Raw genomic sequence first — 113127 nt, 5'->3', positions numbered from 1 at the left:
ACGACCTCGTCGATGGCGGTGACCGAGGCGAGCGCGGCCTGGGCGTGCGGCAGGATCGCCGCGCCCAGCGCGGTGGGGCGCACGCTCCCGTGCCGCAGCACCAGCGGGGCGCCGAGGGCGCGCTCCAGGGCGGCGAGCGCGTGGGAGACAGCCGACTGGGACATGCCCAGCTCCTCGGCGGCCACGCCGAAGCCGCCGTTCGCGATCACGGCGGTGAAGACCCGGAGTTGCGCGACCGTCGCACCCATGAGGACATCTCATCACATCCGGCGGGCAACTCATTGGACGCATGGTCCGGGCGGTGGCGAGACTGCTCCCGTGACCCGTGAAGGAACCGTCTCCACACCCCCGTTCCCGCCGATGACCGGCGCCGCGCCGTCCTCTGCCGGCCGGTCCGTCCTCGCCGCGTATCTCGCCCTGGCCCTGACGTGGGGGGCCAGCTTCCTGTTCATCAAGGTGGCCCTCACCGGTCTCTCGCCCGCCCAGACGGTGCTGGGACGCCTCGCGCTGGGGGCGCTCGCCCTCAACGTGATCATGCTGGTCACCCGCAGGAGATGGCCGAGACGGCCGGTGTTCTGGGCGCACATGGGGGTGATCGCCCTGATGCTGTGCGTGGTGCCGTTCCTGTTGTTCGCCTGGGCCGGGCAGTACATCCCCTCGGGGCTCTCCAGCATCTACAACGCGACGACGCCCCTGATGACGATGCTCGTGACCCTGGCCGCGCTCCGGCAGGAGCGCCTCGGCGCGGCCGGGGTGCTCGGCCTGCTGCTCGGCGCCGCCGGTGTCGTCGTCGTGCTGGCCCCGTGGAACCTGGGCGCGGAGACCGGTCCCTGGTGGGCGCAGGCCGCCTGCCTGGGAGCGACGTTCTGCTACGGGCTCTCCTTCGCCTACACGCGGCGCTTCGTCCTGGCGTACGGCCACGACGCTCCCACCATCGCCGCCGCCCAGGTCAGTGTGGCCGCCCTGGTCATGCTCGCGCTGAGCCCGCTGCTGGCCACCGGTCCGGTACGCCTGGACCTCCCCGTCGTGGCGAGCATGGCCGCCCTGGGCGTCTTCGGCACGGGTCTCGCCTACGTGTGGAACACCTCGGTCATCGCCCGCTGGGGGGCGGCGACCGCCTCGACGGTGACCTACCTGACCCCGCTGGTGGGCGTCGTCCTCGGGGTGGTCGTCCTGGGCGAGACGCTGGCGTGGAACCAGCCCGTGGGGGCGGTGATCGTCGTCCTCGGCATCATGACCGGCCAGGGCGTCATCGGTTCCTGGTCAGGTCGCCGGTCTCCGTGACCAGTTCGGGGCCGGGGACGTCCTTCCAGGTGTAGGTCAGGGCGTCGCCCCTGCGCTTGAGCCAGACGGTGCCGGGGACGCAGCCGGTGCCGGAGCCGAGGGTGAAGGTCAGCTCGTTCGCGGTGACCTTGGTCAGGGCGATCCGTCCCTCGCAGCCGTTGACCGGTTCCGCCCACTCGGCTCCGTCGTCGCCCTCCCTGAGCGTGACCTCGATCCGCTTCTCGCCGGGGGAGAACGGGTTGGTGGAGGTGACGCCGTCGCCGGCCCACGTTCCGGCGAATGAGGCGGGGACCTTCCTGCCGCTGCCCGGCGAGGCCGACCCCTTCGTGCCGGAGGGTTCCGGAGTGGACGGTACGTCGCTCCCGGACGGGGACGAGGATGACGAGGGTGTCGAGGGGGACGGCCTCGCCCGGTCGGTGTCTCCGGCGACGGTCTCGGGGGTCTTCAGAACGAACCAGGCGGCGATGCCCGCGGCGACCAGCAGGGACACCGTGACGAGGGCCGCGCCGACGACGATCCCCCGGGAGCCGCGACGGGATTCCTGGGTCGTGAGCGCCGACCGTCCCGGAGGGGCGGCGATCCGGCTGCCGATCCTGGCCAGATTCTCGACGGACTCGGCGGAAGGGTCGGCCGCGCCCGGGTCGACGAGGCCGACCATCAGCGCGCGAGCCGTCGGGCGGCGCGCGGGATCCTTGTCCAGGCAGGAGGCGATCAGCCCCGCGAACGCGGGGGGCAGGGCCGACAGGTCCGGGTGGTGGCTGACGATCCGGTTCAGCACGGCCGGCACGGTGTCGGCCCCGAAGGGAGACCTGCCGCTCGCCGCGCAGAGCATGGTGGCCGCCCAGCCGAACACGTCGGAGGCCGGCGAGGCGGGAGCCCCGTTGATCTGCTCGGGGGACAGGTAGGCGGGGGTGCCGATGAGGCCGGAGGCGGTCGTGGCCGCGCTCTCCGCCCTGGCGATGCCGAAGTCGACCACCCTGGGGCCGTCGGGGCCGAGCAGCACGTTGGCGGGCTTGAAATCGCGGTGCACCACCCCGGCGGCGTGGATGGCCGCCAGCGCGGTCGCCGTACCGACCACCAGGCGCTCCAGCTCGCCGCCCCGCAGCGGGCCCCGCTCGCGGATCCGCTCCTCCAGCGAGGGGCCGTCGACGAACTCGCTGACCACGTACGGGAGGGGGCCGTCCACGGAGGCGGTCAGCACGCGCGCCGTGCAGAAGGGGGCGACGCTCTCCAGGGCGGACAGTTCGCGGGCGAGCCGCGCCCGCGACGCGGTGTCGCCGCGGAACAGCACCTTCACCGCCACCCGCTCGCCGCTGGGCGCGTGCGCGAGGTAGACGACGCCCTGGCCGCCCTCGCCGAGCCTGCCGGCCAGCCGGAACGCGCCGAGCCGGTCCGGATCGCCAGGGATGAGGGGGGTCGCGACCATGGAGGCAAGGCTATCCGTCTTGTCTGTGATGAGAGGTGTCCTGGACGAACGGTTTAGGGCGTCCGGCCGGGGTTAGGGGGACGGCTGTTCCGCTGCCCGACGATCATCAGGAGCGCTTCCCCGCCATACCGTGCCAAGGGACTCAGTTGGTTCAACGGCCTCATACGGTGTCGTGTCAACCATTACGCTCCGGTAGGGCAATATCACTCAGACAGTGGAGACGTTTCGTGGCCATCGATCTCGTTACTCGCCGTGAGTGGGGTGCCCGCCAGCCGCGTGGTTCCTACAGCAGGCTCACCTCCACCAGGGGAGTGAAGGTCCATTACACGGGTGGCCAGGTCAGCCCGGACATCGTGAACGACCACGCCAAGTGCGTCGCGCTGGTGAAGTCCATCCAGAACCACCACATGGACGGCAACGGCTGGATTGATGTCGGATACTCCATGCTGGTTTGTCCGCATCGAAAGGTCTTCGAGGGGCGCGGCGCGCACCACGTTCCGGCCGCCAACGGCGCCGGGCTCAACAGCGGTCACTACGCGGTGCTCGGCCTGGTCGGCTCCTCGGGGTTCACCAAGCCGACCGACGGCGTCCTGCACGGCATCCTGGACGCCATCGAATACCTCAGGGACAAGGGCGGCGCGGGCAAGGAGATCAAGGGGCACCGCGACGGCTACTCGACCAGCTGCCCCGGCGAGCCCCTGTACGCCTGGGTCAAGCGCGGCGCCCCCCGCCCCGGCGGGGCTCCGAACCCGCCGGAGCCGCACCCCTCCTTTCCCGGCCGCACGCTCAAGCAGCCGCCGGTGATGAAGGGCGAGGACGTCCGCACCTGGCAGCGGCGGATGCGCGACCGGGGCTGGGCGATCGACGTCGACGGCCTGTACGGCCCCGGCTCCAGCGAGGTCTGCCGGAGGTTCCAGAAGGAGAAGGGGCTGCCCGTCACCGGCGCCGTCGACCGCGCCACCTGGGACGCCGCCTGGCAGGAGCCCGTCAGCTGACCTCCGTCAGGGACGCCTCCCGGCAGGGGCCCGTCAGCCGGTCCCCGGCGGGAGGTGGCCCGCCCGCCACCCGGGGCGCCTCTAGCCGGCCGTCACCCCCTGCGGGTGGTGGCAGGCCACCCACTGGTCGGGGCCGATCCTCCGCATGACCGGCTCCTCGGCGGCGCACCTCGGCGTCGCCGCCGGGCAGCGGGTCCTGAAGCGGCACCCGCTGGGCGGCGTCACCGGGGACGGGGGCTCCCCGCTGATCAGCCGGTCGGCGGGGGGAAGGCCCAGCCCGCCGCGCGGGACGGAGGCGAGCAGCGCCCGTGTGTAGGGGTGGGCGGGCGACCTGACCAGGGTGTCGCCCGAGGCCAGCTCGCAGGTCTTGCCGAGGTACATCACCAGGACGCGGTCGCTGACGTTCTTGACCACGGCCAGGTCGTGGGCGATGAACACCAGCGTCAGCCGGTAGCGCCTCTTGAGGTCCTCCAGCAGGCTCAGGATCTGGGCCTGCACCGACACGTCGAGCGCGGAGACCGGCTCGTCGCAGATCACCACCTCGGGGTCGAGCACCAGCGCCCGCGCGATGGAGATCCGCTGGCACTGCCCGCCGGAGAACTCGTGCGGGCGCCGGGCGGCGGCGGTGGCAGGGTCGAGCCCCACCGCCTCCAGCATCTCGTCGATCCTGTCCCGCCCCGTCCCCCAGACGCGCGGCCCCTCCGCGACGATGTCGCGGACCCGCCGCCGGGGGTTGAGCGACGAGATCGGATCCTGGAAGATCATTTGAAGTCGCCTGCGGGTCCTGCGCAGCGTCTCGCCCCGCAGGCCGGTGAGCTCCACGCCGTCCAGCCTGACCGATCCGCCGAGGGGCGCGGGCAACTGCATCAGCGCCCGCGCGGCGGTGGACTTCCCGCAGCCCGACTCGCCCACGATGCCGAGCGTCTCTCCCCTGGCCACGTCGAAACTCACCCCGGAGACCGCGTGCACGCGCCGTCCGCGCCCCGCGGGGAACTCCACGACGAGGTCCTCGACGCGGAGCAGCACCTGCTCGGGGGGACGGAGATGGGCGCTTCCGCTACCTGCCACGGGTGTCCGCCCTTTCGGTCCTCGTGTTCTCGACCCGCTCCGGATACCAGCAGGCGTACAGGTGGCCCGGGGTCTCCGCCTCGGCCAGCGGGGGCGCCTCGGCCGCGCATCGCTCCCGCGCGTACGGGCACCGGGGGTGGAACGCGCACCCCGGGGGCAGGGCCGCCAGGTCGGGCGGGCGGCCGGGGATGAGGTGGAGCGGGTGGTGGGCGGGGTCGGTGAGCCGGGGCACCGCCTTCAGCAGAGCCTCGGTGTACGGCATGCGGGTGCGCTCGAACAGCGCCTCGGCGGGCCCGCGCTCGACCACCCTGCCCGCGTACATGACGACGACCTCGTCCGCCCACCGCGCCACCACGGCCAGGTCGTGGCTGACCAGCACCATGGCCATGTCGCGTTCCTCGCGCTGCCGGTGGATGAGCCGCAGCACCTGGTCCTGGACGGTGACGTCGAGCGCGGTGGTCGGCTCGTCGGCGAACAGCACGTCGGGGCCGCAGGACAGCGCCATCGCGATCGTCACCCGCTGCCGCATGCCGCCGGAGAGCTGGTGCGGGTAGCGGCGCAGCGCCCGCGCGGGCTCGGGGATGCCGACCGAGGCGAGCAGCTCGACGGCCGCCGCCCGCGCCCGCCTCCGGCTCAGGCCCAGGTGCACCCTGAGCGGCTCCATCACCTGGGTGCCCACGGTCCTGACCGGGTTGAGCGCCGTCATCGGGTCCTGGAAGACGGCCGCCAGCCGGGTGCCGAGCACCCCGCGCAGCTCCTTCGGGGACAGGGTGGTGAGGTCGCGGCCCTCCAGGCGCACCTGCCCGCCGCGCAGCACGCCCGCGCCGGGCAGCAGGCCCAGCACCGAGCGGATCAGCATGGTCTTGCCGGAGCCCGACTCGCCCACCACGGCGAGCGTACGGCCGCGCTCCAGGGTGAAGGAGACGCCGTCGACCGCCCGCACGACGCCCCGCCCGGTCACGAAGTGCGTGCGCAGGTCGCGGACCCGCAGCAGCGCCCCCTCCTCCTCTTCCGCGGCGCCCTCCGCGGCGGGGGGACCCTCCGTGATCGCGCCGCCGCGGCGCGCGGGCTCCAGGCCGCTCTGCCGTACGTCGGTCAGCGCCCTGAGCCGGTCGCCGACGACGTTGCACGACAGCACGGTCAGGAACATGACGAGCGAGGGGGCGAGCACGACGTGCGGGGCGCCGTCCATCACCGCGCGGCCCTCGTTGATCAGCCCTCCCCAGGTCGGGGTGGGCGCCTGGACCGACAGCCCGAGGAAGGCGAGGCTGCCCTCGGCCACCACGGCGATCGCCATGCCGATGAAGGCGTAGGAGGCGGCCGGCACGGCCACGTTGGGGGTGATCTCCCGCAGCAGGATCCGCCGGTCCCGCGCGCCCAGGGCACGGGCCGCGAGCACGAACTCCCGGCCGGAGAACGACAGGGTGGCGCCGCGGATCAGCCTGGTCCAGGCGGGCACGCCCAGCACGCCCAGCACGATCAGCACGTTGGTCAGGCTCGCCCCGGCGAAGGCGACCACGGCCAGCGCGAACACCAGCGCGGGGAAGGCGAGCGCGATGTCGTTGACCGCCATGATCACGGCGTCCGTCGCCCGCCCCCGGTATCCGGCGACGATGCCGAGCGGCGCGCCGACCAGCAGGCCGAGCAGCACCGCGCCGACGCCGACGCCGAGCGAGACCCGCGCGCCGTACACGACCCTGCTGAGCACGTCGCGGCCCAGGCCGTCGGTGCCGAACGGGTGCGCGGGACTCGGCCCCGCCTGGGGCGGCCCCGCCAGGGTCGCGTCGTAGCGCGGCAGCGGCAGCACGTCGGCGGCGAGGGCCGCGGCGAGCACCAGGGCGATCCAGGCCGCCGAGATCCAGAATCCCCGGCCCAGCCGCCTAGGCACGCCGGATCCTGGGGTCGACGGCCACGTAGACCAGGTCGACCGCGACGTTGACCAGCACGTAGCCGATGGAGATCAGCACGACGCCCCCCTGCACTGTCAGGTAGTCGCGGGAGAAGATGGACTCGACGATGAGCCGCCCGACGCCGGGCAGCCCGAAGAGCGTCTCGATGATCACCGTTCCGCCGATGAGCGCGCCGAGGTTGAGCCCGACGGCGGTGACCAGGGAGATCGCGGACGGCCGCAGCGCGTGCCGCCACAGGATGCGCCGGGGCGACAGGCCCCGCGCGCGGGCCAGGGTGATGTAGTCCTCCTGGAGGGTGGCGATGAGGTCGTTCCGCAGCAGCCGCGCGTAGACGGCCATCTGCCCGCAGCCCAGGGTGACGGCGGGCAGCAGCACCGAGGTGAGGTTCCAGCCCAGGTCGAGCGAGATCGGGGTCCAGCCGGTCGCGGGAAGCAGCCGGAGCTCGACGGCGAACACCAGGATCAGCACCACGCCCAGGACGAACACCGGGGTCGACAGCAGGCCGAAGCTCAGCGCGGTGAGCGCCTGGTCGAGCGCCCGGCCCGCCCGGCGGGCCGCCGCGACCCCGACGGGCACGGCGAGCCCGAGCGCGATCAGCTGCGCGGCCACCAGCAGCTCCAGGGTGACGGGGAGCCGCTCGGCGAGGGCCTCGGCGACCGGGACGCTCGTGATGGGGGAGGTCCCCATGTCGCCGGTGACCAGGCCGCCGAGCCAGTCCAGGTAGCGGACCACCAGCGGCTCGTCGAGGCTCAGCTCCGCCCGGAGCCGCTCCCGCGCCTCCTCGCTCGCCGACAGGCCCAGGATCTGGGTGGTCGGGTCGCCCGGCAGCAGGTCGAGCAGCGCGTACGACAGGAAGGTGACGACGAGCAGTACCAGTGCCGGCCGGGCCGCCCGTGCCAGGATCACGGGTGGCCGACCCAGACCTGGGAGAACGGGTGGTAGGGGATGGGGGCGCCGGTCAGCGGCACGCCCTTGTCGCCGTCGGGCAGGAGGTGGTCGCCGATGCCGCCGACCCTGGTCTTCGCGATCACCGCCCCGGTGTCGAGGTGGTCGACGAAGACGTAGGGGACGAGCTCGCGCAATCGCTGCTGGACCGTGGCGTAGGCCTGCTTGCGGACGTCGTCCTGGGGGTTGCTCCTGCCGGTGTCGAGGGCCTGGCTGAGCCGGAGGTCCTTGAGGCGGCTGAAGTTCAGGGAGATGCTGCCGACGGGCCCGGCGTGGTTCTGGTGCATCCAGACGTACTCGCCGTCGGGGTCGGAGGCGGAGAACTGCGTCCACACGGTGGCCTGGAAGTCGCCGGTCACGGCCCGGTTCACCAGGTCGGCCTGGTCGACCTGCCTGATCCGCACCTCCACCCCGGCCTTGCGCCACATGTCCTGGGCCAGCTCTATGCCCTGCATGGTGTTGGGGTCGGGCGGTGTGATCACCTCGAAGGAGATCTGCCCCTTCTCGGCCTCGACCTGGGCGATCAGGGCCTTCGCCCTGTCCAGGTCGTAGGCGGGGTAGTCGCCCCCGGGGGCGTACCACGGGGAGTCCTTCGACCAGGGGCCGTCGGCCTCCTTGGTCAGCCCGCCGCGCAGCGTGGAGATGACCGCCGCCCGGTCGGTGGCGTGGGCCAGCGCCCGGCGCAGGCGCAGGTCGTCGAAGGGCGGCGCGGCGGTGTTCAGCATGAACATGTACTCGGGCACCGACATGCCCGAGGCCCGCCTGACCGTGTACGCGTCCTTGAGGGCGCCGAACTTGAGGATGTCGTCGTCGCGGGTGGTGCCCATCGCGTCGATCCCGCCCGCCTCCAAAGTCTGCGCCCGGGTCTGGGTGTCGGGCAAAACGCGGAACTCGATCTCGTCGAGGTAGGGCAGCCCCTTGCGCCAGTAGGCGGGGTTCCTGGTGACGACCATGCGGCTGCCCGGCGTGTACTCCTTGAACACGAACGGCCCGGTCCCCACCGGCCTGCGGCTGGCCGCCTCGGGGTCGGCCAGGGAGGACGCGGGGACCACCATCCCGATCTGCGCGGCGAGGTGGTAGGGGAAGGCCACCCAGGGGCCCGTCAGCCTCACCTTCACCGTCATGGGGTCGACCAGCTCGAAGGAGTCGACGGGCGTGAACGCCGCTCTGGTCAGCGGGGACGCCTTCTGCGCCTCCAGGTTGGCCTTGACCGTCTTGCCGTCCAGAGGCTCGCCGGTGGAGAAGGTGATCCCCGGGCGCACCTTGATCGTCCACTCGTCGGCGTTCCTGCTGGGGGTGAGCGACTCGGCCAGCACGGGTCTCCACTCGCCGGTGGCGGTCACCCCCACCAGGGTCTCGATGATCGTCCCGGCCATGCTGTAGCTCACGGCCGCGAACTGGTCGGTCACGGGGTTGAAGCCCGCCGCGTCGGCGCCGAGGCCGTAGACCAGGCGCCCGCCGCGCACCGGCGAGGCCCCGGCTGCCCCGGCCGCCCCGCCCGAGGTCCCGGCGGCGCCGGCCGCACCGGCCGCACCGTCGGAGGGCGCGACGGGCCGCTCGCCGCTGCACCCGGCCAGCGCCAGGGCCGGCCCCAGCGCCAGCGAGGTGAGCAACGCCGTGGAAACCGTCAGACGCTTCACGTACGTCTCCTCCCGGTAGAGCCCCCCGAGAGCAATTTCACCGATAGTACTATCGGCGAAAAATCGCACAAGTCCTTAGAGGCGATTGTTCGCGCCGGATGTCCGTGGAAGCTCGCCGGTAGGCTTATCGGTGAACGGGAAGCGAGGCGGCAGTGACGAGCACACCCCTGACCAGGAGCGAGGCCAAGGACCTGACCAGGCGCCGCCTCATGCGCGCCGCGTTCGCCATCCTCGACGAGGAGGGGGAGGCGGGCCTGACCACGGTCAAGGTCGCCCGGGCGGCGGGGATCGCCCAGTCCAGTTTCTACGTGCACTTCAAGGACAGGCAGGAGCTGCTGCGGGCGCTCGGCGACCGGGTGGGGGAGCGCCTGCGGGGGGCGATGCGCGAGGCGCGGCGCCGGGCGCGCGAGGCCCCCAGCGACAGGGAGCGCCACCGCGAGACCTTCCGGATACCGCTGGAGGCCATCTGCCGGCACCCCGCGCTGTTCCGCCTGGGCCTGCGCGCCCGGCACGACCCCTCGTCGCCGTTCCACGAGTTCGCCGTCGAGAGCGCGGCGGCCTACCGGGCGCACCTGGTCGCGGACCTGGCCTCGTTCGGCTTCCCGGCCGGCCGCGAGAGCGACCGGCGCCGCCTGGAGATGGTCGCCGACGGGATCGGCGCGCTGAGCGACGCGATGGCGATCGGCCACATCGACGGGCGCTACCCCGACCTGGAGGAGGTGGTCGACGTGCTCGTCGCCTTCTCGTACGGATACCTCAGGCTGCTCGGCAAGGACGCCCCGGCGTCGCCCGCCGGCCCCTCCCTCCCGCGTGACCCCGTTCGGAACGATCCACGAACTCCCCCTATCGACCCCACAATCGGTGTCCGTCACGAACCCGGGGGAGGCGGCCGGCGGGACGGCGCCTAGTATCCGGTGCATGACGGTGCCGCCTGAGGAACCTCGATCGGCCGCCGAGTTCCCACCGGTCACCCGTGACCGGTGGCGGGAGCTGGCGCTCGGGGTGTTGCGTAAGTCCGGTGTCGAGACCGGCTCCCCGGAGGAGGAGCTGGCCTTCACCACCTATGACGGTGTGAAGATCGCACCGATCTACGACGCGTCCGACCTGCCCGGCGACCCGGGCCTTCCCGGAGCCGCCCCCTACGTGCGCGGTTCCCGCCCCGAGGGTGGCTGGGAGGTGCGGCAGCGCCACGAGGTGCCCGATCCGGAGGCGATCCTGGCGGATCTGGAGAACGGCGTCACCTCGCTGTGGCTCGCCCTCGCCCCCGAGGACCTGCCCCGCGCCCTGGAGCGGGTCTACCTGGATCTGATCTCGGTCACGCTCGACGCGGGCAAGCGGACCCGCGAGGCGGCCGAGGCGCTCTTCGCGCTGGCCGGTGAGCGGGGGGCCTCAGCGCCCGGCGGCGGATCGGTGGCGCTCACCGGGAACCTGGGCGCCGACGCCCTCGCCGACGCGCGGACCGCGATCGAGCTGGCCCGCCGCTGCGTGAGGGACCACCCGGGGCTGCGGGCGGTCGTCGTGGACGCCACCCCGTACCACGAGTCGGGGGGCGGCGACGCGGAGGAGCTCGGCTGCTCCGTCGCCGCCGGGGTCGCCGCGCTGCGGACCCTGGTCGGCGCCGGCCTGACGATGGAGCAGGCGTTCGGGCAGCTGGAGTTCCGGTACGCCGCCACCGCCGACCAGTTCCTCACCATCGCCAAGCTCAGGGCCGCCCGCAGGCTCTGGGCCCGCGTCGCCGAGGTGTGCGGCGTCTCCGGCGTCTCCGGGGCGGCGCAGCGGCAGCACGCGGTGACCAGCTCGGCCATGATGACCGCCCGCGACCCGTGGGTGAACATGCTCCGCACCACGCTCGCCTGCTTCGCGGCCGGGACCGGCGGGGCCGACGCGGTGACCGTGCAGCCCTTCGACGCCCGGCTCGGCCTGCCGGACGCCTTCGCCCGCCGCATCGCGCGCAACACCCAGTCGCTGCTCGTGGAGGAGGCCGGGGTGGCCCGGGTGATCGACCCGGCCGGGGGCTCCTTCTACGTGGAGCGGCTCACCGAGGACCTCGCGAGCCGGGCCTGGACGTGGTTCCAGGAGATCGAGCGCGCCGGGGGCGGCGGGGGCATGGCCGACGCCCTCGCCTCCGGGTTCGTCGCGGGACGGCTCGCCGCCACCTGGGAGCGGCGCGCGGCCGGCATCGCCAGGCGCCGCGACCCGATCACCGGCGTCAGCGAGTTCCCCGACCTGGCGGAGAAGCCCCTGAGCAGGCGGCCCAGGCCCGCGGAGGCGGCCGCCGGGAGCGCCGGGGTGCACTACGCGCAGGAGTTCGAGGCGCTGCGCGACCTGGCCGACGCCCAGAAGACCCGCCCGAAGGTCTTCCTGGCGACCATCGGCCCGGTGGCCGCGCACACCGCGAGGGCGTCGTTCGCGGCCAACCTGTTCCAGGCGGGCGGCATCGCCACCGTGACCGGCGGCGCCGTCACGGATCCCGGCGAGATCGCCGCCGCGTTCGCCGCCGGCGGCGCGAAGGTCGCGTGCCTGTGCTCCAGCGACCGGCTGTACGCCGGGCACGCCGAGGCGGTGGCCGCCGCGCTGAGGGGCGCGGGGGCGGTAAAGGTCTGGCTGGCGGGGAAGGGAGAGTTCGAGGGCGTGGACGCCAACCTCTACGCGGGGTGTGACGCGCTCGGCGTGCTCCGGACGACTTTCGAGGACCTGGGGGTGGCCCGATGATTCCCGACTTCTCCGGCATCGAGCTCGGCGCCCGGCCGGCGGCCCCGGATCCCGGCCTGGAGGCCTGGGCGCGATCGGTGCGGGAGGCCACCGGGAGCGATCCCGGGGAGCTGGTGTGGGAGACGCCGGAGGGGATCGGCGTCAAGCCGCTCTACACCGCCGCAGACCTGGCCGGGCTCGACTCCCTGGACACCTACCCCGGCGCGGCCCCCTTCCTGCGCGGCCCGTACCCGACCATGTACGTCAACCAGCCGTGGACCATCCGCCAGTACGCCGGATTCTCCACCGCGGCCGAGTCCAACGCCTTCTACCGGCGCAACCTGGCCGCCGGGCAGAAGGGCCTGTCGGTCGCCTTCGACCTGGCCACCCACCGGGGCTACGACTCCGACCACCCGAGGGTGGCCGGGGACGTCGGCATGGCGGGCGTGGCCATCGACTCCATCTACGACATGCGGCAGCTGTTCGACGGTATCCCCCTCGACAGGATGAGCGTGTCGATGACCATGAACGGCGCGGTGCTCCCGGTGCTCGCGCTCTACGTCGTGGCCGCCGAGGAGCAGGGGGTGGCCCCCGAGCAGCTCGCCGGGACCATCCAGAACGACATCCTCAAGGAGTTCATGGTCCGCAACACCTACATCTACCCGCCGGGCCCCTCGATGCGGATCATCTCCGACATCTTCGCGTACACCAGCGAGAGGATGCCGAAGTTCAACTCGATCTCGATCTCCGGGTACCACATCCAGGAGGCCGGGGCCACCTGCGACCTCGAGCTCGCCTACACCCTCGCCGACGGGGTGGAGTACCTGCGGGCGGGTGTCGAGACGGGCCTGGACATCGACGCCTTCGCGCCACGCCTGTCGTTCTTCTGGTGCATCGGCATGAACTTCTTCATGGAGGTCGCCAAGCTGCGGGCGGCGCGGCTGCTCTGGGCGCGGCTGGTGTCCGGGTTCGGGGCGAAGAACCCCAAGTCGCTCTCGCTGCGGACCCACTCGCAGACCTCCGGCTGGTCGCTCACCGCCCAGGACGTCTACAACAACGTCGTCCGCACCTGCGTCGAGGCGATGGCCGCCACCCAGGGCCACACCCAGTCGCTGCACACCAACGCCCTCGACGAGGCCCTCGCCCTGCCCACCGACTTCTCCGCGCGGATCGCCCGCAACACCCAGCTGCTGCTCCAGCAGGAGTCGGGCACCTGCCGGGTGATCGACCCCTGGGGCGGCTCCTACTACGTCGAGCGGCTCACCCACGAGCTGGCGACCAGGGCCTGGGGCCACATCGAGGAGGTCGAGGCCGCCGGGGGCATGGCCAGGGCGATCGACCAGGGACTGCCGAAGCTGCGCATCGAGGAGGCCGCCGCCCGCACCCAGGCGCGCATCGACTCCGGGCGCCAGCCGGTCATCGGGATCAACAAGTACCGGCTGGACGTCGACGAGCCCATCGAGGTGCTGAAGGTCGACAACACCTCGGTACGCGCCCAGCAGCTGGAGAAGCTGCGCCGCCTGCGCGAGGAGCGCGACCCCGACCGGGTGGAGGAAGCGCTCACAGCGTTGACAAAGGGCGCCGCGGGCGACGGGAACCTCCTCGCGCTGTCGATCGAGGCGGCCCGCGCGATGGCCACGGTCGGGGAGATCTCCGACGCGCTGGAGCGGGTGTTCGGGCGGCACGCGGCGCAGATCCGTACGATCACCGGGGTCTATCGCGAGGAGGTGGGATCGGGCGTGGACGCGGTCCGCGCGGCCTGCGCCGAGTTCGAGCGCCTGGAGGGCCGCCGCCCCCGCATCCTGGTGGCGAAGATGGGCCAGGACGGCCACGACCGGGGCCAGAAGGTGATCGCCACGGCCTTCGCCGACCTCGGCTTCGACGTGGACGTCGGCCCGCTGTTCCAGACGCCCGACGAGGTCGCCCGCCAGGCGGTCGAGGCCGACGTGCACGTGGTCGGCGTGAACTCGCTGGCCGCCGGGCACCTCACGCTCGTGCCCGCGCTCCGCGAGGCGCTGGCCGCGCTGGGCGCCGGCGACATCATGATCGTGGTCGGCGGGGTCATCCCGCCGGGCGACTTCGACGCGCTGCGCGCGGCGGGCGCGAGCGCGATCTTCCCACCCGGCACCGTGATCGCCGACGCCGCCCGGGGGCTGCTGGCGGACCTGCTCACCCGGCTGGGCCATGACGCGCACTCTTGACGACTACGTCCAGGGGGTGAAGGAGGGGTCCGTGGCGTGGATCGCGCGGGCGATCACGCTGGTGGAGTCCTCCCGAGCCGACCACAGGGACCTGGCCCAGCGGCTGCTGGCCGAGCTGACCCCGCTCGGCGGAGCGGCGCGCAGGGTCGGTATCACCGGCGTGCCCGGCGTCGGGAAGTCCACGTTCATCGACGCCCTCGGCACCCGGCTGACCGGGCAGGGCCACCGGGTGGCGGTGCTGGCCGTCGACCCGTCCTCGACGCGTACGGGCGGGAGCATCCTGGGCGACAAGACCAGGATGGCCCGCCTGGCGGTCGATCCGAACGCCTTCATCCGCCCCTCGCCCACCTCGGGCACCCTGGGCGGGGTCACCAGGGCGACCCGCGAGGCGATGGTCGTGGTGGAGGCGGCCGGGTACGACGTCGTCCTGGTGGAGACCGTCGGCGTCGGCCAGTCCGAGACAGCGGTGGCCGACATGGTCGACACCTTCCTGCTGCTCACCCTGGCCAGGACGGGCGACCAGCTCCAGGGCATCAAGAAGGGCGTGCTGGAGCTGGCCGACGTGATCGCGATCAACAAGGCCGACGGGTCCGAGGGCAGCCCCCACGAGCTGGACGCGCGCAAGGCCGCCAGGGAGCTCGCCGGAGCGCTCCGCCTGCTGGGTGCGGAGCGGACGCCCCCGGTGCTCACCTGCAGCGGGCTGACCGGCAACGGGCTGGACGAGCTCTGGCGGGAGGTCGTCCGGCACCGCGACGCCCTGGAGGCCTCGGGGGAACTCGCCGAGCGCCGCCGCCGCCAGCAGGTCCGCTGGACCTGGGCCCTGATCACCGACAGGCTGCTCACCCGGTTGCGCGAGCACCCCGAGGTCGCGGCGATCGTCGCCGAGGTGGAACGCGAGGTCCAGGAGGGTGCCCTCACCCCGTCGCTGGCCGCCGACCGCGTCCTCGCGGCCTTCGCCAAGGACGGCTGACGGCTCCGGGCCTTCGCCAAGGACGGCCTGACGGCTCCGAGCGCGAGCCCGCCGTCACTCTGGGTGACTCCCGATCGTCGCGCGACAGTTGCCTGATCCGCCGTTAAAGCGCCGGTGTTAAGCGCATGTTAACAAGGCGTGTGTCCGAAAGTGGCAAGATTTATATTCTATATGACCTTGATCACTTCTAGCGGGTCATGTGATACTTCGTGCGAAGATTAACTAATGTTGTGATGTGATGCGCTTTAGCGTGTAAAACACAGAATGAGACAGGCGAGGAGGTCCGGAGCGTCCCTGGATTGCCGGCCGATCGGCCTCTGACCTGTCGGTTGACCAGTCCTTATCACGCCCCGGGCGGACGCGGGACAGGTGGGATGTCCCGTTCCCGAACACCGCCGCACTCACCCGTGCGGGCGGTTGTCTCGTGCTGCGCGAATTCACGTCACGCGAGGTGGGAGACGTTTACCTATGTCCATGGACGTGCGCGCCCGTACCGGCCGCCGGGCGAGATCCGTTCCGATGCGCCGGGCCCTGCCGAAGCTGCTTCGCGAACCGGCGGGCGCGCTCGCCGAGTTCGCACGCGAGTCCCGGGGGGAGGTCCTCCGGCTGGAACTGGGGCCCTTCCGCCCCTACCTGGTCACCCATCCCGACCACGTCCAGAAGGTGATGCGTCTCGAATGGACCAAGCACCAGCGCCTGGGCATGTTCTGGCGCCCCCTGGAGCGGCTCTTCGGGCACAGCATCATGAGCGACGGCGAGCACTGGCAGAACAGCCGGAAGGTCCTGCAGCCGCTGTTCACCACGCGGTACATCGCCACGATCGCCGACGAGGTGTCCAGGCGCGTCGCCGGGCGTGTCGAGGAATGGGACGAGTACGTCCGGTCGGGACGCGACTTCGACGCGGCCACGGAGATGTCCCGGATCCTCAGCTACATCGTCAACCGGGTGCTGTTCGGGGACAAGCTGAACCGGGAGGACGGGGAACGCATCATCCCCGCCTTCGAACAGGCGTCCTATTCGCTCGTCTATCGGATTCTTCTGCCGTTCATGCCGTATTTCATGCGGATTCCCGGCGACCGGACCTTTCTGAAGGCCGTCGAATCGATCGACGACGTGGTGTTCCCCATTGTGAGGAAGGCGATGGCGAACCCCGACGACAACGTCGACGTCATCTCCGTGCTCTGCCGGTCCGTGGACGAGAACGGTGACAGGCTCACCGAGAAGCAGATCCGCGACGCGCTGGTGAGCGTGTACGCCGCGTCCTCGGAGACCACCGCGATGGTCCTCACCTGGCTGTGGCTGCTGCTGGAGGAGCACCCGGACGTGGCGGCCAGGCTCCAGGCGGAGATCGACGAGGTGGTCGGCGAGGGGCCGGCCGTGCCCGAGGACATCCCCCACCTCGTCTACACGCGCATGGTCCTGCAGGAGACCCTCCGCCTGTACCCGGCGGGCTGGTTCCTGCCCCGCAGGGTGATGGAGGACGCGGAGATCGGCGGCGTGCGGATCAAGGCCGGATCCTCGGTGCTGGTCACCCCGTACGCCACCCAGCGGCTGGAGGAGTTCTGGGAGCGCCCGGACCAGTTCGACCCCGAGCGGTTCGCGCCCGGACGGTCGGAGAGCGAGGAGCGCAGGCACCGGTACTCCTACTTCCCCTTCGGCGGCGGCCCGCACAGGTGCCTGGGCGAGCCCCTGTTCTACGTCGAGGCGCCGCTCGTGGTCGCGAGCATCCTCAGCCGGTTCCGGATGTCGGTGCGCACCCCCGGCCCGTTCGACACCGGCTGGGCCGCCTCGCTGCGCCCCCGGCAGAAGGTCGCGCTGGGCGTGTCCTTCAACGGCCGCGACCGGAGCGGGGCCCTGCGATGACGCGCCGGCCCGATCCCGGTACCCGGCCCGGTTCGGACGTCCGGCCCGATCCCGGTGCCCGGCCGGACGCCAGGGAGGCCGGGGCGATCTGCGCCCGTGCCGGGCGGTCCCAGCGGGACATGCGGGAGTGGGCGGAGACCTATCCGGGCCTGTTCTCCGCCAAGCCGTTCGACGCGGCCCTGTACAGCACGCTCTCGCTCGCCATGGCGTTCGGCGGCCCCTGGTTCGACGCCGGGCAGTTGCGGATGGCGAACAAGGTCTCCCTGTGGGCGTTCGGCCTGGACTGGCTCGTCGACTACGTCGCCACCACCTCGCCCGAGGTGGAGGAGATCGCCCGGCGCTGCCTGGACGTGGCCGGCGGCGCCCCGCCGGTCCCCGGCGACGACCTCACCCGCATGCTCGGCGACATCCGCGACGAGCTCGCGTCCTCGCCCGCGTTCCCCGAGCTCGGGCCGGTCTGGCGCGACGAGCTGGGGCGCATGCTGGAAGGGATGCTCACGGAGTGGCGCTGGAAGACCGACAAGGTCACGCCGACCTACGAGGAGTATCTCGGCAACGCCGACAACCTCGGCTTCTCCTACGTGTTCGCCGCCCACTGGATCCACGTCACGGGCTCCGGCGCGGTCGCGGACATCGGCGCGCTGCGCGAGGCGGGCTGGGCCGTGCAACGGGTCATCCGCCTCCTGAACGACCTGGGCACCTACGAGCGGGACGTCGCCTGGGGAGATCTCAACGTCCTGCTGCTCGGCCTGGACCGCGCCGAGGTGGAGCGGCGGATCGCCGGGCTCGCGGCCCGGAGCCGGGAACTGGTCGCCCCCCTGCGGGCCGCCCATCCGGAGCTGGCGGGCTACATGGAACGGCAGATGGACTTCTGCGCGGGCTTCTACCAGGTCGGTGACTACTGGGGGGATTTGTGAGCGTCGACGGCCTGCTCGCCACCACGGAACCCGGCACGAGAGCCGGCGCCTGGATCGGCGTGGAGGACCACGCCGGGATCGACGCGGCCGCCGAGGCGCGCGAACTGGTCGCCGGGCTGCTGGCCGAGCCCTGGGGCCAGGTGTCCGCCTCGCCGTACGAGACCGGCCGGGTGGTGAGCCTGGCGCCCTGGCTGGCCGGGCACGCCGAGCGGGTCGGGTACCTGCTCGCCACCCAGCGGCCGGACGGCCGCTGGTCCTCGTCCGGTGATCACGCCCTCGTCCCCACCCTGAGCGCGGTGGAGGCACTGCTGGCCGAGCTCGGCCGCGACACCACCGCCGATCCCGCGCTCCTGGCCAAGGCCGCCGACCGCGGGCTGGAGGCCGTCCGGAACTGGTCCTTCCCGGCCACCTGGCCGCCGGACACGCCCGCGATCGAGCTCATCGTGTCGTCCCTGCTCGCCCTGATCGACGGGCACCTCGGCGGGGAGGGCCCGGAACCGCCCCCGGGCATGGGCGGCGCCAAGCTGGCGGCCGTCAGGGCGTGGCTGATGTCGGGCGCGGCGATCCCGCAGAAACTGGTCCACGCCCTCGAGGTCGCGGGCCCGGAGGCGACGGCCGCCTCCGGGATCCTCCCCACGCCGATGCCCGGCGGGATGGCGGCCGCCGGTGCCTCCCCCGGGGCGAGCGCCGCCTGGCTGGCCGCGCTTTCCCGGCCCGGAGCCGTGGACGCCTCCGGGGACGCGGACGTCCCGGGAACCGTGGACGCCTCCGCCTCCGGGGGCCGTGCCGCGCGGAGGGCCGGGGACGAGGCCGCCGTACGGCGGTACCTGGAGGCCGTGGTGGCCTCCACGGGCGGGCCGGTGCCGTGCACCCTCCCCGTCACCGTGTTCGAGCGCGGCTGGACGCTGAGCTGGCTGCGGCGTGCGGGAATCCCGGTGGACGCACCGCAGGAGCTGGTCGCGAGCCTGCGGGACGGGCTCGGCCCCGACGGGGTCGCCACGGGCCCGGGCCTGCCCGCCGACGCCGACACCACCTCCGTCGCCCTGTACGCGCTGGCGCTGCTCGGCGAGCCGCGCGAGCCGGAGGGGCTGTGGCCGTTCGAGCTGGAGACCCACTTCTGCACCTGGCGCGGGGAGGAGGGGATGTCCCCGACGACCAACGCGCACGTGCTCGACGCCTTCGGCGAGTACCTGCGCCGGTGCGGGGGAGAGCCCCGCCACGCGGCCGTCGTCGCCAAGCTGGCGGCCTGGTTGCGTGACCGCCAGGAGGCGGACGGCAGCTGGACGGACCGCTGGCACGTCTCGCCGTACTACGCCACGGCCTGCTGCGCGATCGCGCTGCGCGAGTTCGGCGGCGGGAGGTCGGCGGGCGCGGTGGGCGGTGCCGTGGACTGGGTGCTCGGCACCCAGCGCGGGGACGGGTCGTGGGGCCGGTGGGGAGGCACCGCGGAGGAGACCGCCTACGCGCTGCAGACCCTGCTGCTGGCCGGCACGGCGCGGGAGGGTCGGTGGGGGGAGGCCGTGGAGCGCGGGTACCGCCACCTGCTGGCCACCCGTGACGACGAGGCGCCCTCGCTCTGGGTGGACAAGGACCTGTATCTGCCGGTCGCGATCGTCAGGGCGGCCGTTCTGGGCGCGCTGCACCTGGCGCGACGCGCGCTCGCCATTCCCGAGGATGACTCGTATTGAGAATTGACCGTGAATTCAAAACAGGACACAAGGGCGTATCCACTCTGTCCGTCTTGAGGGTTTTTAGTGACATTGCTATGGTTCGGCGGGTGTGATGTGGGGTGTCCCGCCGACCCCCGCGATGTGGCGACCGTTTGACCTGTTTGACCGGTATGTGTCAACCGCCATGAAAAATGCCGGCTATTTTCTTTCTCCTTCCCGGGGTGGATACCATGCGCTTGCGTAACGCGAGCTTGCGGACCAAGGTCACGGCACTTCTGGTGTCGCTCACCGCGCTCTGGGCGTTCACGGCATGGGTGACGGTCCGTGACGGTCTGAACATGCTGGGCGTGGCGACCCTCAACACCGAGGTCGCCGACCCGAGCGAGCGGCTCATCGTCGAACTGCAGGCCGAGCGGCGGCTGACCGCGATCACCCTGGGATCGGCCGGCGCGGAACGCCAGCGGCGCGAGGCGCTGGCCGCCCAGCGCAAGCGCACCGACGCCGCCGACGCGCACTTCCGGGAGCTCACCGGCGGCAGCGGGGTGCGGCTGCTGGGAAGCTCCGCCCTTGAGCGCCGGCTCGGCGAGACCCGCGAGCTGATGGACGACCTGCCCGCCGCGCGCAAGGCGATCGACGCCGGCCGGGTCAACCGGACCTGGGCGGCCACCGAGTTCACCGCCATCGTCGACTCGATCTTCCGCGTCTACGACTCGCTGGCGACGCTGGACGACGAGGAACTCGCCAAGGACACCCGCACGCTCATCGGGATGAACCGGGCCCGGGACATGCTGGCCCAGGAGGACGCCCTGGTGATGGGCGCTCTGACGGCGGGCCGGTTCGCCGACGGCGAGCAGGTCAGGCTCACGCAGATGGTCGGCACGCGGCGCTTCGTCACCGACCAGGCGGTGGCCGAGCTGCCCGCCGCCGACCAGGAGGCCTACCGCCGGCTGGTCGCCGGCGATCAGTTCGTCCGGCTGCGCGCCATGGAGGACCAGCTGATCGAGGACCCGAACGTGGTGCAGGCCGGGGTGATCGACGTCACGCGGTGGAGCTCCGACGCCCAGCCCGCGCAGACCAAGTTCACGCAGGCCGTGCTCACGGCCGGCAGCGGAGTGGTCGAGCGGTCGGGCCCGGTCGCCGCCGGCGTCATCGTACGGCTCGCGCTGGCCGGCGGCCTGGGGCTCGTGGCCGTCATCGCCTCGGTCGTCCTGGCCATCACCACGGCCCGCGCCCTGGTCCAGCAGCTGGAGAAGCTGCGGGCCGCCGCCTGGGAGCTCGCCAACGAGCGGCTGCCCGCCGTGGTCGAGCGGATCGGTCACGGGCAGGTGGTGGACGTCGCGGCGGAGGCGCCTCCCCTCAAGTTCGGAGACGACCAGATCGGGCAGGTCGGCCAGGCGTTCAACGCCGTGCAGCGGACCGCCATCAAGGTCGCCGCGGAGCAGGCCCAGCTGCGCCGCGACATCGCCGACATCCTGCGCAACCTCGCCCGCCGCACCCAGTCGCTCGTGCACCGCCAGCTGAGCGTGCTCGACGTCATGGAGCGGCGCGAGAACGATCCGCAGGAGCTGCGCGACCTGTTCCGGCTCGACCACCTGGCGACCCGCATGCGGCGCTACGCGGAGAACCTCCTCGTGCTCTCCGGCGCCGCGCCGGGCCGCGCCTGGCGCGACGCGGTCCCGATGATCGACGTGGTCCGCGGCTCCCTCGCCGAGATCGAGGACTACACCCGGGTCGACGTGATGCCCCTGGGGGAGGTCTCGCTGGACGGCCGGGCGGTGAGCGACGTCATCCACCTGATCGCCGAGCTCGTCGAGAACGCCGCCTCCTTCTCCCCGCCCTACACGACGGTGCAGGTCGGCGGATATCTGGTGGCACACGGCTACGCGCTGGAGATCGAGGACCGCGGCCTGGGCATGAGTCCCGCGGACATCGCGGACGCCAACGAGCGGATCGCCAACCCCCCGGAGCTCAAGCTCTCCGGCAACGCCCGCCTCGGCCTGTACGTCGTCAGCCGCCTGGCCGAACGGCACGACATCCGGGTGACCTTCAAGTCCTCCCCGTACGGGGGCACGACCGTCGTCGTCCTCATCCCGCAGGAACTGATCAGCGAGGAGGACCCGGGCCCCTCCGTCGGGATCGGCGTGCCGCAGGCACGCCCGGCGAGCGGCAAGGAGATGAACGGCGCCACCTCCGCGGTCGCCGCGGTCCGCGGCAGGGTGGGCGACCCGTTGGGCATCACCGGCGGCCCCGTGCGGGCCGCCGGGGCGGAGGGAGAGGTCATCGGCGAGCACGTTCCCGGCACCGGGACAGAGGCGTGGGAGCCGGCGCCGCCCGCCAACGGCAGGTCGCACCCGGCGGGCCCCGCGCCCTCCGGCCTTCTCGCCGACCAGGCGTCCTCCGGCGGCTTCGCCGATCCCGGCCGTCTCGTCACCCCGCCGCACACCGGCCGTTCCACGGATCCGGGCCTTCCGGCCGGCCGGGCCGACCAGACCCCCTCCGGACGGCATTCCGCGGGTCCGGCGCCCGCGGAGGGTTTCACCGATCCGACGTTTCCCGGCCGCTTCGCCGATCCCTCGGCACTCAGGCAGATGCCCGAGACCGGGGCACCCGGCCGGCTGCCCGATTTCACGAGCCCCGGATCCCCCGCCTCGCCGGGTGCTCCCGGCGCGGGGCCCGACGACTCCGGCGCCCACGGGCGTCCGGGCGGCTCCGGGACGGCGCTGCCTCCCGTGCTGCCCCCGCCCGACAGCAGTCACACCCCGGGTGGCCTGCCGAGGCGCGTTCCGCAGACCCACCTCGCCGCCCCCCTGCAGGAGGACGAGCCCGCGCCCCCGCCCCCGGCCGACGACGCCGACGAGCGTTCGCCGGAGATGATCCGCGCGGCCATGTCGTCCTTCCAGGCCGGTACGCGCCGAGGCCGCGACGACGCCGCCCAGTTGCTCGATCGCGACGACGATCCCGCGGGCGAGGGCGGGCCCGCCGTGTGACCCCAGTGAACGATCTCAAATCGCGCGTGCCCGGCAGGCGCCGATGAGCCGCCGGCAACCGGCGGCGTGACGTCGGCAGGCAGAAGGAGAGGACAACGAGTGGTGCAGGGAACAGGATCCTTCACGGACCTGGCCTGGTTGCTGGACGACCTGGTCTCGCGGGTGGAGGAAGCTCAGCACGGAATCGTGTTCTCCACCGACGGCCTGTTGCTGGCCGCGTCGGCGGGATTCTCCCCGGCCGACGCCGAGCACCTGGCCGCCGTCGGGTCGGCGATCCAGAGCCTGGGCCGCGGGGTGAGCGACCGGGTCGGTGGCGGGCCGATGCGCCAGACCATCATCGAGATGCGGACGGCGTACCTGATCGTCACCGCCGCCGGGCAGGGAGCCTGCCTGGCGGTGTTCTGCGGCGCCGAGGCCGACGTCGGCCTGGTGGCCTACGAGATGGCCATGCTCGTCACCCGCGTGGGGCAGTACCTCACCTCGCCCACCAGGACGGCCGAATCCTCCTTCAGGGGTGACTCCTCCCTCAGGGCCGACGCTTTCAGAGGCGACGGCACACGATGAGCATCTTCGACGAGCAGCCCGACACCCAGTGGGTCGGCGACGAGGCGGGGCCGATCGTCAGGCCGTACGTCCTGACGCGGGGCAGGACCGAACCGAGCCGCGGCCGGTTCGACCTCATCACCCTGGTGGTGACCATCCGGCAGGTCTCGTCGAGGGAACCGGGGCTGGACCCGGAGTGCCTGGCCATCGTCCGGCTCTGCCGGCAGGCCCAGTCGGTCGCGGAGATCGCGGCCCATACGAACCTTCCGGCAGGCACGGTCCGTGTCCTGCTCAGCGACCTGCTCGACCAGGGATTCATCGCCATGCAAGAACCGCATTCGGAGACGGACATGCACGACGAGAGGCTGTACAGGGCGGTGCTCGATGGACTCCGTGCGCTCTAGTCGCGACGCCGGGCGCGTGAAACTGCCCAAGGCGATCAAGATCCTGGTCGCCGGTGGGTTCGGCGCGGGCAAGACCACGCTGGTCGGCGCGGTCTCGGAGATAGAGCCGCTGCGCACCGAGGAGACCCTGAGCGACCGGGGCATCGGCGTCGACGACCTGTCGGGCGTGGAGACCAAGCAGACCACCACGGTCGCCATGGACTTCGGCCGCATCACCATCGGCGACGACTACCGCCTCTACCTGTTCGGCACGCCCGGCCAGGAGCGCTTCTGGTTCCTCTGGGACGAGCTGGCGCTGGGCGCGCTGGGCGCGGTGGTCCTCGCCGACACCCGGAGGCTGGCCGACTGCTTCCCCTCGCTCGACTACTTCGAGCGGCGCGAGACGCCTTTCATCGTCGCGGTCAACTGCTTCGACGGGGCCCGCCGCTACGAGCTCGACGAGGTCAGGCTCGGGCTGACCCTGCACGAGGACATCCCGATCGTGCTGTGCGACGCCAGGCAGCGGGAGTCGGGCAAGGAGGTGCTCATCACCCTCGTCGAGCACGCGATGCGGATGCGGCTGGGCACGACGTCCCAGCCGTCGGGCGCCTGACCTCCCGCGGGACGGGCCGCGGCCCGCGGACGCGACGAGCCCTTCCGGGGCGGGTCATCACCGCCCCGGGAGCGTTTTTACCCCTCTGGTAGGGACGAATCCCTCACCGCCGGACGCCCTGCAACAACCCCCCGTATCCGGCGTGTCACGATAGCGGCGATCACCTGCGTCCTACCGTGCGGGGAGACCTATGTGTGACGATCCGACTATTCCTCTCACCGTCGCGCGGGCGCTCGGAGAGTACCGGGCGCTGCTGGACGAGCACGGGGTCACCTGGGGCGAGGATCCCATCTTCTACGTCAGGTCCATGGCCACCGACGCCTACCTGATGGGCACGACGAGCTTCTGGGAAGTCTGTTACGGCATGCTCGGCACCCGCTATCCCGAGGTGCCGTTCGAGGAGCTCAGGGACCGTCTCGACGAGCTGGACATGGACGAGGTCGTCCGCGGCGTCCTCGCGGGCCGGGTGCTCGGCAACCTCGCCGCGCTCCGCCTCACCGACAGGGGAGTCGCGCTGCGGGCACGGGCGCAGGCCGTGCTGGACGGCAGGCCCCTGCGCACGACGCTGCTGCTCGACTCCAGCAGGTCCGGGCCGGCCACCGTGCTGGCGGACGGGCGGGCGCACGTGGTCGGACCCGGCGGCGCCCGGCTCATCAAGATCACGAGCCGGAGCGAGGTGGTCGCCGACGGCGTACCGGTCGACCTGTCGCCGCTGACCCGCCCCGCCCCCGCGGCCCGCCTCCGGGTGCGCGCGGGCTTCCCGTGCAAGTGGAGCGTGTACGGCGAGCACGGCCAGGGCTGGTACCCCGAAGGGGCCCCCGACCGGCACGACTACCACGTGATGCCCTACTTCCACGGGGACGACCTGGTCCTGGACGTCCCGGCCGAGACGCTGACCGTGCGGGTGTCCAGGGGCATGGAGTACGGCTCGGCGCAGGTCACGGTCACCCCGGCGCCGGACGGGGAGACCCTCGTCGAGCTGACCCCGGAGCGGTTCTACGACGCGGCCGCCCTGGGCTGGTACGGCGGGGACATGCACGTCCACCTCAACTGGGCGGGCGACATGGTCGGCACGCCCGGGCTCGCGGGGATCATGCAGCACGGCGAGGACCTGCACGTCCTCAACCTGGTCGCCGGGAACGTCTCCTCCGAGCGGGTCTACGACTCCGAGGCGCTCGAACACTGGGCCGGGCGGGACCTGCCCTGGTCCGACGCCTCCCACGTGGCGAGGATCGGCGTCGAGTACCGCAACGACCTGCTCGGCCACCTCTACGCGTTCGGCGTCTCGGCCCCGCCCTCGCGCTTCCACACCGGTTTCCTCGGCACCGCCGACTGGCCGCCCAACAGCGTCGCCTGCGAGGAGCTCCGCGACCTGGGGGCCGTCACCGGCTACAGCCACCCCTTCCACAATCCGTTCACCGACATGGACGGACCCGACAAGGCGCTGCGGTGGGGGCGCAACTGCTCCTCCCGGGAGATCGTCGCCGACGCGGCGCTCGGCCTCGTCGACACCCTGGACGTGCTCAGCCAGACCTCGATCACCGCGACCGCCGCCGTCTACCGGCGCCTGATCGGAGCGGGCAACCGCGTCGCGGTCACCGCGGGCACCGACGCGATGATCTCCTTCGCCCGGCGGGGGAACCAGTCCAACCCGCCCGGCTGGGCGCGTGTCTACGCCAGGGTGGACGGGCCGCTGACCGCCGCGTCGTTCGCCGAGGCGGTCAGGCGGGGCCGTACCTTCGGCACCACGGGGCCCTGGCTGGAGCTGTCGGTCGCGGGCCACGGCCCCGGGGCCACCCTGGACCTGTCACCGGGGGAACGGGTCACGATCACCGTCCGGTCGGTCGGCCCCGAGGTGGAACGGCTGGAGATCCGCACCGCGGACGGCGTGCTGGCCGAGGGGCCGCCCGGCGAGCTGACCGCGGAACTGGTCGCCGGCGACCCCACCTACGTCGTCGCCCTCGCCACCGGCGGACCGCACGAGCGGTCGTTCACCGGCGAGGTGTACGCCCACACCAGCCCGGTCTACCTCGACGTGGGCGGCCGTCACGTGGCCAGGGCCGAGGACGTCGGCTGGTGCCTGGAATGGCTGGACGCCCTGGAGACGCTGCTGCGGAAGGAGGGCACCTTCGAGACCGGCGGGCAGCTCGCCGACCACCTCGCCCTGATCGGCCGGGCCAGGGAGGTCTACCGGGACCGCCTGGCCTGACGACGCGCGGCGGCCGCTCCCGTACCCGCCCGGCTCGGAACCGTGGCGCCGGAACCCGGGCCGGGGACGCCCGGCCGGGACCGCGCGGCGGCGGGACACGGACCGCTCGCCCGGACCACCCGCCCGGACCACCCGCCCGGACCGTTCGCCTGGACCGCTCGCGGGCCGGGACATGCGAGGCTTGTCGGCATGAACCGCCTGTCTGAGGTCGACCTGTCACAGAAGCTCACCAAGAAGGACGCCTCCGAGCGCCTCGACGCCGCCCTTGATCGCCTGCTCCGCCTGCGGCTCACGCTCGGCGGCCAGGTCGGCGAGCAGCGCATCGGCCCGCCGCTGTGCGTGGTCTTCGAGGGCTGGGACGCCTCGGGCAAGGGAGGGGCGATCAAGCGGCTGGTGCGCCCGCTGGACCCGCGCCACGTCCGCGTCGCCCAGTTCGCCGCGCCGACCTACGACGAGAAGCGCCACCACTTCCTGTGGCGGTTCTGGCCGGTCCTGCCCGGCTGGGGCGGGATGGCCGTGCTCGACCGCTCCTGGTACGGCCGGGTGCTGGTGGAGCGGGTCGAGGGCTTCGCCACCGAGGAACAGTGGTCCCGCGCGTACGGGGAGATCGTGGAGTTCGAGCGGACCCTCGCCGCCGAAGGCATGATCATGGTCAAGTTCTGGATGCACGTCTCCGAGGAGGAGCAGCTCAGGCGCTTCCGGGATCGGGCCGGCGACCCGCTGCGGGCGTGGAAGCTCACCGACGAGGACTGGCGCAACCGCGAGAAGCGCCCGCAGTACGAGGTCGCGGTGGAGGAGATGCTCGCCCGCACCGACCACCCGAAGGCGCCCTGGCACGTGGTCCCCGGCGACGACAAGCGCCTGGCCCGCGTCACGGTCGCGGAGACCGTCTGCGCCGCGGTCGAGGCCGAACTCGCCGCCAGGGGCCACAAGCCGGTGATCTCCTCCCCGACGGGCGGCGCCGCCGACGAGTAGCGAGGCCGCCGTCGCCGCCGTCGCTGTCGCCGGTGTCGTCCGCGCCATTCCCTCGAGAAGTATGGGAGCGGCGGAAACGCCCCGGGCACGGAGGCACGCGGCAGAATCGAATGGCTGTCCTTTCGTTCGTCGTGAGCGGTTCGTCGTGGCAGTTGGTCGTTGCTGTTCGTCATTGCTGTTCTTCATCGCAGGAAGGTGCGGCGCATGCGGTTGGGCTCGCGGCTGAGCAGGCTGGACCGGCGGGTGTTCGCCATGGTGGCGGGCGCCAGGTTGCCCGGTCTCGAACGCGTCGTGCCCGCGCTGTCGCGCGCGGCCGACAACTCGCTCCTGTGGGCCGGGGTGGCGGGGGCGCTGGCGGTCAGCGGGCGGCGGCCGCTGCGCCGGGCCGCGACCAGGGGGCTGCTCGCGGTCAGTCTCGCCAGCCCGCTGGTCAACCTGGTCGGCAAGCAGGCCTTCCGCAGGAACAGGCCGTCGGCCGAGGGGCTCCCGCTCGCCCGGCTGATCAAGATGCCCGTGTCGGCGTCGTTCCCCTCGGGCCACTCCGCCACGGCCGGCGCCTTCGCCGCGGCCGTGGCGCTGGAGGCGCCCCGCGTGGTCGCGGTCCCCGTCGCGCTCCTCGCGGCGGCCGTCTGCTTCTCCCGCGTCTACACCGGCGTGCACTATCCCGGCGACGTGCTGGCCGGAGCCGGGATCGGCGTGGCGGCGGGGCTGATCACCCGTCGCATCTGGCCCGACGCCGGCGAGGCGGGGCAGGCGCGCGCCGCCCTCACGGCGCCGTCCGCGCGGCTCGACCCGGAGGGCGAGGGGACGGTCGCCGTGGTCGACGGCTCCGCCGACGCCGTCGCGGGAACGGCCGAGGCGCTGCGCGAGGCCCTCCCCCGGGCCGAGGTCGTCGAGGTGGAGCCGGGCGCCGACCTCGGGGCCGCCGTGCGGGACGCCGCCTCGCGGGCCAAGGTGCTCGCGGTCGCCGGGGGAGACACCGTGGTCAACCTGGCGGCCCAGGAGACGGCGGGCGGGGCGACCCCGCTGCTTGTCGTTCCCGCGAGCGCCCACGGCAGGTTCGCCCGCGCGCTCGGGGTGGAGACCCCCGAGGAGGCCGTGACGGCCTACCACAGCGGCGACCTCGTGGCCGTCGACGTCGGCGAGGTCGCGGGCCGGACGTTCGTCAACACCGCCAGCGTGGGCGTCTACCCGGCGCTGGTGGAGCGCAGGGAGCGGCGGCAGGGCCGGATCGGCAAGTGGCCCGCGCTGTTCTGGGCCATGGCCGAGGTGCTCGGCCCGGGGGGCGCGCAACCCGTGGATCTCGTCGTGGACGGGGTGCCCCGGCGCGTCTGGATGGTGTTCGTGGGCAACTGCCGCTACGAGGCGCGCGGCGGAGCCCCCTCCAGACGGCAGCGCCTGGAGGACGGCCTGCTGGACATCCGCGTGCTCGCCGCCGCCGACCGGCTGCCCCGGCTGCGGGTGTTCCTCAGCCTCCTGGCGGGACGGGTGAAGCTGTCACGCCACTACCAGCAGTGGCAGGCCGACACGCTGCGCGTCTCCGCGCCCTCGGGAAGGCTGCGGCTGGCACGCGACGGCGAGACATTCACGGTCACGGGCGAGGTGGAGTTCACCAAGCGCCCGCGGTCGCTCCTCGTGATCCGGCCGGCCGGCTGAGCTCCGGACGGCGTCCCGGCCATGGCCGGTCATGGCCGGCCGTGACCGCGCCGCCATCGGCGGGTCCGCCGTCGCGGGGTGACCGCGCGCACCGGCCCCGGGAGCGGGGCGCGGAAAAAGGTTTGACGCGGCCCGCGGCGCGTCGGGTAGGTTTTCAACCGCATCGTCACCGTCCGTGGGAGAGTCCGTTGAAGTTCTGAGGTCCGGACACCGCGCCCCCGAGCCGTCCTTTCGGCCCGGCGCGCGTCTGACCTCGGCGGATCTCGTCATCGTCGTGATGACGCTTCCCCGGTGAATCCCTGCTGAGCGCGTGCGCGCCCGCGGTGTCCCCGTGTCCTGTTCCATCTCGACACCTTGTGGGAGCCGCCCCATGTCTTCTTCGATAGTCGTCGACGGCCTGTCGTTCGCCTGGCCGGACGGCACCGTCGTCCTCCACGACCTCGACGCCGCCTTTCCCGCCGGGCGCACCGGTCTGATCGGCGTCAACGGCTCGGGCAAGTCGACCCTGCTCAGGCTCATCGCGGGGGAGCTCACCCCCCTTTCCGGCTCGGTCGGCGTCGCCGGGCAGGTGGGCTACCTGCCGCAGGGCCTGCCGCTCGACACCGGCCGCAGCGTCGAGCGGCTGCTGGGCGTCGCCGAGCGCAGGGCCGCGCTGCTCGCCATCGAGCGCGGCGAGGTCTCCGAGGAGAACTTCGCCGCCGTCGGCGACGACTGGGACGTCGAGGAGCGCGCCCGCGCCGAACTCGACCGGCTCGGCCTGGCACACGTCGGCCTCGACCGTACGGTGGCGACGCTGTCGGGCGGCGAGGTCGTCATGGTCGGGCTGGCGGCGCTCTTCCTGCGCGGGCCCGACGTCCTGCTGCTGGACGAGCCGACCAACAACCTCGATCTCGACGCCCGGCGCAGGCTCTACGCCGCGGTGGAGTCGTGGCCGGGGGTGCTGGTGGTCGTCAGCCACGACCGGACCCTGCTGGAGCTGGTGGACAACGTGGCCGACCTCACCGGCGGCACCGTGCGGATGTACGGGGGGAACCTCTCCGGCTACGAGGAGACGCTCGCCGCCGAGCGGGAGGTCGCGGAGCGGATGGTCAGGGTCGCCGGTGCCGACGTGCGCCGCCAGCAACGCGAGTGGGAGGAGGCCCAGGTCAAGCTGGCCCGCCGGGTGCGCTACGGCAACACGATGTACGAGCGGAAACGCGAGCCGAAGATCATCATGCAGGCGCGCAGGCGGCAGGCCCAGGTGGCGGCCGGCAAGCACCGCGGCATCCACGCGGGCAAGCTCGCCGAGGCCCGCGAGCGGCTCTCCGAGGCCGAGGACGCCGTCCGCGACGACGCCGTGATCCGCGTCGAGCTGCCGGGGACGGCCGTCCCCGCCGGGCGGACCGTGCTGATCGCCGACGGCCTGCGCACGGTGGGCGGGGCGGCGCCCACGGACCTCGTGGTCAGGGGACCCGAGCGGATCGCCCTGGTCGGCCCGAACGGCTCGGGCAAGACCACGTTCCTGCGTACCGTCGTCGGGGAGCTCGAACCGGCCGAGGGCTCGGTCACGGTGTCCGTGCCCGGCGTGCGGTACCTGCCGCAGCGGCTCGACCTGCTGGACGACGCGCTCAGCGTGGTCGGCAACGTCCGCCGCTTCGCGCCGTCGGTCCCGGTCAACGAGATCAGGGCCAGGCTCGCCAGGTTCCTGTTCCGCGGCGCCCGCGCCGACCGGGCGGCGGGCACCCTGTCGGGCGGTGAGCGGTTCCGCGCGGTGCTCGCCGCGCTGCTGTCGGCGGAGCCGCCGCCACAACTCCTGCTGCTGGACGAGCCGACCAACAACCTGGACATGGCCAGCGTCCGGCAACTCGCCCAGGCCCTGGAGGCCTACCGGGGCGCGCTCGTCGTCGTCAGCCACGACCTGCCGTTCCTGGGGTCGATCGGCATCACCCGGTGGCTGTCCGCGGATCGGGAGGGGGCGCTGTCAGAGATTGCCGATTCCCGGGTGCTGTTTGACGCCCAGTGATCGATCCGGCGATAGTTGTGCGGGTGACTACCCCCCGATTGCTCGCCTGTGCCGTGGTCACCCTGGTGGCCCTCACCGCCTGCACCCCGTCTCCGGGCGACCCCGTGGTCGGCCCGGCCACCGCGGGCGGCACGGTGGGAACGGGACAGGGATCCGGTGGCCGGATCTCCTCATCTCCCACCGGCCCGCCCGCCGCTGTGACGCTGACGCCCGACGAGTACCGGGCCGAGCTGGAGGAGGCGCGCGGCCCGGTGCGCGACGCGGTGAAGAAGCTGGCCGCGACCGGCGGGCTGAAGACCCTCGGCAAGCAGCTGCAGAAGACCTCCGGCGCGGTGGAGGGCGCGGTGACCCGGCTGTCCGCGCTGGCGCCTCCCGCGGAGGTGAAGGCCCAGCACGACAGCTACGTCGAGGCTCTGGGACGGCTGCGGACCTCTTTCGACACCGCCCGCCAGGACGCCGAGGAGCAGCGGGTGTGCACCGGCCCGGCCGTGCTGACCGGCATGGCCGAGGCGGACCAGCTGTCCGACGTGGAAGACGTCGCCAAGACGCTGAGCGGGTATCCGGCGAGCGTCATCCCGGTCAAGGCGGCCAAGAAGCGCGACCGCCGGCTGTCCAACGGCAGGTTCATCGCCTCCGAGGGGCGGACGGGCCGCGCCTACCTCGAACTGCGCAACGGCACCAAGCAGGACGCCGTCGTCGTCCTGGTGCGCGGCAAGAAGAAGGCCGTCACCGTTTATGTCCGCAGGAAGTCGAACTTCAAGATCCGGGGTGTGCGGGACGGCAGCTACAAGATCTACTACACCCTCGGCCAGGACTGGGACGCGAAGGCGCGCACCTTCACCCGCTCGTGCGCCTTCGAGCAGTTCGGCAAGTCCGTACGGTTCAGGACCGTCCACACCGCGACCCAGATCCGCTGGACCGATTGGACGATCACCCTGCACGCCGTGACCGGCGGCACCGTGAAGCCCAAGAAGGTCAAGCCGGGCGACTTCCCCACCTGACGCGCCACCCTTCCCGAAGGCGCCGGGAACGCGAAGACCGCGACCTCGTGACGAGGTCGCGGTCCCGGTGTCACCTCGGCCGATCAGGTCGAGAAGAGCATCCCGACCCAGCTGCGCTGGCGGTGGTGGCCGTAGTGGCCGCCGTGGTGCTGTGCACCCCAGGCGGGAGCGCCGTAGCCGGGAGTGCCGTGCACGGGCGGCGGGGGCGGCGGCGGCGGAGCTGCGTGGGACTGCTGCGACCACTGGCTCTCCATGCGGGTCAGCGTCTCGAGCTCGCCGTAGTCCAGGAAGATTCCGCGACAGCTCTCACACTGGTCGATGTGAACGCCGTTGCGCTCATAGGTGCGCATGGCGCCCCGACACTTGGGACACTGCATCTGGCTGGTCTCCTTGTTCTGGCGTGGTAACCGAGTAACCACAACCTACTGCGTGGGCACACTATGGCAGGCGCTTCGATGCCGGACAATCCTCAGGCAGGACTCGACCAGGACCTCCTCCACCTCGTCCAGCGGACGCCCCTCCCGCCCCGCGGCGGCCACCGCCGCCGCCGCGAGCTGCACGGTCATCGCCTGCGCCGGGACCTCCAGCCGTCCCCACGGATCGCCGTCCGGCGGGACGGCGACCCCGCCCGCGGCGCGGTAGGCGCCCAGGAAGCGGTGCCACACCTCGGGCTCCAGCAGTCCGGCCGCGAACCAGGCGGCGGGCCTGGACAGGTCCCAGGCCTGGTCGCCGACGCCCAGGTCGTCGATGTCGATGAGGATCCACTCGTCCGGCGCGCGGACCATCTGGCCCATGTGCCAGTCGCCGTGGGTCAGGCCGCCGGGAGCGGCACCGGAGGAGCCGCCGGGAGCCGTGCCGGGCGGGTTCGTTCCGGGTGCGGAGGGGGCGGGCAGGCAGGTGAAGGCCCGGCGCACCGCCAGTTCGGCGGCGGAGCGGTCACCCAGGCGGGCGACGGTCGAGGCCACCCGCGCCGGTCCCCCCGCGGCCCGCAGCGGGGGCAGCGCCCGCACCGGTACGGCGTGCAGCCGCGCGAGCAGCCGCCCGGCCGCCTCCCAGGGCGCCGCGTCCGGATCCGCGTGGTCCACCGGCGTCCCGGCCGGCCAGACGGTGACCAGCCGATCCCCGGCGGTCATGACCTCCTCGGTCACCGGTTCGAGCATGATCCCGCGCAGGGCCGGGTGCGCGGTGGCCCGCATCCGCTCCACCAGCGGTTCCCGCTCCGCCCCCGGCGCGTGCGCCTTGACCACGACGGAACCGGCCCGCACGATGATCACGTCCGGCCTGGTCGGCAGCACCGTGCCGGGCGCGCCGCCGTATCGGGCGCCGATCCGGCGCAGTTCGTCGATCAGGTCCTCGCTGTCCATCCGGCAAGTGAACCACCGGTCACCCTTCCCGCCGACCGGCGGCCTAAAGTGCGAGGTATGAGGATCGGTTTCGCGGTGCCGGTGTCGGGGTCCTGGGCGACGCCGGAGAACATGGCGCGGGTCGCCCGGGGCGCCGAGGAACTCGGCTACCACGAGCTGTGGACCTTCCAGCGCCTGCTCCACCCGCGGGGCCACGCCATGGGCCCGACCTACCGCAGCGTGCACGACCCGGTGGTCACGCTCGCCTACCTGGCGGGCCTGACGAGCCGCGTCCGGCTGGGGGTGGCGGTGCTCAACATGCCGTTCGTCTCGCCCGCGCTGATGGCCAAGCAGCTCGCGAGCCTGCAGGCGGTCTCCGGCGGGCGGCTGGACGCGGGTCTCGGCCTGGGGTGGCTGCCCGAGGAGTTCGCCGCCTCAGGGGTGTCGTTCGAGCGGCGCGGGCGGCGTGCGGAGGAGTACGTCCCGCTGCTGCGGCGCCTGTGGACGGAGGAGACCGTGGAGCACGAGGGCGAGTTCTACGAGCTGCCCCCGGTGCAGCAGGATCCCAGACCGCCCGTCGTGCCGCCGATCCTGCTGGGCGGTTCCGCCGAGGTGGCGCTCAGACGCGCGGGGCGGCTGGCGGACGGCTGGATCAGTTCGAGCCGCGAGGACCTCGACGGCATCGGCGAGAAGATCTCCGTCGTCAAGGAGGCGGCTCGTGCCGCCGGGCGCGACCCCGAGGCGCTGCGCTTCGTCACCCGGGGCGTCACCCGGGTCCGCTCCCCGGGAGTGGCCGGGCGCGAACCGCTGACCGGTTCGTTCGAGGAGATCCGGCGTGACGTCGGCGAGCTCGCGGCCAGGGGTGTCACCGACGTCTTCCACGACCTCAACTTCGACCCGGAGATCGGATCGCCCGACGCCGACCCCGGGGAGTCGATGCGCAGGGCGGAGGCGGCGCTGGAGGCGCTCGCGCCCTGATCGGCATGCGGTTCCCGGCGTACCGGGAGCCGGGCGGCGAACGGAGCCCGGCGGGTCGTGCGGTGCGCCGGAGGTCCCGCGTGACCGGCCTTCCCCGTGGATGTACGGGTCTGATGGCACGTGACCGGACCGGTCCTGCCATCCTTGTTCTGGTACGTACCCGGCGGGAACAGAGGAGAACGGTGGACGAGCGCAAGCCGATCGAGTGCTGGCTGTCGGACATGGACGGGGTCCTCGTCCACGAGGGACACCCGGTGCCCGGTGCCGACGAGTTCATCCGCCGCCTGCGCGAGTCGGGCAAGCGGTTCCTGGTGCTGACCAACAACTCGATATACACCCCGCGCGACCTGGCCGTACGGCTGCGCGCGGCCGGACTGGAGATCCCGCCGGAGTCGATCTGGACCTCCGCGCTGGCCACCGCCAGGTTCCTGGACGGCCAGCGCCCCGGCGGCTCGGCGTACGTGGTGGGGGAGGCGGGGCTGACCACCGCCCTGCACGAGATCGGCTACGTCCTGACCGACATCGCCCCCGACTACGTGGTCCTCGGCGAGACCCGCACGTACAGCTTCACCCAGATCACCCGGGCGATCCGGCTCATCGAGGGCGGTGCCCGGTTCATCGCCACCAACCCCGACCCGGTCGGCCCGTCGAACGAGGGGTCGCTGCCCGCCTGCGGCGCGGTCGCCGCGATGATCACCAAGGCGACCGGGGTGGAGCCCTACTTCGTGGGCAAGCCCAACCCGATGATGATGCGCAGCGCGCTGCGGGCCATCGACGGCCACAGCGAGAGCACCGCGATGATCGGTGACCGGATGGACACCGACATCGTCTCCGGCATGGAGGCCGGGCTGCACACGATCCTGGTGCTCAGCGGGGTCGTCAGCAGGGACCAGGTCGACCGCTACCCGTTCCGCCCCTCCATGGTGGTCGACTCGGTCGCCGACCTGATCGACCTGATCGACTAGGGCGGGTCCCGCCCGGCCGGAAGCGCCGCTCGAAGTCCCCGGCGGGACGTTCCCGGTTCTCCCGGGGACATTCCTGCCGTGGGCTGTCAGGTACGGGTGCCATGCTGTCGCCCATGACGCGTGTTTACCTGTTTACCTGGAGATCGGCCCGAAGAAGGTCTTCGCCTGCTCGGTGGAGTGGCCGGGATGGTGCCGGATCGGCGGATCCGAGGAGGCGGCGCTCGACGCGCTGATGACGTACGCGCCGCGCTACCGGGTGGTCGTGGAGCGGGCCGGGCTCGCCGAGGTGCTGTCCGGCCCTCCGACGGCGGTCCGCCGGTCCCCGGCGGCTGGCCCGCCCGCTACGCCGCCCGCCGGATCGCCTGGCACGTCGTCGACCACCTGTGGGAGATGGAGGATCGCCGCGCCTAGCGGGTGTTCGATCCCGCGAGTTCCGTCTGGCCGTGGTTTCCGGCGCCTCACCAGGCCGGGGGTCTCGCGGGTGAGCGGTGGTGACCATGAGCGCGATCGGCGGGCCGAGGGCGTCGGCGGCCGTACCGCGCCCGGGTCAGCCCGCGGCCGTCACCTCGATCTCCACCAGCCATTCGCTGACGAGCGTCTGCGCGACGATCGCGGTGGTGGGAACGACACGACCGTTCAGCGCCCTCACCCGGGCCGCCGCGTTCGCCTCGGCGTAGGAGGCGTCGCGCAGATAGCTGGTGAGCCGGACGATGTTGTCCACGGTCATGCCGGCCGAGGCCAGGATGGCGCGCAGGTTGGCCCAGACGAGGTCGAGCTGTTCGTCGAGCGTGGCTCCGGCGGCACCCGCGGGATCCAGCCCCATCGTTCCGGAGACGAACAGCAGCCGTTGCGCGTTGCGGACCTCCATCGCGTGCACATAGTCGTCGGTGCTGGCGTACACCCCGTCCGTCGGGTCGTGCGTGACGATCTCGATCCTCGGATTCGCTGTCATGGAGAGGATCGTGTCAGCATCCGGCCGTCCTTACCAGGTGATATCCAGCTGTGCGCGCCCGGCATGCGGCGGTGAGCAGCACTTTCAACCGGGAGGTTGACGAAGGGGTGATCTCCGGACTACCGTTCTTTCAACCATTGGGTTGAAAGGGGGAGGATCAATGACCACGGACGCGCTGTCCCAGGTCTTCGCCGCCCTCGCGGATCCGACCCGGCGCGACATGGTGGCCCGGCTCTCGGAGGGCGACGCGACCGTGAGCCAGCTGGCCGAGCCGTACCGGATGACGCTGCAGGCCGTCTACAAGCACCTGCGGGTGCTCGAGGACGCCGGGCTCGTCAGCCGGCCGCGGGGGCCGCAGCCCCGGTCGGTGCACCTGGAGGCCCAGGTCTTCGACCTGATGGACACCTGGATCGAGCGCTACCGGGCCCGCGCCGAGCGGCGCTACCGCCGCCTTGACGCCGTCCTGGAGGCGATGAGGGGAGACGAGCATGAACAGGACCGCACAGACGGTCATCGAAGCCGATCCGAGGCTGCCGGTCATCCGGATGACGCGTGACTTCGTGGCGACACCCGGGCAGCTCTTCCGCGCCCACACCGATCCCGTGGCGTTCGCCCAGTGGGTGGGGCCCGACGCCACGGCCGTCCGGATCGAGCACTGGGACGCCTCCACCGGCGGCAGCTGGCGGTACGTCTCGACGCACGGCGGCGCGGAGTACGGGTTCCACGGCTGCTTCCACGAGGTGCGGCCGGACCGTATCGTGCAGACCTTCACGTTCGAGGGCGACCCCGACGGAGTCATGCTGACGACGTTGTGGCTGGAGGACCTGGGCGACGGCCGCACGCGGCTGCGGACACAGTCGCTGGTCGACAGCTTCGAGGGCCGCGACGCGTGGCTGCGCTCCGGCATGGAGGTCGGTGTCGAGGAAGGGTACGCGAAGCTGGAGAGGATGGCCGTCGATGGCGCTGTCTGACCGCCCGGCGGAGCGGCACCGGCAGGTCGCCGGGCTGTTCACGGACCGGGTCCGCGGTACCAAGTCCTGGGACGCGCCGTCCCCGGTCGACGGCTGGACCGCTCGCGACGTCGTGCGGCACCTGACCGGATGGTTCCCCGGGTTTCTCGCCTCCGGTGCCGGCGTCGACCTGCCCCGCGGACCGTCGGTGGACGAGAACCCGGTCCTCGCGTGGCAGGTTCACTGCGACGGCGTGCAGGCGGTGCTGGACGATCCGGAGACGGCGCACCGGGAGCTCGCCGACCGGCACATCGGCCGCCTGCCTCTGGAGAGCGCGATCGACCGGTTCTACACCGCCGACGTGTTCATGCACACCTGGGATCTTTCCCGGGCCACCGGCCAGGACGACCGGCTGGACCTCGATCTCTGCGCCCGGCTCCTCGGCGAGATGGAGCAGATGGAGCAGGCCATCCGCTCCTCCGGCCAGTACGGCGCCCGCGTCGAGGTGCCCGGCGACGCGGACGTCCAGACCAGGCTGCTGGGTTTCATCGGCCGGGACCCGTTCTGGTCGGCGCGGTGAGATCGGGCCGGTGGCGCTGACGCCGCGCCGGACCGTCGCGTCGGTCGCGTTCATGGTGTGAAATAGCGCGATGTGATGGGTGTTGCGGAAAAGGGCCGGGTCCGGCCCCGTGAGCGGTCCCGCCTGCCGGAGGCGATACCGGCGGCGGCGGCGATGCTGATCGGGCTCTGGGGCATCACCACGCCCTCGTTCTGGCGCGACGAGTCGGTCAGCGCGCTGGCCGCCGCGATGCCCCTCGGCGACCTGTGGCACCTGCTCGACAGCATCGACCGGGTGCACGCGCTCTACTACCTCCTGCTCCGGCCGGTCGCCGCGTTCTCGACCGGCGAGCTGGCCATGCGCCTGCCCTCGGTCGTCGCCACGGCCGCCGCCGCGTACGGCATCACGGTCCTGGGCAGGAGGCTCGCCACCCCGGGAGCGGGCCTTCTCGCCGGACTGCTCTACGTCGCGCTGCCGATGGTGAGCCGGTACGCCCAGGAGGCGCGCAGCTACGCGATCGTGACGGCGGTGGCCGTCCTGGCCACCTGGGTGCTGGTCGAGGCGACGCGGCGATCGGGCCGCCGGTGGTACCTGGCCTACGGGGCCTGCCTGGTGCTGCTCGGCTGGTTCCACGTCTACGCGCTGCTCCTGGTCCTCGCGCACGTGGTGACGGTGCTGTGGTGGCGCCGCGCGCCGTCGCCGTCATCGCCGTCGCCGTTCCGGCCCGATGCGGTGCGCTTCGCCGGGGCGCTGGCCGTGGCCGTGGCCGGGATCGCCCCGCTCGCGCTCCTGGCGGCCGGTCAGCGCGAGGCGCAGCTGTCGTGGTTGGAGCCGTCGAAGCTCACCGACGTCGCCTGGTTCGGCGAGGAGCTGGCGGGCACCGTGGGGGTGGCGCTGCTCCTGGTCGCCCTCATGCTCCTCGGGACGTTCGCCGGCGGGCGGCTGGCGGCGGTCGCGCTGCCCTGGGCGCTGCTGCCGTTCGTGTCCATGGCGATCTCCATCGTCCATCCCGTCTTCAACCCGAGATACGTGCTCTTCGCCGTCCCCGCGATGGCGCTGCTGGCGGGAGCGGGCCTGAACGCCGTGCGGCCCCGGGCCCTGGGCTGGATCGGGCTGGTCCTCGTCGCGGCGCTGACCGTCCCGACGCACCTGACGATCCGCGAGCCGGACAGGCGGCCCGACAACCTGCGTGCCATGGCGGCCACGCTGCTGGACAGGCAGCGCCCCGGCGACGCCGTGCTCTACGTGGGGGAGAACCGGCGCCTGTTCGCCGCCGTGTACGAGGACGCGTACCGGAACCTGCGCGACCTCACCCACGCTCCCGGCCGGCGCACGCCGAGGACCGCCGCGCAGTTCACGGCAGCCCTGGAAGGTGTCGAGCGCGTCTGGCTGGTCACCGGCGGCAGGAAGCACAAGAGCAGGGACTTCGTGGAGGACGACGAGCGCTATCTGGCCCTGATGGCCAACCGCGACTTCACCCTGAAGTCCACCGAGGACTTCGGCTACTCGTGGTTCGGCCTCTACGTCCGCGAGCGGCGCTGATCCCTCCGGAGCCTCCGGGCGCGGGAGGTCAGGCGATCAGGCCGGGCAGGCGGGTGGCCGCGCCGGCGAGGTAGGCGCCGAGCTCCGGGGGGACGATGTTGACGGCGGAGATCTCGGCCGGGTCGAGCGGGAGCCGCACCACCTCGTACTCGCCGCGGGCCGGGTCGTCGAACTCCGGGCCGCAGCGCAGCGCGGGGTCCATCGAGACCAGGCGGCAGCCGTAGACGTGCTGGGTCTTGACCCCCTCGTCGCGCAGGCACTCCAGGGTGGTCAGCGGGGTGACACCGGAGACCACGGCGCCCAGCTCCTCCATGACCTCGCGGTGCAGGGTGTGCTCCAGGGAGGCGTCCTCGGGCTCGACGTGGCCGCCGGGAATGGACCAGTAGAGCTCCTTGCCGGGAACCGTGCGGCGGAACACCACCAGCTGGTCGTCGTCGAGGAGGACGGCGCGGACGCTCGGCACGGCAGACATGGGGCCATTGTGTCACCGCTCCGGTGGCCCGGCCCTCATCCGGGTCCGGGGATCCGGGATTTCCGTACGGCACAGGTCCCCGGTGAGGGGGAGACGAGGCTCTAGTGGTGGTCCCTGCGCAGCCGCTTGAGGTCCGAACGCTGCTTCTTGGCGGCGATCCGCCGCTCGACCGCGCCCCTGCTCGGCTTGGTCGGACGGCGCTTCTTGGGCGGCGGGGCGATCGCCTCGCGCAGGATCTGGGCCAGGCGCATCTCGGCGGCCTCGCGGTTGCGCAGCTGGGAGCGGAACTCCGAGGCGGCGATGGTGATCACCCCGTTCACCAGGCGGGGGCCGAGGCGTTCGAGGGCTCGGGCCTTGAAGACGGGGCCCAGCGTCTCGGTGGCGGCCAGGTCGAAGCTGAGCTCGACCCGGCTGTCGGTGGTGTTGACCCCCTGGCCGCCGGGGCCGGAGGAGCGGGAGAACCGCCAGCCGAGCTCGGCCTCGGGGACCGAGACCGAGCCGCTGATCTGGAGCGGACCGGGCATGGCGGTGACTTCCTTCTCACGGGGGTGTGCGTGTCTCCAGGGTACCGAGGAGCCATAAGCGTGGATCAAATGGTTTTATGCCCAGTTTGGTGTCAATTGACGATTTTCGAGTCGTGGCCGCAGTCGTATCGGCCTTGTGGCGCGGGGTTCCCTTCCGCCACAGTTGCCCGGGGGGCACACATCTGCCCGAAGGCACATGTGGTCAGACATCCGCGATGGCAGGGCATCCGAAGCAGGAGGCGGGGGCGCATGGACACGATCGTCGGCGTGCACGGTATCGGCAAGTACCGCTACTACCGCGACGCGGGTAACTCGGTCAGCGGCGCCGCCCTCGCGATGCGCGACAAGTGGGACCGCTACCTGCACAAGGGCCTGACCGGCGGCAGGCCGCACGCCAAGGAGCGCTACGTCACCGAGATCGCCTACTACGCCCACCTGCTGGGCGAGAGCAAGAACGACTCCGTGCGCGCCGTGCGGAGCATGGACGTCGGCGCCCAGGAGGTCTTCGTCGCCTGGGCCAAGCAGCTCGACGCGGTGGGGGAGGGGCTGACCGGCGCCCTGCACCGGATGACCGGCTGGCTGCTGGACCGGCTGGAGGTCAACGCCGCCGACTTCGCCGCGTTCTTCTGCCCCGAGGTCGCCGCCTACCTGGCCGCCGGGGGTGAGACGCGCGCGAAGTGCCGGGCGGCCGTGGCCGAGGTGATCAGGCGGAACCGTCCCAAGGTGGTGATCGCGCACTCGCTGGGCAGTGTGGTGACGTACGAGACGCTCTGGGCCAACCCCGACCTGGAGGTCGACCTGCTGATCACCCTCGGCAGCCCGCTCGGCATGCGCAACGTGATCTTCGAGCGCCTGATGCCCGCCCCGGTCAACGGCTGGGGCGAGCGCCCTCGCAAGGTCAGGCGGTGGGTCAACATCGCCGACAAGGACGACATCGCGGCGATCCCGCCGGGCCTGAGGTCCTGCTTCACCGGGGTGGACCAGGAGGCCCTGGTCGATCTCGACTGGATCGACTTCCACACCGTGGAGAAATACCTGGGCTGCGGCGCCCTCACCCCGCACCTCAAGCCCTACCTGAGCTGACCCCGTCTCCCTGCCACGCGGCCACCGGCGGGAGGCCGGTCCTTCGCCGTGATGTCGCCCGGAGGTCGGCCGCTGTTCAATCACCGTGGGTAAGGCACTCGTCTGTGCGGCGGCTGTTCACCTCGCCTTGATTCGCAGGTCACGGCCAGGAAAGCTGGAACGGTTGCACTGATGGCGTGGAGCAGAAGCCGTCACGCAGAGTGTTCCTTTCCGTCGCCGCCGCGGGTGCGGGCGGCCTGTTGCTGACCGGGGCGGGGCTCGGCCCCTCCCGGATTCCCTCCCGGACCCTCGCCCGTGACCCGTTCACCCTCGGCATCGCCTCCGGCGACCCGTCGCAGGACGGTGTCGTGCTGTGGACCAGGCTCGCCCTCGACCCGCTCGGCCCGAACGGCCGGGGTGGCATGCCGGTCAGGGACGTGGACGTCGAATGGCAGCTCGCCACCGACGAGCGGTTCTCCAAGGTGGTCCGCGAGGGCACCGAGACCGCGCGCTGGAAGCGGGCGCACAGCGTCCACGTCGAGATCGACGGGCTGGAGCCCGGCCGGGAGTACTTCTACCGCTTCCGCGCCGAAGGCCACCTGTCGCCGGCCGGACGCACCCGTACGGCCCCGTCCGCCGTGTCCGCCCTGTCCTCGGCGTCCTCGGCGTCCGCGCTGACCTTCGCCGTCGCCGCCTGCGCCCACTACGAGCACGGCTTCTACACGGCGTACCGGAGGCTGGCCGAGCAGGACCCGGAGCTGGTCGTGCACCTGGGCGACTACATGTACGAGTACGGCCCCCAGGGGTACACGGCGCTGGGCGGGAGCGTCCGGCAGCACACCTGGGGCAAGTGCGCCACGCTGGCCGACTACCGGATGCGCCACGCGCAGTACAAGAGCGACCCCGACCTGCAGGCGGCACACGCGGTCGCACCGTGGCTGGTGGCCTTCGACGACCACGAGATCGAGAACAACTGGGCCGGGGAGGTCTCCAGCTCCGGCGCCCCGGCGTTCGCCCGGCGCAGGGCCAACGCCTTCCAGGCGTACTACGAGAACATGCCGCTGCGCAGGACGAGCGTGCCCGGCGGGGCGTCGATGCGCGTCCACCGCCGGGTCGACTGGGGACCGCTGGCCCGCTTCCACCTGCTCGACACCCGGCAGTTCCGCGACGACCAGGCGTGCGAGGACGGGCTCAGGTCCGGTTGCGACGACCGGCTCGCGACAGGCCGCACCCTGCTCGGCGAGGACCAGCGGCGCTGGCTGCTGAACGGCCTCGCGAGCTCGGACGCCCACTGGAACCTGGTCGGCCAGCAGATCCTGATGGCCCAGCGTGACTCCAAGGTCGGGCCGGGCACCGAGGTCAACATGGACTCCTGGGACGGCTACGCCGCCGAGCGCACCCGCCTGCTGACCGGTTTCCGCGACTCGGGCGCGGCCAATCCGGTCGTGCTGACCGGCGACGCGCACATGCACCACGCGGCGGATCTGAGGCTCGACTTCGACGACCCCGACTCGCCCCGCGTGGCGGTGGAACTCGTCACCTCCTCGATCGCCAGTGACGGCGACGGCTACCGGGACGAGGGCCGGATCGCCGAGACGGTCGCGGAGAACCCGCACATCTCCTACCTCGACCAGCGGCGCGGCTACATCGTCTGCAGGGTCACCCAGGAGGAGCTGCGCGCGGACTTCCGCACGCTCGACTACATCAGCAGGCGCGGCGCCCCCGCCAAGACCGGCGCCCGGTTCACCGTGCCGTCGGGCCACGCGGCCCTGACCTGAGACACCGACCTGGAACGTGTCGTCAGGACAGGCGGCTCTGACCTGAAATGTGAGAGGAATTCCAACTTATTTATTGCATGATGCCGCTTATGAGTCCCCTCGCCACGAGGCTCACCGCCGCGGCACTCGCCGCGGCGCTGGGCGGCACCCTCCTCTCCCCGACCCCCGCGACAGCCGCCGGATCCGCCTTACCCGCTTCACCTGCTTCATCCGCCGCACCCGCGGTCGCGCCCGCCGCGGCGGCGTCCTCCGACTTCGGGTACGTGATCACCTTCCCCAAGCACGTCCACCGGGGCGGATCCCTCGTCTACTCCGTCAAGGTCCGCAACAGGAAGGCCCGCGGCCAGCACTACGTGGCGCTCGTCGGGGACTTCTCGAAACGCTTCCGCAAGATCCGGGTGATCTCCAAGCCACGCAGCGTCAAATGCTCCGTCAAGGGCCGCAGCCTGTCCTGCTGGATCACCTCCCTCGACAAGGGCGACTCGACGACAGTGCGGATCCGGGCCTGGGCCGGCTCGCGCCGGGGCACCGCCACCGCCACGTTCGGCGTGATCGCCACGTCCGACGCGGACGCCGACATCCGCAAGCTCCGCAAGGAGATCGGCCGCAAGATCAAGGCCAGCACGCGCATCCGCTGACCCCGGCCCCGCCCCCTGTTCCGGGAGCCGGGGATCAGATCCCGGCCCGGTTCCGGGGGCGCGGGGAGACGCCGTTCGGCCTCGCGACCGGGTTCGCCTGCAGGAGATCCTCGATCACGAGGGTGGCGGCGCCCAGCGCCACCGAGTCGACGCCGAGGCGGCCCAGGCCGATGGAGACCGTCTTGTACGGCTGCGCCAGGCAGTTGTCCGCGACGACCTTCCTGATCCTCGTCAGCAGGTGCTCGCCGAGCAGCACGCCGGCCCAGCCGCCGATGATGATCCGCTCGGGGTTGAACAGGTTGATCAGGTTGGCCAGCCCCACGCCCAGGTAGGTGACGGTCTCGTCGATGATCGGGGAGCCCGCGGCCACCAGCGCGGCCAGCTCGGCCTGCTCGTCGACGGTCTCCGTCCAGACCCCGGCACGTTCCAGGATGCCCCTGGCCCCCACGTACGCCTCCAGGCAGCCCTCCCCGCCGCAGCGGCACCGGTGCCCGCCGATCATGATCTTCGTGTGGCCCCACTCGCCGGCGCTGCTGTTGGCCCCCAGGTAGGTGGCCCCGTCGGTGATGATGCTCGCCCCGACTCCCGAGCCGATCAGCACCACCACGGCGTGCCTGGCCCTGCGCCCGACGCCGAACCACAACTCGGCCTGTCCCATCGACGTGGCGCCGTTGTCCACGAAGAGCGGCAGGTCGGTGCCCGCCCGCAGCAGCCTGCCGAGCGGGACCGCGTCCCACCCGAAGGTCGGGGCGTGGATCAGGGCGTCGGGCCCGGTCTCGACGACTCCCGGAACCCCCACCCCCACGCCGAGCACCCGCTCCCTGGGCACGCCGCTCTCGCCGAGGACCACGTCGATGCCCGCGAGGATGTGGCGGACGACCTGGTCGACGTCGTGCCCGGCCGGGCGCAGCGGGTACTCGGCCTTGGCCTGCCGGTTCATGTCCAGGTCGAAGAGTTCGACGCGCACGTGCGTCTCGCCGACGTCGACGCCGACGGCGTAGCCGTGGGTGGTGTTGACCCGCAGCAGCACCCGGGGCCTGCCCCCGTCGGAGTCCGCCAGACCGGCCTCGACGATGATCCCGCTCGCGAGCAGGTCTCCCGTCACGTTGCTCACGGTGGCGGGGCTGAGCCCGATGGTCTCGCTGAGCTCCTGGCGGCTGGCGGGTCCCTCGAAGTAGAGGGCGCGCAGCACGATCGCCCGATTCCCCCGGCGTAGATCGCGGACGGTCCTCTGCTGTGCGTCGAACATGCCCATCATCTTAGGTAGCGACGTGAATCAAGCGGTCCGCATTCTCCTCCCGCCGCCTCTCCTCGGCCGTGGGAGTCGGCCGAGGGAGCCGGCCGTGGGAGGGCCGGTCCTCACCGCTGGAGGGGCCGGTCCCTACCGCGGGGAGGGCGGGCTCGCGAAGGCGTAGCCGAACAGGGTGTCCTCGGGAGCGCCGGCCAGGGGCCTCGCCGACGACGGGCGGACGCCCGGGTAGGAGCCCTTCCGCACGGTCCCGCGCAGCAGGGTGAGCCTGCCGTCGCCCGGGGCGGCGACGACCAGGCCGCGGCCCGTGACCGTGGCCAGGGCCGCGCCGAAGTCGCCGCCCTCGCCGGTGAGCAGCAGGTTGTGGTTCCGGGTCAGGCCGCCGGAGCGGGTGCCCGCGAGCACCTGGACCGCGTTTTCGCCCGGCACCCCGATCGCCAGCTCGTCGTCGCCGTCGCCGTTGAGGTCCCCGGCGGCGAGGGCGGCGCCGAAGCGGTCGAAGTAGCGCGGCTCTCCCTTCAGGGAGCGCTGCGACCAGGCCTCGGAGGCCGCCGTACGCAGTCCCGAGCCGGAGCCGTAGACGACGTGCACGACGCCGTCGCCGTAGTCCATCGCCCGCTGGTTGTCGCTGAGGCCCTCGCCCGGCACGCCGATCGCCAGGTCGTCGTGGCCGTCGGCGTCGAAGTCGCCGGTGGCCAGGGCGGTGCCGAAGAAGTCCCAGACCTCGGCGAGGCCGCTGATCCCCGGGCTGTCCTGGGTGAGCACGGTCGCCCTGCGGCGCCGGACGTCGAGGACGGTGACCGAGCCCTGGCCGTTCTTCAGCACCGTGTCCGCGGGCGCGCCCACGGCGATCTCGGCCCGGCCGTTCCCGTCGAAGTCCCCGGTGGCGAGCACCGCGCCGAACTGGTCGGTCTCGCGCTCGCGCTGCCCCACCCAGCCCGTCTCCTGCGTGATCATGTACGGCTTGCGCCCCTTGAGCCCGTACACCCCGACCGCGCCGCCGCCCAGCCCGGGAGCGCCGATCACCAGCTCGTCGTCGCCGTCGCCGTCCAGGTCCCCCGCCGCGAGCGCGGCACCGAACCGGCCGGGCTCGCGCTCGCGGCCCAGGTCCGCGGCGTCGATCGTCTTGCCGGGCCGCAGGCCGCCGGGCGAGCCGTGGAACAGCTGCACGGCGCCGTCGCCGTCCTCTCCCGGCCGGGAGCGGTCCTCCTCGGAGATGCCCACGGCCAGGTCGGCGCAGCGGTCGCCGTCGAAGTCGCCGGTCGCCAGCGCCGAGCCGAACGAGTCCCCGGTCTCGGCCTCGCCGGGCACCCCGGGGTCGTCCTGGGTCAGCTTCCCGGCGGTGCGCATGCCGTACAGCACGGTGACCGATCCCGCGCGGGCGTGGCCGCCGGAGCGGGTGTAGGGAGCGGCGACCGCGAGATCGGCCCGCCCGTCGCCGTCGAAGTCGGAGGGTGCGCCGGAGCATGCGGCGGCCGAGGCGTGGGACGGGAAGGGGAAGGCGGGGACCAGCAGGAACGCGAGGACCGCGGAGGTGAGGAGCGAGGCTCTCATACCTGTCATGGTTTCCGGTGATTCGGACACGCGGCCCACCGGGACATGAAATCCACGTGGCCGGTACGCATAAAGAACATGCCAGGATTGGCGGCATGGAAATCGACCTGGCCGACCTGGGATTCTGGCGGCGGCCGCTCAAGGAGCGGCATGAGGCGTTCGCGCGGCTTCGGGATCTCGACAAGCCGGTGTTCTTCGAGGAGAAGCGGGTCCCGCTGCTCCGTTCGGGCAAGGGTTTCTACGCGCTGGTCCGGCACGCCGACGTGGTGGAGGCCAGCCGCAACGCCAAGGTGTTCTCCAGCGAGCCCGGCGTGACCAGTCCCGAGCCGCCCGGCTGGGTCAAGCACGTGTTCGGCGAGTCCATGGTCAACATGGACGACCCCCGGCACGCCCGGCTCCGCCGCATCGTCTCCCGCGCGTTCAGCCCGAAGATGCTGGCCGGCCTGCAGGGCGACATCGACGCCGCGTGCGCGCGGATCGTCGACGACGTGATCGCCTCGGGGCCCGGTGACTTCGTCGGCCAGGTGGCAGCCAAGCTGCCCATCCACGTCATCTGCGACATGATGGGCGTCCCCGACGACGTGCGGGCCAAGGTCCACCAGCACGTCGACATCTCCACCGCCTACTCCGGCGTGCGGCCCAGCCTGGCGCACACCGTCAGGATGGCCGCCCAGAACACGCTCGCGCTGCTCGCCCTGCAGCGCCTGGTGATCAACCTGGGCAAGGAGCGCGCGCTGGCGCCGCAGGGGGACCTGGTCTCGGCGCTCGTCACCGCCAACGTCGACGGCGAGAGGCTGACCGACCGCGAGCTGGGGTCGTTCTTCACGCTGCTGCTCGTGGCGGGCAACGAGACGGCCCGCAACACCATGGCGCACGGCATCAAGCTGCTGACCGACAACCCCGAGCAGCGGAGCCTGCTGGCCGGCGACTTCGACGCGCACATCGGCGGCGCGATCGAGGAGATGGTCCGCTACGTCTCGCCCATCATGCAGTTCCGCCGTACCGTCACCGAGGACTACGACCTGCGCGGCCTGCACCTGAAGGCGGGCGACAAGGTCGTGCTCTTCTACGGCTCGGCCAACCGCGACGAGACGGTCTTCCCCGACGCCGACCGGTTCGACATCACCCGCGACACCAAGCCCCACGTGGGCTTCGGCGGCCCCGGGCCGCACTTCTGCCTGGGCGCCAACCTCGCCAGGCAGGAGATCAGGGCGATGTTCCGCGCGCTGTTCACCCGGCTGCCGGAGATCCGCTCGGTCGGCGAGCCCGAGCTGCTGGTGTCCAACTTCGACAACAGCGTCCGCAGCCAGGCGTTCACCTTCTGAGGTTCACTTGCCCGGCTGGGGGGCCGTCACCGGGCAGCCCAGCTTCGTCTCCTCCTGGATCAGCACGTTCTCCCGGATGGTGAGGAAGGTGATCAGCGCCGCGACGCCCAGCATCGCCGCGCTGATCAGCATCGTCGTGTGGAATCCGGCGGTGAAGATCTCGGGGGAGCCGAAGGCGTCGCCGGTCAGCCCGGCCAGCGGGGGGATCGCGGCCACCGCGAGCAGCCCGCCGGTCCTGGCGACGGCGTTGTTGACGCCGCTGGCCACCCCCGCGTGGCGCTCGGCGGCGGTGGCCAGCACCGTCGCGGTGAGCGGCGCGACCGCCGCCGACAGGCCCAGTCCGAACAGGGTCGCCGGAAGCAGCACGTCCACCACGTACGACGAGCCGGGGCCGATCCGCGACATCAGCAGCAGTGCCCCGGCGCAGACCAGGATGCCGCCCGTCATCGGCAGCCGGGGCCCGAGGCGCTTGGCCAGCTCGCCCGCGCGCGACGACAGCAGCAACATCAGGATCGTCACCGGGATCATCGAGGTCCCGGCCACCAGCGGGGAGAAGCCCGCCGACACCTGCAACTGGACGACCAGAAGGAAGAACACCACGCCCATCGCGGCGTACATGATGAAGGTGACGACGTTGACCGCGGTGAACACCCTTGAGGAGAAGACCTCGACCGGTACGAGCGCCTCGGGCGAGCGCCTGATCTCCAGCCAGACGAACGCGGCGCCCAGCAGCACGCCCGCCGCGACCGGGACGATCTCCAGGTCGATCAGGCCGTAGGTGATCCCGGCCAGCGCCAGCGCCGCCAGCACCGCGCCCAGGACGTCGAACCGGCCGCCTGCCGAGGCGTTCCTGCTCTCCGGGACGTGCCGTACGGCGACCGCCACGACGAGCGCCGCGAGCGGCAGGTTGATCAGGAACACCCAGCGCCATCCGGCCGTCTCCACCAGCCACCCGCCGAGCAGCGGGCCGATGGCCGCGGCCACCCCGCCCAGGCCCGACCACGCCCCGATCGCCCTGGGCCGGTCCCCGCGGTCGAAGGAGGCCTGGATGATGGCGAGGGATCCCGGGGTGAGCAGCGCACCGCCGATGCCCTGCAGGGCACGGGCCGCGATCAGCGTCTCCACGTTGGGCGCCAGGCCGCACAGGGCCGACGCGAGGGCGAACCAGACGACGCCGACCAGGAAGACCCTGCGCCTGCCGTACCGGTCGCCGAGCGATCCGCCGAGCAGGATCAGGCCCGCCAGGGTGAGGGTGTAGGCGTTGACCGTCCACTGCAGGCCGGCCATGTCGGCGCCGAGATCGGCGCCGAGCGCGGGCAGGGCCACGTTGACGACCGTGCCGTCCAGCATGGCCATGCCCGAGCCGAGCACGGTGGTGAGGAGAACCCAGCGGCCCTTCGCGGAGGCGAAACGGATGTGACCAGTGTCCATGCCGTTCATCATCGCCGACCTCGCGGACCGGTCCGACCGGCGTCCGGCCTCACGGGGGCGCTCCCGGAAGTATCCCGTGATCGATTCTGGAAGCGCTTTCAGAATGATCACGGAGGATCGGGGAAGCGCTCCGGGAAGGATCGGGGAGCGATTCCTGGAGTGCGGCCGGAAGTGTCGCGCGCCTCTGGTAGGACGGTCCTGCCACAGCCGAGCCTGACGGGGAGCCTCCGATGGACCACACCGAGTTCAACGACGACGTCGACGGCCTCTACCGCGGAGACTACGCGGGCCTGCCCATCGTGAGCCTGCGTCCCCCCGGCGCCCCCCATCCCCCGGCCGGCGAGGCGGCGTGGCGCGTCTCGGTCCGCGTCTACGACGCCAAGGAGACCTTCGAGGAGCACTTCGCACGCTTCACCGAGACCATTGACACCACCGAGGTCAGGGCGCTCATCGTCGGAGGCTGGGGCGAGGCCTACGAGAAGGACGCGTCGGGTCCCGTCCGGCTGCTGGCGGAGAGCGCGACGCGCTTCCCCGCCCTGCGCTCGCTCTTCTTCGCCGCGATGCCGCAGGAGGAGTGCGAGATCTCCTGGATCCAGCAGAGCGACGTCACGCCGCTGCTGGAGGCCTTCCCGCTGCTGGAGCGGCTGGAGGTCCGGGGCGGGACGGGGCTGGAGCTGCGGCCGGTCGGGCACGAGCACCTCAGGGTGCTGCGCTTCGAGGCGGGCGGGCTGCCCGCCTCCGTGGTCAGGGGGGTCGGCATGAGCGAGTTCCCCGCGCTCGAACACCTGGAGGCCTGGCTCGGCACGAGCGAGTACGGCGGCGAGACCACCGCCGCCGACCTGGAGAACATCCTGTCCGGTGAGCGGCTGCCCGCGCTCAGGCACCTGGGGCTGCAGAACAGCGAGATCCAGGACGAGGTGGCCGCTCTCGTCGCCGTCGCCCCCGTCGTGGCCCGGCTGGAGTCGCTCGCCCAGTCGATGGGCGTGCTCACCGACGAGGGCGCCGAGGCCCTGCTGTCGGGGCAGCCCCTGACCCACCTCAAGCGCCTGGACCTGCACCACCACTACCTGACGGACGCCATGGTCGAGCGCCTCACGACGACGTTCTCCGGCTCCGGCGTCCGGCTCGACGTGTCCGGCCAGAAAGAGCCCGACGGCGAGTGGCGCTACGTCGCGGTCGCCGAGTGACCGCCCTCACCGTCGTCGGCACGCCGGGCGACCGGCGGGTGACCATGTTCGCCGACGCCTGCGCCCGGCAGGGGCTGGCCGAGCCCGCGGTCGTGCCGTGGACGTCCGTGCTGCGCGGCGAGGAGATCGGGATCGAGCCGGAGACGCTCGTACGGATCGACTCGCCGGGGGAGGACGCCGAGGCGGACGCGCTGCTGCGGGGCCCGGGTGAGCCGTCCCGGATCGGCGGCGGCGCCCGCTGGCACGCCGGGTTCGTCGCCGGGGCCGCCCGGGTCCGCCGGGCCGTGGCCGCGGCGCCGGGGGCCGTGCTGCTCGCCGACGTCGAGGACGTGGCGGTGATGTTCGACAAGCGGCGCTGTCACGCCAGGCTGTCGGCGGCCGGGGTGCCGGTGCCGCCGGCCCTCGCCGGGCCGGTCGGCGGCTACGCCGAGCTGCGCGAGCGGATGGGAGAGGCCCGCTGGGGCCGGGTGTTCGTCAAACCGGCCCACGGCTCGTCGGCCTCCGGGATCATCGCCCTGCACGCGTCGGGCCGCCGGGTCAGGGCGGTGACCTCGGCGGAGCTGACCTCCGGCGAGCTGCACAACTCCCTGCGGATCAGGTGCTACGAGAACGAGCCCGATCTGGCGGTGATCGTCGACCTGCTGGCCGCGGACGGCCTCCACGTCGAGCGCTGGTTTCCCAAGGCGAGCCTCGGCGGGCGCGCGATCGACCTGAGGGTGGTCGTCGTGGACGGCACACCCACCCACGCGGTCGTCCGCGCGGGCCGCGGGCCGATGACCAACCTCCACCTCGGTGGCGTACGGGGTGATCTGGGCGCCGTCACGGCCGGGCTCGGCCCCCGGGGGTGGGAGCGGGCCCTGGAGATCTGCGCGCGGGCGGCGGCCTGCTTCCCCGGGAGCCTGGCCGTCGGGGTCGACCTGATGATCGGGGTCGACTGGCGGGAGTTCGCGGTGGCCGAGGTCAACGCGTTCGGTGACCTGCTTCCCCGGCTGGAGGGCCTGCCCGGTGGCGGAGCCGAGGGCCTCGACACCTACGGCGCCCAGGTCCGAGCGATCCTCGCCCGGCACGCCCCGGCGGAAGACCGGCACGCCCCCGCGGAAGACCGGCACGCCCCCGCGGGAGCCGGGTACGCATCGGCGAAAGAGCGGTGTGCCCCGGCGGGAGACCGGCACGCCCCGCGAGAGGCCGGCACGCCCCGGCGGGCGAGCGGGAGCGGGAGGCCCCGTGCGTGACATGAACGAGGTGGTGGGCAGCCACGACCTGCTGCTGGTGACGCTCGACACCCTCCGCTACGACGTGGCGGAGGAGCTGATGGCGGCCGGGCGGCTGCCCACCCTGGCGCGGGCGCTGCCCGGCGGGCGCTGGGAGCCCCGGCACAGCCCGGGGAGCTTCACCTACGCCGCGCACGCCGCGATCCTCGCCGGTTTCCTGCCGACCCCCGTCGCGCCGGGGCCGCACTCCCGCCCGTTCGCCGCCGCGTTCCCCGGCAGCGAGACCACGGCCCCGGGCACCTGGGTGTTCGACGCCCCCGACCTGCCCGCGGGGCTGGCGGGAGCGGGCTACCACACGGTCTGCGTCGGAGGGGTCGGGTTCTTCAACAAGCTGACCCCGCTCGGGTCCGCGCTGCCGGGGATGTTCGCCGAGAGCCACTGGGAGCCGGAGTTCGGGGTCACCGCGCCCGCCTCGTTCGAGGCGCAGATCGCCCGCGCGGAGCGGGCGGTGGCGGGAGCCGACCGGCCGGTCTTCCTGTTCGTCAACGTCTCGGCGCTGCACCAGCCCAACTGGTTCCACCTGCCCGGGGCCACCCGCGAGCACGGCGACAGCCGCCGGAGCCAGGCCGCCGCGCTCGAATACGTCGACCGGCACATCGGCAGGCTGTTCGCGCTGATGAGCGAGCGGCGGCCGGGATTCGCGATCGTCTGTTCCGATCACGGCACCGCTTACGGCGAAGACGGATACACCGGGCACAGGATCGGCCACGAGGTCGTCTGGACCGTGCCCTACGGGGAGTTCACGATGGAGCGGGGGCAGTGGCGATGAGCGCGGGTCCCGGCCGGGTGCCGCGGACGGCGATGTGTCCGGCGGCGGTGTGCGACCGCCGCATCGGCTACGCGCACCTGGAGGCGACCGGCCGCCACGACGTCTTCGCCGGGGGGATCCCGGAGCGGCTCCCCGCCCGTCCCCCCCCCGGGCCGAGCGGCCGCCGGGCCGTCGCGGAGGGGAGGTCAGCGCAGGAGTTCGCGGGCCAGCGCCTCGCTCCACCACCGCTCGACGCGGTCGGGTGACCAGCCGCGTTCGACGGTGAGCGTGGTGTAGACGTCGATGTTGCACAGGGCCGCGTAGACGTCGACGGCGGAGCGCACGTCCAGGCCGCGTCGCAGGACGCCGTCGGGCCAGGACGAGAACACCAGCTCACGGGTCTTGTCGCCCTGTCCGCGGCCCTCGCGGTAGGCCGCCGCCAGCTCGGGCTCGGTACGGGCCGCCTCGCGGACCAGCGCGATGACGTCACCGGCGCGTTCGAACAGCCGCCGGTCGTAGGCGGCCATCGCCGCGAGTTGGCGCCGGGGATCCGCCGCCGAGGCCTCCAGCGCCTCCAGCATCCGCGGTACGTCGGCCGACAGGTCCGCCGCGTCCGCCAGAGCCCGGGTCAGCCCCGCCTTGTTCCCGTACGCCGCGTAGACCGTCGGCACCGAGACTCCCGCCTCGCGGGCGACCTCCCGCACGGTCGTCGCCGCCCACCCCTGGGACACGAACAGCCTGCGGGCGGCGCCGGCGATCTCCACCCGGGTCTCCCGTGCCTGCGTCGCCCGGCGCAACGAGTCGTAACGGCGCCGGTCCGGCTCTTCGCTCACCGGTTTCCCTCCAATGACTTTACGATGCTTATAATGAATATATGTTGCGTAAATCTCACGGAGAGGCCGCCCTCGGCTTCCCCCGGATCACCGGCCTCGCCGCTCTCGGCTTCGCCGGCACGATCGTCCTCGCCAACGTGATCATGGTGCCCGCCGGTCTGCCGCTCACCGGTGCCGAGATCGGCGAGGTCGACGCGTTCTTCGGCACCCAGGGCGACGTCGTCGCCATCGCGTCCGCGCTCACTCCCGCCGCCTGGCTGCTGGCCACGCTGTTCGGCGCGGGTGCGGTCTCCGCGCTGCGGCGCTTCGAACGAGGCCGGGACGAAGCGTGGTCGCTGCTCGGGTTCACCGGCCTGGCCCTGCAGAACGTCACCTTCGCCGGGGTCATCGCGATCCGCCTCGCGCTCACGTCGACGACCGCGCGGCGCAGTCCCGCGACCGGGGGACTGTGGGTGCTGCACGACGCGCTGTTCACCCTCAACGGCACCTTCCTGGCCCTCGCCCTGATCGGCCTGTCCGTCGCCGGCCTGCGCGCCGGTCTCATCCGGCCGTGGCACGGCACCGTGGGGCTGGTCTCGGCCGCGCTGCTGTTCGGCTCGGCCACCCTCACCCCCCTGGTCATCGACCACACCGGACCGTTCGGTCTCCTGGGCCTCGTCGGCTGGCTGATGTGGGTCGTCTGGATCATCGCGTACGGCGTCACCCTGATCCGCCTGAACCGGGATCGCGACCCCGCGGCGAGTGGTCCGAGCGCCGACCGGCTCGGATAGCCGCCATGTGGAGGCGTCCGCGCACGGGCCGCCCCACCGGAGAGGCGGGGGCCGCCGAAGGGCCCGGTGCCCGGAGAGCCCGGACGGCCGGGGACGCCGGTACGCGTGCGGTTCGAGGAGGCCGGGCCCCGGCCGGGGCTCAGACCGGAGCCCGGATTTCGTCCGGGACGCCCCGGAAGCCCAGGCCGCGGAGCACGAAACCCGAGACGATCTTCTCGGCCTCCTCGGGCGTCACCTCGCCACCGAGCAGCGGGACCCGCTCGGCGCCGATGACGGCGAGGATGATCCGGGCGGCGGCGGCCACGTCGGGGACCTGGAAGTCGCCCGATGACACGCCGCTGTCGATGATGCCCTTCAGGATGCGCTGCATCGGCTCGACGTGGTCGGCCAGGCGCTGGTAGGCGTCGGGGCCCAGCGCCGCCGACAGGTCGGCGGGACCGGGATGGGGGTGGGCGAGCAGCCCGTCGAGCTGGAGCCTGACGAAGACCCGCAGCCGCTCGGCGGGCGAGGCCCGGCCGGGCAGCTCCCGCTCGTAGCTGTCGATGAAGTAGTGCGTCACCCGCTCGGTGAAGGCGAGCAGCAGCGCCGCCTTGTCCGGGAAGTAGTTGTACAGGACGGTGCGGGTGATCTCGGCCTCGTTCGCCACGTCGGTCATGGAGATGGCGTCGATGCCCTGGTCCCGGGAGAGACGCGAGACCGCCCGCAGGATGCGATCCTGGGTCTGGACGCGGTGCTCGCCGATGGTCGCGGCCGAAATCCGGGGCATGGCCCCATGGTCGCACAGCACCGGCACCCCGTCAGGCGGGGCCCGTGGCGGGGTCAGCGATGGGGACGGGCCGTGAGCATCGCGTTGCGCATGTCCTCGGCGCTGGGGGCCGGGGGGAGCGGCGGGGCGGCCCGGCCGGCGCGGCCGGCGCGGCACGCGTCGAGGACCAGGCCGACCAGCCGCCGCCACGCCTGCGGGGCGGCGCAGCGCGTGGAGCCGAGCACCCCGGCGTTGGCCATCATGATCAGCATCAGGTCCTGGCCGGTGAAGTCGGCGCGCAGCGTCCCGGAGCGACGGGCCCGCTCGATCACCCGGTCGACCGCCGCCAGCGCCCGTGCCCTCGGCCCCTCCAGCGCCGCCCCGGGGAAGCAGGAGGTGAGGCCCTCGGTCACCCCCTGGTCGGCGGCCTGCATGCCGCAGATGTGCTCGACCAGCCCGGCGAACCCCTCCCACGGGTCGGCGGCGAGCTCCGCAGCCTCGGCTGCCTCGACGAACTCGGCCATGCGGTCGGCCAGGATCGCCTCGATGAGCGCCTCGCGGTCGGGGAAGCGCCGGTAGAGCGTGGCGATGTTCACCTCCGCCCGGCGGGCGATCTCCTCCAGGGGCACGTCGAGCCCTCCCTCACGGAACGCGACCCGCGCCGCCGCCACGATCCGCTCCCGGTTGATCTCGGCGTCCCTGCGCAGTCCCCGCCCTTTGCACGCGTCCATGCGCCGATTCTACAAAGTGAAGGCCTTCCTGCGGTTATGCTACGGTGACCCAAGCGAAGGGCTACCTTCACTTATTCTCTCGGAGCACACCATGAACATCGCCCTTTGGGTCGTGCAGATCCTGCTCGCCGGAGCCTTCTTCTTCGCCGGTCTCATCAAGGCCACCAAGTCCCGGGCGGACCTGTCGGGCCAGATGCCGTGGGTGGAGGACTTCTCGGACGGGCAGGTCAGGATCATCGGGATCCTCGAAGTGCTGGCCGGGATCGGCCTCGTCCTGCCCGCCGTCACCGGCATCCTGCCCGTCCTGACCCCGATCGCCGCCGCGGCACTGGTGATCACGATGATCGGCGCCCTCGTCGTGCACCTCCGGCGCAAGGAGTATCCGGGGATCGTGGTCAACGTGGTGCTTCTCGCGCTGGCCGCCTTCGTGGCCTGGGGCCGCTTCGGTCCCTACTCCTTCTGAGGGGCGCCCTCGGACCCGCTCCGAGGCCCCGGAAGGCGCGGCGGGCGAGGTCAGGCGGCGAGCTCGGACCGGGCCACCCGGCCGAGCTCGCCCAGGACCTCGGTGTTGAGCAGGTACGCGAGCCTGGTCTCGCGGATCAGCCGCCCCTTCTCTGCCTCGTCCAGGGGGAGCGCGTCCAGCCGGGCCCGATACTCGTTCTTGAAGCGGGGCAGGCTGCCGATCCCGTCGAAGAGGTAGAAGTCGACGCCGCCGCCCGGCTGGTAGCCGTAGATCTTCTGCAGCTCCATCCGGATGAACTGCCCGCCGGACAGGTCGCCCATGTAGCGGGTGTAGTGGTGGGCGATGTAACCGCCCGGCCAGGTGGCCACCTGGTTGATGCGGGCCACCAGGGTCAGGGTCGGCTTGGACGGCTCGATCCTGGACCTCCAGCCGGACCCGTAGATCGTCTCCAGGTCGCGGACCAGCGCCTCCTCCCGGTAGAGCTCGGGAATGACGAACGGCGCCGCGACGGGATCGGCGGCCAGCGAGCGGGAGGCGCTCTCCAGGGCCACGTAGGCGAAGTAGTGCTGGGCGACCATCTCGCCGTAGGCCTCGGGACTGAGGTCGCCCGCCATCAGCGCCTTGAGGTAGCTCTCGTCCTCGGCGGACTCGTGATCACCCCAGGTGGCGTTCCTGAGGACTTCGGAGAAGGGCGATTCGCTCATGATCACTCCGCGACGAGGAAACCTTTTATGACGCAGTGTCACAAAAACTGCGGCACCCCGTCAAGCAGATGACGACACCCTGTCATTAAATCGCCTGCGCGTTGATCGGGGAAGCCAGGCGAGCGCCAGAACGGCCGCGAACACCGGGAACCAGCCCAGCCGGTGCGACAACCAGACCGGTTCGTCGGGCACCGCGAGAAGGCCGGGCACGTCGCCGAAGCGCAGAGCGGCGACGGCGAGCACGACCACCGCGCTCTGGTGCCACAGGAAGAGCGTCATCGCCGACAGGTTGGCCGGCGCGACCACCGCCCACAGCCGGGGACGCCGCATCAGCCGGGCCAGCGGCGCGCGGACGAGCAGCGCCAGCCCCACCTGGGCGAGACCGAAGCAGACCACGGCCAGGCTGGGCGGGCTGAGGTTGGAGACCGCGTCCCCGGTCACGCCCACCATACTCGCCGGATACCCGGCCCCGCCGACCAGCAGCGCCGCCCCGGCCGCCCCGCCGGCCAGCAGACCCGCCGCCACCCGGCGCGAGCCGAGCAGCCCGCCCGCCCAGGCGATCCCCAGCGCGTACGGCACCAGCCACCCGGCCGCCAGGTTCGCCCACCCGGTCCAGGCGGGGGCGCCGAGCCCGAACCTGGCCAGATCCACCCCGAGCACGACGACGAACGCCACGGCGGCCGTGATGCCCGGGTGCGCGCGCAGGAGGAGGGGCGTGGCCGCGGTCAGCGCGGCGAAGACGGCCAGGAACCACAGCGGCCCGATCGCCGGGACCACCATCGCCCTGATCGTTCCCGCCGAGGTCCCGCGCAGCGCCATCCCCGCCGCGATCCCCGCCCAGACCAGGACCAGCGGCACCGCCGGCCCCAGCAGCCTCCCCATCCTGGCCCGCACCCAGGATCCGGCCCGGTACGCGCCGCCCCCGGTCTTCCGGCGCGAACCGCGTGCCGCGGCGTAGCCGCCGACGAAGAAGAACACCGCCAGCGTCTGGAACACCCACGACAGCGGTGTGAACCCCGGCAGGTGGGCGAGCGGGCTGGACAGGTGCACCGCCCCCGCCGCGCCCGGCGCCCACGCCGTCACCAGCCAGTGCCCCAGCACCACGCCCACGATCGCCAGCGCCCGCAGCGCGTCCACCCCCCGGTCCCTGCCCTCGGGAGTGGCCGCCTCGATCCCGGCCGCGAGACTAGCCACGGGACACCTCGCCGCCACGGCCGAGCGCGATCAGGGTCAGGTTGCGCAGGGACTCGCCGCCCGGTTCGAGATACTCGCTGTGCCCGGCGGAGCCGGTACCGAACAGGCGGGCGCCGAAGGCCGGGGCGGCGGGATCGGGACCGAAGCCGAGCGGCCCGATCCTGAGCTTGGGCACCTTGCGCATCCAGTCGCGGGCGCCGCTGCCCGCCCACAACCGGGTGCCGCCCAGCTCGGCGGCCGACGAGACGCCCAGTCCCGGGCTGCCGAACACGGCCGTGTCCGCGACCCCGGAACCGGGCACGGCCCCGGCGCACACCACCGAGCCGTAGCTGTGACACAGCAGGCTGACCCGTTTCCCCCTGAGCGTCCCGGTGACGAACCGCCGTAACTCCACCGCACCCCGTTCCGCGGCCTCCCCGGTCATCACACCGAGGCTGAGCGTCGCCGGGCTGTCGTAGCCGAGCCAGGCGACCACCGCCAGCCTCGCCCCCGGGTCCAGCGCCCGCGCCTCGGCCAGCAGCGCCCGCGCCCCGCCCCCCGGCGTGCTGTACGGCCTGGCCCTGCCGCCGTCGAAGGTGGCGGCCGTGGTGTCGGAGCCGGGGACGACGACCGCGACGTGCTCGGCCGTGCCGAGATCGCCGTAGACCCGCACCACCCGGTCGCCCGCGGGCGGCGGGACCGTCACGTAGGCGAGCGCCGCGGCGACGGCCACGGCGAGCGTGCGGCGGAACATGGGAGCCTCCTGTCCGGTCTGAAGAACCGGACAGAACGCTAGGAATCGCGGCCCGTAACCCGCGTCACCCCGAGGCGGTCACCTCTCCCGTCCCCCTCGGGAGCCAGGAGGATGACCCGTGCCCTTCCGGGGCGACCCCGTGCCGACCGGGCCGGATCCGTGCCGCCTCCATGCTGCTTCCGTACCGGGGTGATCCCGGGCCGATCTCGTGCCGGGGGACGCCGCCGTCGACGGGCCCGGCGATAAACTCGGCCGGATGGAGACGGAACGGTTGATCATGCGCAGGTGGCGAGATGACGACCGGGAGCCGTTCGCCGCACTGAGCTCTTCTGGCCGGGCCGAAGGCCGACCGGCCGCCTTCGAAGTTCACTCTCCGGGGCGGACCAGGCCCGTCTCGTAGGCGTGGACGATCGCCTGGGCGCGGTCGCGCAGGTTCAGCTTCGCGAGGATCCGGCCGACGTGGGTCTTGACGGTCTGCTCCGACAGCACGAGCTCCTCGGCGATCTCCTGGTTGGACCTGCCCCGCGCGATGAGGGTGAGCACCTCCGTCTCGCGCTCGGTGATGTCGTCCAGCCGCCCGCGCGGCCGGCTCGGGCCGATGCGGGCGAACTCCGCGATCAGCCGCCTGGTCACCGAGGGCGCCAGCAGCGCCTCCCCGGCCGCCACCACCCGGACCGCCTCGGCCAGCTGCTGCGCCGAGGCGTCCTTGAGCAGGAACCCGCTCGCCCCGGCCCGCAGCGCCTCGTAGACGTAGTCGTCGAGGTCGAACGTCGTCAGGATCAGGATCCTCGGCGCGGGATCGACGGACCTCATGATCTCCCGTGTCGCCGCGAGGCCGTCCATCACCGGCATCCGCACGTCCATCAGCACCACGTCGGGCCGCAGCTCGGCCACCCGCGCCACGGCCTCGGCGCCGTTGGCGGCCTCGCCGACGACCTCGATGTCGGGCTGCGAGCTCAGGAACACCGTGAAACCGGTCCGTACCATGCCCTGGTCGTCGGCGATGAGCACCCGGGTCGTCATCGAATCTCCTCGAGCGTGGAGCCCCCGGAGCGCGGGCCGGGGGAGGGGGTCATGCGTCCTCGCTGATCGGCAGTACGGCGGTTACCGCGAAGCCCGTCCCTGTCGGACCGACCCAGAGCTTCCCGCCGAGCACGGACACCCGTTCCCGCATCCCGATCAGGCCGTGTCCCATGTGTCCCTGCCCGTCGGGGGACTCGGGGGAGCGGTGCCCGGCGCTGTTCGTCACCTGGACGTGCAGCTCGGCGCCGTACCGGGCGACCTTCAGCGAGACGGTGGAACCGGGGGCGTGCCGCATGGCGTTGCTGAGCGACTCCTGGGCGATCCGGTAGGCGGACAGGCTCACCGCCGTGGGGAGCCCGGCCAGGTCACCGACGAGTTTGAGCGTCACGACGAGTCCGGCGGAGCGCGCGGTGTCGACGAGCTCCTCCAGGCGGCCGAGGCCCGGCTGCGGCGCGGTGTCGGCGGGCCCGTCCCCCTCCCTGAGGACGCCCAGCACGCGGCGCATCTCGGTCATGGCCGCGAGGGAGAGCGCGCGGATCTCCCTCAGCCCCTCCTCCAGGCGCCGCGCGTCCCCGGACGCCTGCAGCGGGACGGCCTCGGCCTGGATGGCGATCACCGACATGTGGTGGGCGACGACGTCGTGGAGCTCCCTGGCGATCCTGGCCCGCTCCTCCAGCGCGGCCTGGGCCGCGAGAGCCCGCTCGCTGCGCCGTTCCTCCTGGGCCAGCAGCCCGGCGGCCAGCCGCCGGGCGCGCACGTTGTAGCCGAACAGGACGGTCACCGAGATCGTGCCGACGACGAGGGCCGTCGAGTTGGGGTGGATCATCCAGGCGGCGAGGAACGAGACGATCCACACGCCCACGGTGATGTGCCGCTCGCAGCGGACCGCGACCGCGTAGACCACGAGTATGTACATGATCGAGGCGGCCGCGGTGTAGGGGACCTCGTCGAGGAACTGCCGCGAGACGACCGTTCCCAGGGGAACGAGCAGGAAGGCCGACCGCCAGGCGGCCAGCGGCCACCGGTCGCGCAGCGCGAGCGGCAGGGAGAAGGCCAGGGCCGCGAACATGAGCCCCTGCTGGTCGAGGGGGGAACGCGCCGCGGCCGCCTCGGTCTCGAGGTAGGACAGGCCGCCGCCGAACAGGACGAAGGTCAGTGCCAGGTCACCCAGCAGGACCAGGTCGATCGTCCCGAACGGCAGCAGCCCCAGAGCGCGCGGCACGCGGCGGGTGAGGCGGCGTGATCGGGAACGGGCCGGGTCGGGTGTCCCGGTCACCAGCGCCTCGGTGAGCGGGCGGGCCAGCCGTACGGCCGGTTCCCACGCCCGCCGCGTATGTCGTGCCAGGAACTGCCGCGCGGGGCTGGGGATCACCCGGATCAGCGTAGGCGGCTCGGCCGTGACCCGCATCCCACCAGGGGGTGACCTCCGATATACGACCGGGGAGGGAACCGCGCCGTCCGGTGGGCTCAGGCCGCGCCCGGACCGGGTCGCCGGCCGCCGCACACGCCGGGTCGCCTTCCGGGCGGAGGCGCGAGGGAGAGCCTTGCCGGGCGGAGGCGCGAAGGAGAGTGGGAACGGCTGCGCCCCCGCTCTCCTTCGGGTGATTCCCCGTGCACCCGCCGTCGCTGAACGTTTCATCGGCCGGCACCGTTCACCAGGATCACCCGGACGTGATGACGGCGCGACGTTGACCGGTTCCGTCCAGGGTGTGACTTTCCTTGAAAGGGCCGATCACCGAAGGGGGCACATCGATGCGGGTAACGACATGGCTGGCCGGTTGGGCCGGCGGGGGAGTGGTGGCCGCCGCTCTCGTCTTCCTGCCGGCCGGAAACGCAACGGCCGCACCGTCACCGGCACCGTCGCCCATTCCGTCAGGCGCCCTCCCCTGCCGTACGGCACCGCAGACCCCCGCGCCCTCCAGCAGCCCGCCGACCGCGCCGGGAACGCCTTCGGTCGTGAACGTCGTGCTCAATTCGGCACGCCTGAGCTGGGCCGCCTCCACCGACTCGGACGGCATCGCCTGCTACTACGTGTACGAGGACAAGAACGGCACGGCCGTCCGGGTGGCCACCTTCCAGCCCGCGGTCACCGAGGGGACGGTCATTCTCCCGTTTCCCCCGCTCGACGTCGTGTCGGAGGTCCACCACCTGTACGTCGTGGCCGTCGACTCGAGGGGCGAGGCGAGCCCCCCGTCGGGAAAGGTGGCCGTCACGATCTACAACGACCGCCTCCCGGCGCCCACCAAGCGCTGTGAGGTGAAGTACACCTCATGGTCGTGGAGAACCGGAATGAGCACGAACATCAAGATCTCCAACACCGGCTCCGTACCCCTCACCGACTGGCGGCTCACGTTCGCCTTCGCCGACTCCGGACAGCGGGTGACCTCGGGCTGGTCGGCCGCCTGGTCGCAGACCGCAAGCGCGGTGACGGCCGCGGGACTGCCCTGGAACAAGGACCTCGCTCCCGGGCAGTCCCTGCTAATCGGCTTCCAGGGCACCCACACGGGCGCCAACCCCCCTCCGGCGGCCTTCCAGATCAACGGGACCCCGTGTACTCAGTCGTGAGGAAGAGGCCGGCCCGATGACACGCCCGCGCTGAACGGTCAGGGCCTGTCCGACGGCGGAACCGGAGGTCCGGACCGGTGAAGGCGCACACCCCCGCGGGGGTGTGCGCCTTCACCGGTCCGGACCTGGAACATGCGCCCACCTGAGGTTCGCCCGGCCACCCGGGCAGTGATGATTACACGATTACGATCGCTCACAGCGAACTCGCTCAACCCCGGGAACATTCTCAGGCTCCCATTAATTGAGTGTGTATAACTCAACCCTTGGAGTTCACATGAGTGAGAGCTTGATCCTCCCGGTCCTGCCGCTCGACGACGAGGTCGTGCTGCCGGGCATGGTGGTCCCGCTTGACCTGTCGGAGACCGAAGTCCGGGCCGCGATCGACGCGGCACAGGCTCTCGCTGACAACAAGCCGGAGGTCCTTCTCGTTCCCCGGATCGACGGCAGATACGGCTCGGTGGGCGTGAGGGCGATCGTCGAGCAGGTGGGCAGGCTCCCCGGAGGCGAGCCCGCGGCCGTGGTGCGCGGTGTCGACCGGGTCCGCGTGGGCACCGGCACGACCGGCCCCGGCGCGGCCCTGTGGGTGCAGGCCACCCGCATTCCCGCCGTCGCGGCGGGTGAGCGCGCCCACGAGCTCGCCAAGGAGTACAAGGCGCTGGCCACCACGATCCTGCAGAAGCGGGGCGCGTGGCAGGTCGTCGACGCGGTCAACCAGATGGACGACCCCTCGATCCTCGCCGACAACTCCGGTTACGCCCCCTGGCTGAGCACCCCGCGCAAGGCCGAGATCCTCCAGACCGCCGACCCGGCCGACCGCTTGGAGAAGCTGGTCGAGTGGTCCCGCGAGCACCTGGCCGAGCTCGACGTGGCCGAGACGATCCGCAAGGACGTCCAGGAGGGCATGGAGAAGCAGCAGCGAGAGTTCCTGCTCCGCCAGCAGCTCGCCGCGGTCCGCAAGGAGCTCGCCGAGCTGAACGGCGACACCTCCTCCTCCGAGGAGGAGGACTACCGCTCCCGCGTCGAGGCCGCCGACCTGCCGGAAAAGGTGCGCGAGGCCGCGCTCAAGGAGGTCGACAAGCTGGAGCGGACCTCCGACCAGTCCCCCGAGACCGGCTGGATCCGCACCTGGCTCGACACCGTCCTCGACATCCCGTGGAACGAGCGCACCGAGGACTCGTACGACATCGCCGCGGCCCGCGCCGTCCTCGACGCCGACCACACCGGCCTCGACGACGTCAAGGACCGCATCATCGAATACCTGGCCGTCCGCGGGCGCAGGGCCGAGAAGGGCCTCGGCGTGGTCGGCGGGCGCCGCAGCGGCGCGGTACTGGCGCTGGCCGGTCCCCCCGGAGTCGGCAAGACCTCCCTCGGCGAGTCCGTGGCCCGCGCCATGGGCCGCAAGTTCGTCCGCGTCGCCCTCGGCGGCGTGCGCGACGAGGCCGAGATCCGCGGTCACCGGCGCACCTACGTCGGCGCCCAGTCCGGCCGGATCGTCCGGGCCATCCGCGAGGCCGGCTCGATGAACCCGGTCGTGCTGCTCGACGAGGTCGACAAGGTCGGCTCCGACTACCGGGGCGACCCGACGGCCGCGCTGCTCGAGGTGCTCGACCCGGCGCAGAACCACACCTTCCGCGACCACTACCTGGAGGTGGAGCTCGACCTCAGCGACGTGCTCTTCCTGGCGACCGCCAACGTGCTGGAGGCCATCCCCGGCCCGCTGCTGGACCGCATGGAGGTCGTGACGCTCGACGGCTACACCGAGGACGAGAAGGTCGCGATCGCTCGCGACCACCTGCTCCCGCGCCAGCTCGACAAGGCCGGTCTCACCGCGGAGGACGTCACCGTCGGCGAGGACGCGCTGCGCAAGCTCGCCGGCGAGTACACCAGGGAGGCCGGGGTCCGGTCTCTGGAGCGCTCGATCGCCAGGATCCTGCGCAAGGTGACGGCCAACGTCGCGCTCGGCGAGAGCGAGCTGCCCGTGACGGTGGAGGACCTGGTCCCCTACCTGGGCCGCCCGCGCAACGTGCCGGAGTCCTCGCTTCCCGAGTCCAGCCAGCGTACGGCGGTGCCCGGCGTGGCCACCGGCCTGGCGGTCACCGGGGCGGGCGGTGACGTCCTCTACGTGGAGGCGTCCCTGGCCGACCCCGAGACCGGCGACACCGGCCTGACCCTGACCGGCCAGCTCGGCGACGTCATGAAGGAGTCGGCTCGGATCGCGCTCTCCTACCTGCGCTCGCGGGGCGCGGAGCTGGAACTGCCGGTCGGTTCCCTCAAGGACCGCTCGGTGCACGTCCACTTCCCGGCCGGAGCCGTTCCCAAGGACGGCCCGTCCGCGGGCGTCACCCTGATCACGGCCCTGGCCTCGCTGCTCTCCGGGCGTCAGGTCCGCGCCGACGTGGCCATGACCGGCGAGGTCTCCCTCACCGGCCGGGTGCTCCCGATCGGCGGGGTCAAGCAGAAGCTGCTGGCCGCCCACCGGGCGGGCATCACGACCGTGCTGATCCCGGCGCGCAACGAGCCCGACCTGGACGACGTCCCGCAGGCCGTCCGCGACGAGCTCACCGTGCACACGGTGAGCGACGTGCGCGAGGTCCTGGAGATCGCGCTCACCCCGGCCAAGGTGGCCCAGCACACCGCCGCCTGACCCGCGTTCCCCGCGACGGCCCGCCCCCTCCCCGGAGAGGGCGGGCCGTCGCCGTTCTCGTACGGAACGGGCTTAGCGAATATAAATGGACGAATCATTAAGTCGATTGACTGAATGATTCGGTCATGGTGGCATGGGTTCCATCCTGTACGGAACGCCTCTCCTGGAGGCCGTCGACGAAGCGGTGCTCGGCGAGATCGAGGAGATGCGCCGCGACCTCAAACACCGCCTCGCGGAGACCCACCGCTGGGACGGCCGGCTCCGTCGCCAGCTCCAGGCGCGGGCCATCCAGGGCTCCAACTCGATCGAGGGCCACCGGGCCAGCGTCGAGGACATCGAGTCCATCATGGCCGGTGAGGAGCCGCTGGACGCCTCCGCCGCGGTCGCCAGGGAGATCTCGGGCTACCAGCAGGCGCTGACCTACATCCAGCTGCTCTCCCGGGCGCCGGTGTTCGCGTTCGACGCCGGCCTGCTCCACGCGCTCAACTTCATGATGATCGGCCACCACCACGACAGGACGCCGGGTACGGTGCGGCCCGGGGGCATCTACGTCCGCAACTCCGCCACCGGGGAGGTCGTCTACGAGGGCCCGGACGCCGAGGGGCAGGGCAGGAACACCTATGACTACTACGACGCCCTGGCCGGGATGCAGAGGCGGGGCTGGAGCCCGCACGGGGACACGCTGCACTGGGTGCGCTTCTGCCTGCGCGCCCACCATCTCCAGGCCCAGCGGGTCGGGCGCAGGCTCTCCGAGGCGGGGGAGGTGTGGATGCTCCTGGAGGAGCGGGTCGACGCCGACGGGCTCGACACCCGCACCGTTTCGGCGCTCTACGAGGTGTTCGTCAACCGGCGGCTGCGCCGGAGCAGATACCAGCTGGACGAGTCGCTCAGCCAGGGGCAGGCGGCCAGGGACCTGCGGGACCTGGCGGCCAGGGGGTGGCTCACGCCGTACGGGGAGACCAAGGGCCGCTTCTACGCGCCCGGGGAGAGGATGCGGGCGATCAAGGAGGACCTCGCCCAGCGGGTCGTCCCCCTGCGGGACCCGTACCGGTGATGACCAGGCGTCACGGGGATCGACCGGGTACGGCCGCGGGCGCTCTCGCCGGAGACGGGTGTTCGTGACCGGTGATCGGTTTCACATAACATGTCGGGAATGAGGGCAAAGCAAGGGCGCGTTGGTGACCAGCTGTGATCGATGTTTCTGGCCTGCGGAAGGTCTATCAGGATCGGGGCCGAGAGGTGGTCGCCGTCGACGGCGTGGATCTCCACGTCCGCGAGGGTGAGATATTCGGCGTGCTCGGGCAGAGCGGCGCCGGTAAGAGCACCCTGCTGCGCTGCGTGAACCTGCTGGAGCGACCCACCTCCGGCACCGTCTCGGTGGCGGGCCAGGAGCTGACCTCCCTGCGCGAGGGCGACCTGCGCAGGGCCCGGCAGCGGATCGGGATGATCCACCAGCACTTCGCACTGCTCTCCTCCCGCACGGTCGCCGGGAACGTCGCCTTCCCGCTGGAGGTCATGGGAGTGGCCAAGGCCGAGCGCGTCAGGCGTACGGCCGAGCTGCTGGAGCTGGTCGGGCTGGCCGACAAGGCCGGGGCACACCCCGCGCAGCTGTCGGGCGGGCAGAAGCAGCGGGTCGGCATCGCCCGCGCGCTGGCCGGAAGCCCCCCGGTCCTGCTCTCGGACGAGGCCACCTCGGCGCTCGACCCCGGTACCACGCAGTCGATCCTGGCCCTGCTCAAGCGCCTCAACCGCGAGCTCGGCCTGACGATCCTGCTGATCACCCACGAGATGCACGTCGTCAAGTCGATCTGCGACTCGGTCGCCGTCATGCGGGACGGCCTGGTCGAGGAGTCGGGGACCATCCCCGAACTGATCTCCAGGCCCGGCTCCAGGCTCGCCGCGGAGCTGTTCCCCCTGCCGGAGCCGGAGCCGGGGCAGGTCACGATCACCTTCACCGGGCAGGCCGACGAGCCGGTGGTGTCGCAGGTGGTCCGCAAGTTCGACGTGGACGTCAACATCCTCGGCGGAGCCCTGGAGGAGGTGGCGGGCCTCTCGACGGGACGGCTGCGCCTGCTCGTCACCGGTGACGAGCGCGCCGCCGCGCTCACCTACCTGGCCGAACGCGGCCTGCTCGTCGAGGAGGCCCGATGACCTGGGAAGAGATGTTCCCGCTGCTGATGGAGTCGACCGGTCAGACCGTCCAGATGGTCCTGTGGTCGACCCTGTTCACGGTGATCCTCGGCCTCCCGCTCGGGGTGGCCCTGGTCGCCACCGACCGGGGCGGGCTGTTCCCCTCGCCCGCGCTCAACCGGGTGCTCGGGCTGGTCGTCAACATCGGCCGCTCGCTGCCCTTCATCGTGCTGATGATCGCGATTCTCCCGCTGACCAGGCTGATCGTCGGCACGACCATCGGCACCATCGCCTCGGTGGTCCCTTTGACGCTCGGCGCGGCGCCGTTCTTCGCCCGGCTGGTGGAGACCGCGCTGCGCGAGGTCGGCAGGGACAAGGTGCAGGCGGCCCAGGCCATGGGGGCCGGGCGCGTGACCATCGTCGGCAAGGTCCTGCTGCCCGAGGCGATGCCCGGCCTGGTCGCGGGGCTCACGGTGACCGTGGTCGCGCTGATCTCGTACTCGGCGATGGCCGGGGCGATCGGCGGGGGAGGGCTCGGGGACCTGGCGATCCGCTACGGCTACCAGCGCTTCGAGACCACGCTCATGATCGTCACCGTGGTGGTGCTGGTCGCCGTCGTGCAGATCGTGCAGACCTTGGGGGATACCGTCGCCCGCCGTCTCGCGCGTAACTGACCGGATATGTCACGCTGATCATTTAGCTTTGTTTCATGATTTATGCGGTAAGTAATCTGATTTGATCATTGGCGTGGCCTGGTGTTTCAAGTGAAGTGAAAGTCAGGGGCAATCGGCGCATCGTACAACATGTGTGTCAGAATCCTCACTCCCGAGAGGAACCCCTCGAAATGCGATTCGCCAGCCGAATCCTGTTGGGCACCGGTATGGCTGCCCTTCTCGCCATGGGCGCCCCGGCGATGGCCAACGCCGAGACCGCGACCCCCGTCCAGACCGCCACCGCCGCGACCCCCTACTTCGCCGACTCCTGGGGACCGTACTACTCCGGTGACGAGAAGGCGGAGGCCGAAGGCAAGGTCGCCGTGGAGAAGAAGTCACAGAAGCACTGGTACTGGAAGAAGTATTCCAAGATCGTCAAGAAGTGCTACTGGCACAAGGGTGAAAAGAAGTGCAAGTGGGTGAAGCAGTGGTTCAAGAAGCGCGCGTGGAAGTGGGAGCACGAATACCACTACACCGTCGGTAGCAAGCTCACCAACCACAAGTGGTGGAGCAAGCCCAAGCACTTCTGTGCGTGGGAGACCTTCAAGGTCGTGGGCTTCGACGGCTCGTCCACCTTCAAGAGCTTCAAGAACTGCTCCAAGAAGCCCGCCTTCTACTCCTTCTCCGGCACGGACGCCGAGCACATCTACGTCAAGGTGAGCCGGGGCAACCACGGCCACCCCAAGGGTTACCAGAGTGGCTGGGAGCACATCTACAGCCACGCCTGATCCGCACGGCCGAGGCTCTCCGGAGCTCGGGCCACGCTGCGCACGGCCCGAGCTCCCAGGAGTACGACCACGCTGATCCACCCGGCCGGGACCCTCCCGGGTACGGCCACCTCCGATCCACCCGGCCAGGACTCTCCCGAGGCCTGAGCACCCCCTGGGCCGCGACCTCACCCGAGGTCGCGGCCCAGTCGCGTGCGGGCACTTCTCACCGAACTTCTCGCCGAGTAATGTTCGGTTTCATGCACCCGGGAGCGATCGCAGCAGTCTCGCCCGACAAACCCGCTGTGATCATGGCGGGCTCCGGACGGGTCGTCACCTACCGTGAGCTGGACGAGGAGTCCAACCGCCTCGCCCACCTCTTCCGCGCCGCCGGGCTGCGACCGGGTGACCACATCGCCTTCATGCTGGAGAACCACCCGCTGTTCCTGGCGGTCGCGTGGGCCGCGCACCGCTCCGGCCTGTACTACACCGCGATCAGCCCGCGGCTGAAGACCGACGAGCTCGCCTACATCGTCGACAACTGCGAGGCCCGGATCTTCATCTCCTCGGCCGCCCTCGCGGACGTGGCCGTCTCCATCGCCGACCGCACCCCGGGCGTCGGGCTCAGGCTCATGCTGGACGGCGTGGCCCCGGGCTTCGACTCGTACGAGAAGGCCGTCGCGGCCCACCCCGCCACCCCGGTCGAGGACGAGTGCCAGGGCGTGGACATGCTCTACTCCTCGGGCACCACCGGACGGCCCAAGGGTGTCAAGCCCACCCTCTCCCAGGCCTCGCTGGACACGCCGGGGCCGCTGCTGCAGCTCATCCAGTTCCTGTTCGCGCCCTCCGCCGACAGCGTCTACCTCTCCCCGGCGCCGCTCTACCACGCCGCCCCGCTGCGCTACTGCATGACCTTCCAGCGCCTGGGCGCCACGCTCGTCGTCATGGAGAGGTTCGACCCCGAGCAGGCGCTCGCGCTCATCGAGAAGTACCGCGTCACCCATTCGCAGTGGGTGCCGACCATGTTCATCAAGATGCTCAAGCTGCCCGAGGAGACCCGCGCGCGCTACGACCTGTCGTCGCTGACCTGCGCGATCCACGCCGCCGCCCCCTGCCCCGTTCCCGTCAAGGAACGGATGATCGACTGGTGGGGCCCGATCATCCACGAGTACTACGCGGGGACCGAGGGCAACGGCTTCCTGTACGCCGGCTCCCAGGACTGGCTCGGCCACAAGGGCACGGTCGGCCGCCCGCTGCTCGGCGTCGTCCACATCTGCGACGAGGACGGCAACGAGCTGCCGCCGCGCGAGCACGGCACCGTCTACTTCTCCGACGGCCCCCAGTTCGTCTACCACGGCGACGAGGACAAGACGCGGGCCTCGCGCGACCCCCAGGGGCGGGGCTGGACCACCCTCGGCGACATCGGCTATCTCGACGAGGAGGGCTTCCTCTACCTCACCGACCGCCGCTCCTACATGATCATTTCTGGCGGGGTCAACGTCTACCCGCAGGAGGCGGAGAACGTCCTGTCCGTCCATCCGAAGGTGGCGGACGTGGCCGTCTTCGGCATCCCCGACGAGGAGATGGGCGAGCAGGTCAAGGCCGTCGTCCAGCCGCTCTCCATGGACCTGGCGGGCCCCGGGCTGGAAGCCGAGCTGATCGAGTACTGCCGGTCCCAGCTCGCGCTCTACAAGTGTCCCCGGTCGGTCGACTTCCGCGAGGAACTGCCCAGGCACCCCACGGGAAAGCTCTACAAGCGCCTGCTGCGCGACGAGTACTGGCCCGCCGGCTCCTGAGCCGTCCAGCGGTGATGCCCGCGTCCACCTGATCGGCGGGATCGCCGCGACGGGAGGGGTTCGCGTACGGTGACCGGCCGGCCCGCGAGGAGCCGGGGCCGCCGGCGGCCGCCGGGAACCCGGGCGGTCATTCCTCGGTGCAGGCCTGTTCCTCTTCCTCGGCCGAGGTGTTGATGCGGCTGAGAAGCCCGTAGAGCTGGGCGATCTCCTCCTCGTCGAGGCCGGAGCACAGCTCTCGCTCCATCGCCGTGAGCGCCTCCTGCACCTTGGTGAGCGCGTCGGCTCCCGCGGCGGTCATCTCCACGATGTGGCGGCGCCGGTCGGCGGGATCGCGGCGGCGCTCGGCGAGCCCGTCACGTTCCAGATCGTTGAGGATCGCCACCAGCACGCTGGGGTCGACCGCCAGCGCCTCGATGAGGGCCTGCTGGCCCATGGGGCCGCTCTCCTCGAGGTTCATCAGCGTGACGGCATGCCTGGGAGTCAGGCCGGTCACGCCGAGCGCGTGACGCATGCGGACGTTCGTGACGGTGCCGTGGCGGGCCAGGAGCATGCCGAGACGATCCACGGCCCTCGGCGCACGGATGTCCTCGACTCCCATGCCCGTACCGTAGCACGGATCTAACGATCGATGAATCTAAATAGTTGATGCCCTTCAACGATATGTTAGTGTCAACGACGTGCCGGGCGCAGCATCGGCACGTACGGCCTGGTCAGACCCGTTTTCGACGTCCCGGCCGACATGTCCGCCGCGAGGCGGCCGGACCCAGCCGACGGCCGTCCGGGCTCCGCCCGCGCCGGACCAACGTGATTTCGACCCAGAAGGAGATCGGGAACCTGTGATGAGCGATATCGCACCCGCGTGGCAGCCCACCGTCGTCGTGGTCGGCGGAGGCTACGGAGGCATCCGCGTCGCCAAAGCGCTCGACGATGTGGCCGATGTCGTGCTCGTCGAGCCCAAGGAGGCCTACCTGCACAACATCGCCGGGCTGCGGGCCCTGGTGGACCCGGCGTGGCTGCCGCGCATCCACTTCCCTTACGACACCCTGCTCACCCGGGGCAGGGTAATTCGCGACCGGGCTGTCAGCGTCGACTCCAAGCACGTCGTCCTCGCCTCCGGCGAGGAGATCGCCGCCGACTACATCGTGCTCGCGACCGGCTCCTCCTACCCGTTCCCCGGCAAGAGTGACGCCGTCGACATCGACGCCACGCACGAGCATTACCGGACCTCGCATCAGGCCCTCGCGGCGGCCGACAGGGTGCTGCTGCTGGGCGCGGGTCCGGTGGGCCTGGAACTCGCCGGAGAGATCAGGGACACCTGGCCCGACAAGCGCATCACCGTCGCCGACGTCGGCGACGACATCCTTTCCGGTCCGTTCAAGCCCGAGCTGCGCGCCGAACTCCGCCGCCAGCTGGACGAGCTCGGCATCGAACTGCTGCTGGGCAGTTCGCTGCGCGAGGCGCCGCCGACCGCGCCCGGCACCGCCGGGACCTTCACCGTGAAGACCGAGGCGGGCGAGGAGCTCACCGCCGACCTCTGGTACCGCTGCTACGGCGTCACGCCCGTCACCGGCTACCTCGCCGACGACCTGGCCCCCGCCCGCACGGCGAGGCATCTCGTCGAGGTGACCCCCGAACTCCGGGTGATCGGGCAGGACAACGTCTTCGCGATCGGCGACATCACCACCGTGGGCCCGCCGATGGCGGTGTACGCGGGAGAGCAGGCCGAGTTCGTCGCCGCGAACATTCGCGCCCTGATCGCCGGCGAGGGAGAGCTGGGGGTCTACGAGCCGATGCCGCCCGTCATCGTGGTGCCTCTGGGCTCCGAGCGCGGCTCGGGGCAGGTCCCCGGCCAGGACGGCGTCCTCGACGGCCCCACCGTCGCGCACATCAAGGGCCGCGACTTGCTGATCCACTACACCGAAGAGGTCTTCGGGGGCGGTGAGAAGTAGTCGCAAGGTGTCCGTCGGGTGATTTCGAGTGATCGTGACCCTCGCTGAGCACGGCGGATAAAGCCGTTGTCAGAGGATCCCGATCACCGCGATCAGGCTCTTAACCTGCGCTTACACGTCGTCGGGCATTGTTTTCACTAGCCGGGGAGTACCGGCCTCCGCCCGTTCGATCGGGGGGACGTAGGACTTGGGGGAAGACATGGACCCGAACAGGAATGAGCAGCAGGACACACCGGCCGAGGCGACCCCCGGGAACGACGGCTGGACCCAGTTCGGCAAGGTGCCGCCCCGCGCGGGCGCCTACCGCGCCGCCGCCGACACCGGACCGCAGCCGACGCTGATCCACCCGGTGCCGGAGCAGCTCGCCGCCGAGGCGCCCGGGGGGGCCGGCGGAATCGGGGGGATCGGGGGATCCGGAGGGGCCGGGGGGCCCGGGGGATACGGGGGGCCGCGGGGGCGGCTCACCGCAGGGCAGAAGGTAGGTGCCGGTCTCGCGCTGGCGGCCATGGCCGTCGGTGGCGGGGTCGCGGGGGCCTTCGCCGCGACGAGTCTCAACAGCGGCGCCGTCGCCCAGGTCTCGTCGGCCGGCCCGGTGGTCAGCCCGGTCGGCAACGCGACCACGGTCGCCGACATCGCCCAGGCCGTCCAGCCCTCCGTGGTGTCGATCGAGATCAGGACCGCCGCAGGCGGGGGCGAGGGATCCGGGGTGGTGCTGTCGGCCGACGGCCTGATCCTGACCAACAACCACGTGGTGGAGGCCGGGGGGCAGGGGGGCCCGGGCAGCCAGGTGACGGTCAAGTTCAGCGACGGGAAGTCCGCCACCGCGAAGATCATCGGCACCGACCCGGCCACCGACCTCGCGGTCATCAAGGCGGAGGGCGTCTCCGGTCTCACCAAGGCCTCGCTCGGCGACAGCGATCGGCTGAAGGTGGGGGACTCCGTCCTCGCCATCGGCAGCCCGCTCGGCCTGTCCGGCTCGGTCACCGCGGGGATCGTCAGCGCGCTGAACCGTACCCTGACCGTCGGTGGCGACCAGGGCCGGCAGCAGCTCCCGCCCGGCTGGGGCGGGCAGCAGCAGGGTGGCGGGGCCACCACCATCGGCGGCGCCATCCAGACCGACGCGGCGATCAACCCCGGCAACTCGGGAGGGGCGCTGGTCAACGCGGCCGGACAGGTGGTGGGCATCAACACCGCCATCGCCACCAACGGCGGCGAGGGCAGCATCGGTGTCGGCTTCGCCATCCCCATCACCACCGCCAACCAGGTCGCCCAGCAGCTCATCGAGAGCGGCAAGGTCTCCCACGCCTTCCTGGGCGTGAGCGTGACCGACGCCACCGGGGACGCGGGCGGCGCCCTGGTCGGTCAGGTCACCGAGGGAAGCCCCGCGGCCAAGGCGGGCATCGAGCAGGGCGACCTGATCACCAAGATCAACAACACGACCGTGGACGAGGCGGCCACCGTGGTCGGAGCCGTCCGCGGCTTCAAGCCCGGCCAGCAGGTGACCATCGCCTACGTCCGCGACGGGCAGTCCGGCACCGTCACCGTGACCCTCGCCGAGAAGACCGGCGAGTAGGCCCCGGCGCGTAAGGCTCAGCGGCGGGCGCGCCGCCGGGGTCGTGGCCCATGGGCCACGACCCCGGCGGCGCGTTCGTGTCCACGACCCTGCGTACCGGGCCCCGCCGTCCGAGGGAATCCCGGCGGTGTCGGCCTGTCACCTTGAACACGATTTTTGAGAGCGGGTCAGGTACGTCGGAAAAAACGCGCCTTCGTGGTAGGCGCGCGTATCCCATGCCCTTATGATCACTCGGCATGGGCACGCGCCATTTTTTTCTCTCGCTCGGTACGCTCCTGCTGTTTCTCAGCGTCGCCTCGGTTCTCACGGACCACAACGGATATCGAGGCGCTGTGCCGATCTCGATCGCGGGGGCGGGTTTCATGATCGGCGCTCTTGCGCAATCCGTCCTGGAAGTGAAGAAGCGGCTTCCGGGGGAGGGGAACCGGCTCCAGGAGGACTGCGAAGAGGAAACCCCTGAGCCGTAGGTGGCCGGGGCAGGGCCTGATCGTCCCGTCTGTCACATCGTAGGCAAGCCTGACGTCTTGATTCCTCCACTCGACTCGGGCGCGGTGCCCGAGAATGCCAGATCGACCGGACCGTCCTCTCTCAGGCCACCTCAATGGTCCAGCCGGAACCGCATGTTGATGAGAGCCGCGCAAATCAGGTCCGGCGTGAAGTCTTCGTGGTCAAGAGGGTTGCGATGAATTCTGACTTGCCGGACGCGACCCTCTCTGCCGAGGTCGGATTCTGCGCCATAGAGCGCGTCGCCGGAATATTCGTTGACGGCACGCACCTTTCCGGAGATCGAACGCAAGCTTCCGGACCAGGCCCTGTCCCAGGTGTCGAGAGGAGGAGGTGGCCCGTCCCGGAGTTCATATTTGGTCAGACATCTCTCGCTGTCCTTTTCGTTGATCGCTATCTCGTCGTCGGTGCCGATCCATCCCTCCGAACCGGTTTCGATCTCGTCGAGTTCCCACTCTGCCCCAATGCCCGCGACGCCGATCAGGCCGATCAGCCCTGTCCGCCGCGGGATCGATGTCGTGGTCTCCCCGGTCGTGCGGGTGATCAGGACTGGGCGCGGATCCACTGCTGGTTGGTGCCGGTGCCGCAGGCGTACTGCTGGATGTCGGCGCCGTCGGCGGTCGAGGCGTTGGCGACGTCGAGACACTTGCCGCTGTGGCGGGCCCTGAGCTGGTGGTAGCCACCGGTGGCGGTCCACTGCCACTGCTGGTTGGCGCCGGTGCCGCAGGTGTACTGGATGACGTTGGCGCCGTCGGCGGTCGAGGCGCCGGCCACGTCGAGGCACTTGCCGCTGTGCTGGCCGACCAGGCGGAGGTAGCCGTCGCCGGTGTCCTGGAACTGCCACCTCTGGTTGCCGCCGCCGTTCCACGGATACTGCTTCACCTCGGCGTTGTTGGCCGTGGAGGCGCTGACGACGTCCATCACCTTGCCGCTGTGCCGGGCCGTGATCCGGTACGACGGTGCGACGGAACCGGAGATCACGCCGGTGGCGGTGTCGATGGTGACCTGCGGGCTCCAGTTCAGGCTCATGCTCGTGGCGGACGGGAACGTGATCGGCAGCCACACGTACTGGGAGTCGTTCACCGGGCCGCCCCACGCGCCGGCCCACCGGTCGCCCATGTAGAGGTAGCTCGTCGTCGAGGTGCCCTGCACCGGCAGGACGTACGCCGGCTGGGAGCCGAACGTCGTGCCGTCGCCGACGTTGGTCCACCCGCTCCACGGGCCGGAGACGCTGGAGGCCGTCGCGTACCTGGCCTGGTTCGGGTTCCATCCGGTGGCCCCGGACGTCAGCAGGAAGTACGTGCCGCCGCGCTTGAACATGGCCGGGGCCTCGCGGTGGCCGCCGGGCCAGAAGTTGCCGACCAGGGCGCCGACGTTCAGGTAGTCGGAGGTGAGGCGGTAGATGTGCAGGTCGTAGTTCTCGTTCGCGGCCGAGATCATGTACGCGGTGCCGTTGTCGTTGTAGAGGGTGATGTCCCTGGACATGTGCTGGCCCAGGGGGCGGAAGCTGCCGTGGTAGGTGTAGTCGCCGTCCACGGTCGCGGAGGAGGCGACGGCGGCGCGGGCCTGCCCGTAGTCGACGCCGTTCTCCTTGTGCATCCACATGACGTAGCGGCCGGTGGAGCTGTTGTAGATGACCTTCGGCCGTTCGATGTTGGAGACGTTCAGCTCGGCGGCCGACGTACGGGTGAGGACGTCGCGCCGGAACTCCCAGTTCCGCAGGTCGGTGGACCGGTAGACCGAGACGGCGCGGAAGGTGTTGTCGGCGTTGCGGTTCTCGCCGAACCAGTAGTAGTACGTGCCCACCTTCAGCACCCCGCCGCCGTGGGCCTGCAGCGGGTTCCCGGCGGTATCGCGGAACTGCGTCCCGTTGGTGATCGTGACCTCGGCGGCCCGGGCCGGCGCCGCCGGCTGGGCGACGAGGGCACCGGCGATGAGCAGGGCGGCGGCGGTCGCTCTGCCGATCGCCCCGCGTAAGCCTGTTCTCATGGTGATCTACGCCTCCTGAGAGGTGATCGGACCCGGTAGGTGATCTGGACGCACCCGGCGGTGGCCGGTGAAGCCGGTCGGGTTCGCCGAGTACGTCACCACCGGCGCGGGCCGTTCGGCGGCGAGGGGGACGACGTGGCTCGGCACGGTCGCCGGTGACGCGACGCCCGGGGGAGTCGTCCGGCGCAGGGACACGACAGGCACCCTTCTGCGAGGGGCGGAATGGCGTGCAATTGCGTTAGCGCTAACAATCGACGGTCCAGGTTGGCCCGTGGAAACGGGCGGACCCCCTCTGGGACGGGGCGACCGGGGCACGTCGATGTTTCCGCTGTGTTTCCGCAGAGTGTTTACGGCGCCATCGCGGATGTCAACAGATCCGCGGGGTCCCGGAACGCGGATTCGCCGGATCTGACAGGCTTGACCGATCGATTGTGAGCGCACACACTGATGTGGCGCCGACCTGACCTGCCGCTCCGCAGCGGTCGCGGATGGTGTGCCACGCGCATCGGCGTTTCCCGCCTCCTCGTGCGGCGGTTCTCCGTCGATGAATGTTAGCGATAACATTTCAGTGCTCGAAAAGAGGTCCGTATGACGGTCGGCAGATGGGCGGCAGGGACGGCCGCGCTCGTGCTCGCGAGTTCCGCCCTGGTGACGACGGCCTCTCCGGCGTACGCCGCGACGCTGCCGACCGGCGCCCGATCGCTGGAGGCGGTCAACTACCCCGGCCACTACGTCCGGCACGCCGGCGCGCTCGGCCGCCTCGACCCGGTGACCTCCGCGAGCCCGGCCCAGACCAAGCTCGACGCCACGTTCACCGTGGTCAACGGTCTGGCCTCGCCGTCCTGTTACTCCTTCCAGACCAAGAACGGCCTGTTCCTGCGGCATTACGACTGGCGGCTGCGTGTCGACGCCAACACCGGCGACGCGACCTTCCGCGCCGACGCCACGTTCTGCGCCGTGGACGGGTCGGTCGCCGGCTCGACGTCCCTGACCTCCTATAACTACCCGGGCCGGCGGATCAGGCACCGCGACTTCGGGCTCTGGCTGGACACCTACCAGGACACCGCCGGGTTCCGCGCGGACAGCTCGTTCAAGATAGCCGCGCCGTGGGCGCCCAAGACGAACCGCAACCCGGTGATTCCCGGCCTGTTCGCCGACCCGCACGTCATCGCCGCGGGCGGCCGCTACTACCTGTACGCGACGACCGACGGCTACGCGGGCTGGGGCGGCACGTACTACAAGGCGTTCTCCTCCGCCGACATGGTGAACTGGACCGACCACGGCGTCGTCCTGAACCACGGCCCGGACGTGTCGTGGGCCGACGACTCGGCCTGGGCGCCCGCGGTCGCCGCCGCCAACGGCCGGTACTACATGTACTTCAGCGGCGGCGCGGCCTCGGGGAACACCGCCAAGCAGCTGGGGGTCGCGGTGTCCGACTCGCCCACGGGCCCGTTCCGCGACGCGCTCGGCCGGCCGCTCGTCGCCGCAGGCCAGTACTCCGGCCAGGCGATCGACCCGATGGTCTTCACCGACGACGACGGCCGCTCCTACCTGTACTGGGGCCAGGGCGCCGCCCGCGTCGTGCCGCTGAACGGCGACATGACCTCCTTCGACCCCGCGCAGGTGCGTGTGATCACCCCGTCGGGCTACAACGAGGCGCCGTTCGTGTTCAAGCGAAACGGGATCTACTACCTCATGTGGTCGGAGAACGACACCCGAAGCGAGGACTACCGGGTGGCGTACGCCACGGGGACGAGCCCGCTGGGGCCGTGGACCAGGCGCGGCGTCGTGCTGCAGAAGCGGCTGGAAGCAGGGATCAAGGGCACCGGGCACCACTCGGTCGTCCGGGCACCCGGCACCGACACGTGGTACGTCGCCTACCACCGGTTCGCCGTACCGGCGGGGAACGGCACCAACAGGGAGGTGGCCGTCGACCAGATGGAATTCAACACGGACGGCACGATCCGCCCGATCGTGCCCACTCTCTGAGCCGTCCTCCCTGTCGCGACGGAGTGTCCGGAGAGCATCGCTTCGAGGCGACCGTTCTTTCGAGATTGGCAGTTGGCGCAAAGACCGCCAGGACTGTATGGCAGAAGTGGGACCCTAGCTCCAACCTGGGGAAACGCAGATTGCAAGCTAGAGGACTTTCGCGATAAGCGGATGGCCAACGGGTTTCGATCTTGAACCGCGATAGCTATCTCTACAGGGTTAAAGGCGATCCGCCTTCGCCATCTCGCCGTGTGTCGGCGGTCCCTGGCCGCGCTGCAGCTCTTCGGCCGGTCGCGGCTGACGCCGCCCACGCCTTGTTGCCGTCGCAGGACGAGTGTTCCATAACTCGAAGGTCCTAAAAAAGGCGTACGGCCAGCTTTGGTGACCACCACCGCCACGCGGTTTGTCCTCTAGATGTATACCCCGGACAAAATGCAAGACATGTTGTAGGGTTCATTTTCATGCGGAGGTGGGTACTTGCGACAAGTGTTGCGCTGGGAGTTACGGCGAGCCTGCTGCAACTAGTCTCATGGGCATGGACGGATTCCCGTGCGTGGGTAAATTCGCATGGGCTCATATTTTCATTCGCAACTTTCGTCCTCATAGTAATATCGCTTGCTCTTTGGTATCGCACCCAGGAAACCGGAAATCCCTCCGACGATCCGAGTGATCAAGCTAGCCGGACGGCCTCCAGTATTGAAGTCTTAAATTTGACTTCACATGGGCCACTTCTCGTTCCATTCAAGGAATTTGAAATAGGGATCTTCGTTCACAATGGACCAATCGAAAAAATTCGAAATATTGACATTGTTGTCTCATCCGAGAATACCTACTTCCAAATGTCTCAGACTTTCAAGCCGACTATCTCTGGGCGCCTCCGCCACGCATCTGCGCGTAAAGATCATTCGGGTAGAATTGTTGAAGATACTGCACAAAATGAGCTCATCGAGTGGATGAGAAGTTACCAAGTAGATGGCCGCGAGGTGGCTGATGGAACAGTCGCTGCAACATCGTCCGGAGACATGCTGAGCCGAGGTGTTCGCCGCATTTATCATGCTGCCGTCACGCGCCCAATTATGGGTACTAGTAAGTACATGGTTAATCGCATTGCAATTGCGGATGCGGTTGCTGGCGTGTTTAAAATTGCAAGGCAAGAGAATCTGGAGAACGGCGATTCGCTAACATCGGTTTGCTTCCCCTTGCTGGGGGCAGGGCGTGGAGAGGTGAAGGCGGCAGATAGTATCGAAATAATCCTTCACGCTGCACTCGAAGAAATCGCTGAAGACCGCCGCAGGGGCCAGTCGTGGACGCTGCATTTTATATCGTGGAAGAAGTCGGAAACGGAGATGATTATAAAAGCGGTACGCTCTGTGGGTCGCCAATAGTGATAGTGGATAAAGCTGGCGCTGCCGCATGAATGACCGAGTTCCGCCCTACCGCTTGGGTCTGGCGGGTTATGCTGCGCCCTGAGGCCGTTCTTGCCTGCCGCCCGCCTATGTCTGGCCTACTCCGACGAGTGTCCCGCAAACGATCAAAGCTCTTTCAATGCAGCCTGCTTGCCGTGATCATTGGTAAATGCCAGCTCAGGAGCCAGGTTGCGGGCCGTGATTTCCCCGCCCCCGCTGCCGGAGTGTTCGTGCCCTTCGGTCGGCGTCAACTCCGTCTGTACCTGTTGGGTGTGGGGTACCGGTGTACGTCGTGGGGAACGGATACACGAAGACGGAGTTGCCCCCTCGGCCGGGACACGCAATCTGGCAGCTGTCGGAGGCGGGGGAGGAACGGGCCAGGAGCCTGCATGGTGGCCCCTGGCAGGCGTGGCGACGCCGTCCCTCCGAAGCGCACGCCGCCACGCCCGTTCTACCGGGCTCTACCGGACAGCAGTGCCGCCCAGATCACCCGAGCTTCGGGGAAAGACCATCGGCACGTCTCGTGGATCTCGTGCTCGCGGTCGAGTTGAACGGTTCGCCGGATGAACGTCTGCCCGCCGCCCTGGCACAGTTCGCAGACCGTGGCGCGGCATACACAGGTCCAGCTCACCGGCCTTACGCGATCAGCGATCCGATCCGAAGGCCGCCACCGCAGCCGCGTGTGATCGCGGTGCGCCATGGCCACGTGTGGACTCAGACAGTCCTCAATCAGCATCGCAACGGGTCTCCACGCAGCGGCGGCGACACCGGGTGGCCCTGCTGTAGTTCCTCGTACCGACGGGCGACGCAGCGGGCGGCGGCCGGGTTGTCCACGGTGTAGGCCGTGTAGAGCCGTCGGCGGCTCCGCCCCGAGAACTGTCCCGTCCACCAGCGGTAGACGAAGCCGTCGATCCAGGCCAGAAGATCGACCCAGACCGACACCAGGGCGACGTCGTAGCCGTCATGGACGTCCACGGCTATCCCATGCTGTTCCAGCGCGTTACTCAGCTGGTCAGCGGCATGTACGGCAGGCGTTCCGGTCAGCAGAGCGGGAGCGATCATCGTTGTCCGTCTCCTCTCGGCGCGGTTGACGTGCGTGCTCGGATTCCCCTTCCAAGCCTGTCGCCAGGCGACTACGTTCGGTAGGTATGCGCCTCCAACGCTCAATCCGCACATTCGGTTGCGTCTCATGTAGGACCCACAACGATCCGTGTAGAGCCATGAAGGACGGGAGCGGAGATGCCCTCACCGAGCGAACTGGACGCGAACGCCAGCGTCCTTGCTTACTGGGGTTCTGAACTGCGCAAATACCGCGAGCAAGAACAATGGAGCCAGAAGGAACTGGCGCACAGGACCTCCTACTCCACCTCCCTCGTCGGTCTCGTCGAGACGGCCAAGCGCGCCCCGACGAGAGAGTTCGCGGCGAAGTGTGACGAGGCGCTGGAAGCCGGTGGTGCTCTCGTCCGTCTGTGGCCCTTGATCGGCAGAGACGTCTACCCGTGTGGTTTCGGCCGTTCGTCGAGTTGGAACGAGAGGCCCGGACCCTGCGAAGCTTCCAGCCCGTCCTCGTGCCGGGACTGCTCCAGACCGAGGACTACGCGCGGGCGGTCCTGCGCGCGGGACGACCAGGCGACACCGACGAGCAGGTAGAGGAACTGGTCGCCGCGCGCATGGAACGGCAACGCATCCTCACCAAGCCGGACCCGCCCATGTTCTGGGCCACCCTCGATGAGGCCGTGCTGACCCGCCCCGTTGGTGGCCCGCAGGTCGTGCGCAAGCAGCTGGAGCAGCTTCTCGAACTGGTCAAGCGGCCCCGGATCACCATCCAGGTCATCCCGCTGGAGGTGGGCGCGCATGCCGGTCTAACTGGGGCTTTCGTGATCGCGAGCTTCAGAGGATCGCCCGATATAGCTTATTTGGAAACCGCAGCCGAAGGTCAGATCGTCAACGGTCCCACCGAGATCGAGACTCTGTTGACCCAGCTTGACGCGCTACGGGCCTGCGCCCTGCCGCAGTCCGCCTCGGTGGCCTTGATGGAGAAAGCGATGGGATCATGGACCTGACGGACGCCCGGTGGTTCAAGAGCAGCCGCAGCGGCGGCAACGGCGGCGACGGCGTCGAGGCGGCCACCAACCTCCCCGGCATCGTGGCCGTCCGCGACAGCAAGAACCCCGACGGCCCCACCCTGGCGTTCACCCCCGAGGCATGGGCCGACTTCATCACCTCAGTGAAGGCGGACACGATCTAAGACGTTCTCCTTCCGAGACGGTGACCGGCTTCCGCCATGGTGTCGCCGTCCGAATTCGCCTCGCGAGCCCTTCGGGTGTTACGGCATTCCGTGCGAGGCAGGCGGCCCCGGGCGCTTCCCGTCCGGTGCCGAACACCGCCACACCAGGACGTGATCGCTTGCCGGGCCACCGCGTTCTCTCGTCAGTGCGGCGGCTCGAAGGGGTTGACCACGGACACGCCCGTCCCCTCGAAATCCTTGACGTTCCTGCTGACCAGGGTCCATCCGTTCACCCTGGCCGTCGCGGCGATCAAGCCGTCCGCCGTGGGGAGCGGGCGGATGGCGTTCAGTCGCCCCCACTCCTCCGCGACTTCGGAGGTGACGGGAACGATGCGGTCGCTGAACTGTCGGTGCAGTCCGTGGAGCCAGCGCTCCAGGATCGTCGCCTGCGCGGGGTCGCTGTGCCGGCGACGCTCGACTCCGCAGCGGATCTCACCGACCGTCAGGCTGCTGAGGTAGAGCGTGGGTCCGTGAGCCCCGCCTATCCAGTCCTTGACGTACGGGCTCCCGTTTCGCTTGCGCACTTCGGAGACCACATTCGTGTCGAGCAGATAGCCGATGCCCATCAGTCGAAACCCACCTCTCGAGGTAAGTCCCGGTTCCGGGGAAACTCGATGTCATCGTCCCAGTCGGGGGCGGCGAGAAGGAATCGCCCGAAGTCGGGGTCCTCTCCTTTGAGACGGCGATACTCGGTGATGTCGATGACCACGGCCACCTCCTCTCCGTGCCGGGTGACCACCTGGGGACCCTCGCTCATCGCCCGCCGGACGACCTCACTGAAGCGCTGCTTCGCCTCCTGAACCTGCCATCCGCCCATGAGGATCTCCTGTCTAGTCTGTCCAGACCCAGCGTAGGGCAATGCAAGATCACACGCAGCGACAGACGCCACCTGCTCGGTCGGCGCCGATTCTCCACGTCAGGCGGTCTCCCGGAGATCCCAGCCTCGACTCATGTCGTACTCGCGGAACTACGTGAGGTGTCTCCGGCTCCCTTGACGCGGCCGGGGAGTACTCCGGAAGCGCTCACCGGCCCGCGGTCAGGGCCTCAGAGCGCCACAGGTCGCGGTAGTAGCCGGGGGAGGACACCAGTTCCTCGTGGGTGCCCCGCTGCGTCACCGAGCCGTTTTCCAGTACGACGATCTCGTCCATCGGCTCAAGCCCGCGCAGGCGGTGGGTGACGAGCAGCGTCGTGTGGCCGTGGGTGGCGTCCAGGAGGTCGGCCATGAGCGCGTCCGCCGTCGTCTCGTCCAGGGCCTCGGCGGGCTCGTCCAGCAGCAGCACCGGCGGGTCGTGCAGCAGCGCCCGCGCCAGCGCCAGCCGCTGCAACTGGCCCCCGGACACCGTGCGCCCGTCCTCCCCGAGCACCGCGTCCCAGCCGGTGCGCTCCACCCACCGGTCCAGGCGCGCCCGCCGCACCGCCTCGGCCAGCTCCTCGTCGCCGGCCTCCGGGCCCGCGAGCCGCAGGTTGTCGCGTAGCGACGTCTGGAACACGTACGGATCCTGCGTCAGCCCGGTCATCACCCGCCGGGTGTCGTCGGCCGCCAGCTCCCGGACGTCCACCCCGCTGACCCGGATCGTCCCCGACTCGGGCTCGACGAGGCGCATCAGGGCCGACAGCAGGGTGCTCTTGCCCGCGCCGCTGGGTCCGACCAGGGCGACGCGCCTGCCGGGGGTGAGCGTCAGGCTCACGCCGTCCAGTGCCGGGGGAAGCCCGGCGCCGTGCCGTACCACCAGGTCCTCGATCTCGACGGTGGGCGGCCCGGCGGGGACCGCGACGGGAACGGCCGGCTCGGCCACCGCCGGCGGGGTCGCGCCCACCTCCCGCAGGCGGCGCAGGGCGGCGAGCACCCCGGTCAGCCGCTCCCCGGCCGCGGCCATCGGCAGCACCGGCTCGAAGGACACCAGCGAGACCAGCGCGAGCACCGCGGTGGCCACGGCCCCCGCCCCGGAGTTCATCGCCAGCAGCACGACGGCCGCCACGGTGAGTCCCTGGGTGAGCAGGCCCAAAGCCGAGGCCACCGCGTTCGCCCGCGCCTGCCTGTGCTCCAGCGCCGCCAGCCGGGCGTCGGCCTCGGCGGCGGCGGCCAGTGCCCGCTCGTCCGCCCCGTAGGCGGCCAGGTCGGCCGCGCCGTGCACGAGGTCGGCGACCCGGGCCGCCAGGTCCGCCCGCGCGGGCGCGATCCGCGCCGACCAGCGCCGCGCGGCGGCGGCCGTGCCCGCAGGGATCAGCACCCCGGCCACCAGCAGCCCGGCCAGGAGCGCCAGCGCCGCCGCCGGAAGCAGGAACAGCCCGATCACCACCGCGGCCACCCCGGTGACCAGCGCCGCGACCGCCGGGAGCAGGCAGCGCACCAGCAGGTCCTGTACGGCGTCGGTGTCGTCGACCATGCGGCTGAGCAGGTCGGCTCCGCGCTTGTTCGACGATCCCGTGGGAATGAGGGCCTGGTAGAGCCGTTCCCTGGTCGTCGCCTGGGCCCGCAGCGCCACGTCGTGACCGGCCAGGCGCTCCCCGTAGCGGAAGACGCCCTTGGTCGTCGCGAACGCCCTCACCCCGACGATCGCCACGCTCAGCGCCGCCAGCGGCGGCTGCTCCGCGGCCCTGGTGATGAGCCACGCGGCGGACCCGATCAGCCCGAGCCCGGCCAGCTCGGCCGCCGCCGCCCCCGCCGCGGCGAGGACCAGCCGCCCTCCGGTCCGGCCCGCCGGTCGCTCATCCGTGCGATCCGCCGGTCGTCCGTCCGCCTCGCTCGCCGGTCGCTCGGCTGTCCGGCCCGCTGCCGGGATCCCGCTGACGTCGGTCACGAGGTGATCTCCTCTCGGGTCCCCGCCGGTGCTCTGTCCTCTGCGGCCCCGGTGTCCCTTGCGGCCCCTGTGTCCCCTGTGTTCTCGGCCACCACCCGGCCGTCGGCGATCCGGATCACCCGGTCGGCCAGGTCGATCATCGCGGGCCGGTGGGCGACGATCACGGCGGTACGGCCCTCGGCGAGGTCCCGGGTCGCGCTCACGATCGCGCCCTCGCTGCGGCCGTCGAGCCGCGCGGTCGGCTCGTCCAGCAGGAGCAGCCCGGCGTCCGGACGGCAGAACGCGCGAGCCAGCGCGACCCGCTGCCGCTGCCCGGCGGACAGGTTGGTCCCCCGCTCGCCGAGCACGGTGTCGTAGCCCTCGGGCAGCGCCGTGACGAACTCGTCGGCCTGCGCGGCCCGCGCCGCGGCCCTGATCTCGCCGATCGTCGCGCCGGGGGCGCCGAGCCCGATGTTGTCGGCCACCGAGGTGGCGAAGAGATGCGGTCGCTGCGGTACGAACGCCAGCCGCGCGCGCCAGGAGTCGTGGTCGCCGATCTCGGCGCCGTCGACCAGGACCCTGCCCTCCGAGGGAGTGACGAAGCCGAGCAGCAGGTGGAGCAGGGTGCTCTTGCCCGCCCCGCTCTCGCCGACCAGCGCCACCCGCTCACCGGGCGCGATCACCAGCGACACGTCCTCCAGCGCGGCCTCCTCACGGTCCGGGTAACGCACCGTGACGTGCTCCAGCCGGATCTCCGGTGCCCCTCCCGGGCTCGGTCCCTTCTCCTGCCCCGGCGTGCCTGCCGTCGCCGTACGGGGGCCCGCGTGCTCCTCGCGCGAAAGCGGTGCCCCCGCCCTCGCCTCCGCCTTTGTCGGCTCCGCCTGGCCGTCGAGTACGCCGAACGCCTCGTCGGCGGCGGCGACGCCCTCCATCGCCGCGTGGAACCTGCCGCCCATGTTGCGCAGCGGCAGGTACGCCTCCGGCGCCAGGAGCAGGACCAGCAGCGCGGCCGACAGGTCCAGGGAGCCGGACAGCAGCCGCAGGCCCACCGGGACGGCCACCAGGGCCAGCGAGAGCGACGCGGCCAGCTCCAGCACCAGCGAGGACAGGAACGCCACCCGCAGCGTGCGCATCGTCGCCGCCCGGTGGGCGTCGGCTACCCGCCGGATCACCTCGGCCTGGTAGCGGGCCCTGCCGAAGGCGCGCAGCGTGGGAAGGCCCCTGACCACGTCCAGGAAGTGCCCGCCGAGGCGGGAAAGGGCTCTCCACTGACGTTCCGTCACGGCCTTGGTGTGCATGCCGACCAGCGCCCCGAAGATCGGGATGAGCGGCAGCGTGACCAGCACGATCACCGCGCTGGCCAGGTCGGCGGTGAACAGCCGGACGAGCACCGCGATCGGCACGACGCCCGCGACCGCCACCGCGGGCAGGTAGCCCGTCAGGTAGGGGTCGAGGGCGTCCAGACCCCGGCCGGTCAGCGTCACCAGCTCGCCCGAGCGCTGGGAGGCCGGCCTGACGGGCCCCAGGTCGCGCACCCGCGCCAGCAGGCGATGCCGCAGGGCGGACTTCACCCCGGTGGTCATGCGTCCGGCGGCGATCCCCTGCCCCAGGGTGAGGAGCGCCCGGACGCCGACGACCAGCGCCAGCAGGATCAGGGCCGGGGCCGCGAACCGCCCGGACAGCACCCCGGCGAGCAGCTCCGCCTGGACGAGGACGAGCAGCCCGGTCAGGACGGCGGCGGCCAGGCACACGGCCAGGTGGCGGCGGACGGCCCGCTCGCCCAGTGCCAGCCGTACAAGATCCTTGTGCATGCCAACCCTAGAGAGCTCAGAAGAACGAGGGAACCCGATCGGAGGCGGCGCGTCCGGGACCGAACGTCCGCCATACCCATACTTGCGCACCCACCATGACCGGTGCGAAGGGAAGAATCATGACACTGAGCACACTTAGCGTCCCGGCGGGCGCCGTACGGTCGAGCAGCCAGGGGGCGAGCACGGCGAGCAGCACCGCGACGGGCGCGGCGGCGGCGCACGCGGAGAGCAGGAGCGCCCGGCCGGTGCGGCGCGCGCCGGTCACCCGCCCGGGCAGCCGCCACGAGAGGAACGTCCGGCCGTGGAAGGCGAGCAGCGCGGCCACCACCAGCCCGCCGGCCAGTCCCGTCAGGCCGATCGCGGGCCCGGTCAGGCCGGCCACCGCGACCAGGGCCATGCCCCAGCTCAGCGCCAGGCCGTACGAGCCGACGACGATCGCCCAGTCCCAGGTCGACCGCCACGCGCTCCCGTCGGCGCGGCGGCGGAACCAGAGCCCGGCGTCGCGGACGATCCACGACACCAGCAGGGAGACCACGAGCGGGTAGAGGCCGAACAGCACGTCCCCCTCGATCGAGGGGAAGACGCCGAACAGCACGCCCGCCACGGCCACCAGCCAGACCTCGTTGGCCAGGATGAACGGCGCCATGGCGGCGACGATCTCGTCCCGGTCCTTCCGTGTCCTGCCGAGGACGGGCAGGAGCATGCCCACGCCGATGTCGAAGCCCTCCAGGGCGAAGTAGCCGATCAGCAGGAGGGCGAACACGCCGAGCCAGAGGATGTCCACGGTCTCTCCCTAGTGGCTGAGCGCGTGCGCGCGCTCGGTGGGGTCGGCCGGCGCGTCGGCGCCGAGGGTGACGGCGGCGGGCCCGCGCCGCACGGTACGGGCGATCAGTACGTAGTCGATCACCGCGAGCAGGGCGAGCACGCCGCCGAAGGCGATGAGCGAGACGGTGACCATCCCGGAGGTGAGGCCGGGGGACATGGCGTCGGCGACGGTCAGCTTCCCGTTGATCAGCCAGGGCTGCCTGCCGGACTCCCTGGCCAGCCAGCCGAGGATCGCCGCCACGAACGGCAGCGGGGTGATCGCCATCAGCACGGGGTGCGTCCAGCGCCAGCGCGGCAGCCAGTACACGGTCGGCGCCAGCACGAACATGATGAGAAACTGGAGCAGCTGGCCGATCATGATCATGAAACCGAGCCCCAGCCCGGCCAGGCCCCCGTCGTCGAACTTGCCCGGCTGGACCGCGCCGATCGCGCCGAACTGGGCGTAGCCGAAGCCGACCGTGAGCAGCGAGCCGACCAGCGAGGTGATCACTCCCGTGCGGAGCGAGCTCGTGAAGAACTCCCGCTCGGCGGTGCGCCGGAACAGCTGGTACGCGCTGGCCCCCATCACCACGAAACCGCCGGTCCACAGGCCCGCGCCGAGCACGTGAGGCAGCGCCATGGTCAGCGTCGGGTTGGTGAGCAGCGCGCCGAGGTCGGTCAGGACCAGGTGGCCGTCGCGCTCCACGGCTCCGGCCGGGTTCTGCAGGAACGAGTTGGCCACCATGATCCAGAAGGCGGAGAGGTAGGCGGTCAGCGTCACCACCCAGATGCACGCCACGTGGAGCCATTTCGGCAGCCGGTGCCAGCCGAAGATCCACAGGCCCAGGAAGGTGGACTCCAGGAAGAACGCGCCGAGCGTCTCGATCGCGAGCGGCGCGCCGAAGATGTCCCCGGCGTAGTGCGAGAGGCCGCTCCAGTTCATGCCGAACTGGAACTCCATCACCAGCCCGGTGAGAATCCCGAGCGCGTAGTTGATCACGTAGATCTGGCCCCAGAAGCGGGTCGCCCGCTCGTGGACCGGTTTGCCGGTGACGGCGTAGCGGGTGTGCATGATCGCGATCAGGGGGGCCAGGCCCAGGGTCAGCACGACGAACAGGAAGTGGAGGCTCCCTGTCACGGCGAACTGTGTCCGGGCCAGGTCGAGCACGTCCACGGTCTCACCTCCATAGTTATGTTTGTCTACCTATAGACATACTACATGTAGAACGCCTACATGTAGTATGTCTATACGAGAGGTAGGCTGACGACGTGAGCGAGCGAAGCGAACTAACCGCCGGGTGCGGTGACACGGGATCCGTCCGGCGGGCGGAGGTGACCGGGTGAACCCCGACGCGCTCCGCGGTCACATGGACGCCCTGCTGCTCTCCGTGCTGGAGCACGAGCCGCTGCACGGCTACGCGATCATCGAGGCGCTCCAGGCGCGCAGCGGGGGCGCGCTGAACGTGCCGACGGGCACCGTCTACCCGGCGCTGCGACGGCTGGAGCAGGCGGGATACCTGGCCAGCGAGTGGGCCACGGTGAGCGGGCGCAGGCGGCGCACCTACCGGCTGACCTCCTCGGGGCGCACGGCCCTCGCCGGTGAGCGCTCCGCCTGGCGGGAGTTCGCCGGAGCCATCGGCAGCGTCCTGGAACCGCGCACCACCCGCTGACACCTCCCCCGAGTCGCCGGCCGAGGGCGGCGGGATGGTGCCGGGACGGTGTGCGTGTGTGGTGCCGGCGGGATGATGCCGGGACGGTGTCCGTCCGCGGCCCGCTCGTTCGTCGGTAGGACGAAACCACCTTCCCCGGCTGCCCGTGACGACGGGCGAGGGGAGGGAGATCCGACGACGAAAACCGAAGGACGGCATGATGAACGTTCCGCAGGTGTCCCGGCCGCCAGGCGCGACGGGCAACGAGAAGATCGTCCAGGTCAACGGCGTGGACCTGTGCACGGAGACCTTCGGCGACCCCGCCGATCCGGCGGTCCTCCTCGTGGGCGCCTCGATGCTCACCTGGGAGGACGCGTTCTGCGAGCGACTGGCGGCCGGTGGCCGGTTCGTCATCCGTTACGACATCCGCGACACCGGCAGGTCGACCGGCTACCAGCCGGGTGCCCCCGGCTACACGCTCCGGGACTTGGTCGCCGATGCCGCCGGCCTGCTCGACGCCCTCGGCTTGGCCCGCGCCCACCTGGTGACCTTCTCCGTGGGCGGCTGGATCGGCCAGCTCCTGGCGCTCGATCATCCCGGCCGGGTCGCGTCACTCACCCTGATCTCGACACGCCCCACCGCGCCGGGCCCCAGCGACCCCGACCTGCCGGAACACTCGCCCGAGTTCATGGCCGGCTTCATGGCGGCGGCCGAGCCCGACTGGGCCGATCGGGCGGCTGTGATCCGGTATCTCGTGGAGGGCGGGCGCCGCTACGCGGGCTCACACCCCTTCGACGAGGTGGCCAGGCGCGACCTCGCGGGCCGTGTCTTCGACCGCACCGTCAACGTCAGGGCCAGCCTGACGAGCATCGCCTTCATCGATCACGGGGACCGCTGGAGGGAACGACTCCCGCAGATCGGCGCGGCGACACTCGTGATCCACGGCACCGAGGACCCGTTCTTCCCGTACGGGAACGCGCTTGCCCTGGCCGAGGAGATTCCAGGGGCCGAACTGCTCCCGCTGGAGCGGACGGGCCACGAACTGCCCCGGGTGGTCTGGGACGTCGTCGTTCCGGCCGTCCTGCGGCACACCTCGGACGGGAGACCGGACGACCGGGCCGGGCGGTGAGCCCCCGCCGCGAGGAGGCGGGCGCCGAGGCCACGCGACGACCGGGGCCGGGGCCGGGGACGGGTCCGGGTGAGGTGGGAGCGCTCAGGCGGTGGACCAGGGGCGGGGACGGGCCCACGCCTGCCAGAGAGGGCGCAGGCGGTGCAAGGAACCGGGCACGGGCTCGCGCCTGCCGAGAGTGCTCAGGCGCTGACGGGGGCGGGCTCGCGCCGGGTGATGCTCAGGCAGCGGAAGGCGCAGTACAGCTGCACGGACCAGATCGCGTAGCTCAACAGCGACGCGACGGCCCCCGGGAGGAAGTCGCCGAACCCGGCGGAATCCTGCGAGCCGAACATCAGCGCCCCGCACGACACGAGCATGACCGGCATCATGGCCCAGACGAACAGGCCCAGGGCCCGGGTGACGAGCCGGGGCCGCCTGATCCTGCGCAGTCCCCGGCCCAGCGCGAGCAACGCGAGCCCGCCGACCAGGCCGATGAACATCTGGAGCGCGTCCACGCCGCGGGCGACCAGGATGAACCAGTCCGGCATGCGCTCGTACGCCGTCGGGGCGCTGGGGAAGATCTTCCAGATCACGTTCCACATGATCGCGGTGAGCGGCACGCCGACGAACAGCAGGACGGCCAGCCTCCGGCCCGCCGATTTGGACAGTTCCTCCTGATAGCCGGGCGCGATCTCACGGATCGGCCCGAACTCCTCGACCGCGGCCCGCTCGGCCTCGTCGCGCCTCAGGCCGTCGCCCTCCAGCGCCTCGGCGGTGTCGAGCAGGCTGTCGCGCGCCTCGGTGATCAGGTCGAGCTTCGGTCTCCGAGGACCCCTGAGAGTGCGGCTGAGCCCGGTCACGTAGTCCTCGATGACCCCGGTGCCTGCCATGTACTCTCCAGTCGCCCGATTCCCGTCCAGGGTATGCGTTTCCCATCCTGGTCTCCCGGCCGGGAGCCGCGCATCGGGGACGACCCTGAGAAGACCCCGAGTCGACCCGTTCCCACCTGCGCATACGCTCGAATCCAGCGACGCCGGCGGGAGGGAGGACTTCGTCGTGAGATTCAGGGACCTCAAGGTGCGGGAGGGCACGCTCGCCAACGACCTGCCGTACTACGCCCTCGGCGACGGCCCGCCGCTCGTCGTGCTGCGCTGGTTCACCCCCGCCCACGCCAACCCGGCCGGGTTGGCGCGCGGTGTGGAACTGCGGATGCTGGCCCCACTGGCCCGCCACTTCCGGCTGTACGCCGTGGGCCGCGCTCCCGGCATGGCTTCGGGAACCACCATGGCCGACATCGCCGCCCGGCACGCCGAGGCGCTCCGCGCGGAGTTCGACGGGCCGGTCGACGTGCTGGGCCTGTCGTCTGGGGGTTCGGTGGCGCTGCAGCTGGCGGCCGACCATCCGGACGTGGTGCGCGCGCTGGTCGTCGCCGGGGCGGCGCACAGGCTCACGCCGGAGGTCAGGCGGCTGCAGCGCCGCTACACCGAGGCGGTCGCCGCCGGGCGGCGCGGCCTGCAGCACCAGGCGATCACGGCCGCCGCCTCGCCCGCCGGGCGGGCTCTGGCCGGGGTGCTGCTGTGGCTGCTGGACCCGCTGGTACGTCCCGGCGACCCCCGTGACATGCTCGCCTTCGCCCGCGCGGAGGACGGGTTCGACCTGGGCGGACGCCTGGCCGACGTCGTCGCCCCCACCCTGGTCCTGGGCGGTGAGAGGGACCTCGACTACCCGGTCGAGCTTTTCCGGGAGACCGCCGAGGGGATCCGCGACGGCCGCCTGATCACCTATCCCGGCCTCGGTCACCTGGGGGTGTTCCGCAGCGGCCGGTTCGCCGCCGACGTCACGGCCTTCCTCGCCGGGATCGGTCCGGGAGAGAGCACCCGCGCGATCTCCTAGTCCCACCGCCTCGGAACCGCCTCGGAACCGCCTCGGAACCGCCTCGGAACCCCTTCGGGACACGCCGTTCGGCGCGGAGGTCTCACCCGTGGTCGGGGGCGCGCCACAGGGACCACCAGCGCAGCCCCAGCCGGGCACCGCGCGGGACGACGGCGAGCGCGCAGCCGCTCATCCTGAGCCCCTCGGGGTGGCGGATGCCGGTGAAGAGGCAGGTGCTGAGGTCCAGGTCGGCGAGCTCCAGCTCCTCGGCGTCCACCTCGTGCAGCGAGGTCACCCGGGCGCCGTCACGGCCCCGCACCATGGCGGGGCCGTGCAGGGTCGCCCCCTCCAGGTCGGCCTCGGCGTCGTCGAGCCGGACGTTCAGCCGCCCGCCCACCTCCAGGCGCCGCAGGTCCACCGAGCATCCGCCCGTGGTCACGTCGAGGCCCTTGCCCGCCCACGCCCCGGCGAGGGTGAGGTGGCGGCCGACCGAGATCGGGGCCAGGTAGCCGCCCGCCGAGAAACGCGCCCCGTCGAACCCGGCCAGCCCGCCGAAACTCGTCTTGCGGAAGGACACCGTACGGCGGAACCTGCACCCTCTCAGGGTCGCGTCGCCCGCGAAGCCGGTGCCGTCAAAAGTGACAAAACCATGGAAATCAGCGCATTCAAACGACGCGGTCCGGTTGAAGAGCGCGCCCCCGAACAGGGCGTCACCGTCGATGGAGACCCGGTCGAAGGCCGCGTGCCCGGTGATGGCGACACCGTGCAGGGACAGCCCCCGGTCGAACCTGGCCTCCCGGAAGGAAACGTTGCGCGCGAAACGGGCGTCGAAGAAAGAGGCGAGGCGCCGGAAGTGCGCGTGGTCGAACGAGACGTCCCCGCCGAAGGCGATGTCGCCGAACCGAACGCTCTCGGGAAAGGTGGCCCAGTCGAACCTGGCCCGGCCCAGACGTCCCCGGGTCGCGCCGAGGATCCGCTCCAGCAGATCCCTGCCGACGACGGTGGCCCGCAGGTCGACGGCGGAGCCGGGGGAGAGCCCGCGGACGACCTCGTCGAGCTCGGCGGCGTCCAGATGGGCCAGGCACCGGCCGTACGGCTGCCGCGCGGATCCGGCGCACTCCGGGGAGGCGGCGCAGGTCACCCAACCCACGTCCAGAGTTCTCATGTCCAAGTGATACCCGCGGACGCCGGGGCAAGCGACTTCTAGGTCAAGGAAAGCCATATCTGGCCAGGCTGGATAGACATGAAGTGTCAACATTCTGGATTTCACCGTCTATCCACTTATATGTGAGTGTTCTGCGATGCAGAGAGCCTTACGCTCCGGTTCATGCGTGCTTTATCCCGGGCGTTCGCCGCCCTCGTCGCCGCCGGCCTCGCCACCACCGGCGTCGCGGCCCTCGCCTCAGCCCCGGCCCTGGCGGAACCGGGCACCGTCGTCATCAGCCAGGTCTACGGCGGCGGCGGCAACGCCGGAGCGCCGCTCGCCAACGACTACGTCGAGCTGTTCAACCGCAGCGCCGCGCCCGTCGCCCTGGACGGCTGGTCCGTCCAGTACGCGAGCGCCACCGGTACGGGAAACTTCGGCGCCAACCCGGTCGTCCCCCTGGCGGGCACCCTCGCGCCCGGCCAGTACCACCTGGTCCAGCTGGCCGGAGGCGCCAACGGCTCCCCGCTGCCCGCCGCGGACACCACCGGGACGATCAACCTGAGCGGCTCCGCGGGCAAGGCGGCCCTGGTCCGCTCGGCCGAGGGGCTGGCGTGCAACGGCGGCTCCGCCCTCTGCGCGCCGGAGCAGACGGCACTCATCGCCGACCTGGTCGGGTACGGCACCGCCAACTACTTCGAGGGCACCGCCGCCCCCGCGCTCTCGGCCACCCTGGCCGGCCTGCGCAGGGACCACGGCTGCGCCGACACCGACGTCAACGGCACCGACGTGGAGGCCGCGGCCCCGGCGCCGCGCAACCGGGCCACCGCCGCCGCGCCCTGCGGCGCCGTCGAGCCGACGCCCACCCCCACACCGACCCCGACCCCGACCCCGACGGTGGAGCCCACCCCGAGCCCCACCCCGACGGGGGAGCCGTGCGAGACCCCGGCCACCCACCAGATCGCCCAGGTGCAGGGCAGCGGTGACGTCAGCCCGCTGGCGGGCCAGAACGTCCGCGTCGAGGGCGTCGTGACCGCCGACTTCCAGGCGACCACGCAGCTCGGCGGCTTCTTCCTGCAGGACCCGACCCCGGACGCCGACCCGGCCACCTCCGAGGGCCTGTTCGCCTTCGCCCGCGACTCCTTCGAGGACGTCAAGGTCGGCGACCGCGTCCTGGTCACCGGCAGGGCCGTGGAGTTCAACGGCTGGACCGAGCTGTCGCCGGTCACCGCCGTGGACATCTGCGGAAAGGGCACCGTCGCGCCCGCCAAGCAGAACCTGCCGCGCGCCGAGGGCACGACCTTCGAACCCGTCGAGAGCATGCTCGTCACCTTCCCCGAGCCGCTCACCCTCAACGACCACTACAACCTGGGCCGCTACGGCGAGGTCACCGTCGCCTCCGAGGGACGCCTGTTCCAGCCGACCGACCGGCCGGGCGTGGACGCAGCCAGGAACGCGCGGCGCGCCCTGCTGGTGGACGACGGCTCCACGGTGGAGAACCCCGCGACGATCCCCTACACCGACCCGCGCACCGTCCGCCTGGGCGACACCGCGCTCGGCGTCACCGGCGTGATGGGGTACGGCTTCGGCAAGTACCGGCTCCAGCCGACCAAGAAGATCAACTTTCTCCGGACCAACCCGCGCCTGCCCGTGCCGTTCCCGGTCATCGGCAACGTCAAGGTGGCCAGCTTCAACACGCTCAACTGGTTCACCACCCTCGGCTCGCGCGGCGCGAGCAACGCCGCGGAGCAGCAGCGCCAGCTGGCCAAGCTGGTCGCCGCGCTGAAGGGCATGAACGCCGACGTCGTCGGCCTGATGGAGGTCCAGAACAACGGCCAGACCGCGGTGCAGGCCCTGGTCGACGCGCTCAACGCCGAGGTCGGCGCGGGCACCTACGCGGCGATCGCCCACCCCCACCCGGGCACCGACCTGATCCACGTGACGGCGATCTACAAGCCGGGCAGGGTGCAGCCGGTGGGAGCCGCCCGCTCCTCCACCGACCCGGTCTTCCGCAGGCCCCCGCTGATCCAGACCTTCCGCCGGGTCCAGGGCGGCCAGTCCTTCACCGTGCTGGTCAACCACTTCAAGTCCAAGGGCTGCGACGCGCAGGCCGTGGGCCCGGACGCCGACCAGGGTGACGGGCAGAGCTGCTACAACGGCGAGCGCGTACGCCAGGCACAGGCGACACTGGGCCTGATCGACAGCCTGGACCTGACCAACCCGCTGGTCCTCGGCGACCTCAACGCCTACGGCGAGGAGGACCCGATCGACACCCTGGAGGCCGCCGGCCTGACCAGCGTGACCAAGAGGTTCGTCCCGGCGCCGCTGCGCTACAGCTACCTCTTCGACGGCCTGGTCGGCGAGCTGGACCACGCCCTGGTCGGCAAGGACCTGCTCAAGCGCGTGACCAGCGCGACGATCTGGCACATCAACGCCGACGAGAGCCGGATCCTCGACTACAACACCGAGTTCAACCCGCCGGGCCTCTACGAGCCCGACGCGTTCCGCTCCTCCGACCACGACCCCGTGGTCATCGGACTGACCCTGTCCGGCGGGAGGCGCTGACCCGGACCGGCGGGCGATGACGCGTACCTCCGCGGGGCCGCCGGCCCCGCGGAGGTAGTGCCGCATGAGGAAGTACGAGAAAGAGAGCCGTCATGTTCACGGCTACGCGTGCCGTGCCGGTGGCCCCGCGAAAGGCGGGATCACCGGCACGGCATGCGAGGTGGCGGGGGCCGGTCAGCGGCCCCAGCCCGGCGTGGTGCCGCACTTGGCCTTCGCGTTGAGGCAGACCTTCACGAGCGCGCCGAGAGCCTCCGGCTTCCACGCGTTCATGAAGTCCCCGTGGATCGAGGACGGCAGGCCCGACGACAGCGACAGGCCGTCACCGCCGAGGGAGTCGTAGCCGAGCATGAACGAGAGGTTGGGGACCGCGACCGGGTAGTCGCCGGAGCACGTGCCGTTCTTGGCGGGCCCCATGTGCGACTTGTGGTCGGGCGAGTCGATGTGCTTGCCGTCCCAGCAGTCCTGGAACGTCAGCTGGTAGATCAGGTTGCCGCCCGGTGCGCAGACGGGCCAGTTGCCGTCGGCGCTACGGCCGGTCTCCGCGCTGCCGGCGCACCAGAACTGGCCGGAGGCACCCTTCGGCGTCGCCACCTGCCGCTTCGCGTCGCCCTGCACCACGACCAGACCCGGCGGGAACGGCACGACCTCCGACGGGTCCTTGAGCCGGGAGCCGTAGTACACGCGGAAGTTCTTCATCGGGACCGACTTGCCGTTCTTCAGCAGGGTCGGCGCCCAGTAGGCGCTGTGGTCCCCGGGCGCGTCACAGTTCGTGGCGCTCGTGAACAGGTCTTCCACCGTGGTGTTCGCCGTCACCTTCGGGCCGAAGAAGGTGTGCATGTGGGAGGCGCCGACCAGGCCGGGCAGCACGACCGGGTCGTCCTTGGCCTCGTTGGCCACCTCACAGTTGGTGTGGAACTCGGGGACCCTCACGATCCCCGCGGGGACCGCCTGGGGCGCGACCTTGTTGTAGGCGTCCAGGGTCTTCTTCCACGCGGCCTGGTTCACCGGCACCCAGCCACCGGCGGGCGCGGTGGTGGTCGGGGTGGCGCTGGACGTCGGCTTCGGAGTCGAGGTCGTGGTCGGCTTCGGAGTCGAGGTCGGCTTCGGGGTCGTGCTCGTGGTCGGCTTCGGGGTCGGGTTCGTGGTGCCCGAGCCGGTGCCGAAGACCTGGAACTCCCACAGCGAGACGCCGTACCGGCCGGACCGCTTGGTCGCGTACAGCCGCACGAACCTGCCGGTGGCCGACAGGTTGATGGTCTGGACGCCGCCCTTGCCCGCCGTGGTGCTGTACACCGTCTTCCAGGGGCCGTTGCCGCCGGCGGCGGTCTGGATCTGGAACGCCGTGGCGTGGGCGCGCTCCCAGTTGATGACGATCTTCTTGATGGCGCTGGACTTGCCGAGGTCGACCGCGAGCCACTGCGGGTCGCTGAACTTGCTGCCCCAGCGGGTGCTGGTCTTGCCGTCGAAGGCGGCCGCGGCCGACAGGTCACCGCGCTCCGCCGAGGAGGCGATGGCGGTACGGCCCTGCGAGAGGGGCACCTCGGCCGCGGCGGCCGGGGAGGTGACGCTCACCATGGAGGTGCCCAGGAGGCCGACGAGAACACCGGCCAGCGACAGGCGGCGGACCTGGCGTACGACGGACGCGCGTCCGGCTCGGATGCCGCGCGAGGCGGTTGTGCTCATAGTGAATGGAGTCCTTGTCCTGTTGGGAAGTCATGGAGGGGACTTCTGGCGGCACTCACAAGCACCGCTACACAGGAGACCCGCAGGCCGCGAGTGGATAACGAAAACTTCGGAGAAACTCGTGACGTCTCGTTCTCGCGCAGGGAATTTCGGGAGCGGCCGCCGCCCTCGCCTCGAACGTGCAGGTCAACGCCGAGACCCTCCCGGTGGCGGGCGGGCGGCCCCTCGAACGCGCCGGGCCCCGGCCCACCCACCCGGGCGAGGGGTGGATGAGCAGGGGCCCGGCCGTCGGGCGCGGAGCCGGGGCCGGCCCGTCACGCGCAGGTGTATCCGGACGGGAGCGCGGTGTCGCCGTTCGGGCGGCTCACCTGGAAGCCGACGCCGGTGGTGGCGGCTCCGGCGGCGAGGGCGCCGTTGTGGGCGACGTTCCTGATGGTCACGGTCTGCCCGCTGACGGTGGTGGTGCCGTTCCACGAGCCGGTCAGCGTGTGCCCGGCCGGCAGCGTGAAGGTGACCGTCCATCCGGTGATCGCCGAGGTGCCGGTGTTGGTGATGGTCAGCGGCTGGATGACGTACCCGGTGCTCCACTGGGTCTGCACGGTCGGCACGGCCGCGCAGGCTCCGGTGGACGTGCCGGGCCGGGTGGTGACCTCCGCGGTGTTCGAGACCGGCGAGGTGTTGCCCGCCGCGTCCCGTGCCCTGACCTGGTAGCGGTAGGTGGTGCTCGGGGTCAGGCCCGTGTCGGCGAACGAGGTCGTGGCCGAGGTGCCGGCCTGGGTGAACGTGCCGCCGCTCGCGCCGGGCGCGCGCAGGATGTCGTAGCCGGAGACGCCGGTGTCGTCCGTCGAGGCCGTCCAGCTCAGGGTCGTGCCCGTGGACGTGGTTCCCGAGGCCGCCAAGCCGGCCGGGGCCGTCGGCGGCGAGGTGTCGTCACCGCCGCCGGCGGTCGTGGTGAACGTGACCGGCTGCGAGTCGCCGGACAGGTTGCCCGCGCCGTCGCGCGCCCGCACGTACACCTGGTACCGGGTGTTCGCGGTCAGCCCGGTGAGGGTGGTCGAGTTGGTGGTGGACTGCCCGAGTTGCGGGTCGGTGGCGCCCTCCTCGCGGTAGATGTTGTAGCCGGCCAGGCCGGAACCGCCCTGGTCGGTGGACGCGGCCCAGGTCAGCGTGGCGCCGGTGGCGGTCACGCCGGACGCGGCCGGGGTGCCCGGCGTGCTCGGCGGAGTGCTGTCGCCCGAATCGCCGAGGGTCGGAGTCTGCCAGTCCCTCCACTCGGCCAGGTTGCCGGACGCCCTGGACGAGATCCTCATCGCGCCGGGGGCGCTGCCCGTCTTCAGCAGGAACTTCTGGATGTTCTGCTGCAGGGGGGTCCTCCACTCGGACCGGTTGGCGCAGTGGCTGCCGTCCTGGATGTCGGACCAGTAGGTGATGTTGCCTCCCGCGCCGAGAGCCTTGTAGACCTCCGCCCCGCCCAGGGCCGCCACGCTCGCGGATCGGGGGCCCAGGTTGGCGATGTGCGGGTTGTCCATGATGAACAGTCCGCGCGGCGCGACCATGGCCACCATCTGGTGGGTGTCCACCGGTAGCCGTGCCGGGCTGCCGGTGAAGGAGCCGAACGCGTCGCCCAGCCAGGGCTGCTCCCCGTAGGCGCTGCTCAGGCTCTGGGCGCCTTCCCCGGGAATCCCGCGGAAGATGGGCACGCCGGCGCTTCCCGACTCGATCGGCATGGTCAGCGCGATGCGCTGGTCGAACGCGCCGACCACGAAGGCGCCCTTCCCGAACCGCGAGCATCCCGTGACGCCGGTGGCGTCGGCCTTGAGGACGTTGCCGTTGGACTGCTCGATGACGTCGATGATCCGGCTTACCCCCCAGGCCCAGGCCATGAGCAGGCCCGTGCTGCTCGAGGAGCCGTAGACGCTGTAGAAGGCGCCCTGTTTGTTGTTGCGTGGCGTGCCCTCCCGGCCGACCGCGTAGGGGTCGTAGGTGATGACCGCGGCACCGGCCGCTCTGATGGCGGCCGTGTCCGCTCCGAATCCCCCCAGGACGACGACCGCGGGAAAGGGGCCGGACCCGCTCGGCAGCGAGACACCCGCGGAGAAGCTGGAGCTCCTGCCGTTGTGGCTCACGTTCACGGTGATGCCGCTGTTCGAGACCGTCCCCGTGACGGTGGCCGGCTTGACGGGCTTCTCGCCGTAGACGAACTTCTCCGCCAGCTTCTTGATCTCCTCGCGCCGGCACCGCCATTCGGACGTGGTGGAGATGCGCGTACCGTTCAGCTTCCTGAAGGGGTCGGGGAGCCTGGAGTCGGTGGGCAGCGATCCCGCGTCGGGCAGGCCGGTCACCGCGCAGTCGGCACCCTCGTTCTCGACTCCGGCAGCGGCGGCTGTGGTGACGGTGGTGGCGGCGAGGGCGGCGGTGGCCTCGGCGGAGGTCACCGTCACCGCCCCGGTGACCGAGAGCATCGCCGCCACCGCCGGCGCGACGACCCTTGAGGGGATCTTGAAGCGGGTCAAGCCGATGATCACTGGGGCTCTCCTTTCCGGGTGGGGTGTTGGCGATCAGTCTGGGAACGCGACCGAAAGGCGTCAACACGGGTGCCGAAATATTTCGAAAGCCGATCTTTTCTTGCATTCCTGAGCTGGAAATATCTCTATGCCATCAGTAAAACTTTCGGAAAGTAGCTGAAAAGAAGGTGTGTTTCCCTCGCTAGGTCCGTTGCTCGGAAAGTTTCGGAGCGGCGCGCCGTGCTCGGGGCGCCCGGTGACCGGATCGAGAACGGGGGACGGGGCCCGGACGCGTCGCCCCCGGCAGCGTCCACCGGCCCGGCGGGTTCCCGCCGCCCCGGTGGGACGGCGGGACGGCGGGGATGGAATGCGCGGGGGAGGGAAGTGGTTATGCCAGCCGTACAGACGTGAACGACAGGAGGAGCCACCGGTGGCCACCATCGAGGTAACCGAGAAGAACTTCAACGACATCGCCGATGAGGGGATCGTCCTGCTGGACTTCTGGGCGGCCTGGTGCGGACCGTGCCGCACCTTCGGGCCGATTTTCGAGAAGTCGTCGGCGAAGCACACGGACATCAAGTTCGGCAAGATCGACACCGAGGCCGAGCAGGCGCTCGCGCAGGGATTCGAGATCACCTCGATCCCGACGATCATGGCCATCCGCGATGGCATCGTCGTCTTCGCCCAGCCGGGCGCGCTGCCCGAGCCCGCCCTCGAGGACCTCATCGGCCAGGTCCGCGCCCTCGACATGGAGGCGATCCGCGCCGAGCTCGCCAACGAGCTGGGTGCCCAGAAGGGCTGATGCCCGGATCGCGGAAGCCCCGCGCCGCCGGAGGGAAGGAATCCGACGGCGCGGGGCTTTCGCATGACCGGGGTCCGGGCCGGCCCGGCCCGGAAGGTCAGACCGAGCGGTAGAGCTCGGCCACCCGGAAGGCCAGGTCGAGCGACTGGCCACGGTTGAGACGCGGGTCGCAGGCCGTCTCGTAGCGTCTGGCCAGGTCGTCCTCGACGATCTCGGCGCCGCCGCCCACGCACTCGGTGACGTCGTCGCCGGTGAACTCGATGTGGACGCCGCCCGGATGGGTGCCGAGCGCGCGGTGCACCTCGAAGAAGCCCGCCACCTCGTTCAGGACGTCGTCCAGGCGGCGGGTCTTGTGGCCGCTGGGCGCCTCGAAGGTGTTGCCGTGCATGGGGTCGCAGATCCACGCCACCTGGGCACCGCTCGCGGTCACCTTCTCCACCAGCTCGGGGAGGTGCTCGCGGATCTTCGACGCGCCCATCCGGGTGATGAAGGTCAGGCGCCCGGCCTCGTTGTCCGGGTTGAGCTTCTCGATCAGCGCGAGGGCGTCCTCGGCGCTGGTCGTCGGGCCGAGCTTGACGCCGATCGGGTTGCGGATGCTGGCGAAGAACTCCACGTGGGCACCGTCGAGCTGGCGGGTGCGCTCGCCGATCCAGACCATGTGCGCCGAGACGTCGTACGGGCGGCCGGTCCGCGAGTCGATCCGGGTGAGCGCCTGGTCGTAGTCGAGGATCAGCGCCTCGTGCGAGGAGTAGAACTCGACGGTGTGGAACTCCTCGGGCTCCACGCCGCAGGCGCGCATGAAGGCCAGCGCCTGGTCGATCTCGCGGGCGAGCTGCTCGTAGCGCTTGCCGGCCGGGGACTCGATCACGAAGTCCTGGTTCCAGGCGTGCACCTGGCGCAGGTCGGCGTAGCCGCCCTTGGTGAAGGCGCGGATCAGGTTGAGCGTCACCGCCGAGGAGTGGTAGGCCCGCAGCAGCCGCCAGGGGTCGGGAACGCGGGACTCGGGGGTGAAGTCGAAGCCGTTGACCATGTCGCCCCGGTAGGCGGGCAGCTTGACGTCGTCGCGGGTCTCGAAGTTCTTCGAGCGCGGCTTGGCGAACTGCCCGGCCATCCGGCCGATCTTCACCACGGGGACCTTCGCCGCGTAGGTCAGCACGATGGCCATCTGCAGCAGCGTCTTGAGCTTGTTGCGCACGTCGTCGGCGGTGGCGCCGCCGAAGGTCTCGGCGCAGTCTCCGCCCTGGAGGACGAAGGCCTCGCCCCGCGTCACCGCCGCCAGGTCCGCCTTGAGGTTGTCGCACTCGCCCGCGAAGACGAGGGGCGGGAGGCCCTTCAGCTCGCCGACGACCTTGTCCAGCTCGCCGCGGTCGGGCCACTCGGGCTGCTGCGCCGCAGGCAGCCGCCGCCAGGAATCGAGGTTGATGCTCACGACATACCAGGCTATTGCAAGCGGCTGTTCGAACAGACCTGATTGTCCACGTAGTGAGAAGGTCTTTATACCTGGTGAGATTTCACCGGGCTGGAAACATGCTCGGGAAGGATGCCCAGGCCGACGAAACGCCTGGCCAGGAAGCCGATCAGGGGAAGGCGGGAGATGTCGCGCGGCAGCCGCACCGGCCGGGGGCGCTCGCTCAGCGCCGGCCGGATCAGCCGGCTCTGGAGGACGCGCTGGGCGAACTGGGTGACGGCGGTGGGCGGGTTGCGCCGCCGCTGGACCCTCGCGAGCAGCGATTCGGGGATCTCGGCCCCGGCGGCGAGCGGCGCGGCCAGCAGGTTCGCGGCGGCGACCGCGTCCTGTACGGCCAGGTTGATGCCGACGCCGAAGATCGGCGACATGGCGTGCGCGGCGTCGCCGATGACCAGCAGGCCGGGGCGGTGCCAGCGGCGCAGCCGGTTGAGCGCGACCGACAGCATGCTGACCGCCTCGAAGTCCCGCAGCTGCCCGACCCGATCCCCGAGGAAGGGCAGGAGCCTGGCGACCGGCTCGCGGACCGCCTCGATCCCCTGGGAACGCAGGGTTTCGAAGCCGCCCTTGGGGATCAGGTAGGCGAGCTGCCAGTAGGTCTCGCGATTGATCGCCACCATCAGGTGCCCGTTGGATATCCGCAGGAACGTCATCTCGGGATCGGCGGGCTCGCGCGGCAGCCGGAACCAGAGCACGTCCATGGGGGCGCTGTGCTCCACGGGGACGAGCCCGGCGGCCCGGCGTACGTCGGAGTGGCGGCCGTCGGCGGCCACGGTGAGCGTCGCGCGCAGCTCGTGCTCGCCCGAGGCGTCCCGGTAGCGCACCCCGCGCACCGCGTCGCCCTCGCGGATCACCCCGTGCACCTCGGCCTCCATGATGAGGCGGAAGTTCGGATACCGCCTGGCGGCGGTGGTCAGCAGGTCGAGGAACTCCCACTGCGGGACGAAGGCGATGTACCGGTACTTGCCCTTGAGTTTCCGCAGATCGGCGACCGGCACCGTGGTGTCGTCGGTGTGGATCTCCATCCTGTACGTCTTGCGGTGCGGGAGCCGGTGGAACTCCTCGGCCAGGCCCAGCTCGTCGAGGATCTGCAGGGTCGAGGGATGGATGGTGTCACCCCTGAAGTCGCGCAGGAAGTCGCTGTGCTTCTCCAGGAGCGTCACCTCGACGCCCGCCCTGGCCAGCAGCAGTGCGAGCATCGCCCCCGCCGGGCCGCCCCCGGCGATCACGCATGTGTTCCGTCTCATAATTCATCACCCAGTGAAATTCTGGCACAGGAGCCGGCGGAAGGAAACAGGTTCGCCGGCGATTCGCTCCTCATCCAGTGTCGAATCGCGGGGTGCGAGGACGGAACGCGACCCCTCGGGGAGGCCTGCGGGTCTGCGAGCCGTGGACGGCGGGCGAAGACGGCGTCCGGCCGGCGGGGCCGCCGAATTTATTGGACCGTGCGGTCCAGGGGGTTATGCTGTGGACATGCCCACCCCGGCGAAGTTCACCGTGAAAGGGGCGCTCACGCGCGCCCGCATCGTCGAGGCCGCCGCCGACCTGATCCTGGCCCGCGGGGTCGGCGGTACGACCCTGGACGACATCCGGGCCGGGACCGCGACCAGCAAGAGCCAGCTGTTCCACTACTTCCCGGACGGAAAGCGCGACCTGGTCGCGGCGATCGCGTCGTTCCAGGCCGAGCGGGTGCTCCAGGCGCAGAGGCCGTTCCTGGACACGCTCGACACCTGGGAGGCGTGGGAGGGCTGGCGTGACGCCGTCATCGCGCACTACGGCTCGCAGCCGCACTGGGGCTGTCCGATCGGGGCGATGGCGAGCGAGCTCGCCGGCAGTGATCCCGAGCGCGCCGCCGAGGTGGCCGGGCACATGGACCGCTGGTGCGGATACCTGCGGGCGGGGCTCACGCGCATGCGCGCCACCGGCCTGCTGCGCGCCGACGCCGACCCGGAGGAACTGGCCCTGGCGATCTTCGCGGCGCTCCAGGGAGGACTGCTGCTGACCCAGACGACGCAGTCGATCAAGCCGCTGCGCGCGGCGCTGGACGCGGCCCTGACGGCGTTGCGGGCCTCGGCGGCCTGAGCCTCCCACGGGTCCCGGCTGTCACGGGGGCGTTCGCCGGGCGAGGCTGTCACGGGGCGTTCGCCGGGAGACGAGAACGAGGAGGGCCGGGAGGGTGTCCGAGGTCTGGAAGGTGGCGGCGGGGATCGCGGGCGGCCTGCTGCTGCTCTGGCTGGCCCTGGCCGCCTTCCTGGTGATGGCGCGCCCCAGGGGCGGCGCGCTGGGCGAGGCGTTGCGCCTGCTGCCCGACCTGCTCCGCCTGGTCGCCAGGCTCGCGCGCGACGACGGCCTGCCGCGGGGGGTGCGGGCGCGGCTGTGGCTGCTGCTGGGCTACCTGGCGCTGCCCATCGACCTGATCCCCGACTTCATCCCCGTGCTCGGCTACGCCGACGACGCGATCATCGTCGCCTTCGTCCTGCGCTCGGTCATCAGGCGTGCCGGGCCCGGCGCGCTGGCCGGGCACTGGCCCGGCACGCCGGAGGGGCTGGCCGTCGTCCTGCGCCTCGTCGGAGGGCCCCGGCAGCCGGGAGCCGCGCCTCCCCGCCCCGGCGGGCGGTGACGACGACCGGCTCAGGTCACGGCGTCGCCGAGAGCACGTCGAGGGCGTCGAGCACGGCGGCGGCGGAGCGGTCGCGAAGGGAGGCGTACTCCTTCTCCGGATACTGGCGGGGGCCGTTCTCGACCAGGATGATCAGGGCGAGGTAGAGGCGGTAGAGGGTCATCCGGGTGCGGGCGGGGCCGGTGAACTCCACGACGCCGCCCGCTTCGCGGTATCCGGCGATGATCGGGTCGGACTCGTCCAGCCTGCCGAAGATCGTGGGAGTGACGAAGTCGGCCAGCGGGTCGCCCCAGAAGGCCCGCTCGTGGTCGATGATCGCCTGGATGCGCGGCGTCTCGTCGCGGGTCAGGAAGACGTTGCCCGGCCACACGTCGAAATGGACCAGGCGGGGGATCACGACCTCGTCCAGCGCGCCCGCGCCCGACTCGATCGCCGCCGCGATCTCGGGCACCGGCCTCGGCAGCGGGGTGGCGTAGCGGCCGGCGTCGGCCAGGAGCGCGCCGGTCATCGTCAGGAACGCCTCCCGCCAGGTGCCGCCGGTCAGGCCCGCGTGCGGGTAGCCGTAGACGTCGCCGGTGATCGCGTTCAGCCGGGCCAGGTGGCCGCCGAGCTCGCGGCGCAGGGCCCGCCGGTCCGCCTCCGCCGGCTTCGCCCGGTTCCACGGCACCCCGTCGAGGGCGGACAGGACCAGGTAGTCGCCGCCCAGCACCGGGTCGTCGAACCCGGCGCGCAGCAGCTCGGGAACCGGCACCCCGGCGGGGCCCGCCAGGTCGTAGACCATGGCCTCGGTGCGCAGCAGGTCGCGCTCGTAGCGCAGCTGCTCCAGCTCGGGCGGCGGCGACAGCTTCAGGACCACCTCGCGCCCGTCCAGCAGCGCCAGCCGCCACACGGCGTTGGCGAAGCCGTCGGTCAGCTCGGTGGCGGAGGAGAGGCCGACGCCCAGGGCCCGCCGCGCCAGCGCGTCGAGTTCCGCGGGCGCGAGCGGGCGTTTCGTCCTGCTGTCCATTTCCTGCCTCGGTGCTGCTGGGGGGAACGGCGGCGCGGCCGGGACGGAGCGCGCCGGGCAAGGGTAAGCCGGGTGAGGAGACGAAGGTGAGCCGGGTCAGGCGGACCCGCGCTCGATCAGGTGGGTGTCCAGTATCACCACCGGCTGTTCCAGCTGCTCACCGTTGATGCGGGCGACGAGAAGGTGGGCCATCTGCCGGCCCATCGACTCGGTGGGCTGGTGCACGCTGGTGAGGGCGGGGGAGGAGTGCGCCCCGGCGGGGGAGTCGTCGAAGCCGATCACCGCGACGTCGCCGGGGATCGACCTGCCCTCCTCGCGCAGCACCCGCATCGCGCCCAGCGCCATCGGGTCGGAGGCGGTGAAGACGGCGTCCAGGTCGTGATGCTCGGCGAGGAGCCTGCGCATCCCCGCCATCCCGCTCTCCTCGCTGAAGTCGCCGTACGTCACCATCTCGCTCACGCCGGTCGCGAGCAGCGCGTCGCGGTAGCCCGCGAGCCGGTCGACGCCCACGCCCATGTCCTGGGGGCCCGCGATGGTGGCGATCCGGCGGCGGCCCTTGGCCAGCAGGTATTTGACCGCCTGCCTGGCCCCGGCCCGGTTGTCGACGTCGACGTAGCTGTAGGGGGTGAGGCCGACCGGGCGGCCGCCGATGACGGTCGGCACGCCCATCGCCTCCAGCCGCCCCGGCAGCGGGTCGGCGCCGTGCAGGGAGATCAGCAGCACCCCGTCGACGTGCTGCCCGGTCAGGTAGTGCTCCAGCCGCTCGTGGTCCTGCGCCGACTGCGCCATCGCGAGGATCAGCTGCAGGCCGGTCTCGGACAGCGCCGAGCCGATGCCGCGGATGGTCCCGGCGAAGTACGGCTCGTCGAAGACCCTCAGCTCCGACTCCGAGACCACCAGCGCCACGGTGTCGGTGCGCCGGGTGACCAGCGCGCGGGCCGCCCGGTTGGGCACGTAGCCCAGCTCCTGGATCGCCCGCAGCACGGCGTCGCGAGCCTTCTCGCTCACCTTCGGCGAGCCGTTGATGACCCGCGACACCGTGCCCCGGCCGACACCGGCCAGGGCCGCGACCGCCTCGAGCGTCGGACGACGGTCGCCGTTCATGTGTGTGCGCCCCCAGTGGTGAATTTCCCGGCCCCTATTCTGCCGGACCGCTCAGGCCTCCACGCCTGATGGTCCCGGCATACCAGAGAGCGCTCTCTTTGGGAACTCTGACCTGGGTCTCGTAGTCGACGTGGACCAGCCCGAAACGCTTGCCGTACCCCCACGCCCACTCGAAATTGTCCATCAGCGACCAGGCGAAGTAGCCCTCCAGCGGGATCCCGGCCTCGATCGCGGCGTGGCAGGTGCGCAGGTGGGCGTCGATGTAGTCCACCCGGTCGCGGTCGTGAACGACACCGTCGGGGCCCACGACGTCGTCGAAGGCCGCGCCGTTCTCGGAGATGACCAGCGGGACGCGCGGGTACTCGGCGGCGAGCCGGTGCAGGATCTCCAGCAGCCCCGAGTGGTCGATCTCCCAGCCCATCGCCGTCACGGGCCGCCCGCCCTCGACGAACGACACGTGCTCGCTGCCGACCCAGGGCGACCCGGTGTCGGTGGGCGCCGCCGCGGCCGACGCGGCGCCGCCGGGGGTGCCCGAGACGGTGAAGCGGCTGTAGTAGTTGATCAGCAGCTTGTCCAGCGGCGTCGAGATGATCTCCATGTCCCCGTCGTGGACGAGCCCCTCCGGCCGGCCGAGGTCCTCCAGGACGTCGTCCGGGTACTCGCCCTTGAGCAGGGCGTCCAGGAAGAAGCGGTTCTGCAGCCCGTCGATGCGGCGGGCGGCGTCCTGGTCGGCCTCCGAGGAGGTCTGGGGCGAGATCGCGTACAGGTTGACGCAGCCGCCGATGACGGTCTCCGGCCGCTGGGCCCGGATCGCCTGGGCGGCCAGTCCGTGCGCGAGCAGGAGGTGGTGGGCGGCGTACACGGCCTTTTCCGGCTCGCGACGGCCGGGGGCGTGCTCGCCAGAGGCGTACCCGAGGAACGCCGAGCACCAGGGCTCGTTGACCGTGCTCCAGTTGCGGACCCGGTCGCCCAGCGCGTCGTGCACGGCCGCCGCGTAGTCGGCGAAGCGCTTCGACGTGTCACGTGCCGGCCAGCCGCCCGCGTCTTCCAGGGGCTGGGGCAGGTCCCAGTGGTAGAGCGTCACCCACGGGTCGACGCCCCGGGAGAGGAGCTCGTCGACCAGGCGGCTGTAGAAGTCGATGCCCCCCTGGTTGACGGCGCCACGCCCTTCGGGCTGGATCCGGGGCCAGGAGATGGAGAACCGGTACGCGCCGAGGCCGAGTTCGGCCATCATCCGCACGTCATCCCGGTAGCGGTTGTAGTGGTCGATGGCGATGTCGGCGTGCTCGCCGTTCACCACCCGTCCCGGCTGCTTGACGAAGGTGTCCCAGATGGAGCGGCCTCGGCCACCCTCCGAGACCGCGCCCTCGATCTGGTAGGCGGAGGTGGCCGCGCCCCAGACGAAGTTCGTCGGAAACATCAGATCCGGGGTCTGAATCCGCGTCTCTTGCGTCGTCACGCCTTGACCGCACCTTCCATGAGTCCGCCGACGATCTGGCGGCCGAACGCGATGAAAACGATGAACAGCGGCAGGACCGACGCCGCGGTGCCGGTGAACAGCATCACGTAGTCGGTTCCGTGCGCCTGGTTGAGCGCCGCGATCGACGTCTGAACCACCGGGTTGTCCGGGTTCAGCACGATCAACGGCCACATGAACTCGTTCCAGGTCTGCATGAAGACCAGGAGGGTGAGCACCGCCATTCCCGGGCGGAGCGCCGGGAGGATGACGTTCACGTAGATGCGCATGGTGGAGGCGCCGTCGACACGGGCCGCCTCGACCAGCTCGTCGGGCACCGCCTGGGTGGCGTACTGGGTCATCATGAAGACGCCGAAGCCGTTGACCAGGAAGGGCAGGATGACCGCCTTCAGCTGGCCGGTCCAGCCGAGCGTGACCATGAGCTCGTACAGCGGCACGATGCCCATCTGCTGGAGCGGGACCATCATCGTCACCAGGATCAGGCCCAGCAGGATCTTGCTGCCCCGGAAGCGCAGCTTGGCGAAGGCGAAGCCGGCCAGGGTGGAGATCAGCACGACCGAGACCGTCACGGTGACCGAGACGATGGCCGAGTTGATCAGGCCGGTCATGAAGTAGGCGTCCTCGGTGGACAGCAGCCGCGCGATGTTCTCACCGAGGTGGCCGCCGGGGAGCAGCGGCGGCGGTACGTCGATGGCCTCCTCGTTGGTCCGGGTGGCCATGATGAACATGTAGTAGATGGGGAACGCCGACAGCACGAGGGCGAGGGCCAGCACGACCTTCGTCATGGGGCCGGCGTCCCAGATGCGGTTCCGCGCGCTCGACGGGCCCGAGGGCCGTCGGGAGTGCTGCGCGGGGGGCCGCCGGAGCTGGGTGACCGTCACTTGGAACCCCCGATACGGCGGGTGAAGGAGTAGTTGATGAGCGTCCCGATCAGGATCAGCGCGAACAGCAGCCACGAGGCGGCGGCGGCGTAGCCGAAGTCGAAGTCGCGGAACGCCTCCTTGACGATGAACATCGCCACGGTCTGGTACTGGCCGGTGGCACCGCCGCTCATCGTCGGGTTGCCGTCGAACATGACCGGCTCGGTGAACAGCGTCAGGCCGCCGATGGTGGAGATGAACACGACGAAGACGATCGTCGGGCGCAGCATCGGGATGGTGATCTGCCAGAACTGCCGCCTGGGCGTGGCGCCGTCGATGGAGGCGGCCTCGTAGAGATCCCTGGGAATGGTCTGCATGGCGGCCAGCAGGATGATCGCGTTGTAGCCGGTCCAGCGCCAGTCGATCATGGTGGAGATCGCGATCCACGAGGACCACTTCTCGTTCTGCCAGTTGATCGCGTCGACGTTGAAGAAGCTCAGGAACCAGTTGATCATGCCGTAGTCGCGCCCGTACAGCTGGGTGAAGACCACCGCGACGGCGACGACGGAGGTGATCAGCGGCAGCAGCACGCCGAGGCGGAAGAAGAGCCGTCCCCGGATGCGCTTGTTGAGCGCGTTGGCCAGCAGGAGGGCCAGGACCAGCTGCGGAATCGTCGACAGGACGAACATGCCGAGGGTGTTGAACACCGCGTTCCAGAAGGCCGCGTCGGTGATCAGCTCGATGTAGTTGTCGAGACCGACGAGGGTCTTGTCCCCGGCGAGCTCCCACTCGTGCAGCGAGACCCAGAGGGTGTAGCCGAGCGGGAAGATGCCGAAGACGGCGAAAAGCAGGAAGTACGGGGAGACGAGGAAGTAGGGGGTCGCCCGGAGGTCGAACCGGGCCCACCCACTGCCCCGCTTCGGTCCACGGCGCCCGGCCGGCCGGCGAGGGCCGGGCCGCGGCGGGGCAGCCGGGGAGTCGACGTGCAGTGTCATCGATCAGAGCCTTTCAGCGGGGGCAGGCGACCGGCCCGGCCGCGGGATCACCGCAGCCGGGCCGATGCGGGTCGGTACGGGGATCAGCCCGCTGCCTTGACGCCGGCCTCGAGGAACTTGGTCCAGGCCTGGTCGTAGGGGACCGAGCCCTGGTCCATGCCCTCGAGCACCTTCTCCACCGCGGTCTTGACCTGGGCGTGCTTCTCACCGAGGAAGACGGGCAGCAGGTCCTTGACCGAGGCGCCGAAGATCTGGCCGGTCGGCGCGTCGTTGAAGAACGGGTTCTTCAGGTCGGCGACCGCCGGGTCCTGCTGCGCGGGGAGGGAGCTCGGGAAGGCCGCGGCCTCCTGGAAGGCCATGATGTGGCCCTCCTTGCCGGTGAGGTAGTTCAGGACCTCGGCGGCCTCCTTGGGGTGCTTGCTCTGCTTGGGGATCGCCAGGTAGGAGCCGCCCCAGTTGCCCGCGCCGCCGGGCACGGATGCGACGTCCCACTTGCCCTTGTTGCCCTCACCGGCCGCACCGGAGACCACGCCGAGCATCCAGGCCGGGCAGCCCATGGTCGCGAAGGCGCCCTTCTTGATCGCGGCGTTCCACGGCGGGCTGAACGAGGCGAGCTTGGCGGTCAGGCCCGCCTCGCTGAAGCTCTTCACCGTGTCGAAGGAGGTCTTGATGGCCGGGTTGGTCTCGACGATGAGCTGGTTGTTCTTGTCGAAGTAGGCGACGTTGCCGTTCTTCGGCGCCTCCTGCGACAGGATCACGTTGTAGAGCGTGTTCGGGCCGTCAATGAACTTGGGGTCGGTCTTGCCGGGGTTGGCGGCCTTGAACTTCTCACCGATCGCCTTGAAGGCGTTCCAGTCCGGCCAGAGCTTGCCGACCTCCTCGCGGTCGGTGGGCAGGCCCGCCTTCTCGAACAGGTCCTTGCGGTAGCACATGGTCATGCCGCCGATGTCGGTGCCCAGGGCGAAGAGCTTGTTGTCGGCGTTGATGCCGTTGTCCCACTTCGCCGCGGGGAAGTCGGCCTTGCGGCTGTCCAGCCCGTACTCGGCCAGGTCGGTGAAGAACTGCGGGCGGGCCTTCATGAGGCCCATCGCGCCCTCGTCCAGGGCGATGATGTCAGCCGCGCCGCTGCCCGCCTGCAGGCGCTGGAGCAGCTGCGGGAGGTAGACGTCCTCGAACCGGTCGGTCAGGTTCTGGTACTTGACCTGGATGTTCGGGTGCGCCGCGTTCCACGTCTCCACGGCCTTGTCGTAGCCGAAGTTCTCGCCGCCGCCGAAGGTGTGCACGGTGATGGTCACCGGCTCGGCCGGAGCGGCGGCGGAACCGGTGCCCGCGGCGGGCGCGGGCGGCTCGCTGGAACTGCACGAAGTGATGGCCAGGGCGGTGGCCGCCATGACCGCGACGGCGGCCAGCTTGCCGTGCCGCTTGTTGTTCAACATTACGGACCCCTCTCAGGTGGTCGCCCGAATCATTGGGAGGCGACATCGCGGGCCGGTCCCCGACAAACGCGGTCCTCGCGACGAGGTCGTTCCTCAATGTGCTTTGGGAGCGCTCCCACGAAGAGTGGACGATGGGCAACCGGGACGTCAATATGCCGAAACTCAACCGTTACATCCGGTCGTTTTAGGCAGGACTATCGGCGTCGAACATGGACAAAAACCTCATCAGGGCGATTGGGAGCGCTCCCATCTCACGGGCATACAGTCGGGGCATTTCGTGTGCGTGCGGGGAGGGGGGCATCGCGGGCGTCCCCGGTGGCGGCGGCGCAAGGTTGTCAAGGGAGTGTCAGGGCAGGCGCGGGCGAGGGCCGCGGGAGCTGGTGCCGTCACCACCGGGGCGGGCGTGGGGAAGGGGTTCGAGAAGGCGACCGCCGGGCCGGAAGTGGGAGAGGCGCGCTGTGACGAGTGTCTCCGGGGCGGGGCCGGGCGCTGTGACGAGCGTCGCCGGGGTGGGACGGGCGAGGACACGGAACGCTCCCGGGGGCGGCGCTCGAACGAGCGCCGCCCCCGGGAGCGGGTGGACCGGGCAGCCGCTCACCGGCGGGGGCCGGGACGCCCGCGCCGCCGGGGGGCGGCGGGCGCGGGCGGCGGGCGCGGGGTCAGTCGGAGTAGACGGGGTATCCGTAGCCGACGACCTGGGAGACCGGCCGGACGCGCTGTTCGACGTCGCCGTTGCCGGTGTTGCCCTCGATCGTGGTGATCGTGCCGTCTCCGTTGTCCTTCTTCACGAAGCCGACGTGGTCGATGCCGTCGATGCTCTTGCCGCCTGCCCAGTCGAAGTAGACGACGGCGCCGGGGGTGGGGATGGTGCCCCAGTGCCCGTTGTCCTTGAACCACTTGGCGTGGGCTACGGTGTAGGCGTCCCAGCCCATCGTGGGGCGGATGCCGGCCATCTCGCCGACCCAGGAGACGAACATCGCGCACCAGGGGGCGTTGGCGTAGTCGTACACGGTGTTGCCGCCGTCGCGGGCGAGGGTCTCCTTGGCGCGAGGGCTCGACATGTACCAGGAGTGGAACTTGGTCCCGCCGCCCCGGGAGTTCTCGCGGATGCCGATCTGCTTGGAGGCGATGTCCAGGACCTTCGCCGCGGAGACCTTGGGAAGCCTCTCGGCCACGATCTGGAGCGGGGTCTTGGCGGCCTTGGAATCCTGGGCCTTGGTGTCGACGGGGGGTGCGTTCACGACGCCGTGGCCGTCGGCCAGGGCGACGCCGGTGGTGCCGGTGGCCAGGGCGACACAGGCGCCCAGGACGGCGCATGCCGCGCGGGGGGTGGAGATGAGGCGATGCTTAGCCATACGGGGGTTCGACTCCTTGCTTCGCTTCCATTCCGCCTACCGGGTTAGCTGACGGGTTCGGGCTGGGAAGTGCCCTACGGCGCACGAGTGCGCTGATTCACCCCAGGAACGTGGTTCCCCGGTTCCGCAGACCTCGCGGATTCGGCGGCCGTGCTCACC

General features: G+C 71.2%; 99 protein-coding genes, 1 pseudogene and 1 riboswitch (1 of these 101 running past the window's edge). Of the genes and pseudogenes, 55 read left to right on the top strand and 45 right to left on the bottom strand.

Annotated elements, in window-relative coordinates:
• Positions 1-248 carry the start of a LysR family transcriptional regulator gene (locus ACTOQ1_RS13855; RefSeq protein ID WP_440067166.1) on the bottom strand. 637 nt of this gene lie to the left of the window's left edge, so 248 of the gene's 885 nt are visible here — the first part of the coding sequence; the start codon lies at positions 246-248; its stop codon lies beyond the left edge, outside the window.
• Between the two features lie 70 nt (positions 249-318).
• On the opposite strand from ACTOQ1_RS13855, the gene ACTOQ1_RS13850 reads away from it, so the two are divergent.
• Complete coding sequence (locus ACTOQ1_RS13850) at positions 319-1284, top strand: DMT family transporter (protein WP_440067165.1); 966 nt, start codon at positions 319-321, stop codon at positions 1282-1284.
• Here ACTOQ1_RS13850 and ACTOQ1_RS13845 read toward each other — a convergent pair.
• Positions 1250-2710, bottom strand: coding sequence for a serine/threonine-protein kinase (locus ACTOQ1_RS13845; protein ID WP_440067163.1), 1461 nt, complete (start codon positions 2708-2710; stop codon positions 1250-1252). The genes ACTOQ1_RS13850 and ACTOQ1_RS13845 overlap by 35 nt on opposite strands.
• 227 nt (positions 2711-2937) lie before the next feature.
• On the opposite strand from ACTOQ1_RS13845, the gene ACTOQ1_RS13840 reads away from it, so the two are divergent.
• Positions 2938-3705, top strand: coding sequence for a peptidoglycan recognition protein family protein (locus tag ACTOQ1_RS13840; protein WP_440067162.1), 768 nt, complete (start codon positions 2938-2940; stop codon positions 3703-3705).
• An 81-nt stretch (positions 3706-3786) separates the two neighbouring features.
• Here ACTOQ1_RS13840 and ACTOQ1_RS13835 read toward each other — a convergent pair whose 3' ends face one another.
• The 4 genes from ACTOQ1_RS13835 to ACTOQ1_RS13820 are packed head-to-tail and all read right to left on the bottom strand — an operon-like array spanning position 3787 to position 9268.
• Positions 3787-4773 carry an ABC transporter ATP-binding protein gene (locus tag ACTOQ1_RS13835; protein ID WP_440067160.1) on the bottom strand — a complete coding sequence of 329 codons (987 nt, stop codon included), beginning with the start codon at positions 4771-4773 and terminating at the stop codon, positions 3787-3789.
• Complete coding sequence (locus tag ACTOQ1_RS13830; protein WP_440067158.1) at positions 4763-6661, bottom strand: dipeptide/oligopeptide/nickel ABC transporter permease/ATP-binding protein; 1899 nt, start codon at positions 6659-6661, stop codon at positions 4763-4765. The genes ACTOQ1_RS13835 and ACTOQ1_RS13830 overlap by 11 nt, the downstream gene beginning before the upstream one ends.
• A complete protein-coding gene (locus ACTOQ1_RS13825; RefSeq protein ID WP_440067156.1) occupies positions 6654-7589 on the bottom strand; it encodes an ABC transporter permease in 936 nt (311 codons plus the stop codon). The genes ACTOQ1_RS13830 and ACTOQ1_RS13825 overlap by 8 nt, the downstream gene beginning before the upstream one ends.
• Positions 7586-9268, bottom strand: coding sequence for an ABC transporter substrate-binding protein (locus ACTOQ1_RS13820; protein ID WP_440067154.1), 1683 nt, complete (start codon positions 9266-9268; stop codon positions 7586-7588). Before ACTOQ1_RS13820 ends, ACTOQ1_RS13825 begins: the two co-directional genes overlap by 4 nt.
• Before the next feature lie 152 nt (positions 9269-9420).
• On the opposite strand from ACTOQ1_RS13820, the gene ACTOQ1_RS13815 reads away from it, so the two are divergent.
• The 16 genes from ACTOQ1_RS13815 to ACTOQ1_RS13740 all read left to right on the top strand — a co-directional run bounded on the left by ACTOQ1_RS13815 (position 9421) and on the right by ACTOQ1_RS13740 (position 31949).
• Positions 9421-10176, top strand: coding sequence for a TetR family transcriptional regulator (locus ACTOQ1_RS13815; protein WP_440067152.1), 756 nt, complete (start codon positions 9421-9423; stop codon positions 10174-10176).
• A 10-nt stretch (positions 10177-10186) separates the two neighbouring features.
• On the top strand, positions 10187-11980 hold the full coding sequence (locus tag ACTOQ1_RS13810) for a methylmalonyl-CoA mutase family protein (RefSeq protein ID WP_440067150.1): 1794 nt from the start codon (positions 10187-10189) through the stop codon (positions 11978-11980).
• Positions 11977-14160, top strand: a complete 2184-nt coding sequence (gene scpA / locus ACTOQ1_RS13805; RefSeq protein ID WP_440067148.1) for a methylmalonyl-CoA mutase — start codon at positions 11977-11979, stop codon at positions 14158-14160. Before ACTOQ1_RS13810 ends, scpA begins: the two co-directional genes overlap by 4 nt.
• Positions 14144-15130 (top strand): methylmalonyl Co-A mutase-associated GTPase MeaB, encoded by a 987-nt coding sequence (gene meaB, locus ACTOQ1_RS13800; protein ID WP_440067145.1) that lies wholly within the window; start codon positions 14144-14146, stop codon positions 15128-15130. The genes scpA and meaB overlap by 17 nt, the downstream gene beginning before the upstream one ends.
• Before the next feature lie 474 nt (positions 15131-15604).
• Positions 15605-16993, top strand: a complete 1389-nt coding sequence (locus ACTOQ1_RS13795) for a cytochrome P450 (protein ID WP_440067143.1) — start codon at positions 15605-15607, stop codon at positions 16991-16993.
• Positions 16990-17910, top strand: coding sequence for a terpene synthase family protein (locus ACTOQ1_RS13790; protein ID WP_440067142.1), 921 nt, complete (start codon positions 16990-16992; stop codon positions 17908-17910). The genes ACTOQ1_RS13795 and ACTOQ1_RS13790 overlap by 4 nt, the downstream gene beginning before the upstream one ends.
• The gene (locus ACTOQ1_RS13785; protein ID WP_440067141.1) at positions 17907-19598 is read left to right on the top strand and encodes a prenyltransferase/squalene oxidase repeat-containing protein; all 1692 of its coding nucleotides are present in this window, start codon (positions 17907-17909) and stop codon (positions 19596-19598) included. The genes ACTOQ1_RS13790 and ACTOQ1_RS13785 overlap by 4 nt, the downstream gene beginning before the upstream one ends.
• Before the next feature lie 212 nt (positions 19599-19810).
• Complete coding sequence (locus ACTOQ1_RS13780; protein ID WP_440067139.1) at positions 19811-22567, top strand: nitrate- and nitrite sensing domain-containing protein; 2757 nt, start codon at positions 19811-19813, stop codon at positions 22565-22567.
• A gap of 99 nt (positions 22568-22666) precedes the next feature.
• On the top strand, positions 22667-23131 hold the full coding sequence (locus ACTOQ1_RS13775) for a roadblock/LC7 domain-containing protein (RefSeq protein WP_440067137.1): 465 nt from the start codon (positions 22667-22669) through the stop codon (positions 23129-23131).
• On the top strand, positions 23128-23514 hold the full coding sequence (locus tag ACTOQ1_RS13770; protein WP_440067136.1) for a DUF742 domain-containing protein: 387 nt from the start codon (positions 23128-23130) through the stop codon (positions 23512-23514). Before ACTOQ1_RS13775 ends, ACTOQ1_RS13770 begins: the two co-directional genes overlap by 4 nt.
• On the top strand, positions 23495-24106 hold the full coding sequence (locus ACTOQ1_RS13765) for a GTP-binding protein (RefSeq protein WP_440067134.1): 612 nt from the start codon (positions 23495-23497) through the stop codon (positions 24104-24106). The genes ACTOQ1_RS13770 and ACTOQ1_RS13765 overlap by 20 nt, the downstream gene beginning before the upstream one ends.
• Positions 24107-24296: 190 nt before the next feature.
• A complete protein-coding gene (locus tag ACTOQ1_RS13760) occupies positions 24297-26315 on the top strand; it encodes a CehA/McbA family metallohydrolase (protein WP_440067132.1) in 2019 nt (672 codons plus the stop codon).
• 189 nt (positions 26316-26504) lie between these two features.
• Positions 26505-27290: a polyphosphate kinase 2 family protein gene (locus tag ACTOQ1_RS13755; RefSeq protein WP_440067130.1), complete on the top strand. Its 786-nt coding sequence runs from the start codon at positions 26505-26507 to the stop codon at positions 27288-27290.
• A 204-nt stretch (positions 27291-27494) separates the two neighbouring features.
• A complete protein-coding gene (locus ACTOQ1_RS13750; RefSeq protein WP_440067128.1) occupies positions 27495-28946 on the top strand; it encodes a bifunctional phosphatase PAP2/diacylglycerol kinase family protein in 1452 nt (483 codons plus the stop codon).
• 370 nt (positions 28947-29316) lie between these two features.
• A complete protein-coding gene (locus tag ACTOQ1_RS13745) occupies positions 29317-30948 on the top strand; it encodes an ABC-F family ATP-binding cassette domain-containing protein (RefSeq protein WP_440067126.1) in 1632 nt (543 codons plus the stop codon).
• 23 nt (positions 30949-30971) lie between these two features.
• Positions 30972-31949: a hypothetical protein gene (locus ACTOQ1_RS13740; protein WP_440067125.1), complete on the top strand. Its 978-nt coding sequence runs from the start codon at positions 30972-30974 to the stop codon at positions 31947-31949.
• An 83-nt stretch (positions 31950-32032) separates the two neighbouring features.
• Here ACTOQ1_RS13740 and ACTOQ1_RS13735 read toward each other — a convergent pair whose 3' ends face one another.
• Entirely contained in the window at positions 32033-32326 is a 294-nt protein-coding gene (locus ACTOQ1_RS13735; RefSeq protein WP_440067123.1) for a zf-TFIIB domain-containing protein, read from the bottom strand.
• Positions 32327-32371: 45 nt separating this feature from the next.
• A complete protein-coding gene (locus ACTOQ1_RS13730) occupies positions 32372-33313 on the bottom strand; it encodes a phosphotransferase family protein (protein WP_440067121.1) in 942 nt (313 codons plus the stop codon).
• 57 nt (positions 33314-33370) lie between these two features.
• On the opposite strand from ACTOQ1_RS13730, the gene ACTOQ1_RS13725 reads away from it, so the two are divergent.
• Positions 33371-34270, top strand: coding sequence for a TIGR03619 family F420-dependent LLM class oxidoreductase (locus ACTOQ1_RS13725; protein ID WP_440067119.1), 900 nt, complete (start codon positions 33371-33373; stop codon positions 34268-34270).
• 182 nt (positions 34271-34452) lie between these two features.
• Positions 34453-35235: an HAD-IIA family hydrolase gene (locus ACTOQ1_RS13720; RefSeq protein WP_362843538.1), complete on the top strand. Its 783-nt coding sequence runs from the start codon at positions 34453-34455 to the stop codon at positions 35233-35235.
• A 547-nt stretch (positions 35236-35782) separates the two neighbouring features.
• Here ACTOQ1_RS13720 and ACTOQ1_RS13715 read toward each other — a convergent pair.
• On the bottom strand, positions 35783-36187 hold the full coding sequence (locus ACTOQ1_RS13715; RefSeq protein WP_440067117.1) for a RidA family protein: 405 nt from the start codon (positions 36185-36187) through the stop codon (positions 35783-35785).
• Positions 36188-36347: 160 nt separating this feature from the next.
• On the opposite strand from ACTOQ1_RS13715, the gene ACTOQ1_RS13710 reads away from it, so the two are divergent.
• The 4 genes from ACTOQ1_RS13710 to ACTOQ1_RS13695 all read left to right on the top strand — a co-directional run bounded on the left by ACTOQ1_RS13710 (position 36348) and on the right by ACTOQ1_RS13695 (position 39238).
• The gene (locus ACTOQ1_RS13710; protein ID WP_440067115.1) at positions 36348-36743 is read left to right on the top strand and encodes an ArsR/SmtB family transcription factor; all 396 of its coding nucleotides are present in this window, start codon (positions 36348-36350) and stop codon (positions 36741-36743) included.
• Positions 36676-37158, top strand: coding sequence for an SRPBCC domain-containing protein (locus tag ACTOQ1_RS13705; protein ID WP_440067114.1), 483 nt, complete (start codon positions 36676-36678; stop codon positions 37156-37158). Before ACTOQ1_RS13710 ends, ACTOQ1_RS13705 begins: the two co-directional genes overlap by 68 nt.
• A complete protein-coding gene (locus ACTOQ1_RS13700; protein ID WP_440067112.1) occupies positions 37145-37717 on the top strand; it encodes a TIGR03086 family metal-binding protein in 573 nt (190 codons plus the stop codon). The genes ACTOQ1_RS13705 and ACTOQ1_RS13700 overlap by 14 nt, the downstream gene beginning before the upstream one ends.
• A gap of 75 nt (positions 37718-37792) precedes the next feature.
• Positions 37793-39238, top strand: a complete 1446-nt coding sequence (locus tag ACTOQ1_RS13695) for a glycosyltransferase family 39 protein (protein WP_440067110.1) — start codon at positions 37793-37795, stop codon at positions 39236-39238.
• Between the two features lie 28 nt (positions 39239-39266).
• Here ACTOQ1_RS13695 and ACTOQ1_RS13690 read toward each other — a convergent pair whose 3' ends face one another.
• Positions 39267-39710 carry an NUDIX hydrolase gene (locus ACTOQ1_RS13690; RefSeq protein ID WP_440067108.1) on the bottom strand — a complete coding sequence of 148 codons (444 nt, stop codon included), beginning with the start codon at positions 39708-39710 and terminating at the stop codon, positions 39267-39269.
• Between the two features lie 101 nt (positions 39711-39811).
• A complete protein-coding gene (gene arfB, locus ACTOQ1_RS13685) occupies positions 39812-40234 on the bottom strand; it encodes an alternative ribosome rescue aminoacyl-tRNA hydrolase ArfB (protein ID WP_362683289.1) in 423 nt (140 codons plus the stop codon).
• 249 nt (positions 40235-40483) lie between these two features.
• Between arfB and ACTOQ1_RS13680 the strand changes: the two genes are divergently transcribed.
• From ACTOQ1_RS13680 to ACTOQ1_RS13670, 3 genes are all read left to right on the top strand, one after another.
• Positions 40484-41317, top strand: coding sequence for a hypothetical protein (locus tag ACTOQ1_RS13680; protein WP_440067107.1), 834 nt, complete (start codon positions 40484-40486; stop codon positions 41315-41317).
• A 200-nt stretch (positions 41318-41517) separates the two neighbouring features.
• The gene (locus tag ACTOQ1_RS13675; protein ID WP_440067106.1) at positions 41518-43074 is read left to right on the top strand and encodes an alkaline phosphatase D family protein; all 1557 of its coding nucleotides are present in this window, start codon (positions 41518-41520) and stop codon (positions 43072-43074) included.
• An 89-nt stretch (positions 43075-43163) separates the two neighbouring features.
• Positions 43164-43712, top strand: a complete 549-nt coding sequence (locus ACTOQ1_RS13670; protein WP_440067104.1) for a hypothetical protein — start codon at positions 43164-43166, stop codon at positions 43710-43712.
• Positions 43713-43746: 34 nt separating this feature from the next.
• Here ACTOQ1_RS13670 and ACTOQ1_RS13665 read toward each other — a convergent pair whose 3' ends face one another.
• Together ACTOQ1_RS13665 and ACTOQ1_RS13660 are read right to left on the bottom strand one after the other, a co-directional pair.
• Positions 43747-44961 carry an ROK family protein gene (locus ACTOQ1_RS13665; RefSeq protein ID WP_440067102.1) on the bottom strand — a complete coding sequence of 405 codons (1215 nt, stop codon included), beginning with the start codon at positions 44959-44961 and terminating at the stop codon, positions 43747-43749.
• 132 nt (positions 44962-45093) lie between these two features.
• Positions 45094-46515: an FG-GAP repeat protein gene (locus ACTOQ1_RS13660; protein WP_440067100.1), complete on the bottom strand. Its 1422-nt coding sequence runs from the start codon at positions 46513-46515 to the stop codon at positions 45094-45096.
• A gap of 95 nt (positions 46516-46610) precedes the next feature.
• Here ACTOQ1_RS13660 and ACTOQ1_RS13655 point away from each other — a divergent pair, with 95 nt between their 5' ends.
• Entirely contained in the window at positions 46611-47840 is a 1230-nt protein-coding gene (locus ACTOQ1_RS13655; protein WP_440067098.1) for a cytochrome P450, read from the top strand.
• A 3-nt stretch (positions 47841-47843) separates the two neighbouring features.
• Here ACTOQ1_RS13655 and ACTOQ1_RS13650 read toward each other — a convergent pair whose 3' ends face one another.
• A complete protein-coding gene (locus tag ACTOQ1_RS13650; protein ID WP_440067096.1) occupies positions 47844-49271 on the bottom strand; it encodes an MFS transporter in 1428 nt (475 codons plus the stop codon).
• A 230-nt stretch (positions 49272-49501) separates the two neighbouring features.
• Between ACTOQ1_RS13650 and ACTOQ1_RS13645 the strand changes: the two genes are divergently transcribed.
• From ACTOQ1_RS13645 to ACTOQ1_RS13635, 3 genes are read left to right on the top strand one after another with little or no spacing between them, the layout of a single operon-like run.
• Complete coding sequence (locus tag ACTOQ1_RS13645) at positions 49502-50458, top strand: STM4015 family protein (RefSeq protein ID WP_440067094.1); 957 nt, start codon at positions 49502-49504, stop codon at positions 50456-50458.
• Positions 50455-51690, top strand: a complete 1236-nt coding sequence (locus ACTOQ1_RS13640; RefSeq protein WP_440067092.1) for an STM4014 family protein — start codon at positions 50455-50457, stop codon at positions 51688-51690. Before ACTOQ1_RS13645 ends, ACTOQ1_RS13640 begins: the two co-directional genes overlap by 4 nt.
• A 1-nt stretch (position 51691) precedes the next feature.
• Positions 51692-52498, top strand: a complete 807-nt coding sequence (locus tag ACTOQ1_RS13635; RefSeq protein WP_440067174.1) for an STM4013/SEN3800 family hydrolase — start codon at positions 51692-51694, stop codon at positions 52496-52498.
• Between the two features lie 185 nt (positions 52499-52683).
• Here the strand turns inward: ACTOQ1_RS13635 and ACTOQ1_RS13630 are convergent, their stop codons facing one another.
• Entirely contained in the window at positions 52684-53310 is a 627-nt protein-coding gene (locus ACTOQ1_RS13630; protein WP_440067090.1) for a TetR/AcrR family transcriptional regulator, read from the bottom strand.
• 41 nt (positions 53311-53351) lie between these two features.
• On the opposite strand from ACTOQ1_RS13630, the gene ACTOQ1_RS13625 reads away from it, so the two are divergent.
• Positions 53352-54080, top strand: a complete 729-nt coding sequence (locus tag ACTOQ1_RS13625) for a hypothetical protein (protein ID WP_440067089.1) — start codon at positions 53352-53354, stop codon at positions 54078-54080.
• A gap of 139 nt (positions 54081-54219) precedes the next feature.
• On the opposite strand, the gene ACTOQ1_RS13620 is transcribed toward ACTOQ1_RS13625, so the two are convergent.
• Both ACTOQ1_RS13620 and ACTOQ1_RS13615 read right to left on the bottom strand, forming a co-directional pair.
• Positions 54220-54846, bottom strand: a complete 627-nt coding sequence (locus tag ACTOQ1_RS13620; protein ID WP_440067087.1) for a TetR/AcrR family transcriptional regulator — start codon at positions 54844-54846, stop codon at positions 54220-54222.
• Between the two features lie 53 nt (positions 54847-54899).
• A complete protein-coding gene (locus ACTOQ1_RS13615) occupies positions 54900-55556 on the bottom strand; it encodes a TetR/AcrR family transcriptional regulator (RefSeq protein ID WP_440067085.1) in 657 nt (218 codons plus the stop codon).
• A 91-nt stretch (positions 55557-55647) separates the two neighbouring features.
• Here ACTOQ1_RS13615 and ACTOQ1_RS13610 point away from each other — a divergent pair, with 91 nt between their 5' ends.
• Positions 55648-56019: a DoxX family protein gene (locus ACTOQ1_RS13610; RefSeq protein ID WP_440067083.1), complete on the top strand. Its 372-nt coding sequence runs from the start codon at positions 55648-55650 to the stop codon at positions 56017-56019.
• A gap of 50 nt (positions 56020-56069) precedes the next feature.
• Here the strand turns inward: ACTOQ1_RS13610 and ACTOQ1_RS13605 are convergent, their stop codons facing one another.
• The 5 genes from ACTOQ1_RS13605 to ACTOQ1_RS13585 all read right to left on the bottom strand — a co-directional run bounded on the left by ACTOQ1_RS13605 (position 56070) and on the right by ACTOQ1_RS13585 (position 61045).
• Positions 56070-56723 (bottom strand): heme oxygenase (biliverdin-producing), encoded by a 654-nt coding sequence (locus ACTOQ1_RS13605; protein ID WP_440067081.1) that lies wholly within the window; start codon positions 56721-56723, stop codon positions 56070-56072.
• Between the two features lie 60 nt (positions 56724-56783).
• A complete protein-coding gene (locus ACTOQ1_RS13600) occupies positions 56784-57917 on the bottom strand; it encodes an acyltransferase family protein (protein ID WP_440067080.1) in 1134 nt (377 codons plus the stop codon).
• On the bottom strand, positions 57910-58650 hold the full coding sequence (locus tag ACTOQ1_RS13595) for an alpha/beta hydrolase (RefSeq protein ID WP_440067078.1): 741 nt from the start codon (positions 58648-58650) through the stop codon (positions 57910-57912). Before ACTOQ1_RS13595 ends, ACTOQ1_RS13600 begins: the two co-directional genes overlap by 8 nt.
• 366 nt (positions 58651-59016) lie before the next feature.
• Positions 59017-59673, bottom strand: coding sequence for a response regulator (locus ACTOQ1_RS13590; protein ID WP_440067077.1), 657 nt, complete (start codon positions 59671-59673; stop codon positions 59017-59019).
• A 49-nt stretch (positions 59674-59722) separates the two neighbouring features.
• Positions 59723-61045, bottom strand: a complete 1323-nt coding sequence (locus ACTOQ1_RS13585; RefSeq protein ID WP_440067076.1) for a sensor histidine kinase — start codon at positions 61043-61045, stop codon at positions 59723-59725.
• A gap of 380 nt (positions 61046-61425) precedes the next feature.
• On the opposite strand from ACTOQ1_RS13585, the gene ACTOQ1_RS13580 reads away from it, so the two are divergent.
• From ACTOQ1_RS13580 to ACTOQ1_RS13550, 7 genes are all read left to right on the top strand, one after another.
• Positions 61426-62238, top strand: a complete 813-nt coding sequence (locus ACTOQ1_RS13580) for a cellulose binding domain-containing protein (protein WP_440067075.1) — start codon at positions 61426-61428, stop codon at positions 62236-62238.
• Between the two features lie 274 nt (positions 62239-62512).
• Complete coding sequence (gene lon, locus ACTOQ1_RS13575) at positions 62513-64882, top strand: endopeptidase La (RefSeq protein WP_440067073.1); 2370 nt, start codon at positions 62513-62515, stop codon at positions 64880-64882.
• Between the two features lie 133 nt (positions 64883-65015).
• On the top strand, positions 65016-65936 hold the full coding sequence (locus ACTOQ1_RS13570) for a Fic family protein (protein WP_440067071.1): 921 nt from the start codon (positions 65016-65018) through the stop codon (positions 65934-65936).
• A gap of 134 nt (positions 65937-66070) precedes the next feature.
• Positions 66071-67033 (top strand): methionine ABC transporter ATP-binding protein, encoded by a 963-nt coding sequence (locus ACTOQ1_RS13565; protein WP_440067069.1) that lies wholly within the window; start codon positions 66071-66073, stop codon positions 67031-67033.
• On the top strand, positions 67030-67686 hold the full coding sequence (locus ACTOQ1_RS13560) for a methionine ABC transporter permease (protein WP_362683165.1): 657 nt from the start codon (positions 67030-67032) through the stop codon (positions 67684-67686). The genes ACTOQ1_RS13565 and ACTOQ1_RS13560 overlap by 4 nt, the downstream gene beginning before the upstream one ends.
• 206 nt (positions 67687-67892) lie before the next feature.
• Positions 67893-68453: a hypothetical protein gene (locus ACTOQ1_RS13555; protein ID WP_440067067.1), complete on the top strand. Its 561-nt coding sequence runs from the start codon at positions 67893-67895 to the stop codon at positions 68451-68453.
• Positions 68454-68692: 239 nt separating this feature from the next.
• On the top strand, positions 68693-70228 hold the full coding sequence (locus tag ACTOQ1_RS13550) for an acyl-CoA synthetase (protein WP_440067065.1): 1536 nt from the start codon (positions 68693-68695) through the stop codon (positions 70226-70228).
• A 127-nt stretch (positions 70229-70355) separates the two neighbouring features.
• Here the strand turns inward: ACTOQ1_RS13550 and ACTOQ1_RS13545 are convergent, their stop codons facing one another.
• Positions 70356-70826 carry a MarR family winged helix-turn-helix transcriptional regulator gene (locus ACTOQ1_RS13545; RefSeq protein WP_440067064.1) on the bottom strand — a complete coding sequence of 157 codons (471 nt, stop codon included), beginning with the start codon at positions 70824-70826 and terminating at the stop codon, positions 70356-70358.
• Positions 70827-71067: 241 nt separating this feature from the next.
• Between ACTOQ1_RS13545 and ACTOQ1_RS13540 the strand changes: the two genes are divergently transcribed.
• The 3 genes from ACTOQ1_RS13540 (at position 71068) to ACTOQ1_RS13530 (ending at position 74217) form a co-directional block, all read left to right on the top strand.
• Complete coding sequence (locus ACTOQ1_RS13540) at positions 71068-72177, top strand: NAD(P)/FAD-dependent oxidoreductase (RefSeq protein ID WP_440067062.1); 1110 nt, start codon at positions 71068-71070, stop codon at positions 72175-72177.
• A gap of 199 nt (positions 72178-72376) precedes the next feature.
• Complete coding sequence (locus ACTOQ1_RS13535; RefSeq protein ID WP_440067060.1) at positions 72377-73750, top strand: S1C family serine protease; 1374 nt, start codon at positions 72377-72379, stop codon at positions 73748-73750.
• 236 nt (positions 73751-73986) lie between these two features.
• Complete coding sequence (locus ACTOQ1_RS13530) at positions 73987-74217, top strand: hypothetical protein (protein WP_440067059.1); 231 nt, start codon at positions 73987-73989, stop codon at positions 74215-74217.
• 131 nt (positions 74218-74348) lie between these two features.
• Here the strand turns inward: ACTOQ1_RS13530 and ACTOQ1_RS13525 are convergent, their stop codons facing one another.
• Together ACTOQ1_RS13525 and ACTOQ1_RS13520 are read right to left on the bottom strand one after the other, a co-directional pair.
• Positions 74349-74819: a hypothetical protein gene (locus ACTOQ1_RS13525; protein WP_440067057.1), complete on the bottom strand. Its 471-nt coding sequence runs from the start codon at positions 74817-74819 to the stop codon at positions 74349-74351.
• Complete coding sequence (locus tag ACTOQ1_RS13520; protein WP_440067055.1) at positions 74798-76243, bottom strand: RICIN domain-containing protein; 1446 nt, start codon at positions 76241-76243, stop codon at positions 74798-74800. The genes ACTOQ1_RS13525 and ACTOQ1_RS13520 overlap by 22 nt, the downstream gene beginning before the upstream one ends.
• A 588-nt stretch (positions 76244-76831) precedes the next feature.
• On the opposite strand from ACTOQ1_RS13520, the gene ACTOQ1_RS13515 reads away from it, so the two are divergent.
• Both ACTOQ1_RS13515 and ACTOQ1_RS13510 read left to right on the top strand, forming a co-directional pair.
• Positions 76832-78232 carry a family 43 glycosylhydrolase gene (locus ACTOQ1_RS13515; RefSeq protein ID WP_440067053.1) on the top strand — a complete coding sequence of 467 codons (1401 nt, stop codon included), beginning with the start codon at positions 76832-76834 and terminating at the stop codon, positions 78230-78232.
• A gap of 461 nt (positions 78233-78693) precedes the next feature.
• Positions 78694-79617 carry a hypothetical protein gene (locus tag ACTOQ1_RS13510; protein ID WP_440067051.1) on the top strand — a complete coding sequence of 308 codons (924 nt, stop codon included), beginning with the start codon at positions 78694-78696 and terminating at the stop codon, positions 79615-79617.
• Positions 79618-80367: 750 nt separating this feature from the next.
• On the opposite strand, the gene ACTOQ1_RS13505 is transcribed toward ACTOQ1_RS13510, so the two are convergent.
• Complete coding sequence (locus ACTOQ1_RS13505; RefSeq protein WP_440067050.1) at positions 80368-80700, bottom strand: hypothetical protein; 333 nt, start codon at positions 80698-80700, stop codon at positions 80368-80370.
• Between the two features lie 177 nt (positions 80701-80877).
• Here ACTOQ1_RS13505 and ACTOQ1_RS13500 point away from each other — a divergent pair.
• The 3 genes and pseudogenes from ACTOQ1_RS13500 to ACTOQ1_RS13490 all read left to right on the top strand — a co-directional run.
• Positions 80878-81099, top strand: a pseudogene (locus ACTOQ1_RS13500) (helix-turn-helix domain-containing protein); the annotation flags it as partial.
• An 8-nt stretch (positions 81100-81107) separates the two neighbouring features.
• Positions 81108-81701 (top strand): DUF5753 domain-containing protein, encoded by a 594-nt coding sequence (locus tag ACTOQ1_RS13495; RefSeq protein WP_440067048.1) that lies wholly within the window; start codon positions 81108-81110, stop codon positions 81699-81701.
• Positions 81692-81886, top strand: a complete 195-nt coding sequence (locus ACTOQ1_RS13490; RefSeq protein ID WP_440067046.1) for a DUF397 domain-containing protein — start codon at positions 81692-81694, stop codon at positions 81884-81886. The genes ACTOQ1_RS13495 and ACTOQ1_RS13490 overlap by 10 nt, the downstream gene beginning before the upstream one ends.
• A gap of 182 nt (positions 81887-82068) precedes the next feature.
• Here the strand turns inward: ACTOQ1_RS13490 and ACTOQ1_RS13485 are convergent, their stop codons facing one another.
• From ACTOQ1_RS13485 to ACTOQ1_RS13460, 6 genes are all read right to left on the bottom strand, one after another.
• Positions 82069-82491, bottom strand: a complete 423-nt coding sequence (locus ACTOQ1_RS13485; RefSeq protein ID WP_440067044.1) for a type II toxin-antitoxin system VapC family toxin — start codon at positions 82489-82491, stop codon at positions 82069-82071.
• Positions 82491-82742 carry a type II toxin-antitoxin system Phd/YefM family antitoxin gene (locus ACTOQ1_RS13480; RefSeq protein ID WP_440067042.1) on the bottom strand — a complete coding sequence of 84 codons (252 nt, stop codon included), beginning with the start codon at positions 82740-82742 and terminating at the stop codon, positions 82491-82493. Before ACTOQ1_RS13480 ends, ACTOQ1_RS13485 begins: the two co-directional genes overlap by 1 nt.
• 205 nt (positions 82743-82947) lie before the next feature.
• On the bottom strand, positions 82948-84726 hold the full coding sequence (gene cydC / locus ACTOQ1_RS13475; protein ID WP_440067040.1) for a thiol reductant ABC exporter subunit CydC: 1779 nt from the start codon (positions 84724-84726) through the stop codon (positions 82948-82950).
• A complete protein-coding gene (gene cydD / locus ACTOQ1_RS13470; RefSeq protein ID WP_440067038.1) occupies positions 84723-86516 on the bottom strand; it encodes a thiol reductant ABC exporter subunit CydD in 1794 nt (597 codons plus the stop codon). Before cydD ends, cydC begins: the two co-directional genes overlap by 4 nt.
• A 16-nt stretch (positions 86517-86532) precedes the next feature.
• Positions 86533-87300 (bottom strand): cytochrome d ubiquinol oxidase subunit II, encoded by a 768-nt coding sequence (locus ACTOQ1_RS13465; protein ID WP_440067036.1) that lies wholly within the window; start codon positions 87298-87300, stop codon positions 86533-86535.
• Between the two features lie 9 nt (positions 87301-87309).
• Positions 87310-88494 carry a cytochrome ubiquinol oxidase subunit I gene (locus ACTOQ1_RS13460; protein WP_440067035.1) on the bottom strand — a complete coding sequence of 395 codons (1185 nt, stop codon included), beginning with the start codon at positions 88492-88494 and terminating at the stop codon, positions 87310-87312.
• A 166-nt stretch (positions 88495-88660) separates the two neighbouring features.
• Here ACTOQ1_RS13460 and ACTOQ1_RS13455 point away from each other — a divergent pair, with 166 nt between their 5' ends.
• Positions 88661-88990, top strand: coding sequence for a PadR family transcriptional regulator (locus ACTOQ1_RS13455; RefSeq protein ID WP_440067033.1), 330 nt, complete (start codon positions 88661-88663; stop codon positions 88988-88990).
• A 199-nt stretch (positions 88991-89189) separates the two neighbouring features.
• On the top strand, positions 89190-90098 hold the full coding sequence (locus ACTOQ1_RS13450; protein WP_440067031.1) for an alpha/beta fold hydrolase: 909 nt from the start codon (positions 89190-89192) through the stop codon (positions 90096-90098).
• A 182-nt stretch (positions 90099-90280) separates the two neighbouring features.
• On the opposite strand, the gene ACTOQ1_RS13445 is transcribed toward ACTOQ1_RS13450, so the two are convergent.
• The gene (locus tag ACTOQ1_RS13445) at positions 90281-90970 is read right to left on the bottom strand and encodes a permease prefix domain 1-containing protein (protein WP_440067029.1); all 690 of its coding nucleotides are present in this window, start codon (positions 90968-90970) and stop codon (positions 90281-90283) included.
• 166 nt (positions 90971-91136) lie between these two features.
• Here ACTOQ1_RS13445 and ACTOQ1_RS13440 point away from each other — a divergent pair, with 166 nt between their 5' ends.
• The gene (locus ACTOQ1_RS13440) at positions 91137-91973 is read left to right on the top strand and encodes an alpha/beta fold hydrolase (RefSeq protein WP_440067027.1); all 837 of its coding nucleotides are present in this window, start codon (positions 91137-91139) and stop codon (positions 91971-91973) included.
• A gap of 82 nt (positions 91974-92055) precedes the next feature.
• Here the strand turns inward: ACTOQ1_RS13440 and ACTOQ1_RS13435 are convergent, their stop codons facing one another.
• On the bottom strand, positions 92056-93117 hold the full coding sequence (locus ACTOQ1_RS13435) for a pentapeptide repeat-containing protein (RefSeq protein ID WP_440067025.1): 1062 nt from the start codon (positions 93115-93117) through the stop codon (positions 92056-92058).
• Between the two features lie 162 nt (positions 93118-93279).
• Between ACTOQ1_RS13435 and ACTOQ1_RS13430 the strand changes: the two genes are divergently transcribed.
• Positions 93280-95661: an ExeM/NucH family extracellular endonuclease gene (locus ACTOQ1_RS13430; protein ID WP_440067023.1), complete on the top strand. Its 2382-nt coding sequence runs from the start codon at positions 93280-93282 to the stop codon at positions 95659-95661.
• 174 nt (positions 95662-95835) lie between these two features.
• On the opposite strand, the gene ACTOQ1_RS13425 is transcribed toward ACTOQ1_RS13430, so the two are convergent.
• Positions 95836-97344, bottom strand: a complete 1509-nt coding sequence (locus ACTOQ1_RS13425) for a DUF1996 domain-containing protein (protein WP_440067021.1) — start codon at positions 97342-97344, stop codon at positions 95836-95838.
• A 314-nt stretch (positions 97345-97658) separates the two neighbouring features.
• Positions 97659-99869, bottom strand: a complete 2211-nt coding sequence (locus ACTOQ1_RS13420) for a fibronectin type III domain-containing protein (protein ID WP_440067019.1) — start codon at positions 99867-99869, stop codon at positions 97659-97661.
• A gap of 409 nt (positions 99870-100278) precedes the next feature.
• Between ACTOQ1_RS13420 and trxA the strand changes: the two genes are divergently transcribed.
• A complete protein-coding gene (trxA, locus tag ACTOQ1_RS13415) occupies positions 100279-100650 on the top strand; it encodes a thioredoxin (RefSeq protein WP_329083319.1) in 372 nt (123 codons plus the stop codon).
• Between the two features lie 97 nt (positions 100651-100747).
• Here the strand turns inward: trxA and ACTOQ1_RS13410 are convergent, their stop codons facing one another.
• Positions 100748-102079, bottom strand: a complete 1332-nt coding sequence (locus tag ACTOQ1_RS13410; RefSeq protein WP_440067017.1) for a class II 3-deoxy-7-phosphoheptulonate synthase — start codon at positions 102077-102079, stop codon at positions 100748-100750.
• A 65-nt stretch (positions 102080-102144) separates the two neighbouring features.
• Complete coding sequence (locus ACTOQ1_RS13405; protein ID WP_440067016.1) at positions 102145-103362, bottom strand: FAD-dependent oxidoreductase; 1218 nt, start codon at positions 103360-103362, stop codon at positions 102145-102147.
• Positions 103363-103588: 226 nt separating this feature from the next.
• Here ACTOQ1_RS13405 and ACTOQ1_RS13400 point away from each other — a divergent pair, with 226 nt between their 5' ends.
• Complete coding sequence (locus ACTOQ1_RS13400) at positions 103589-104197, top strand: TetR/AcrR family transcriptional regulator (protein WP_440067014.1); 609 nt, start codon at positions 103589-103591, stop codon at positions 104195-104197.
• Between the two features lie 94 nt (positions 104198-104291).
• A complete protein-coding gene (locus ACTOQ1_RS13395; RefSeq protein ID WP_440067013.1) occupies positions 104292-104735 on the top strand; it encodes a YkvA family protein in 444 nt (147 codons plus the stop codon).
• A 16-nt stretch (positions 104736-104751) separates the two neighbouring features.
• Here the strand turns inward: ACTOQ1_RS13395 and ACTOQ1_RS13390 are convergent, their stop codons facing one another.
• The 7 genes from ACTOQ1_RS13390 to ACTOQ1_RS13360 form a co-directional block, all read right to left on the bottom strand.
• Positions 104752-105741 carry a phosphotransferase family protein gene (locus tag ACTOQ1_RS13390; protein ID WP_440067012.1) on the bottom strand — a complete coding sequence of 330 codons (990 nt, stop codon included), beginning with the start codon at positions 105739-105741 and terminating at the stop codon, positions 104752-104754.
• Between the two features lie 96 nt (positions 105742-105837).
• On the bottom strand, positions 105838-106845 hold the full coding sequence (locus ACTOQ1_RS13385; protein WP_440067010.1) for a LacI family DNA-binding transcriptional regulator: 1008 nt from the start codon (positions 106843-106845) through the stop codon (positions 105838-105840).
• A 34-nt stretch (positions 106846-106879) separates the two neighbouring features.
• The gene (locus ACTOQ1_RS13380; protein ID WP_440067008.1) at positions 106880-108265 is read right to left on the bottom strand and encodes a GH1 family beta-glucosidase; all 1386 of its coding nucleotides are present in this window, start codon (positions 108263-108265) and stop codon (positions 106880-106882) included.
• A 35-nt stretch (positions 108266-108300) separates the two neighbouring features.
• Positions 108301-109107 (bottom strand): carbohydrate ABC transporter permease, encoded by an 807-nt coding sequence (locus tag ACTOQ1_RS13375; RefSeq protein ID WP_440067006.1) that lies wholly within the window; start codon positions 109105-109107, stop codon positions 108301-108303.
• Positions 109108-109199: 92 nt separating this feature from the next.
• The gene (locus tag ACTOQ1_RS13370; RefSeq protein WP_440067004.1) at positions 109200-110177 is read right to left on the bottom strand and encodes a carbohydrate ABC transporter permease; all 978 of its coding nucleotides are present in this window, start codon (positions 110175-110177) and stop codon (positions 109200-109202) included.
• Positions 110178-110260: 83 nt separating this feature from the next.
• The gene (locus ACTOQ1_RS13365) at positions 110261-111613 is read right to left on the bottom strand and encodes an ABC transporter substrate-binding protein (RefSeq protein ID WP_440067002.1); all 1353 of its coding nucleotides are present in this window, start codon (positions 111611-111613) and stop codon (positions 110261-110263) included.
• Between the two features lie 659 nt (positions 111614-112272).
• The gene (locus ACTOQ1_RS13360) at positions 112273-112968 is read right to left on the bottom strand and encodes a CHAP domain-containing protein (protein ID WP_440067000.1); all 696 of its coding nucleotides are present in this window, start codon (positions 112966-112968) and stop codon (positions 112273-112275) included.
• An 18-nt stretch (positions 112969-112986) separates the two neighbouring features.
• Positions 112987-113125: riboswitch (cyclic di-AMP (ydaO/yuaA leader) on the bottom strand.
• Positions 113126-113127 lie beyond the last annotated feature (2 nt).

This window comes from Streptosporangium sp. OZ121 (assembly GCF_051918885.1).
Classification (GTDB): Bacteria; Actinomycetota; Actinomycetes; order Streptosporangiales; family Streptosporangiaceae; genus Streptosporangium.
The sequence above is the reverse complement of the archived record's forward strand: the minus strand, read 5'-3'. Positions and strand labels throughout refer to the sequence as shown.

Excerpts from the sequence above, each read along its gene's own strand:
- ACTOQ1_RS13845 (WP_440067163.1), bottom strand. The coding sequence starts at position 2,710 with ATGGTCGCGACCCCCCTCATCCCTGGCGATCCGGACCGGCTCGGCGCG.
- ACTOQ1_RS13810 (WP_440067150.1), top strand. The coding sequence starts at position 10,187 with ATGACGGTGCCGCCTGAGGAACCTCGATCGGCCGCCGAGTTCCCACCG.
- scpA (WP_440067148.1), top strand. The coding sequence starts at position 11,977 with ATGATTCCCGACTTCTCCGGCATCGAGCTCGGCGCCCGGCCGGCGGCC.
- meaB (WP_440067145.1), top strand. The coding sequence starts at position 14,144 with ATGACGCGCACTCTTGACGACTACGTCCAGGGGGTGAAGGAGGGGTCC.
- ACTOQ1_RS13795 (WP_440067143.1), top strand. The coding sequence starts at position 15,605 with ATGGACGTGCGCGCCCGTACCGGCCGCCGGGCGAGATCCGTTCCGATG.
- ACTOQ1_RS13790 (WP_440067142.1), top strand. The coding sequence starts at position 16,990 with ATGACGCGCCGGCCCGATCCCGGTACCCGGCCCGGTTCGGACGTCCGG.
- ACTOQ1_RS13780 (WP_440067139.1), top strand. The coding sequence starts at position 19,811 with ATGCGCTTGCGTAACGCGAGCTTGCGGACCAAGGTCACGGCACTTCTG.
- ACTOQ1_RS13770 (WP_440067136.1), top strand. The coding sequence starts at position 23,128 with ATGAGCATCTTCGACGAGCAGCCCGACACCCAGTGGGTCGGCGACGAG.
- ACTOQ1_RS13765 (WP_440067134.1), top strand. The coding sequence starts at position 23,495 with ATGGACTCCGTGCGCTCTAGTCGCGACGCCGGGCGCGTGAAACTGCCC.
- ACTOQ1_RS13760 (WP_440067132.1), top strand. The coding sequence starts at position 24,297 with ATGTGTGACGATCCGACTATTCCTCTCACCGTCGCGCGGGCGCTCGGA.
- ACTOQ1_RS13755 (WP_440067130.1), top strand. The coding sequence starts at position 26,505 with ATGAACCGCCTGTCTGAGGTCGACCTGTCACAGAAGCTCACCAAGAAG.
- ACTOQ1_RS13750 (WP_440067128.1), top strand. The coding sequence starts at position 27,495 with ATGCGGTTGGGCTCGCGGCTGAGCAGGCTGGACCGGCGGGTGTTCGCC.
- ACTOQ1_RS13745 (WP_440067126.1), top strand. The coding sequence starts at position 29,317 with ATGTCTTCTTCGATAGTCGTCGACGGCCTGTCGTTCGCCTGGCCGGAC.
- ACTOQ1_RS13735 (WP_440067123.1), bottom strand. The coding sequence starts at position 32,326 with ATGCAGTGTCCCAAGTGTCGGGGCGCCATGCGCACCTATGAGCGCAAC.
- ACTOQ1_RS13730 (WP_440067121.1), bottom strand. The coding sequence starts at position 33,313 with ATGGACAGCGAGGACCTGATCGACGAACTGCGCCGGATCGGCGCCCGA.
- ACTOQ1_RS13725 (WP_440067119.1), top strand. The coding sequence starts at position 33,371 with ATGAGGATCGGTTTCGCGGTGCCGGTGTCGGGGTCCTGGGCGACGCCG.
- ACTOQ1_RS13715 (WP_440067117.1), bottom strand. The coding sequence starts at position 36,187 with ATGACAGCGAATCCGAGGATCGAGATCGTCACGCACGACCCGACGGAC.
- ACTOQ1_RS13710 (WP_440067115.1), top strand. The coding sequence starts at position 36,348 with ATGACCACGGACGCGCTGTCCCAGGTCTTCGCCGCCCTCGCGGATCCG.
- ACTOQ1_RS13705 (WP_440067114.1), top strand. The coding sequence starts at position 36,676 with ATGAACAGGACCGCACAGACGGTCATCGAAGCCGATCCGAGGCTGCCG.
- ACTOQ1_RS13700 (WP_440067112.1), top strand. The coding sequence starts at position 37,145 with ATGGCGCTGTCTGACCGCCCGGCGGAGCGGCACCGGCAGGTCGCCGGG.
- ACTOQ1_RS13695 (WP_440067110.1), top strand. The coding sequence starts at position 37,793 with ATGGGTGTTGCGGAAAAGGGCCGGGTCCGGCCCCGTGAGCGGTCCCGC.
- ACTOQ1_RS13690 (WP_440067108.1), bottom strand. The coding sequence starts at position 39,710 with ATGTCTGCCGTGCCGAGCGTCCGCGCCGTCCTCCTCGACGACGACCAG.
- arfB (WP_362683289.1), bottom strand. The coding sequence starts at position 40,234 with ATGCCCGGTCCGCTCCAGATCAGCGGCTCGGTCTCGGTCCCCGAGGCC.
- ACTOQ1_RS13680 (WP_440067107.1), top strand. The coding sequence starts at position 40,484 with ATGGACACGATCGTCGGCGTGCACGGTATCGGCAAGTACCGCTACTAC.
- ACTOQ1_RS13670 (WP_440067104.1), top strand. The coding sequence starts at position 43,164 with ATGAGTCCCCTCGCCACGAGGCTCACCGCCGCGGCACTCGCCGCGGCG.
- ACTOQ1_RS13665 (WP_440067102.1), bottom strand. The coding sequence starts at position 44,961 with ATGTTCGACGCACAGCAGAGGACCGTCCGCGATCTACGCCGGGGGAAT.
- ACTOQ1_RS13660 (WP_440067100.1), bottom strand. The coding sequence starts at position 46,515 with ATGAGAGCCTCGCTCCTCACCTCCGCGGTCCTCGCGTTCCTGCTGGTC.
- ACTOQ1_RS13655 (WP_440067098.1), top strand. The coding sequence starts at position 46,611 with ATGGAAATCGACCTGGCCGACCTGGGATTCTGGCGGCGGCCGCTCAAG.
- ACTOQ1_RS13650 (WP_440067096.1), bottom strand. The coding sequence starts at position 49,271 with ATGGACACTGGTCACATCCGTTTCGCCTCCGCGAAGGGCCGCTGGGTT.
- ACTOQ1_RS13645 (WP_440067094.1), top strand. The coding sequence starts at position 49,502 with ATGGACCACACCGAGTTCAACGACGACGTCGACGGCCTCTACCGCGGA.
- ACTOQ1_RS13635 (WP_440067174.1), top strand. The coding sequence starts at position 51,692 with ATGAACGAGGTGGTGGGCAGCCACGACCTGCTGCTGGTGACGCTCGAC.
- ACTOQ1_RS13625 (WP_440067089.1), top strand. The coding sequence starts at position 53,352 with ATGTTGCGTAAATCTCACGGAGAGGCCGCCCTCGGCTTCCCCCGGATC.
- ACTOQ1_RS13620 (WP_440067087.1), bottom strand. The coding sequence starts at position 54,846 with ATGCCCCGGATTTCGGCCGCGACCATCGGCGAGCACCGCGTCCAGACC.
- ACTOQ1_RS13615 (WP_440067085.1), bottom strand. The coding sequence starts at position 55,556 with ATGGACGCGTGCAAAGGGCGGGGACTGCGCAGGGACGCCGAGATCAAC.
- ACTOQ1_RS13610 (WP_440067083.1), top strand. The coding sequence starts at position 55,648 with ATGAACATCGCCCTTTGGGTCGTGCAGATCCTGCTCGCCGGAGCCTTC.
- ACTOQ1_RS13605 (WP_440067081.1), bottom strand. The coding sequence starts at position 56,723 with ATGAGCGAATCGCCCTTCTCCGAAGTCCTCAGGAACGCCACCTGGGGT.
- ACTOQ1_RS13595 (WP_440067078.1), bottom strand. The coding sequence starts at position 58,650 with ATGTTCCGCCGCACGCTCGCCGTGGCCGTCGCCGCGGCGCTCGCCTAC.
- ACTOQ1_RS13590 (WP_440067077.1), bottom strand. The coding sequence starts at position 59,673 with ATGACGACCCGGGTGCTCATCGCCGACGACCAGGGCATGGTACGGACC.
- ACTOQ1_RS13580 (WP_440067075.1), top strand. The coding sequence starts at position 61,426 with ATGCGGGTAACGACATGGCTGGCCGGTTGGGCCGGCGGGGGAGTGGTG.
- lon (WP_440067073.1), top strand. The coding sequence starts at position 62,513 with ATGAGTGAGAGCTTGATCCTCCCGGTCCTGCCGCTCGACGACGAGGTC.
- ACTOQ1_RS13570 (WP_440067071.1), top strand. The coding sequence starts at position 65,016 with ATGGGTTCCATCCTGTACGGAACGCCTCTCCTGGAGGCCGTCGACGAA.
- ACTOQ1_RS13560 (WP_362683165.1), top strand. The coding sequence starts at position 67,030 with ATGACCTGGGAAGAGATGTTCCCGCTGCTGATGGAGTCGACCGGTCAG.
- ACTOQ1_RS13555 (WP_440067067.1), top strand. The coding sequence starts at position 67,893 with ATGGCTGCCCTTCTCGCCATGGGCGCCCCGGCGATGGCCAACGCCGAG.
- ACTOQ1_RS13550 (WP_440067065.1), top strand. The coding sequence starts at position 68,693 with ATGCACCCGGGAGCGATCGCAGCAGTCTCGCCCGACAAACCCGCTGTG.
- ACTOQ1_RS13545 (WP_440067064.1), bottom strand. The coding sequence starts at position 70,826 with ATGGGAGTCGAGGACATCCGTGCGCCGAGGGCCGTGGATCGTCTCGGC.
- ACTOQ1_RS13540 (WP_440067062.1), top strand. The coding sequence starts at position 71,068 with ATGAGCGATATCGCACCCGCGTGGCAGCCCACCGTCGTCGTGGTCGGC.
- ACTOQ1_RS13535 (WP_440067060.1), top strand. The coding sequence starts at position 72,377 with ATGGACCCGAACAGGAATGAGCAGCAGGACACACCGGCCGAGGCGACC.
- ACTOQ1_RS13530 (WP_440067059.1), top strand. The coding sequence starts at position 73,987 with ATGGGCACGCGCCATTTTTTTCTCTCGCTCGGTACGCTCCTGCTGTTT.
- ACTOQ1_RS13520 (WP_440067055.1), bottom strand. The coding sequence starts at position 76,243 with ATGAGAACAGGCTTACGCGGGGCGATCGGCAGAGCGACCGCCGCCGCC.
- ACTOQ1_RS13515 (WP_440067053.1), top strand. The coding sequence starts at position 76,832 with ATGACGGTCGGCAGATGGGCGGCAGGGACGGCCGCGCTCGTGCTCGCG.
- ACTOQ1_RS13510 (WP_440067051.1), top strand. The coding sequence starts at position 78,694 with ATGCGGAGGTGGGTACTTGCGACAAGTGTTGCGCTGGGAGTTACGGCG.
- ACTOQ1_RS13505 (WP_440067050.1), bottom strand. The coding sequence starts at position 80,700 with ATGATCGCTCCCGCTCTGCTGACCGGAACGCCTGCCGTACATGCCGCT.
- ACTOQ1_RS13490 (WP_440067046.1), top strand. The coding sequence starts at position 81,692 with ATGGACCTGACGGACGCCCGGTGGTTCAAGAGCAGCCGCAGCGGCGGC.
- ACTOQ1_RS13485 (WP_440067044.1), bottom strand. The coding sequence starts at position 82,491 with ATGGGCATCGGCTATCTGCTCGACACGAATGTGGTCTCCGAAGTGCGC.
- ACTOQ1_RS13480 (WP_440067042.1), bottom strand. The coding sequence starts at position 82,742 with ATGGGCGGATGGCAGGTTCAGGAGGCGAAGCAGCGCTTCAGTGAGGTC.
- cydD (WP_440067038.1), bottom strand. The coding sequence starts at position 86,516 with ATGCACAAGGATCTTGTACGGCTGGCACTGGGCGAGCGGGCCGTCCGC.
- ACTOQ1_RS13450 (WP_440067031.1), top strand. The coding sequence starts at position 89,190 with ATGAACGTTCCGCAGGTGTCCCGGCCGCCAGGCGCGACGGGCAACGAG.
- ACTOQ1_RS13445 (WP_440067029.1), bottom strand. The coding sequence starts at position 90,970 with ATGGCAGGCACCGGGGTCATCGAGGACTACGTGACCGGGCTCAGCCGC.
- ACTOQ1_RS13435 (WP_440067025.1), bottom strand. The coding sequence starts at position 93,117 with ATGAGAACTCTGGACGTGGGTTGGGTGACCTGCGCCGCCTCCCCGGAG.
- ACTOQ1_RS13430 (WP_440067023.1), top strand. The coding sequence starts at position 93,280 with ATGCGTGCTTTATCCCGGGCGTTCGCCGCCCTCGTCGCCGCCGGCCTC.
- ACTOQ1_RS13425 (WP_440067021.1), bottom strand. The coding sequence starts at position 97,344 with ATGAGCACAACCGCCTCGCGCGGCATCCGAGCCGGACGCGCGTCCGTC.
- ACTOQ1_RS13405 (WP_440067016.1), bottom strand. The coding sequence starts at position 103,362 with ATGAGACGGAACACATGCGTGATCGCCGGGGGCGGCCCGGCGGGGGCG.
- ACTOQ1_RS13400 (WP_440067014.1), top strand. The coding sequence starts at position 103,589 with ATGCCCACCCCGGCGAAGTTCACCGTGAAAGGGGCGCTCACGCGCGCC.
- ACTOQ1_RS13390 (WP_440067012.1), bottom strand. The coding sequence starts at position 105,741 with ATGGACAGCAGGACGAAACGCCCGCTCGCGCCCGCGGAACTCGACGCG.
- ACTOQ1_RS13385 (WP_440067010.1), bottom strand. The coding sequence starts at position 106,845 with ATGAACGGCGACCGTCGTCCGACGCTCGAGGCGGTCGCGGCCCTGGCC.
- ACTOQ1_RS13380 (WP_440067008.1), bottom strand. The coding sequence starts at position 108,265 with ATGTTTCCGACGAACTTCGTCTGGGGCGCGGCCACCTCCGCCTACCAG.
- ACTOQ1_RS13375 (WP_440067006.1), bottom strand. The coding sequence starts at position 109,107 with ATGACGAAGGTCGTGCTGGCCCTCGCCCTCGTGCTGTCGGCGTTCCCC.
- ACTOQ1_RS13370 (WP_440067004.1), bottom strand. The coding sequence starts at position 110,177 with ATGACACTGCACGTCGACTCCCCGGCTGCCCCGCCGCGGCCCGGCCCT.
- ACTOQ1_RS13365 (WP_440067002.1), bottom strand. The coding sequence starts at position 111,613 with ATGTTGAACAACAAGCGGCACGGCAAGCTGGCCGCCGTCGCGGTCATG.
- ACTOQ1_RS13360 (WP_440067000.1), bottom strand. The coding sequence starts at position 112,968 with ATGGCTAAGCATCGCCTCATCTCCACCCCCCGCGCGGCATGCGCCGTC.